Source organism: Kocuria soli (assembly GCF_003797835.1).
In the GTDB taxonomy this organism is placed as follows: Bacteria; Actinomycetota; Actinomycetes; order Actinomycetales; family Micrococcaceae; genus Kocuria; species Kocuria soli.
Genome location: NZ_RKMF01000005.1, coordinates 113,852 through 204,583, shown reverse-complemented (window position 1 = coordinate 204,583; position 90,732 = coordinate 113,852). Strand labels below are relative to the sequence as shown.

Here is a 90,732-nt window from a genome sequence, read left to right as displayed (position 1 = left end):
CGCGAGGCGCACGAGTTGGTCGAGAACGGCCGCACAGTCGGCAAGGTCACCGTCCACAGATGGGAGTAGACTGAAACCGCGCGCACGCGCATGTTCACAGGCGAGTGCGTTTGCAGAACCTCGGCTAGCCAAAAAGCGCTCATTTGGGCAACTGGTCGGTCCATCCATCGGTAGCCGCCTCGACGGCCACATGCACCGCAGCTACTACGATGCTCAGGTCCGCCAGGAGTTCTCCGTCCGGCACCGTTGCCGGCCATGCGTGGGCATGTGCGACGCCACTCCCTGACTGCCAGATCCACTTGAGTGTCTCCGAAAATACTTCCGGTTCGACAGTTGAATCCTTCTCTGTGACGCGTGGTTGCACATATTGTGCAAATCCTTGAATTATCGCGTTCTCGCCCCGCACTGCATCTTGCGGCTTGAACTTCTTGGACGCCTCCTGGATGCGCGTAAGATTTTCCTCAGAGGGCTTGAGGGAGACGATATGCTCAATCTCCCCCAAGGCCCTGGCTGCCCGATTGAAGCTCGCAAGCTCTACTCCCATGACATGACGCGCATTGCGTAGCCGTTCATCCTCGGTGCGTGGACAGAAGACGTATCCAACCCGTGCGCCCCCCAGCAGTGCGGTCCGCATCAGAACGCGAAGCCCAATGAGAGTCGATGTGCCTTCCTGAAGGCTTGCCTTAAGCATTAACAGCGATTCGGACGCACAGTGCACCCCGCCTGCAAGAATGTTCGAGAGCGAAATGGGCGATTCTGTGAATGCAGATTCAAGCGCGGTCATTTCACTTCCATCAGACGTGAGCTCGCGGAGATCCATCGCGAGTTCGTAGATGGCGTCGATGATGCCCAGCTGACGCTGCATCATCTCTATGGCTTCAGGGTTGTCTCGCTCGAGACCTGTCGTGTACATGGTGGTGAACCTACACGTGGCTGTACTTCTGCCCCGTGACGGCGATGTAGCGGCCCGAGTCCGGCGGGTACGTCTCCACCCTGCGCCCACCGGCCCGCTCCTTCGTCCCACGGCCTGGCTCCATCGGCAGGAAGATGTGCAGCCCCCGGCCGGACTGCGAGACCTCGATCAGCAGCGCCTCCGTCCGGTGAGCATCGACGAGCTCCCGTGCCCACGGCGCCAGCGCCCCGGACAGACCGATGCAGTAGTCCAGATCCAGGCAGCCGACGCCCTCACCGAGCACCCACCCCAGCCCCACACCGTGCCGTGAGCCCACAGCGGCCTCATACGTCGTCCACGTCGCCGGGTTCGTGGACGAGGCGTAGCGGCCGTTGTCGGCCCGCACAGGGGCCTTCTGGGCGTCATGACGCACCCACCGGGCAGAGTCCGTCATCACCGCGGGGAACACCGGCTGGGCGGCCTTCTTGCGTGCCCTGTGCGCGGCCACACGACACGCACCAGAGCAGTACCGGGCACCAGCCCTGTACAGCTTCATCGACGCCCCGCAATGCCCGCAGGACTGCTCAGTCATCGACGAACAGCCGATCCCACGACACCACCGTCCCAGCCACCACATCAGCCAGTGCCTGCGCCTCCGCGATCAGCCCTGAAACGCCCTCAGCGCCCGTCTCCCGCGACGCCGCCACGAACGACTCCGCCCGTGCCCGCAGAGCCGCCGGCACCTCCTGAGCCTCCACAGCACGCCGCCGCCTCACGACGCCGCCACCCTCAGCCCGTACGCCCCACGTGCACCACCACGACGCTGCGGCTGGTTGTCCTCAGCGTCCGGGATCCGCAGCGACGCGATCAGCTTCACGTACAGCGCGCCTTGCTGTCTGGCCTCCACCAGCGCGGGATGCACCGTCTGGTCCCCGCGGGCATTGAGCACCGTGACCGGGTTCGCCTCCGCCTCCGAGAACAGCGTGTCCAGCCGGTCCGCGACCCGGCACGCCTCCCGCAGCGTCAGCAGCTCGTGTTCCTCGAGCTCGTGCTCGTCCACGATCGACTTCCAGAGCTTCTTGCCCGAGGTCGCCAGCCCTTCCGGTGCCCTCGGCGCCTTCCGTCCGTCCACGTAGATCCTCCATCCGTTCTGCCGCTCAATCACGGCGATTATCTGTTACAAGAATACCCCCTACGAGGCCCCAACGCACCCCACCAACACCACAACGACCCAGCATTTCCCCTAGTCAGAAACCCTTCGGAACGATTCAGCTCACGCGCAATGGCAGGCGCTATACGCCGTGCGATGGGGCAAAGCGGGGTGGGAGGAGTGGGGACCGGGGCCTGCGGTCCGTCAGTCCTTGGGTCGCAGCAGTCCTGGGTGCGCCTCGGTGCGGGCTGCTCGTGCTCGTGCGATGGCGCTTGGTCGTCGTGGTGCGCTGCCTCCCTCGCTCGAGGACTTGGCGGCGTGGTGGGCGCGGCAAAGCCACTGGAGGTTGCTGAGGCTGTGGTCGTCGCCGCGCACGATGTGATCGCACTGGTTGCCGATCGAAGTGCATCTTTGGCCGTCGGTGATCCATTCGCATTGGCCACCTGCGCGTGCGCGGACTTGTTCGCGGAGTCGGTGCCAGTTCTTCGGGAGCCGGTCCCGTCTGTTGGATGTGGTCCATCCCGGCATGGTGTCCTCTCGGCGGCGCTGTGTGCCGTTCTCCGGGCCTGGTGTGCCCGTGGTGGCCCCGGTTGGCCCCGTGGGCTGTGAGGGCCGCAGGCGGGCGCACAGGGCTTCTGGCATGGGTGAAGGCCCCCTGCCGCGGTGTGCGACAGGGGGCCGTGGTGGTGGTCAGTTCTTTTGCTGCGCCCAGAAGTGCGGGGCGTATTGGGCGATGCTTGCGAGGTTGCCGCCTGCGCCGTTGCCCCATGCCTGTGCGATCGAGCGCAGCTGGGCGATCTCGTGGCGCTGCTCGTCCGGGTCCAGGGCCTGGATCACCGGGCGGCCGTGGCGGCCTTGGGCGTGGAGGATGCGGAGCCAGCGGGCGATCGGGGCGAGGTCGCCGGTGCGCATCCACTCGTTCGCGCTGCCCTGGTCGACAGCGCTGAGCGCCCATCCGTGGGCCAGGCCGGACGCGTAGCGGGTCATCGTGTCCACGGCCTCGTCTCGCCTGTCCGTGGTGTCGAGGCCGGCTCCGGCTTCCGCGGCGGCATCGATGACCACGGCGTGGGCGTCGAGGGCTTCGGCGGCGGCGGTGAGGTCGCGCCAGAGCTGGGCGGATCGCTCGTTGCGGATCAGCTGGGCGGGGGAGAGCCGGGAGCCGCCGAGCTCGTCATACGCCGCGGTGAACGCCTCGGCGTGCTTGTTGAAGGCCTCCCGTGCCGCGGGGGCGATCATCACCAGGTGGGCTTCGGCTGCGGCCTGGGCGTGGGCGTCGGCGGCTGCGGTCAGGCGGCTGAACACCGGGCCAATCTGATCGAGTCGGAGCGACTGGACCTTCGCCCAGGCGGTCGCGGCCTTGGCGGTGTCGCCGTCGGCGAGGGCTCGTTCGTAGTCCACTTGTGCCGTCTGGCCCGCCTGGTGAACCTCGTCGCGGCGGGTGGTGATCTGCTGCTTCTCGTCGGCGGCGTGGCGGATGTCCGCCGGCAGGGGCGCGAGGCCCAGGGCGGCGGCGGTGTGCGCTGCGGTAAGTGCTGACGTGCTCATGGTGGTGGTTCCTTTCACCAAGTCTTTGGCGTGTTGAAAAAGGCCTCTGCCCGTGCGCGGGCCAGGTCGGGTTCGGGTGCCCACGCTTGCGCGGGATCCGGCTGCCTGTTGGGCGGCGCGGCCGGGTCGGGCGGTGGGGGTGCGGGGGTGCTGGTGCCGAAGGCGGAGGCGATCAGCTCGTCGCGGGTGCGGTCGGTCACTTGTCGGTCTCCTGTTCGTTCGCGTTGTTCGCGGCGTCGATGAGGTCGGCCAGTTCGCAGCACGTGCGATATGCGGCGATGTCATCGAGGAACATGAATCCGGCCCCTCGCCGGATCATGTACCCGCGCTCTTCGCGGCCGTCGTCGTGCGTCCAGGTGTATGGCTTCACGGTGAGGCGGTTTGGAATGCTCATGTGTCCTCCTTCTCGATGGACTCGGCGATGTCGACCAGCGCGTCCGCGAGGGCGAAGAGTTGAACGGCTGGGACGAATACGGTTCGGCGCTCCTGTGAGGTGATCTGCGCTGCGATCAGGGCGCCGCGGGTGGCGCCGCTGCGATTGCGCCAGGTCCAGGGATGGGCGCGGATTCTCACGCGGCGGCCTCCTTTTTTGTGAGCTCGGCTCGTCTGCGCTGAGTGGTCAGCGACGCGCGTTCCTTCGGAGTCAGCCCGCCCCAGACGCCGGCAGGCTCCCGTGCGTCGACGGCGTACGTGGCGCAGGCGATTCGGGCTGGGCAGGACTGGCAGCGCGCCTGGGCGTACCAGGTGTCCTGTGGGGTGCCGGTGATCCAGGCGGTGCTGTTGCTGCTGCGACACGGGATCGCCTGCGGGGCCTGCCGCTGGATCTCCTCGAGCTTTCGGAGCAGTCGATCGTGGCCGCCGCTCACTTCTCGTCCTCCGTGGGCGACGGCACCGGGCCGAGGCAGTGGCGGCGGACGAACTCCGTCCAGTCCGTGCGCCCGATCCACGGCTCCGCCATGAGGGCGATCGACGCGGCGAGAACGTCCCGCGTGGACCCCAGGTGCGAGGCGGGGATGACGTAGGCCGGTGACGCGGTGGGGGCGCAGCGGTCGTGCTCCACCTGCCAGCGTGCGGGGGCGGGCGGGCGCAGGAACTCGTCTGCCGCCCCGTCGAGGCGCAGCGGGGACAGGATCGCCACCGCCGCCTCACGGGCCGCAGCGTGGGCCGTGTGGGCTGCTTCAGCGGAGGCGAGGTCGTCGTCGTAGACGCGGACGGCGCCCGTGGTGCCGGTGACCGGGCGCGAGCACTGCTCACAGGTCAGGTGGATGGTTGCAGGGTTCATGCTGTAGCTCCCTCCTGAGTGGGTGTCAGTTGTGTCAGAACTGTCAGATTGGGCGCCCCTGGTTCCTCAGAACTGACACTTCTGACACTTCTGACAGGGGTGTAGCGGCCACGGCCGGCCTTCTCGATACGCCCAGCCTCAGCAGCTCGGCGGAGATAGGTGTCGAGCGTCCCCGGCTCCATGTGCATGAGGGTGAGCAGCTCCTGCCGGCGGATGCCCTCGGGGTAGCGGCCCACGAGGTTCACGAGCTCCGTCATCTGATCCCCCAGACCAGCAACGGCCTCACGCTGCTGAACGGCCTGAGCGGCGCCGTCCAGCGTCCAGGACCCGTCCGTGAGGGTGACGGCGTACTCACCCTCGACAGCATCGCGAGAGGTGACGTTCAGGATGGCGGACTGCGTGTGCCTGTCACGGCGCAGCACCAAGATCGAGTCAGCTGCACCGGCCAGGCCCTGAGTGCCCGAAACGCTGTCCAGGAAGTCCGCGGTTCCCGCCTTCTTCGTGTGGTGCACGACGATCAGGGAGGTGCCCGGCCAGGCGTCCACGAGGTCCTTGAGCGCCGACATCTGGCCGTAGTCCTTCTGGTAGGCGTCGTTGCCGGTGTAGACGCCGCGGACCTTGCCCAGGGTGTCGAGCACGACCATGGGCCGCTGGCCGGCGTGGCGCTCGAGGAACGCAGCGATGGTCTCCACCGCTGAGACACCCGGCGGGGTGCTCGTCATCATCGTGAGCAGTCGGTGCCCGTCCTGGACGCCGATCGTGCGCAGCCGGCCCTGCAAGCGACGCTGGCCGTCCTCGAGGGCGAGGTACAGCACGGGCCGCTGCTGAACGGGGATCTTGCCGAAGGCCAGGCCCCCGGTCGCGGCGGCGTAGCCGAGGCTGAGGACCATCCAGGACTTGCCGATCTTCGGGGCCGCAGTCAGCAGAGTGAGGCCCTCTGGGATCAGGCCAGGGACGACGTACTCGACAGGCGGGAAGCTCTGCCCCATGAGCCAGTCGCTGTTGAAAGCTCCGTCCAGGGGATCAGGGCGGGTCTCTGCGAACTTGGTCACGCGGCCACCTCCTGCCGGATCTGCCCCGTGGCGTACAGCGCGCGCCAGGCGGCGATTGCGGCGTCCTTGACGGCCTGGCCGGCCTCCGGGGAGCCCTGGTCCGGGACGGCCCGCAGGCGCGGCCGTAGGGCGGGTGAGGGGCCTAGGTCGGCACCGAAGTCGGCTGCCGCCAGCTGGATGCGGGCGCGCTCAGCGGAGGCGCCGGCGCGGTGGCCGGTCCAGTAGATGTTCTCAGCGACGGGATCGCCTGACTCGAGCAGATCGGCCGTCATCTGCGAGACAGAGCGCCCCGGCACCGCTACGCTGGTCGTAGTCATTCAGATGTTCCTCTCTTCGCCGTGGAGGGCGAGGGGATATGAAGCAGCCCCGCCGGTTGGTCCCTGGCGGGGCTGCTTGCTGTGGACGTTGTGTTAGAAGGTGACGAGGACGTGCGCGCCGATGGTGTTCAGCCAGAACAGAGCGCTGAACGCGAGCACGGTGAGCGCAGAGTCGCGTAGGTCGCTCACTTCGGGGCCGCCTGCCGGGACGCGAGATCGTGCTGTCGCTGTGCGCGGAGCAGCACGTCATGGATCTGAAGCCGCCGCACGGCATACCTCAGCAGGTCTCCGGCCGGGATCAAGTGGCCGTCAGCGTCGTACGCCTGCGGCCCGTGGTGAGCATCGGTGGCGGTGTACAGGTCGATGCCGGGTTCCCAGATCGCCGGCCCCATAGCGAAGTGCTCGCCTGTCGCAGGGTCGTACTCGGGCGCCCACTCGGGCTCGGTGCGGCGGAAGCGGGTAGGATTGGCAGTGACGCTCATGCTGTCCTCCTGGACGGTGTTGGGTGCAGCGGCGGTCGCGATCCTGTTCTTGGCGGAATGGTCGCGATCGTCGTTCTTCTTTTCTTGGCCGGTGAAGTGATCCCGGCCGGTGTCATGGGTATCGAATGGCTCAGGCGGGATGCCTCCGCGACGGCGAATCATCGGGCGAACTCCTTGAGCAACTGGTCGAGCCACAACTCGGCTCGTCCCGTGGCCTTCTCGCCCGTGCTGTCGATGTACGGCAGCGGACTCGGCCCGGTGTCCGTGTAGACGCCGTCCTCGAACGCCATGAGGCGCTTCGCGGCCAGCTCGACCTTGTTGCGCGACAACCGGAGTCCCCGACATTGAGCGTGTGCTCGAACGCGCAGCTTCGTCTCTGCGTACCTGCTGGTGGGCATGTTGGTGTGCATTTCGACCCCCTCGGATCTTGAGCTTTCGCCCGGTGGATGGTTGGTCAGGCGGCGTCGCCGGTGATGGTCCGGGTGTTGGCCTTGAGCCATGCCTCCACGCTTTCCGTGGAGTAGAGGACCCGGCGGCCGCCCACCTTCACGAACTCGGGGCCGACGCCGCGGTAGCGCCAGTTGGCCAGGGTCGCCTTCTTGATGCCGAGCCACTGCTCGAGCTGCTCGGGGGTCTTGTAGTCGCTCACTGCTGGTCTCCTTCAGTTTCAAGACAACGAGATGGAGTTGTCCTGAAAGACGCTAGGCGGGACGGCCAGTGATGTCAAGCGAACGAACTCCTGTACCCTGGTGTCATGCCACCTAGTGACCCTGTGCCGCAGGCCATCCGTGCCGTCATCGGCCAGAACGTCGCCCGCATCCGCGCCGATCAGGGGATCAATGCCGAGACGCTGGCAGAGAACATGAGGACCGCAGGCTTCGCCTGGGCTGCCCAACGCGTCTACGAACTCGAGGCGGGTCGCAAGAACGTGTCGATCGCCGAGCTCCTAACGCTGGCGGCGGCCATCTCTCGCAGTGGAGAAGTGGTCACCGTCCCCGACCTCATGCGGTCAGAAGACCTGGTGCCGGTGTCCGAGGTCATGGGGCTCACGCCCACAGACATGCACGCCGCACTGACAGGGGAGCCAGTGGTGCTGAGTCTCACTCCTCAAGCGCGCCAGCGGTTCCGTGGCCTCGCAGAACGGGCCAGCGTGGCCGCCGATGTCGCCATGCACGACTTGGCTGAATGGGGATTGCAGGATCTCGACATGGATGCCCTGGATGCAGTGGGTGCACCGGACGCCGCCGATCGAAAGGCGGCCACGAAGCTGGGCGTCCCCGTATGGGTGGTCCAGGTGACGGCGCGACGGCTTTGGGGCAGGCAGCTGTCAGCTGAGCGGGATGCCGAGGTTGACCCCGGGGCTACGGCCCAGGCGCGTGGGCATGTGACGCGCGCCCTGACAGAGCAGCTGCGCATGGAGATCGAGCGGCGCCGTGGCAACGGTTGAGTCCTACGAGACGAAGACCGGCCGGCGGTACCGGGTCCGCTACCGGACTCCCGATCGGCGGCAGACGGACAAGCGCGGCTTCACCACAAAGCGCGACGCCGAGCGCTTCGCCCGCACCATCGAAGTCTCCAAGGACCGCGGGGAGTGGATCGACCCCGCGGACACGCGTGTCACGGTCGGGGAGCTGGGGGAGTGGTGGATTGCCAGCCGTTCGAGCCTGAAGCCGTCGACGCTGCGGACAGTGGAGTCCGCCTGGCGGGTTCATGTGGAGCCGCGGTGGGGGCCGGTGCCGGTCTCGGATGTCCGGTTCTCCGCCGTCGAAGCATGGGTCGCGGAGCTTGCGCGGGAGAAGTCGCCCACGACGGTGAAGCGTGCCCACGGAGTGCTGTCGTCGATCCTGGCCAGCGCAGTCCGGGACCGTCGCATCCTCGCGAACCCGGCTGAGGGTGTGTCGCTGCCCCGGAAGGTGGCGAAGGCTCACGTCTACCTGTCCCATGTCCAGCTGCACGCGTTGGCCGCTGCCTCCGACCGGCCGGCACTCGTGCTCGTGCTTGGGTACACCGGCCTGCGGTGGGGCGAGGCGATCGGGCTGCGCGTTAAGGACGTGGACACCGCCCGTCGGCGGATCAGGGTCGAGCGCAACGCCGTGCAGATCACCGGCGCCCGCTTCGAGGTCGGCACGCCGAAGTCCCACAAGCAGCGCAGCGTGCCGTACCCGGCGTTCCTGGCCTCTCTGGTCGCTGAGCAGCTCGAGGGCAAGGCCGAGGACGACCTGCTGTTCCCCGGCCGCACCGGCGGATTCCAGCCCCGCCCCAACTTGTTCACCGGCGACGGCGGCACCAGGTCATGGTTCACCGCTGCCTTGGAGCGCGCCGGCCTCCCGAAGATGACCGTCCACGACCTCCGCCACACTGCGGCGTCGCTGGCCGTGGCCTCTGGGGCGAACGTGAAGGCCGTCCAGCGGATGCTCGGACACGCCTCGGCAGCGATGACGTTGGATGTGTACGCGGACCTGTTCGACGACGATCTCGAGGCCGTGGCGACCTCTCTGGATCACGCTTTCTCGCAGACGAATGTGGGCAGAACGTGGGCAGAATGCGCGTCCGGGGAATGAAGAAGGCCCCTACTCCCGCGTCATTCCGGGGAAGTAGGGGCCAATCGGAGAGTGCCCAAGGTGGGACTCGAACCCACACTCCTAAGAACCGCATTTTGAGTGCGGCGCGTCTGCCAATTCCGCCACTTGGGCAAAGCACTCGCAGCAGTGTACCCCACATCCGGTTGTAGGCTGGACGGAGAGCAGCCAGTACTCGGCCGCAGACCCCAGCAGCAGGCGAGGAGTAAGTGCAGTGACCCAAACCCCAGGTCAACCGGACCCGCAGGACGCCCAGAACGGCGCGGGTGCGCTCAACTCCGTCGACAGAGCAGCCACGTCTGCCGAGGCCGGAGAGTCCACGGTGGACGTCTCCGAGGCAGAGTCGATGAAGGGCGAAGGGGCACCGGAGTCCTTCGGCTCACGCCGCCGGGTTCTGGTGGCCGAGGACGAATCCTTGATCCGGATGGACGTCGTGGAGATGCTCGAGGGCGAGGGTTACGAAGTCGTGGGCGAGGCCGAGAACGGCCAGCGTGCCATCGACCTGGCCAAGGAACTCGAGCCGGACCTGGTCCTCATGGACGTCAAGATGCCTGTGCTGGACGGGATCACCGCAGCCGAGGCCATCGCTTCGGAGCGCATTGCGCCGGTCGTTCTGCTGACTGCATTCAGCCAGAAGGAGCTCATCGAGCGAGCACGGGAAGCCGGTGCCATGGCGTACGTCGTCAAGCCCTACACCGCTGCTGACCTGGTCCCGGCCATCGAGATCGCGCTGTCACGCTTCGAGGAAATCATCTCCCTCGAGGACGAGGTCTCCGAGATGAAGGACCAGTTCGAGACCCGCAAGATGGTCGAACGGGCCAAATCGCTGTTGATCACGAAGATGGGCCTGACCGAGCCCGAGGCGTTCCGGTGGATCCAGAAAACCTCGATGGACCGTCGGCTCTCCATGCGGGAAGTGGCCGAGGCCATTCTCAACCAGGTGGCCTGATCCCGGCTGGGGAGGACTCTCGACGACGGTGCAGTCGGATCGCGCACCTAGGATGGGCACGTGAGCGATCAGAGCACCCCCAAGCCCACCACCGTCGTCATCGGCACCAAGACCGAGCACCCGCGGGAGATCGAACTCCCGGAACCGGTGTCCCGGCCCGACCGCCGACTTCTGCTGATCGACGGTCATTCGCTGGCATTTCGTGCGTTCTTCGCCTTGTCCAGGGCCGCCGAGTACGGCAACGGTCCGGCGTTCGTCACCTCTGAGGGCGTACACACGGAAGCGGTCTACGGCTTCCTCAACACCATGGCCAAGATGATGCGGGACCACGAGCCCACACACGTCGTGGTCTCCTTCGACCTCGAAGGTCCGACCCTGCGGTCCCAGGAGTACGAGGACTACAAGGGCGGCCGTGACGAGACGCCGGAGGCTTTCCACGGGCAAGTGCCGCGTATCCAGTCGATCCTCGAGGCACTGGGCGTACCGGTCGTGACCAAGGACGGGTACGAGGCGGACGACGTCCTGGCCACTTTGGCCAAACGGGGCGCCGCCGATGACTTCCAGGTACTGGTGTTCTCGGGGGATCGGGACGCGTTCCAGATGGTCGACGACCACGTGACGGTCGTGTACCCGGGCCGTACGCCCTCGGACCTGAAGATGATGGACGCCGCGGCGGTCATGGAGAAGTACAAGGTCCCGCCCCAGAACTACCCGGACCTGGCTGCCCTCACCGGTGAACAGGCCGACAACCTGCCCGGCGTCCCCGGGGTCGGACCGGGATTCGCCGCGAAGTGGATCGAGGCCTACGGAGACGTTGAGTCCGTGCTTGATCATGCCGACAAGATCACCGGCAAGAAGGGTGAGGCGCTGCGGGAGAACCTGGACCTGGTCCGCCGCAACCGCAAGCTCAACCGGCTGGAAACCGACCTCGATCTCGGCTTCGACCTGGTGGACGCGGCACTACCTGACCCGGACGAGGCCGCGGTCAACCAGTTGTTCGACGACCTCGAGTTCGGATCGGGGCTTCGGGGGCGGGTCCTGGACGTGTTCGCCGGTCCGGACGCGGGACCTTCGGCGGCCGCGTCGGGGATCGAGGAGGTCCCCACGGTCGTCACCGCCGCAGAACTGAACGAATGGCTCGGCGTCGACGCCGAGCGGGAGACCGCCGTCCGCGCCTTGCGCCACGACGACGACGCCGCTCAGCCCGGTGGCCGCGAAGTCACCGAGCTGATCCTCGCCCGCGCAGGAGTGGACGAGAAGCCCGCCCGGGCGGTCCACGTGAACCTGGTGGAAGCTGATGCCGAGTTGGACTCGACCTTGGGCCAGTGGCTGGCGGACAAGTCCGCTCCGAAGGTCGTGGTGGGACTGAAAGACCTGTGGAAGTCCCTGGCCCTGCGCGGGATGGAGTTCGAAGGCGCCGTGGACGACGTCGCTTTGTCGGCCTATCTGGTCGAGCCGGCTCGACGGCACTACGACCTCGAACCCCTCCTGGCCCAACACCTCGACCTCGAAGTCCCCGACATCGAGGAACGGACCGCACAGGACGCTGACGGCCAACTGTCCTTGGACGTGGCTGACGCAGAGGTCACCGGTACTGATCCGGAACACGTGCGCAGGGAAGCCGAGTTGGCCGTGGCCAGCCTCCAACTCTCCGCGTTTCTCCGGGACAAGCTCCAGGCCGACGGGCAGAGCGCCCTGTTGGCGGAGATGGACCTCCCGTTGGCCAAGATCCTGGGGCGGATGGAACTCACGGGGGTGGCCGTCGACCGGGATCGGGTGGACGCTCTCATCCGGGATCTCGAAGGCCCCATCCAGCAGGCCTGGGACACCGCCCAGAGCTTGGTTCCCCGGGAGGAAGGCGAACCCGAGATCAAGCTCGGGTCCACCAAGCAGCTGCAGACCGTGCTGTTCGACACCCTCGGCCTGCCACCCACCAAGAAGATCAAGACCGGCTACACCACCTCGGCCGCCGCACTCGAGGAGCTGCTCACCAAGGTTGACCTGGATTCCCCGGGAGCGCAGTTCCTGCTGGCACTGCGCCGCTGGCGTGACACGACCAAGCTCAAGCAGATCGTGCAGGGACTCAAGACCGCGATCAAGGACGACGACCGGATCCACACGGACTATCAGCAGACCGTGGCTGCCACGGGGCGGTTGTCCTCGACCGATCCGAACCTGCAGAACATCCCCGTGCGTACGGAGGAGGGGCGGCGCATTCGAGGTGCCTTCGTGACGGGTTCCGACGCCGAAGGCCCTTACGAGGCCCTCGTGACGGCGGACTACTCGCAGATCGAGATGCGCGTCATGGCACATCTCTCCGAGGACGAAGGCCTGATCGAGGCGTTCCGGGCGGGAGAGGACCTGCACCGTTACGTGGGTTCCAAGGTCTTCGGTGTGGAACCGGAGGGTGTGACCCCGGAAATGCGCTCCAAGGTCAAGGCCATGAGCTACGGGCTGGTCTACGGCCTGAGTTCTTACGGCCTGTCCCAACAGCTCAACATCTCCGTCGACGAGGCCCGGACCATGATGGCCGACTACTTCAAGCGCTTCGGCGGCGTCCGTGACTTCCTGCGGGGGGTCGTGGACGAGGCAAGGGAGAAGGGCTACACGGAAACCATCGACGGGCGTCGTCGGTACCTGCCGGACCTGGCCAGCGACAACCGTCAGCTCCGCCAGGCCGCCGAACGCATGGCGTTGAATGCACCCATCCAGGGGTCCGCGGCAGACATCATCAAGAAGGCGATGATCCGGGTGGACCGCGAACTGGAGGCCCGGGATCTGCGGTCCAGGGTTCTGATGCAGGTCCACGACGAACTCGTCGTGGAGGCCGCCCCCGGTGAGGTCGACACGGTCAGCGAGATCCTGCGTGCCGAAATGGGTGCGGCCATCGAACTCTCGGTGCCGCTCGAGGTGAACGTGGGCGTGGGCCCGGACTGGAACGCCGCGGCACACTGAGAGCGACCCGTCACGGCGGGGGAGCAGCAGGCCGTCCAGACCACTCGCACGCACGGGGGCCGTCACAGTGTTTCGCTGTTGATTCCAGACCTCACGGGTGCCTAAAATATACGGGCGTGTGCTCTGCGCACGTAGTCCACAAACTTTGAAGCCTCTGACGGTTTCCGCCGCGCGGACGCTTCACTGACCACTAACAATTCCATCGGAGTCCCTACTACATGACCACCACCACCCCGCAGGTTGCCGTCAACGACATCGGAACGGAAGAGGATTTCCTCGCCGCCGTCGATGCGACCATCAAGTACTTCAACGACGGCGATCTGGTGGAAGGCACTGTTGTCAAGGTTGACCGTGACGAGGTCCTCCTCGACATCGGCTACAAGACCGAAGGTGTCATCCCGTCCCGCGAGCTGTCCATCAAGCACGACATCGATCCCGATGAAGTCGTTGCTGTGGGCGACGAGGTCGAAGCCCTGGTCCTCACCAAGGAGGACAAGGAAGGCCGTCTCATCCTGTCCAAGAAGCGCGCCCAGTACGAGCGCGCCTGGGGCGACATCGAGAAGGTCAAGGAAGAAGACGGCGTCGTCACCGGCACCGTCATCGAGGTTGTCAAGGGTGGTCTGATCATCGACATCGGGCTGCGCGGCTTCCTCCCCGCCTCGCTGGTCGAGATGCGCCGCGTGCGCGACCTGGCCCCCTACATCGGCCAGAAGCTCGAGGCCAAGATCATCGAGCTGGACAAGAACCGCAACAACGTGGTCCTTTCCCGCCGTGCCTGGCTCGAGCAGACCCAGTCCGAGGTGCGCTCCGACTTCCTCAACAAGCTCGAGAAGGGCCAGGTTCGTTCCGGCCACGTCTCCTCGATCGTCAACTTCGGTGCGTTCGTGGACCTGGGCGGCGTCGACGGCTTGGTGCACGTCTCCGAGCTGTCCTGGAAGCACATCGACCACCCGGGCGAGGTCGTCGAGGTCGGCCAGGAGGTCAAGGTCGAGGTCCTGGACGTCGACATGGACCGCGAGCGTGTCTCCCTGTCGCTCAAGGCGACCCAGGAAGACCCGTGGCAGCTGTTCGCCCGCACCCACGCTCTGGGCCAGGTCGTTCCCGGCAAGGTCACCAAGCTGGTTCCCTTCGGTGCGTTCGTGCGCGTCGAGGACGGCATCGAGGGCTTGGTGCACATCTCCGAGCTGGCTCAGCGCCACGTGGATCTGGCCGACCAGGTCGTCGACGTCAACGAGGACCTCTTCGTGAAGGTCATCGACATCGACCTGGACCGCCGTCGTATCTCCCTGTCGCTCAAGCAGGCGAACGAAGGCGTGGACCCCGAGTCCACCGAGTTCGATCCCGCTCAGTACGGCATGGCTGCCGAGTACGACGACGAGGGCAACTACAAGTACCCCGAGGGCTTCGACCCCGAGACCAACGAGTGGATCGAAGGTTTCGAGGACCAGCGCGCCGCTTGGGAGCAGCAGTACGCGGATGCCCAGACCCGCTGGGAGGCCCACAAGGAGCAGGTGCGCCGTCACCTCAACGAGGACGCGGAGGCCGCTGTGGCCGGTGCCGGTGTTGCACCGTCCGCCGCTCCGACCTCGTACTCCTCCGAGGCTCCGGCCGAGGACGAGGGCACCCTGGCCTCCGACGAGGCACTGGCTGCTTTGCGCGAGAAGCTCACCGGCAACTGATCACCAGATCAGGCTGGCTCGAAAGCCCCCGCACCCACAGGGTGCGGGGGCTTTCCCCTGTCCGGCTCCGGGCGGCGTCGAGTGCGCGGTTCGATCGCTACTGAGGCGCCCAGGGGCGATCGAACTGCTCACTCGGCTCAAGCAGACGGAAGGTCCACCCACCGCGTGCCCACGCGGGTGGGCGCAGCGCGTCCCGCGGTCAGCCTTGCGACATGAAGTCCCAGATGATCCAGAGCCGCCTCCGAGTCCTGCACCGCGACGCTCAGCACGGCGCTGTCGGCAGCCCAGCGTGATTCCTGCACGGTGAAGGCAGCGGCTCGCAGGTGGTTCTCCCACCTCGGGGCAAGGCTCAACGGTGCCGGCAACTCGAAGACGGCCATTCGGGCGCGTTGCACCAGCGCCGCCCGGTCCAGCGCCTGGGACACGGAATCCGAATAGGCACGCACCAGCCCTCCGGCCCCGAGCAGCGTTCCGCCGAACCACCGGACCACCACCGCGCACAGATCGGACAGGTCCGCCGTGTGCGGCTCCCCGTCAGGCCCCGTCTGCCGCTGCGTGATGGCGTCGAGCATGGGGACCCCGGCGGTGCCGGATGGTTCGCCGTCGTCGCTCGAGCGCTGGATGCGACGCTCGGGTCCCAGGACCCAGGCGGAGCAGTGGTGTCGGGCGTCGTGGAACTCCCGGCGAAGATCGGCCACCAGGTCCGTAGCATCCTGTTCCGAATCGACTCTTTGCAGCACCGTGAGGAACCGGGACTTCTTGATCTCGATCTCGTGCCGGAGTTCCCGATGGTCTGCGAGCACTGTGTACTGGTGGGCCATGCGCCAGAGTCTAGGGTGCCGAGGTCCCCGGAAAGCACCCGCAGGAATGCATCCTGGGTACGCTTGTGCCATGGTGCACATTGGTCTCACGGGCGGAATCGCGGCGGGGAAATCGGCTGTCGCTTCGCGGTTGGTCGAGCTGGGTGCGGTCCTGATCGATTCCGACGCCATCGTGCGTGACCTCCAGCGCCCGGGTCAGCCGGGTCTGGTGGCGATTGCACGGGAGTTCGGGCCCAAGATGTTGGCCCAGACGGGTGAACTGGACCGTCAGGCCTTGGGGGAACTCGTGTTCTCCGACGACGGCGCCCGTGAGCGGCTCAATGCGCTGATCCACCCGTTGGTACGTCAGCGGTCCGTGCAAACGGTCCAGCGTGCCGTGGCCGAACGCGGCGAGGACGTCGTGTTCGTGCACGACATCCCCCTCCTGGTCGAAACAGGGCAGGCGGGGAACTTCGACAAAGTCCTGGTGGTGGAGGCCCCGCGGTCCGAACGCATCCGGCGGATGGTGGAGACCCGCGGCATGTCCGAGCAGGATGCCGCCGCGCGAATCGACGCCCAGGCCACGGACGAACAACGTCGGGCAGCGGCCGACCACGTCCTGGTCAACGACGGAACGGAGGCTGAGTTGCGATCAGCCGTGGATGAGTGGTGGCAACGCCGAGTCTGCGCCCTCCTGCCCGATCAGAGCACCGAATCACAAGGCTGAAACTCCAGGTGAGAACGGCGTGGCGGGCCGAGAATTGATCTGTGACTCAGCACACTTAGGCTTGAAGAGGCGCTTGGGCAGGACCGCGCCGCGGGAAAGCGACAGTTCTGCGGCGTAGCACCGGAAGTGTTTCCCCTGCCCTTCACCCTCCTGACGACTTCGCTTACCGAACGAGCGTGGCGCCACGACTTCGGTAGGTCTAGGACCCCATGCTCAACCGCTTGCACGATGTCCTGAGGCTTCGCACGAATGCGACGATCTTCTTCAGCTAGGCCGCGATCGTCGTGGTCTTCGTTCTGACGGCACTGGTGTTCACCGACGCCGCTGACGCCTTCTTCTCGCACGGGTCGGCATGGATCATGGCCAACCTGGGTTGGTTCTACATCCTGGGCGTCTCCGTGTTCCTGATCTTCCTGGTCTACGTCGCGCTGAGCCGCTTCGGAGTGCTCCGACTCGGTGCCGACGACGAGCGTCCCGAACACTCGAACCTCGCCTGGTTCGCGATGCTCTTCGCGGCGGGGATCGGGACCATCCTCATGTTCTGGGCCGTGGCCGAGCCCGTGTCACATTTCGCCGCGCCCCCGTTCGAAGGCGTGGAGCCGGAGAGCCACGATGCCGCACGCAACGCTATGGCGATCACTCTCTACCATTTTGGCCTGCACACCTGGACGATCTTCACACTTCCCGCTTTGGCCTTCGGTTACTTCATGTACAAGCGGAACCTCCCACCGCGGGTCTCGTCCATGTTTCAGCCCCTGCTCGGGGGACGGATCCACGACCGCCCCGGGCAACTCATCGACATCCTGGCCGTGGTCGGGACACTCACCGGCGTCTCCGTGTCGATCGGGCTCGGGACGATGCAGATCAACGCCGGTCTGTCACGGCTGTTCGGTGTCCCCGAATCAGCGATCAGCCAGATTTCGATCATCGCGGCCGTGACGCTCGTGGCCTCTGTGTCTGCCGCTCTGGGAGTTAACCGGGGTATCAAGGTGCTGTCCAACGCGAACATCCTGATCGCCATCGGGCTGTTGGTGTTCATCCTGGTCAGCGGCCCCACGGTCATGTTGCTCAAGGGTATGGTCGAGTGGACCGGTGCGTACATCCAGACCCTCCCAGGCCTCATGTTCTGGACCGACACCTTGGCCAACACTGGCTGGCAGGACGGTTGGACCGTCTTCTACTGGGCCTGGACGATCACCTGGTCGCCGTTCGTGGGCATCTTCATCGCCCGGATTTCCAGGGGCCGTAGCGTACGTCAGTTCGTCATCGGAGTGCTGGCCTTTCCCACGTTGTTCTCCGTGGTGTGGTTCGGCATTTTCGGCACCGCAGTCTTCGACATCGAGTTCAACGGCGACGGCGGCCTGGTGGAGACGGTTGTGGGGGAGGGTGACATCCCCGGCGCGATGTTCGAGTTCTTGAGTCACTTCCCGCTGGCCTGGCTCATCTCTGCGATCGGGATCCTGGTCGTGGTGCTCTTCTTCATCACATCCATGGATTCTGCGGGTCTGGTCATGGACTCCATGGCCAGTGGGTACAACGAGGAGGCACCGGTGGCCCAGCGCGTCTTCTGGGTGGTGTCGATCGGTGTCGTGGCTGCCGTCCTCCTCACGGCCACGGGGCAGTCCGGTTTGACGGCTCTGCAGAACGTCGCAATTCTGATTGGTCTGCCCTTCTTCGTCCTGGGCTACTTCATGATGTGGTCCCTGCTGCGGGCCATGCGGGAGGACGCCGGAGAAATCGCCCCGATCCGTAGCCGTCAGTGGCGGCGAACATTGCCACCTGAAGAGTACGAACGACGCGCTGACTCGGGTGATCTCACGGACGAGGTCGTTGCCCCCGAACACATCGTCGGTACTGAGCCCGAACACGCTGCGGAACTGGAGCGACCTGTACAGCCCGAAGTCGTCCAGGAGTACCGACTGCGAACTGGAGAGCAGTCCGTCATCGATCCTCCCCGCTGAATCCTGGTGTCCGGGTCCCGTGTCCGAGCCCACGCGTAGGCTGGCCCCATGAGCTTGGCACAGGAGATCAACCGCGTCGTCGCGCCCTTTGAGGTCGTCTCCGAATACTCACCCGCCGGTGACCAGCCCAAAGCGATCGCCGAACTGACCCAACGGGTCAACGACGGCGAAAAGGACATCGTCCTGCTCGGCGCCACCGGTACGGGCAAGTCCGCCACCGCTGCTTGGCTGATCGAGTCGGTACAGCGTCCCACGCTGCTGATGGTCCAGAACAAGACTCTTGCGGCCCAGTTGGCCAACGAATTGCGTGAGCTCCTGCCGAACAACGCCGTCGAGTACTTCGTCTCCTACTACGACTACTACCAACCGGAGGCCTACGTCCCGCAGACGGACACCTTCATCGAGAAGGACTCCTCGATCAACGAGGAGGTCGAACGGCTCCGTCACTCGGCCACGAATGCGCTGTTGACCCGCCGCGACGTGGTCGTGGTGTCCACGGTGTCCTGCATCTACGGTCTGGGCACGCCGGAGGAGTACATCCAGCAGATGGTCACTCTCAAGGTGGGGGAGGAGATGGACCGCGATGATCTCCTGCGGCAGTTCGTGAACATGCAGTACGCCCGCAACGACGTCGACTTCCACCGCGGGACCTTCCGTGTCCGCGGAGACACGGTCGAGATCATCCCGATGTACGAAGAGCACGCGATCCGGATCGAGTTCTTCGGGGACGAGGTCGAGTCCATCTACACGCTCCACCCGCTCACGGGCGAGATCATCCGGGAAGAGAACGAGATGTACGTCTTCCCGGCCTCCCACTACGTGGCAGGCGCCGAACGCATGGCCAAGGCCGTGACCGGCATCGAGGACGAACTGCGCGAACGCCTCGAGACCTTGGAGGGCCAGAACAAGCTGGTGGAGGCTCAGCGGCTGCGGATGCGCACGACCTACGACCTCGAAATGATGCAGCAGATGGGCTACTGCAATGGCATCGAGAACTACTCCCGCCACATCGACGGCCGCGGTCCCGGTTCCGCCCCACACTGTTTGTTGGACTACTTCCCGGACGATTTCCTGCTGGTGATCGACGAGTCCCACGTGACGGTCCCGCAGATCGGGGGCATGTACGAAGGCGACATGTCCCGCAAGCGCACCCTGGTGGAACACGGGTTCCGGCTGCCGTCTGCCATGGACAACCGCCCCTTGAAATGGGACGAGTTCCTGGAACGAATCGGTCAAACGGTCTACCTGTCGGCCACACCCGGCAACTACGAGCTCGGCAAGGCCGACGGTTACGTGGAACAGATCATTCGACCGACAGGCCTGGTGGATCCCGAAGTGGTGGTCAAGCCCACCAAGGGACAGATCGACGACCTCCTGGACGAGATCAACACGCGCGTCGAGAAGGACGAACGCGTCCTGGTGACCACGTTGACCAAACGCATGGCGGAGGACCTTACGGACTACCTCATGGAGCACGGGGTCAAGGTGCAGTACCTGCACTCCGACGTCGACACCTTGCGGCGTGTCGAGCTCCTGAGCGAACTGCGGCAGGGTGTGTTCGACGTCCTGGTGGGCATCAACCTGCTGCGTGAGGGTCTGGACCTTCCGGAGGTGTCACTGGTGTCCATCCTGGACGCCGACAAGGAGGGGTTCTTGCGCTCGACGCGGTCGCTCATCCAGACCATTGGCCGTGCCGCCCGTAACGTCAACGGCCAGGTCCACATGTACGCCGACAAGATCACCGACTCCATGCAGGTCGCGATCGACGAGACCAATCGTCGTCGTGACGTGCAGATCGAGTACAACACCGAGCACGGAATCGATCCTCAGCCCTTGCGCAAGAAGATCGCCGACATCACTGACCAACTGGCCAGGGAGGCGGAGGACACCCACGAGCTGCTGGCCATGCGGGCCGGTGCGGGTCGGAAGACGGCACCCACCGGTGGCCAGGAGGAACGCGGTGTGCTGGACCAGGCCGAACGGCGGATGCGTGAAGAGGGGCTCGAGACCGCTCCGGCCGAGAACCTGGAGGACCTGGTGCGGGAACTCACGGACCAGATGAACCAGGCGGCCACCGACCTCAAGTTCGAACTCGCGGCCCGTATCCGCGACGAACTCACGGATCTCAAGCGCGAACTTCGTCATGTTCGGGAGTCCTCGGGGGCCTAGATCCTGGTGGCTGAAGTCATGCCGTGTAGCATGTTCGGCAGCGTAAGGGAGTATCCACTCGCGTTGTGAACGTCAGCACGCGGAGCCCACGAGGGTCCGCCGGACACAACGGTCGGACTTCAGGACCCACCCCGGTCATCCCAGGAGGACCGGTGAGACACGGGGAAGCCGACGGAGAGACTTGCGTTCTCGAACCATTCCCAACTTGGAGAGGACGCTTCATTGGAAGTTTCACCCTTGGTTTGGACGATCACCATCGTCGTGATCGTCGGCATGCTTGCCTTCGACTACATCTTCCACGTTCGTAAGGCACACGAACCGCACATCAAGGAAGCCGCCATCTGGTCGGCGATCTACGTGGGGATCGCCCTGCTGTTCGGTCTGTTCGTGCTGTGGGACTACGGACCCACGTTCGCCGGTGAGTACTACGCGGGCTACATCACGGAGAAGGCACTGTCGGTCGACAACCTGTTCGTGTTCCTGATCATCATGGCCTCCTTCAAGGTGCCGCGTAATGACCAGCAGAAGGTGTTGCTCTTCGGCATCACGTTCGCGTTGGTTGCCCGCACGGCTTTCATCTTCATCGGTGCGGCTGCCCTGAACGCCCTGGCCTGGCTGTTCTACATCTTCGGGTTCTTCCTGATCCTGACCGCGATCAACCTGATCCGCGGTGAGCTCAAGGACGAGGACGAGGAGGACGAAGCCAACAACTTCATGGTCCGACTGGCCAAGCGCTTCATGCACACCACGGACTACTACGACGGCGACAAGCTGTTCACCATCGAGAACGGCAAGCGGGCCATGACCCCGATGCTGCTGGTGATGGTGGCTATCGGCGGAACGGATCTGCTGTTCGCCTTCGACTCCATCCCCGCGATCTTCGGCCTGACCCAGGAGACCTACCTGGTCTTCACGGCCGTGGCCTTCTCGCTCATGGGGTTGCGTCAGCTCTACTTCTTGATCGACGGCCTGCTGGACCGGCTCATCTACCTCTCGTGGGGCCTGGCCATCATCCTGGGCTTCATCGGCTACAAGTTGATCGTGCACGCCCTGCACGAGAACGACCTGCCGTTCATCAACGGTGGCCACCCCGTGCACTTCCCGCCGGAAGTCACGATCGGCCAGTCTCTGTCCGTGATCGTCGGCGTGTTGGTCCTGACGGTGCTCATCTCGCTCTACAGCCCCAAGGGCCGCGCCCTGCGCGTGCTTTCCGGCCTGCGCAACGTGGCGGAGGCATATGTCACGCTGCCCAAGGACGCCCCGGCTTCCGAGCGCGAACGCCTGGCCGCGAAGGGTGCCAAGCTGGCGTCCGGGATGCCGAACATTCCGCAGAAGTACCGGGACGAACTGATCGAGGAGGAGGACGAGTTCCGCGACCTGCTCGACCGGGCGCGTGGCAAGCACGAACACTTCGAGCGCACCGGTGAGGCACCGGAGCCGGAGGCTCCCGTCACCAAGGAGTGATTCGTCCCTGGCTGCGAATCCCACGGGTTGGACCCAACCGGATGCGCTGAGCCTGGTGCCGCACAGCGGCCTCGGCCCGTCACGTGATCACGTGACGGGCCGAGGCCGTTGTCATGAGTGCGGGGTGCGGCGTTCAGCCGAAGAGGACGATCAGTCCGGCACCGGCAGCGGCCCACAGCAGGGAGGCCAACGTCCCGATGATGAACTGTTCCCGCTGATGGGCATTGGTGAACTCGCCGTACCGCGCCAGGCCCTTGACGGCCACGACGACGGCCAGGCCACTCGGGTACCCCATGGCTAGACTCACGACGACCGCCACGCGTTCGAGCACGCCGATGACCAGGCCTCCGCGCAGCGGCAAGCCTGGGGGCTCCGCCTCCGTGGCGAGGGCGGTCTCCTGTGGCCGCCGGTCCTTGGAGGTCATGAGGTCCCATCGCGCCCGGCGCTGGGCCTCGAGGTCCCGGGCCAGGTGCAGGACGAGTCGGGTCACGGGATCGCCCGAGAGTCCGAAGGCGACGGTGAGGGCCGGCGCCAGGCACCACAGGGGTACGGCTCCGGTGATCACCCATGACGTGAGGACGGCCGCCAGAAGCACCACCGGGAGCCAGACGGTCAAGGTTCCGCGCCAGCCGGTGAGTGAACCACGCGGCCCGGGTGCGGTCGAGGAACCGACGCCCGCCGGGTGGTTGGTGCGGAGACCGGCCTGCGGATTGGGGGATTGGTTCTTCTGCGGTTCAGGAGTCAACCAGATTCACCTCGTCCGCCTCACGGAGCAGTTCGACCAGCACCTCGCGCACGGATCGTTCCTCGTGCCACAGGGCCGTGGCCAGCCGCCTGGACACCGATGACTGCTTGATGCCGAGCTCGTCGGCGATCCTTTGCTGCGTCATACCGCGATCGGCGAGTTCCGCGGCCTGCTGAGCCGTGGCCGTGCGTCGTCGTCGGGTGGAGGCCAGCAGCGCCAGGAGGGCGTCGGCCTGCTGCGATCGCAGGTCCTCCTCAACACCGCGGATCGCGGTGTCGGAGGCGGAGGTCTTGGCCGCCTCCACCGCTTCGCGCGCGTGGACGAAGGCACTCCCGGTCGCCTCGTTGACGCTGCCGGGCAGGGGAGTGTCGACGGTGCCGACCCCCAGGCCCACGTGCCATTCCCCGGACTCGGCCAGGTGCAGTGCAGCCTCCACGACGGGCCCGGGGTCGGCGTACAAGGCCTGGAGCTCGTCGCCGGCGGAGATCTGCCAGCTCAGCAGCGGCGTGGGGTGGCTTGATTCCAAGCGACTCCGGTGGGCGGGCATGTCCAGGGCACCGGGTTGGCGCTGCGAGTGATGTCGGTCGACGGTGAGGACGTACGGCACGGAACCTCCTTATGCGCTCCATGATGCATTATCTGAGATTATGCACCTTTCAGTGCATGTACGTTACGAACGCCCGGTGTTGGTGATGGGCCCGACGTTGTCCACGACGACGGCGGGGAAACCGTCCTCGTCGGAGGTCTTCAGATCGATCCGCGCATTGATCCCGAAGTCGTGGTTGCCCTCGGGATCGTCGAAGACCTGTTGCACGGTCCAGAACCCGGACAGACCTTCGGGGGCCTCGTCGATGCGGATCAGCGCCGGCCCTCGTGCCTGGGCATCGGTGAAGATGTCGTCGTACTCGTTGAAGTACTCGTCCATGGCCTCCGCCCAGCGGTCACGGTCCCAGCCGGCGTCGCCGTCCAGGGCGCCCAAGGTCTTGTCCTTCTCCTGGGCGAACAGCTCCACGCGTTGGAACATGGCGTTGCGGACCATGATCCGGAACGCCCGCGGGTTGTTCGTGATGGCCGGGGCCTGTTCCTCCATGAGCTCGGCCAGGGAGTCCTGGGTGGTCCCGGCCGGGGACTCTTCACCACGGGTCAACTTCTCCCACTCGTCCAGCAAGGAGTTGTCCGTCTGGCGGATGGTTTCGCCCAGCCATTCAATGATGTCCTCCAGCGCCTCCGTCCGTTGCTCGATCGGCACGGTCTGACGCAGCGCGCGGTAAGCATCGGTCAGATAGCGCAGGAGGATTCCCTCGGAGCGGGTGAGTCCGTAGAACTGGACGTACTGTCCGAAGGTCATCGCGCGTTCGAACATGTCCCTGACCACGGACTTGGGCGTGAGCTCGTGTTCGGCGAGCCAGGGCGCGGAGCTGCGGTAGGTCTCGAAGGCCTGCTCCAGCAGCTCGCGCAGCGGCATCGCATACGTGATGTCGTCCAATTCACGCATGCGCTCGTTGTACTCGAGGCCGTCGGCCTTCATCTGGGCCAGTGCCTCGGTCTTGGCCTTCTTCTCCTGCATCGCCAGGACCTGACGCGGGCGCTCGAGCGTGGACTCGATCACGGACACGGCGTCGAGTTCGTGGTTCTCGGCCTCGGGGTCCAGGAGGGTCAAGGCGGCAAGTGCGAAGGGAGCCAGCGCGTTGTTCAGTGCGAAGTTCTCCTGCAGTTCGACGGTCAGGCGGTACCGACGTCCGTCGTCGTCCGGCTCCGTGAGCCGCTCGACGACGCCCGTGGCGCGCAGCTCCCGCAGGATCCCCAGTGACTCCCGAACCCACCGACGGCGGTCAGCCACAGTCCCGTCCAGGCCTTCGAACAGGTGCCGGGCGGCGGCCACCGGGTCCCACGGGCGTTGCAGCAGGTTGAGCAGCATGGCGTGCGTGACCGAGAATCCCGAGCGCAACGGCTCGGGTTCGGAGGCGATCAGGGCGTCGAAGGTCTTGCGCGACCAGGACACGAAGCCCTGGGGCGGCTTCTTCTTGGGAACCTGCCGCAGCTTCTTCTCGTCGTTGCCGTGTTTACGACGGGCCTTCTCCATGGCGCGGTTGTTCTCGATGTCGTGTTCTGGGGCCTGCACGACGACGGTGCCCTGCGTGTCGAACCCTGCGCGCCCCGCACGTCCCGCGATCTGATGGAACTCCCGGGACTGCAACCGCCGGGTGCGTTGCCCGTCGAACTTCGACAACGCGGTGATCAGGACGGTGCGGATCGGCACGTTGATCCCCACACCCAGGGTGTCCGTGCCGCAGATGACTTTGAGCAGGCCCTCCTGGGCGAGCTGTTCCACCAGTCGCCGGTACTTGGGGAGCATTCCGGCGTGGTGCACACCGATGCCGTGCCGGACCAGACGATTGAGGGTCTTGCCGAAGCCGGCGGCGAATTTGAAGTCGGCGATGACCTCCGACACCCGTTCCTTCTCCTCCTTGCTCAGGACGTTGACGCTCATGAGCGACTGCGCCTGGTCCATGGCCTGGAGCTGGGAGAAGTGCACCACGTACACCGGGGCCTGATGGGTGGAGACCAATTCGTCGATCTGCTCGTGGACGGGCAGTTCGGAGTAGTAGTAGCTCAGGGGGACCGGCCGTTCGGCGTCGTCGACGACGGCGGTTTCTCGCCCCGTGGCCTCGGTCAGGCGCTTGCGGATGGCGGACGTGTCCCCGAGGGTGGCCGACATCAGGAGGAACTGTGCCTGGGGGAGTTCGACCAGCGGGACCTGCCACGCCCAGCCGCGCTGCGGGTCCGCGAAGAAATGGAACTCGTCCATGACCACCGGCCCCAGATCCGCTCCCGGACCCTCCCGCAGGGCGATGTTCGCCAAGATCTCGGCCGTGCAACACACGATGGGCGCGTCCGGATTCACCGCCGAATCTCCGGTGACCATGCCGACGTTCTCGGCCCCGAAGGCCTCACACAGCGCGAAGAACTTCTCCGACACGAGGGCCTTGATCGGCGCCGTGTAGTAGGAGCGTTGGCCCTGGGCCAAGCCGGTGAAGTGGGCGGCCAACGCCACCATGGACTTGCCGGAACCCGTGGGGGTCGCCAGGATCACGTTGGCGCCGTTGGCCACTTCCAGGACTGCTTCTTCCTGGTGCGGGTACAACTCGAGACCCCGTCCGGCGGACCAGCCGACGAAGCCTTCGAAGATTTCGTCCGCGGTGAGGGGATTACGGGCGAAGTCCCCGCGGAGATAGTGCCGTCCGGGGGAGGACAGGCCGGGGGTGAGAACTTCCAGAAGTGACATCGCCACCAGACTAGCCGCGGCCGCAGACAGCCAGGGGCGCCATGCGGAGGCGTCCGCGGCCGTGGCAACCTACCCTCGGGCGATTACCAGCCGCGTTCGCGCCACTCCTCGAGGTGCGGCCGCTCAGCTCCCAGGGTGGTGGGCGCGCCATGACCCGGGTAGATGACGGTGTCGTCGTCGAACCGGTCGAAAATGCGCGTCACCACGTCCTGGTAGAGACTCTGGAAGTTCGCGTCGGTCTCCGTGCGGCCCACGCCCCCGGGGAACAGTGAGTCGCCGGTGAAGATCCGCACGGGACCCGACGGGTCCCGGTAGACCAGAGCGATGGAACCCGGGGTGTGTCCGCGCAGCCCGATGACTTCCAGGTCGAACCCGTCGAACTCCGCGACGTCCCCGTTGTCCAAGGTCACGTCCATGGACACATCGATGGCGTCAGCGTCGGCGGTACCGCAGGCCGTAACCGCCTCGGAGCGGGACTTCACCTCGGCCAGGGCCCGGACGTGGTCCCAGTGGGAGTGCGTGGTGATGATCATCTGCAGGCTGCCCGACAGCGTGCAGTCGCCGCAGCCGGCGCCGACCAACCCGGCGATGGCACGGGGATCGTCGGCGGCGTCGATGAGTACCTGCGTGCCGTGGGTCTTTGAGGTCAGCAGGTACACGTTGTTCTGCATGTCGCTGACCTGGATGGAACGAATCGTGACCTCGGCCAGATCAACACTCTGCGTGTCGGTGACGAACATGCCCACGATTCTAAGACTGTTAGCAGGCTTCGTTCACCTTGGGTCACCCGCTCGTGACCTCATCGTGGTATCCAGTCATCATGCCCGGATTCCTTCCCCCCGCGGATCAGACGTGGGAACGCAAGCGCCCCGGTCGATTGCTTCTGCTGACCGTCGGGTCCTACGTGCTCCTGCTGGCCACCATTTGGGTGCAGACACACGATCCGGAGGTGAAGGCCGTTGCCTCTGACCCGTCACTCGGTTTCGAGCTCACTCCGGGCCCCGGCTGGTCGACGATCGGCGGGCTCGGCCTGCTCTACGGAATCCCGTTGGCGCTGTGGTGGAAGAAGGTGCCGTTCCTGCTGCACTTCATGGCGGGCCTGTGCGTCCTGGGCGCGGTGGTCTTCGCGCTGTCGGCGGCCACCGGGCTCCTGTGGAACTGGAGGCTGGGGGTAGTGCCCCTGGCCGGTGTGGTGACCAACATCGCCTGGCTGGTCCTGGCCTACAGGCGTGATCGCATCTAGCGAACGACGGCGGTGAACAGCCCCGTCAACTGGACCGCGGGCACTTTTCCCGGGGCGCACGTGAGCCAGGCTGTCGGAGCCGGGCGATAAACTGCACGGCGTGCCCGAACAGAGTCTTGCCCCCATGCTCACCGTGCCTGAAGCACAAGCGACAGCCCCCACCGATCTGACCGAGATCGTCGTGCAGGGCGCCCGTGAACACAACCTTCACGACGTCGACCTCACCATCCCGCGTGACGCCATGGTGGTCTTCACCGGGCTTTCCGGTTCCGGCAAGTCCTCCCTGGCATTCGACACCATCTTCGCGGAGGGACAGCGCCGGTACGTCGAGTCCCTGTCCTCCTACGCGCGCATGTTCCTGGGACGCGTGGACAAACCGGACGTGGACTTCATCGAAGGCCTGTCTCCGGCCGTGTCGATCGATCAGAAGTCGACCTCCAAGAACCCCCGCTCCACGGTGGGCACCATCACGGAGATCTACGACTACATGCGCCTGCTGTGGGCGCGGATCGGGCATCCCCACTGTCCCGTGTGCGGGGAGCCCATCACCAAGCAGACCCCGCAACAGATCGTGGACCGTCTGCTGACCATGCCGGAAAGGACCCGGTTCCAGGTGCTGGCACCCGTGGTGCGGCGCCGGAAGGGTGAATTCGCCGACCTTTTCGCGAGCCTGACACAGCAGGGGTACTCCCGTGCCGTCGTCGACGGTGAGCAGGTGACCCTGGACGACCCGCCCAAGCTCAAGAAGCAGTACAAACACGACATCGACGTCGTCGTGGACCGTCTGGTCATCAAGGACGGGATGGAACGCCGCCTGACGGATTCCATCGAGACCGCGCTCGGCCTGGCCGATGGTCGGGTGGTGGTAGAGCTCGTGCTGCGCGACGGCGAGGACGCCCCGGAGGGCATCGACCAACGACAGACCTTCTCCGAGAACCTCGCCTGCCCCAACGAACACCCCTTGGGCACCGACGAGATCGAACCGCGCGCCTTCTCCTTCAACGCTCCCTTCGGCGCGTGCCCCGAATGCGACGGCATCGGCACCCGCCTCGAGGTGGACGAGCACCTGGTGGTCCCGGATCCCGACCTGAGTCTGGTGGAGGGTGCGATCCAGCCCTGGTCTCTCGGCAAGTCCACGAGCGATTACTGGAACCGGCTCATGGCGGGGCTCGGCGAGGAACTCGACTTCGACCTGGTGACCCCTTGGAAGGACCTCCCCGCGGCGGGACGAAAGGCCCTGCTGGAAGGCAAGGACTACAAGGTCACCGTCTCCTACCGGAACCGGTGGGGCCGGGAGCGCCGGTACACCCAGGGCTTCGAAGGTGTCTACACCTACATCCGCCGCAAGCACGAGGAGACCGAGTCCGAGAACGCCAAGGACCGCTACGAGCAGTACATGCGGCAGGTGCCTTGTCCGGCCTGCCAGGGACAACGGCTGAACCCGACCATGCTGGGGGTGACCGTCGGCGGGCTGTCGATCGCCCAGGCCACGGCTCTGCCCATGCGGGAGTCCCTGGCCTTCTTTCAGGGCCTCGAACTGACCGAACGCGAAACGCGCATCGCGGAGCAGGTGCTCAAGGAGATCGAAGCGCGGCTGACCTTCCTCCTGGACGTCGGGCTCGACTACCTGAATCTGGAACGGGCCTCCGCGACCCTTTCCGGCGGTGAAGCCCAGCGCATCCGACTGGCCACCCAGATCGGGGCTGGTCTGGTGGGCGTCCTCTACGTCCTGGACGAGCCGTCGATCGGGTTGCACCAGCGTGACAACAGGCGTCTGATCCAGACGTTGACCAAGCTCAGAGACATGGGGAACACCCTGATCGTCGTCGAGCACGACGAGGACACCATCCGCGAGGCGGACTGGATCGTCGACGTCGGCCCCGGCGCCGGTGAGCGCGGTGGCCGGGTGGTGCATTCCGGCGGGTACCAGGAGCTGCTGGCCAACAAGGACTCGATCACCTCCGACTACCTGTCCGGCCGCAAGGCGATCGACGTCCCGGCCACCCGGCGACCCGTGGACCCCGAGCGAGTCCTGCGCGTCGTGGGGGCCCAGGAGAACAACCTCCAGAACATCGACGTGACCTTCCCCCTGGGAGTGTTCACGGCGGTGACCGGTGTGTCCGGCTCCGGAAAGTCGTCGCTGGTCAACGAGATCCTCTACACGAAGCTCGCCAACGAACTCAACGGCGCCAAGCAGGTCCCGGGCAGGCACAAGCGCATCGAGGGCGTGGAGCAGCTCAAGAAGATCGTGCACGTGGACCAGTCGCCCATCGGCCGAACCCCCCGGTCCAATCCCGCCACCTACTCCGGCGTGTTCGACCGGATCCGCAAGCTCTTCGCGGACACTCCCGAGGCGAAGATCCGGGGCTACCAGCCGGGGCGGTTCTCGTTCAACGTCAAGGGTGGCCGCTGCGAGGCCTGCTCCGGCGACGGCACCCTGAAGATCGAGATGAACTTCCTGCCGGACGTCTACGTTCCCTGTGAAGTCTGCAAGGGTGCCCGGTACAACCGCGAGACCCTGGACGTGCACTACAAGGGCAAGTCCATCGCCGAGGTCCTCGACATGCCGATCGAGGAGGCCGCCGAGTTCTTCTCGGCCTACACGGCCATCGCCCGTCACCTCGACACCCTGGTCGACGTCGGTCTCGGGTACGTCCGGCTCGGCCAGCCCGCGACCACGCTGTCCGGGGGAGAGGCCCAGCGGGTCAAGCTCGCGGCGGAACTCCAACGGCGCTCTCACGGCGACACCATCTACGTCCTCGACGAACCCACCACGGGACTGCACTTCGAGGACATCAACAAACTGTTGAAGGTTCTGCAGGGTCTGGTGGACAAGGGGAACTCCGTGATGACGATCGAACACAACCTGGACGTCATCAAGACGGCCGACTGGGTCATCGACATGGGCCCCGACGGCGGATCGGGCGGTGGCCTGGTGGTCGCGGAAGGAACGCCGGAGGACGTGGCACAGAATCCCGCCAGCCACACGGGCATGTTCCTCAAGGAGATTTTCGAGGGGGCACGGTGAAGCTCTACCGGCTGGCACAGGAAGCGGTCGCCACCCTGTTTCGCGTCACCTGCCGCCCGGTGATCACGGGGGAGGAAAATTTCCCGGCCACCGGCCCGGTGATCGTGGCCTCCAACCATCTGTCCTTCCTGGACGGGATCATCCTCTCCGCGCTCATGCCGCGGAGGGTCGGATTCATCACCAAGGCCTCCCTGGCGAATGCGCCCGGGATCAAGGGCAAGGTGATGACCTTCGTCTACGACGTCCTCGGGCTGATCCCCGTCGACCGGTCCCGGCAGTCGGAATCCGTCGCGGCGCTGGAACCTGCGCTGAAACTGTTGGGTCAAGGCGGCGTGTTCGGCGTGTTCCCGGAAGGCACCCGTTCCCGTGACGGTCGCCTGTACCGTGGCCGCACCGGGGTGGCCTTTTCTGCCCTGTCCACGGGAGCGCCCGTCGTCCCCGTCGCGCTCAAGGGGACCGAACGGCTCCAGAAGCCCGGGTCCCGGATCATCCGGCCCCGCAAGTTCGAGTTGCACATCGGCACGCCGCTCGAGGTCCAGCGGGTCGACGGGCGTCAGACCGGGGCTCAACGACGCGAGGTGGTGGACCGGGTCATGGACGCGATCGCCGCACTCTCCGGCCAGGAACGCGCGGACGGTTACAACGTCCCGCCGTCGGTGGAGCGAGACGCCGCCCGTGGCTGACCCGTCGATCTACCGCCCCGCACGCGGGGAGATCCCCACGGATCCCGGGGTCTATCGTTTCCGGGACGCCGCGGGGCGCGTGATCTACGTGGGCAAGGCCAAGAACCTGCGGAACCGGGTCTCCTCCTATTTCGCGCCACTGCACACGCTGGCGCCCAAGACGCGCACCATGGTCACGACCGCCGCGGGTGTGGAATGGGTGGTTGTCGGCTCCGAACTGGAGTCCCTGCAGCTCGAGTACACGTGGATCAAGCAGTTCCAACCGCGTTTCAACATCGACTACCGGGACGACAAGTCCTACCCGTACCTCGCAGTGACCATGGGCGAGGACGTGCCCCGCGCATTGGTCACCCGCGGCACCAAGAAGAAGGGGACCCGGTACTTCGGTCCCTATTCGCAGGCATGGGCCATCCGCGAGACCCTGGACGCCGTCCTACGTGTGTTCCCCGTGCGCTCCTGCGCCCCCGGTGTCTACCGGAGGGCCGAGCGGTCGGGGCGCCCGTGCCTGCTGGGTTACATCGGAAAGTGCTCGGCGCCGTGCGTGGGGGAGATCTCCGTCGAGGACCACCGAGCCCTGGCCGATGACCTGTGTCGCTTCATGTCCGGGCACCCGGAACCGTTCATCAAGGAGCTCGAGGACCGGATGCGCGCTGCGGCCGCGGTGCAGGACTTCGAGACTGCCGCCGCGCGCCGTGACGATGTGGAGGCTTTGCGCAAGGCCTTCGAACGCAACGCCGTCGTGCTCTCGGACGCCGTGGACGCCGACTTCTTCGCCCTGGCCGACGACGAACTCGAAGCAGCCGTCCAGGTCTTCCACGTCCGCGGCGGTCGTATTCGCGGCCAACGCGGGTGGGTCACGGAGAAGGTCGAGGAGACCGACGGCGCCCACCTGCTCGAAGCGTTGCTTCAACAGGTCTACGGAGAACGCACCGCCGACGGGGCCTCCGGTGACGAACTGCGCGCCCACGCGCGTCGCGAGGAGCGCGGCTCCCACCACCGGCCTTGGTCCGAGGAACTGACCTACCGTGAGAACCAGGTGCCCCGCAGTGTGCTGGTCTCCGAACCCGTCGAGAACGCCGACCAGCTCGAGGACTGGCTCAGCGGGCTGCGCGGGTCCCGGGTGTCGATCGGCCTTCCGCAGCGCGGTGAGAAGGCCCAGCTCATGGAAACGGTGCGGGAGAACGCCCGCCAGGCCCTCGCCCTCCACAAGTCCCGGCGGGCCGGTGACATCACCACGCGTTCGGCCTCATTGCAACAGCTGCAGGAGGCGTTGGACCTTCCCGAAGCCCTCATGCGGATCGAGTGCTACGACATCTCCCACGTCCAGGGCACGGACGTTGTGGCGTCCATGGTGGTGTTCGAGGACGGGTTGGCACGTAAGTCCGAGTACCGGAAGTTCTCGATCACGGGGGACGCGGCTCGCGATGACACCGCGTCCATGTACGACGTCATCCATCGACGGTTCAGCCGCCACCTGGCGCAGCAGGCCGAGACGGCCGAAGCCGGTACACGGACCGGGGCCCTGTCGCCGGAGGACCTGGACGCCGACCCCGCGGCACGCAAGCGGTTCGCGTACCCGCCCAACCTCGTCGTCGTCGATGGCGGACCGCCCCAGGTGGCCGCGGCTGCCCGGGCCCTGGAGGACCTGGGAGTCGTGGACGTCGCGGTGGTCGGGTTGGCCAAGCGCCTGGAAGAGGTCTGGCTGCCGGATGACGAGTTCCCCGTGATCCTGCCACGGGCCTCCGAAGCGCTGTACCTGATGCAGCGGATCCGCGATGAAGCGCACCGGTTCGCCATCACGTTCCACCGGGCCAAACGCGGTCGCTCCATGATCTCCTCGGTGCTCGACGACCTCCCGGGCGTCGGGCCGGCCAAACAGAAGGCGCTGCTCAAGCACTTCGGGTCCGCCAAGAAGCTCCGCGCGGCCCGCGTCGAAGAGATCCAGGAAGTTCCGGGGTTCGGTGCAGCCCTGGCTGCCAAGGTGGCGGCGGCACTGCAGGAACCAGCCGCCACGACCGGGCAGGATGACCCCACCGGGGGACTCACCGTCAATACGGCCACCGGGGAAATCCTCGACTAGGCCACCCCGCCCGATAGGCTTGAAGCAAGATCGGCGCGACTGTTCGGGCGCCCCGATCGCGTTCCACGAGTGATCGGCCGAGAGACAGAGATGACGCAGCCACCCACGCACGACGACCCGTTCTCGCGCCTCCAGTCCGCCGAACCGCCCCGCGGTGGTGACAACGTCCCCCAGCCGGAACGCAAGTCAGAACTGCTCGTGGTCACGGGCATGTCGGGAGCGGGCCGGTCCACGGCAGCCAACGCCCTCGAAGACCAGGGTTGGTACGTGGTGGACAACCTGCCACCCCAGATGCTGCAGACCCTCGCGGACCTGGTGTCCCGGACTCCCGAGGCGATTCCGCGTCTGGCCGTCGTCATCGACGTGCGCGGCAAGGCGTTGTTCAACGACATGAAGGAGACCTTGGCCGCCATGGAGGCCAGCGGCGTGGACTTCTCCGTGTTGTTCCTGGACGCCTCCGACGAGGTGCTGGTGGCGCGCTACGAGCACCAGCGTCGTCCCCACCCGCTGCAGGCTGGCGGACGGATCTTGGACGGAATTGCCGCGGAACGGGGACTGCTCAAGGACCTCAAGGAATCCGCGGACATCGTGTTGGACACCTCGTCCTACAACGTGCACGCATTGTCCAAGGCCGTCGCGGATCTCTACACCACCGACGGGCCTGTTGTCCTACGCCTGACGGTGATGAGTTTCGGTTTCAAGTACGGCGTACCGGCCGACGCGAACTACGTTGCCGACGTTCGCTTCATTCCGAACCCCCACTGGGTTCCGGCGTTGCGTCCCAGGACGGGCAAGGACATCGAAGTCCGCGACTACGTGTTCAAGGAGGACGGGGCGCGCACCTTCGTGGAGCGCTTCACGTCCATGTTGGAGCCCGTCTTCGAGGGCTACCGGACGGAGAACAAGCACTACGCCACCATCGCTATCGGCTGCACGGGGGGCAAGCACCGGTCGGTGGCCGTGACCGAGGACGTGGCACGGCGCCTCTCCAAGTTCCCACGCGTGACCGTCAACGTGGAGCACCGGGACATCGGGCGCGAGTGACGCGGGACTGACATGACCGACCAACACCGACCGTCCCCGGTTTCGGGGGCTCCCACAGGCTTTCCGGCTGCGGGCGGGCCGATGCGACCGGACCTTCCGCCCGGACCCTTCGCGGGTCGCCAGGACCAATCACGGGGTTCGAACGACGACGCACCTGCCAGACCTCGGCGGAGCTCCGGAAAGGCCGTGGTCGCCCTGGGCGGCGGACACGGGCTCTCGGCCTCGCTCTCGGCCCTGCGACTCCTGACGAACCACCTGACCGCCGTCGTGACCGTGGCCGACGACGGCGGGTCCTCCGGCCGCCTGCGCGAGGAGCTCGCCGTGCTGCCGCCGGGGGATCTGAGAATGGCACTGTCGGCCCTGTGTGACGACTCGGACTGGGGGCTGACCTGGCGTGACGTCATGCAGCACCGGTTCGGTTCCTTGCCGCACCGGCCGTCGTCGTTGGACGGGCACGCACTGGGGAACCTTCTGATCGTGACCCTGTGGGAATTGTTGGGGGATCCGGTCGCGGGCCTGCGGTGGGCCGGCGCCCTGCTGGGCGCCCAGGGCCAGGTCCTTCCCATGTCCGTCACCCCGCTCGTCATCGAAGGGGACGTGGCCGACGACTCCGTCGATCAGGGATTCCGCACGGTCAGCGGGCAGGTGGCCCTGGCCAAGGAACCCTACGTCCGCAACGTCCGGCTCAAGCCGCCGGGAGCGGTGGTGTGCAAGCAGGCCCTGGACGCCGTCGAGGCAGCCGACGCGGTCATTCTCGGACCGGGCTCGTGGCACACCTCGGTTCTGCCTCATCTGCTGCTGCCCGAACTGCGTCAGGCCCTGGAAACCACGGAGGGCCAGCGAGTCATCACCATGAATCTTTCCCGGGACACGGAGACCGAGGGAAAGACCAGCGCCCAGGAGCTCGAGGTCCTGCACGAACACGCGCCGAACCTCCGGATCGATTCGGTGATTGCTGATCCCTCAGCGGTCGAGGACCAGAGCCATCTGGAGGCCGTCGCCTCCCGGATGGGCGCCTCCGTACACTTCGCCGACCTGCGCCGTGCCAGAGGCGAACGGGTGCATTCGTCCTTCAAGCTGGCCGCCGCATACCAGGAAGTGCTGGGTTCCGTCTAAAAACGCCCGCGAGCACGTCGGGGTACCCTGTTCAGCATCCGATGGGGTTCAGTCATGCTCCACTCGAGCATGTTCCAACCCCGTGGAACGCACGCGAACACCTTGCGGAAAGGATGCAGATGTCCCTGACGGCATCGGTCAAGGATGAGCTTGCCCGGCTGGAGACCAAGAAGGCCTCCGAGCGTCGAGCTGAACTCTCGACGGTTCTGCGGTTCTGCGGCGGCCTCCACATCGTTTCGGGCCGGATCGTGGTCGAAGTCGAACTCGACTCCGCGGCCGTGGCGCGGCGGCTGCGGGCAACGATCATCGAAGAGTTCGGCCACGTGTGTGAACTCGGCGTCATCAGCGGGGGAGGGTTGCGGCGCGGTAACCACTACGTCCTGCGTGTGGTGCGCGACGGCGAGGCCCTGGCGCGCCGTACCGGTTTGCTCGATTCCCACGGACGCCCGGTCCGTGGCCTGCCGCCGATCGTGGTCAACGGCACCATCGGGGACGCCGAGGCCGTTCTGCGCGGGGCTTTCCTCTCCCACGGCTCCCTGACCGAACCGGGCCGCTCGGCCGCCATGGAATTCACCTGCCCGGGCCCGGAGGCTGCCCTGGCGCTGGTGGGTGCAGCCAGACGGTTGGACGTCATTGCCAAGGCCCGGGAGGTCCGCGGCGGCGATCGCGTGGTGATCCGCGACGGCGACGCGATCGCAACCCTTCTCACCCGCATGGGCGCACACGAGACTCTCCTGACCTGGGAGGACCGCCGTATGCGCAAGGAGGTCCGCGCGACGGCCAACCGGCTGGCGAACTTCGACGACGCGAACCTGCGTCGATCAGCGCAGGCCGCGGTGGCCGCCGGGGCTCGGGTCGAACGCGCGTTGGAACTGTTGGGTGACGACGTGCCGGATCACCTACGCGCCGCCGGCGAACTGCGACTGGCCAACAAGCAGGCCAGCTTGGACGAACTCGGCCGCCTCTCCGATCCCATCCTGACCAAGGATGCGATCGCGGGCCGGATCCGCCGTTTGCTGGCCATGGCCGATCGCCGCGCCGAGGAACTGGGCGTCCCCGGGACAGAGGCGAATGTCTCGACCGACATGCTTCCCCGCAACTGACCCGCCCAGGTGCCCGCTGAGAGCGAACACACTTCTCGGAAACAGTGCGACCATGTGGGTTTGGTTGTGTTTTGCCGAGTTCATTCTGTGTAACCTCGCGTTTCTCTGGCGCACTGCCCATCCTCCGTTTAGACTAGTTCCCAGCGGTGAGTTGCAGGTTGTGACGGTCCGGGCAACCCACGGGGTCACCGGACGGGGGATGGACGATCAGTTGCGATCCCTCACGAAACAACACGGCAACTTCCGACCATCAGGTGTCGTTCACATGGCGTGCCGGGCAGACTGGCAACGCACTTGTCGAACGACGTCACCGAAGACATAGGAGATCGATCGAAGTGACCATCAAGGTTGGCATTAACGGTTTCGGCCGCATCGGACGCAGCTTCTTCCGCGCCGTGCAGCAGCAGGGCGAAGGCATCGAGATCGTGGCGGTGAACGACCTCACCGATCCGGAGACCCTGGTTCACCTGCTCAAGTACGACTCCATCAACGGCCGCTACCCGGGCGAGGTCGCCCTCAACGGCGACGCCATGACCGTGGACGGCAAGGAAGTCAAGTTCCTGGCCGAGCCCGACCCCACCAAGCTGCCCTGGGGCGATCTGGGTGTGGACATCGTGATCGAGTCCACCGGTCGCTTCGCCAAGGGCCCGCAGATGCAGGCTCACCTCGACGCCGGCGCCAAGAAGGTCATCCTCTCCGCCCCCGGCAAGGAGGTTGACGGAACGTTCGTGTACGGCGTGAACGAGAAGGACTACGACGCCGCGAGCATGAACCTGATCTCCGGCGCCTCCTGCACCACCAACTGCCTGGCCCCGCTGGCCAAGGTGCTCAACGACAAGTTCGGCATCAAGGCCGGTCTGATGACCACCATCCACGCGTACACCGCCGATCAGCGCCTGCAGGACGCCCCGCACAGCGACCTCCGTCGTTCGCGCGCCGCGGCCCTCAACATGGTCCCGACCACCACGGGTGCCGCAGCCGCCGTCGGCCTGGTGCTCCCCGAACTCAAGGGCAAGCTGGACGGATTCGCCGTCCGCGTCCCCACCCCGACCGGTTCCATGGTCGACCTGACCTTCGAGGCCGAGCAGGAAGTTTCCGTCGAGTCCGTCAACGCGGCACTCAAGGAAGCTGCCGAGGGCGACATGAAGGGCATCATCGAGTACACCGAGGACCCGATCGTCTCCAAGGACATCGAGGGCTACCCGGTCTCGACCGTCTTCGACGCACCGCTGACCAAGGTCATCGACAACCAGGTCAAGGTCATCGCCTGGTACGACAACGAGTGGGGCTACACCTCCCGCTTGGTCTCCCTGGTCAACTACGTCGCATCCAAGTTCTGATCCCGCGGTTCCGTCGCCGTCGAATCCGGCCGGAGGGGTACTGACCCCGAATGCGGCCCGTGATTCACGGTGACACCCACGACTGACGCGCGGGGTGTGCGCAGCACCGCTGTGCGCACCCCGCGCGTCAGTCGTATCCACCGGCTTTACTCACCCCACCCATCGCCCACCGCGAGCTCCCGCCTCGCGAACCGGGCACGGCCCACTGGCACCAGTGAGTCCCCATCGAAAGGATCTGCTCCCATGGCCAAGTCTCTGGACGATCTCCTCAACGAAGGTGTTGCCGGCCGTACCGTCCTGGTGCGTTCCGACCTCAACGTTCCGCTCGACGGATCCACCGTCACCGACGACGGCCGTGTCCGCGCCTCGCTGCCCGTGATCCAGAAGCTCTCCGACGCCGGAGCGCGCGTGATCGTCACCGCTCACCTCGGGCGTCCCAAGGGTGAGCCGAACCCCAAGTACTCGATCGCACCCGCCGCGGCGAAGCTCGCCGAGCTCTCCGACCTCGACGTCGTGACCGCCACGGACGTCACCGGCCCCGACGCCCAGGCCAAGGCCGCTGCCCTGACCGACGGACAGGTCCTGGTCGTGGAGAACGTGCGCTTCGATGCGCGGGAGACCTCGAAGGTCGAGGAGGAGCGCACCGAACTCGCCAAGGAACTCGCTGCACTCACCGGTTCGAACGGTGCATTCGTGGGTGATGCCTTCGGCGCCGTCCACCGCAAGCACGCGTCCGTGTACGACGTCGCCAAGATCCTGCCCGCCTACCTGGGGGATCTGGTCAAGACCGAGGTGGACGTTCTGACCAAGGTCATCTCCAACCCCGAGCGTCCGTTCATCGTGGTCATGGGTGGCTCCAAGGTCTCCGACAAGCTCGCGGTCATCGAGAACCTGATCGGCAAGGCCGACAAGCTGCTGATCGGCGGCGGAATGGTCTTCACGTTCCTCAAGGCGCAGGGCTACTCGATCGGTGGGTCTCTGGTCGAGGATGACCAGGTTGAAACCGTGAAGGGCTACCTGGAGAAGGCCCCGGCGGAAGGCACCGAGATCGTGCTGCCTACCGACGTCGTCTACGCCGCCGAGTTCAAGGCCGACGCCAAGAACGAGGTCCGCCCGGTCGAGGACATCGAGGGTGGCGAGCTGGGCGCATCCGGCATGGGCCTGGACATCGGCCCCGACTCCGCGAAGTCCTTCGCGGAGGAGATCTCGGCGGCCAAGACCATCTTCTGGAACGGCCCGGTAGGCGTGTTCGAGATGGAAGCCTTCGCCGGTGGCACCAAGGCAGTCGCAGAAGCTCTGGCCAACGGCTCGGGCATGTCCGTGATCGGTGGCGGCGACTCCGCTGCCGCCGTGCGCACCCTGGGCTTCTCCGACGACCAGTTCGGGCACATCTCCACCGGTGGTGGCGCGTCCCTGGAGTTCATCGAAGGCAAGGACCTGCCGGGCGTCTCCGTCATCGGCTGACCGAAACCCACCTTTTCCGCACGTCTCTCCCGTCTCACGAAGGAGCAACACCCCCATGACGTCACAGACCAACGGCCAGTTCGACCGCACCCCGCTGATCGCGGGCAACTGGAAGATGAACATGGACCACCAGCAGGGCGTGGCCCTGCTGCAGAAGCTCGCCTGGACCCTCCAGGACGCCAAGCACGACTTCGGGCGCGTCGAGGTCGCCGTGTTCCCGCCGTTCACGGACATCCGCTCGGTCCAGACCATCGTCGACGGCGACGACCTCAAGGTCGTCTACGGCGGTCAGGACCTGTCCGACCAGGACTCCGGGGCCTACACGGGCGACATCTCCGGCGAGTTCCTGAACAAGCTCGGCTGCACCTACGTGTTGGTCGGCCACTCGGAACGGCGTACCATCCACGGTGAGTCGGACCAGCAGTGCCTGGCCAAGATCCAGGCCGCCTTCCGTCACGACCTGGTGCCCGTCCTGTGCGTCGGTGAGGGTCTCGAATCGCGCAAGGCCGGGGAGCACGTGAACTTCACGCTGGCGCAGCTGCGCGGCTCCCTCGAAGGCCTGGCCGCCGAGGAGGTGGGCAATGTCGTCGTGGCCTACGAGCCCGTGTGGGCCATCGGCACCGGTGAAGTCGCCGGACCGGAGGACGCGCAGGAAATGGCCGACGCGATCCGCAAGGACCTCGCCGAGCAGTACGGCCAGGAGACCGCGGACAAGGTTCGGGTGCTCTACGGCGGCTCGGTCAAGTCCGGCAACGTCGGGGCGATCCTCAAGGGCAAGGACGTCGACGGCGCCCTGGTTGGCGGCGCCAGCCTGGATCCGGAGGAGTTTGCTAACATTGCGAAGTTCGAGCAGCACCTGGTGACGGACTGAACCAGGTCACAACCTCCGACGCATTCTGCGAGGCAATGAACCATGACGATTCTGCAAAACATCCTGCTGGCCACGATCGTGATCACCAGCTTGATGGCCGTGGTCCTCATCCTCCTGAACAAGGGCAAGGGTGGAGGCCTGTCGGACATGTTCGGCGGCGGCATGACGCAGTCGCTCAACACCTCCGGTGTGGCGCAGAAGAACCTGGTTCGTCTGACCACCACGGTGATCGTGGTGTGGGCAGCGTGCATCATCGGGTATGCCCTGACCATGCGGTTTGCGCCCGCCACCCCGGCCGTGCCGGGGCTGTGAGCTCGCCGCAGGACTTCAAGCATTCTCTTCCGACCCCGTGAGGGGTTGAAACGGCGGGGCCGGAACCTACAGTGGTTCCGGTCCCGCCGGTTTTCGTGGTGCGACGGGCCGTCGAGTCCCGTCAGGTGTCGAGGAGTTACGCGCAGTGGATTTGAGACCCCGCGGAGAGCGTCTCGGGCGTCGTGAACAGCACCGTGGAGACACGGCCGACCATCTCGCCGGCCTGGGTCTCTTCGGCCGACGTCCCTTCGTCCGGCGTGCCACCCAGGAGGCGCCCGATCGCCTCGGCCTTCTCACTTCCGGACGCGACGAACCAGACGTGCTCTGCGGTCGAGATCAGGGGGAGCGTCATGGACACACGCGTCGGTGGTGACTCGGGGGAGTCGTACACGGCAATCACGGTCGCCTCCTGCATGGCAGCGTCCGCTTGGTGCGGGAAAATGGAGGCCACGTGCCCGTCGGAACCCACACCCAACAACGCGATGTCGAACCACGGAAGGCCCGTCGGGCTGCCCTCGGCGCGTGCCGCCGTCTCGAGTTCAGCCACGTAGTCCGCGGCGGCGGCCTCTGCGTTCTCGAACCGGTCGGAGGCACCGATCACGTGCACGTTCTCGGGTGGCAGCTCGGTCATCAACGCAAATGGTTCGGCAGCGTCGGCCGCCTGTTGGATGTTGCGTTCCGGGTGCCCCTCGGGCAGGAACTGTTCGTCGGCCCACCAGATGTCGACCTCGGACCAGTCCGGAACGTACTCCGCGGTCCGGGTCGCCCCGGCCAGGGCGCGGATCGTGGAAACGCCCATGGAGCCGCCCGTGAGCACGACGGACGCACGGCCTCGACGCTCCTGTGCCTCGACCAAGACCTCATTGATGCGGGCGGCCACGTGCTCCGCCAGGAGATCCGCGGTGCTCTCGGTCTCGACCAGCAGGGTCATGACGCCGGGTTGGTCTCCGGCGTTGCGGCAGCGGAATCGGCGTCCGTTCCCGCGGAGTCCTCCGACTCGGAGGTCACGCCTTCACCACAGACTCCGCACGGGAGCACGTGCACGGCGGAAGCCAACACCTCGCCGTAGACCTCGTCAGGATCCAACTGGCGGAGTTCCTCCGCCAAGCAGGTACTGAGCTCACGGTGGGGGATTGCAACCCTTTGATCAGGCTGGCCAGGCTGGGTCAAACGCGCCAAGGAATGACCTGGCCGTTCCAGCACAATGTCCCCGTTGTCGCGAACCAACCTCACGCTGCTCAGCCCGTGCTCACTCTGTCCAGGGTGCTCGAAGCGCACCGGAGCCGAGAGCCGCCCGCCCAGCCACGCACCGAGGAGGTGCACGCGGGAGGAATCGGCCGCGCCGGTCACCACCACCTCCTTGACCGGCCCGGGTTCAGCCTGGTCCAGGGCCGCAGCGAGCTGCACCCGCCAATGCGTGAGACGGGTCCAAGAGATGTCCGTGTCCCCGGGAGCGTACTGCTGGGCAAGGTGCACCAGGGTGGCGCAGACGTCGTCCGAGTTGGAGGAGTCCGTGATGCGCCGGTGCGCGATCTTGCCGATCGAGGAGTCGGACGGCTTGTTCGGAACCCGATGCGGCCACCATGCCACGATGGGTGCGTCTGGCAACAGCAGGGCGGAAACCAGCATTTCGGAGGGTTCCGCCAATGCACCGTACCCGTGCAGGACAACGACCTCGGAGGCTCCGGCGTCGCCGCCGATCCTCAGCTGGGCATCCAGACGAGTCTCCTCCGAGGCCGAGTGCGACACGTGCATGATGATGCGGCACGGGTGCTCGTGGGAGGCCACGACGGCGGCGTCCAGGGCGCGTTCCGAATGACCGGCCTCCGCCATGATGACCAGGGTCAACACACGACCGAGGGTGACTACACCACCTTCGTCACGAAGTCGGTGCAGCTGCTTGTCGATGTCGGAAGTGGTCGTGTTCTCAAGCGTCACGATCATGGCCGGCGCCACGTCCTTCCATCTCGTTGCATCAGGCGGTCCGCGGACTCGGGACCCCAGGAACCGGGGTCGTACCCTTCGGGTTGGATCTGGTTCTCGGCCCAGTACTCCTCGAAGGGGTCGAGGATCTTCCAGGACAGCTCGACCTCTTCGTGGTGGGGGAACAGCGGGGGTTCGCCCAGCAGGACGTCGAGGATCAGTCGCTCGTAGGCTTCAGGCGATGACTCGGTGAAGGCGTGCCCGTAGCCGAAGTCCATGGTCACGTCCCGGATTTCGGACTGAGTGCCCGGCACCTTGGACGCGAAGCGGATGGTCACGCCCTCGTCGGGCTGGATGCGGATCACGATCGCGTTGTTGCCGAACTCGTCCGTGTCGTGCAACGGGAACAAACGGTCTGGGCTGTCCTTGAAGACCACGGCGATCTCCGTGACGCGGCGACCCAGGCGCTTTCCGGCGCGTAGGTAGAACGGGACGCCCGCCCACCGCCGGTTGTAGACCTCGAGGCGCAGGGCGGCGTAGGTCTCCGTGCGGGAGTCCTCGGGGATGTCGTCCTCCTCGAAGAAGGATCGGACCTCCAAACCGCCCTGCAGGCCGCCCCGGTACTGGCCCAGGGCCGAGGCCTGCCCCAGATCCTCCGGAAGCTGGACGGCGTCCAGCACCTTGGCCTTCTCTGCTCTCAGGGCCCGTGCGGTGAAGTCGAAGGGCTCCTCCATCGCCGTCAGGGCGAGCAGCTGCAGGAGGTGGTTCTGGATGACGTCCCGGGCCGCGCCAACGCCGTCGTAGTACCCGGCGCGGGTTCCGATGCCGATGTCCTCGGCCATGGTGATCTGCACGTGGTCCACGTAGTTGGCGTTCCACAGCGGTTCGAACATCGTGTTGGCAAAGCGCAACGCCAGGATGTTCTGCACCGTCTCCTTGCCCAGGTAGTGGTCGATACGGAAGATCGCGTCCCGGGAGAACACGGACTCCACGATCTCGTTGAGTTCCTGCGCGGAAGCGAGGTCGTGGCCGAAGGGCTTCTCGATCACCACACGACGCCAACCTGAAGCATTCTCGTGCTCGGCCAGGCCGTTCTCAGCCAGCTGGTGACACACGACCTCGAAGGCCTTGGGCGGGATTGAGAGGTAGAACGCGTGGTTCCCGCTCGTGCCGCGCTCCTGATCGAGTTCACGCAGCACGTCCTGCAGGTTGCTGTAGGCCTCCGTGTCGTCGAACTCGCCCTGCACGAAGCGGAGGCCTTCGGCGAACTGCTCCCACACGGCTTCCTGGAACTCGGTCCTGGCGTTGGCGGTCACGGCCTCGCGCACGTAGTCCTGGAAGTCCGTCTTGCTCCACGGCCGACGCCCGAATCCCACGAGGGAGAAGGAGGGCGGCAGAAGACCACGATTGACGAGGTCGTACATGGCCGGCAGCAGCTTCTTGCGAGCCAGGTCTCCGGTGACGCCGAACAGGACGAGCGCCGACGGCGCAGCGACTCGGACGAGGCGCTTGTCACGATCGTCTCGCAACGGATTGGTGTGCACATTCGAGGTTGGCACGAAACTCCTCTGGTCAGGCTTCAGACCCGGATGGGCCGGTGGCGTCGGCGCCCCTCATCGGGACGGGCGAGCACCCGCCGGTTTGGCATTCCTGAAGGGAACATCCTAGTCCTGGCGAGGGGTCGCGGGGGGGGGGGGGTGGGGGGCCCCCCCCCCCCCCCCCCCCGCGACGGTCCTCACGTTCAGGACTGGGCGAGTGCGTGTAGGACGTCGAGCACCTGGGAGACGCCGGTCTCGCGGTCCTTCAGACGCAAGCGCAGCACCGGGCGCCCGTGTTCGGAGAGCACCTGCGCGTCGCCGTCGGCCTGGGCGGAGATCAGTTCCCCGAAGGTGAAGGGGATGCCGGGGATCTCCAGATCGGTGTCCGACTCTGCCGTGATCTGGAGGAACACACCCACGCCCGGGCCGCCCTTGTGGAACTGACCCGTCGAGTGCAGGAACCGGGGTCCCCAGCCGAAGGTCGTAGGTCGCCTGGTGGCCTTCGCCAGAAGCGGCCGCGCCTCTTCGAGCTCCGCCCAGGTCAGACGATCGAAGTACGCCTGCACAGCCAGGTAGCCGTCGGCGGGAAGCCGCTGCAGGAGGGCTTCCAGGGCCTCCGTCAGGTTCTGTGCCTCGCCCAGCAGTCCGGCGTCGCCACGGATCTCCACGGAGCCGTCCACCAGGTCCGCGGCGGTCTGCTCCGGCTTGTCCGCCAGGACCGCGCGCGTTGCGGACTTGGCCGACTCCACGTCGGGCTGATCGAACGGGTTGATCCCCATCAGCTTGCCCGCCACCGCGGTTGCAACCTCCCAGAGCAGCATCTGGCCACCCAGTGACCCCGCCACTGCGACGGCGTCACCGTCGGGCACCGTGTCCGCATCCACCGGAACCAGGAACGCCGGCAGCACGTCCGAGGCCACGGGTGCCTTGAGTTCAGGAACGTCCTGAGCCACGACCACGGGGAGAATACCCGTTCCGTCCTTGCCCGTGGACTCAGCAATGAGCTGTTCGGCCCAGTCGGCGAAGCCGACGATGCCGGAGCCCAGATCCTGGATCAGCAGCTTGTCGCGCAGGGGCGACGTGCCGCCCATGGCCGCGCCCAGCAACAAGCCGAGGTTGTCCGGATCATCCTCGCGCAGAGCCTCCGCGGCCTCGTCCACCTCGTCCAGCAGCGCGTCCAGGTCCACGCCCGCCAGACCGGAGGGAACCAGCCCGAAAGCCGTCATGGCCGAGAACCGCCCACCCACGGTGGGGTCAGCCGTGAACACAGCCCGGTACCCGGCGGCACGGGAGGACTCGTCGAACGGCGATCCCGGATCGGTTACAACGACCATGCGGCGTGCGGCGTCGATACCGGCGTCGGCAAAGGCTTTCTCGAAGGCACGACGCGCGGAGTCGGTCTCGACCGTGGATCCCGACTTGGAGGAGATGACCGCGGCGGTGCGCGCGATGTCCTTGGACAGGGCCGCCTGCACCATGACGGGGTCCGTCGAGTCCAGGACGAACAGTTCGACCCCCGCGGTCCTGGTGATGACCTCCGGGGCCAACGAGGAGCCACCCATGCCGGCCAGGACGAATCGGTCCACGCCTTCAGCCGCGAAAGAATCTCGGAGCTCGTTGATCTGGGCCACCAGGGGCCGCGACACCTCGGCCGCATCCACCCAGCCGAGACGCTTTCCGGCTTCGTCCTCGGCCGCCGCGCCCCACATGGTGTGGTCCTTGGCGAAGAGCCTGGAGGCGAATTTCTCCTGGACGAGGGTCGGAACGTGACGTTCAGCGGCTTCGCGTGCCGCACCGGTGAGCATGACGGACAGTGAACTCATGACGTCCTCTCTGTGCGCACGTCTCTGGTGCGCCTCTTGGGTGATGGGTGAGTTTGCGGGCGGCAGATGGTGACGGGCGCCGCGGGGCCCGGGTGGGCCCACGACGCCCGCCGCCGTGTCAGCGTGCCTGGTCCAGTGCGGTCTGCACCGTTTCGAGCAGTTCGGCCCAGGAGGCCTCGAACTTCTCCACGCCCTCGGACTCGAGTTTGGCCACGACGTCGTTGTAGTCGATGCCCAGGGCGGCGAGACGATCCAGGTGGGCGTTCGACTCCGCGTACGTGCCGGTGATCGTGTCACCCGTGATCTCGGCGTCCGTGGCGGTCGCATCCAGGGTCTTCTCCGGCATGGTGTTCACCGTGTTGGGTGCCACCAGTCCGTCGACGTAAAGCGTGGCCGGCAGGGCCGGGTCCTTCGTGCCGGTCGAGGCCCACAAGGGACGCTGGACGTTCGCTCCGGCGGACTCCAGACGCTTCCACCGCTCCGTACCGATGGCTTCCTCGTACACCTGGTAGGCCAGTCGGGCGTTGGCCAACCCGGCCTTGGACTTGAGGGAGAGGGCCTCGTCGGTGCCGACGGCCTCGAGCTGCTTGTCCACTTCGGAATCCACGCGCGACACGAAGAACGAGGCCACCGAGTGGATGGTGGAGAGGTCCTTGCCGTTCTCGAGTGCCTTCTCGAGTCCCGCCATGTAGGCGTTGATGACGGCGCGGTACCGCTCGAGCGAAAAGATCAACGTCACGTTCACCGACACACCTTCGGCGAGGGTCTCGGTGATCGACGGCAGTCCGGCCTCGGTTGCGGGGATCTTGATGTGGACGTTGGGCCGGTCGATGGTTTCGGCCAGGCGACGCGCCATGGTGGCCGTTGCCTCGGGGTCGTTGGCCAGACGGGGATCGACCTCGATCGAGACGCGTCCGTCCACGCCCTGTGTGGCCTCGGCGATCGAGGCGAAGACGTCGCAGGCGTCCCGGACGTCGTCGGTGGTGATGCGGAAAACCGCTTCGTCGACGTCGACGCCTTCGGCGGCCAGTTCCTTGACCTGCTCCGCGTAGGCGGCGCCGTTGGACAGCGCACCCGCGAAGATCGTCGGGTTCGTGGTCACACCGACGACATCCTTCTCGTCGATGAGCTGTTGGAGGTTCCCGCTGGTCAAACGTTCACGGGAGAGGTCGTCGAGCCAGATGGAGACTCCGGCCTCGGAGAGCTTCTTGGTGGAGGTGGTCATCCTCAGTTCCTAACGTGCTAGCTGCGGTCGGCCCGGTCCGGGGGCGGTGGGCCAAGTCTTGGCGGTCCTCGTGGGGTTCACGCGCGGTCGGTGGCGACGGCGGCGATCGAATCGCGCGCCGCGGCCGTGACTTCCTCGGCGGTGATCCCGAATTCTTCGTACAGCTTCTCGTACGCGGCGGAGGCGCCGAAGTGATCCAGCGCGACGGCACGGCCGTAGGACCCCAACAGGTCGTACCAGGACATCGCCGAGCCGGCCTCGACCGTCACGCGCGCCCGGACCCCGGACGGAATCACGGACTCGCGGTACTGCGCATCCTGGGCGTCGAACCACTCACGGCAGGGCATGGAAACCACGCGTGCCTTGATCCCTTCGGCCGCCAGTTGTTCGCGGGCGGCCACGGCCAGCTGGACCTCGGAGCCGGTACCGATCAGCACCACGTCCGGGGTGCCTTCCGAATCGGCCAGGACGTACCCGCCCCGGGCAGCTCCTTCGGCTGACGCGAACTTCTCACCCTGGCCGTCGTCGTCGATGTCCTCACGACGGAACGTGGGCACGTTCTGGCGCGTCAGCGCGATGCCCGCAGGCCGTTCCCGCCCTTCCAGGATGGTGCGCCAGACGACGGAGACCTCGTTCGCATCGGCCGGTCGAACCACGTCCAGCGCCGGGATTGCGCGCAAGGCCGAGAGCTGTTCGACGGGCTGGTGTGTGGGGCCGTCCTCACCCAGACCGATGGAGTCGTGCGTCCAGACGTAGATCGACGGGACGCCCATGAGTGCACCGAGGCGGACCGCGGGACGCTGGTAGTCCGAGAAGATCAGGAACGTGCCCGAGAAGGCGCGCGTCTGGGTGGACATCGTGATGCCGTTGACGATCGAAGCCGCCGCGTGCTCGCGGATGCCGAAGTGCAGCACCCGTCCGTACGGGTTGCCGGACCACTTGGACGTGGAACGCTCGGCGGGGATGAACGACGCCGCCGACTCGATGGTCGTGTTGTTCGAACCTGCCAGGTCCGCGGAACCGCCCCACAGCTCGGGGAAGGTGTCGGCGATGGCGTTGATGACCTTGCCGGAGGCAGACCGCGTGGCAACGTCCTTGCCCGGTTCGAAGGTCGGGAAGACCGCCGCGTAGTTCTCCGGCATCTGTTCGTCACGCAACCGGTCGTAGAGCTTTGCGCGCTCCGGATTGGCCTCGCGCCAGGCCTTGAAGGACTCCTCCCACTCGGCACGATCCGCAGCACCGCGCTGGACGAGTTCACGGGTGTGGGCCAGGACCTCGTCGTCGATGGCGAAGTGCGCCTCGGGGTCGAAGCCCAGGACCTCCTTCGTGGCGGCCAATTCCTCGGCACCCAACTTGGACCCGTGGATTCCACCGGTGTTCTGCTTGTTCGGAGCAGGCCAGCCGATGATCGTGCGCAGTGAGATCAACGACGGCTTACCGGTCTCGGCCTTTGCGGCCTGGATCGCGTCGTAGAGGGCCTGAACGTCCTCCACGTACTCCCCGTCACCGCCGTTGGTCCAGTCCACGGTTTGCACGTGCCAGCCGTAGGCCTCGTAGCGCTTGGCGACGTCCTCGGTGAAGGCGACGTCGGTGTCGTCCTCGATCGAGATCTGGTTCTGGTCGTAGATCACCACCAGATTCCCCAGTTCCTGGTGCCCCGCCAGCGACGACGCCTCGGAGGTCACGCCTTCCTGAAGGTCGCCGTCGGAGGCGATCACGAACACGTGGTGATCGAAAGGGGATTCGCCGTGAGCAGCCTCGGGGTCGAAGAGCCCGCGGGTGTAACGCTGTCCGTAGGCGAAGCCGACGGCGGAGGCCAGGCCCTGGCCGAGCGGCCCGGTGGTGATCTCGACGCCCTTGGTGTGGCGGTATTCGGGGTGGCCCGGTGTCCTGGACTCGAATGTGCGCAACGATTCGATGTCACCCATCTCGAGCCCGAAGCCGCCCAGGAAGAGTTCGAGGTAGAGCGTCAGGGACGTGTGCCCGGGGGAGAGGATGAACCGGTCGCGGCCGGTCCAGCGGTCGTCCGTGGGGTCGTGGCGCATGACCTTCTGGAAGAGGAGGTACGCGGCCGGCGCCAGGCTCATGGCCGTGCCGGGGTGACCTGAGCCCACCTTCTCGACGGCGTCCGCGGCCAGGACCCGCACGGTGTCAACGGCACGGCGATCCAAATCGGTCCAGGTGAGCTGCTCAGCGTGTGGCACGGGCACGGTGTCCTTTCCTAAGGCGATACGCGCGTGGCACCTGAGTTCGAGACACCGGCGACACGCGGGGCTGTCCGTGGTTCAGCCTAGGTCAACCGGGCAGGCCTGAGCACACGCCGACGGCCGGTTTCGTCATCATTGCGCCCCCGGCATAATCACCGCCGATCACGGACGGTGCGCGGTTCTCGCTTCTGTCGCGAGGGTTCTTCGTTCCGGGCGGGCGGGCGGTAGAGTGGCAGGAAAGTCTCCGTTCGTGCCGTGCGAACCCCACGTTTTCGGGTGTCACGCTCATGACCTCGGGCGGGCGGAGCGGTCGACAGCAACTACTCAGGGAGAGCGAACACGTGAGCTCAGCGCAGGCCTCGGAGCATGCCGTGGTACCCGACAGCGGGCCCGGCCACAGCCCGGCGGCCGGTGTTCCTCGCTCCACGACCCTGACCGAGCGTGTCCGTGCGTACCTGCAGCTCATGAAGCTCCGGATCGTGGAGCTGTTGCTGATTGCAACCGTGCCGACCATGATCTTCGCTCAGCAGGGGATGCCCAGTTTCTGGTTGATCCTCAACACCCTGATCGGCGGAACCCTGTCCGCCGGCGCGGCCGGAGCCTTCAACTCCTACATCGACCGCGAGTCGGACCGGCTCATGAAGCGCACCTCCAAGCGCCCGCTGGTCACGCGGGTCGTGGGGGACCGCGAGGCTCTCGTGTTCGCCTGGGTGGTCGCGATCGTCTCCGTGGCCTGGTTCCTGGTGTTCGTCAACGTCCTGTCGGCGGTCCTGACGGCGTTGGCGATCTTCCTCTACGCCGTCTTCTACTCGATCATTCTCAAGCGCCGCACACCCCAGAACATCGTCTGGGGTGGAGTCGCCGGCTGCATGCCCGTGGTCATTGCCTGGGCCGCGGTGACCGGCACGGTGGCGTGGCCCGCGATGGTGCTGTTCGCCGTCGTGTTCCTGTGGACTCCACCGCACTACTGGCCGCTGTCCATGAAGTACGCGGATGACTACTCGCGCGCGGGAATCCCCATGCTGGGTGCCATTTCCCCGGCGGGCAAGGTCGCGTCCCAGGTGGTCCTCTACGCGTGGGCCACCGTGATCTGCTCCCTGCTGCTGGTGCCCGTGGGCGGCGCCGGGTGGTTCTACGCCTCCGTGTGCCTGGCCGCCGGGGCATGGTTCGCCTACCAGTGCCACCGCCTGCTCCACACCGCCAACGCCGGGGAGCCCACGGACAAGCAGGCCATGCGGGTGTTCCACAGCTCCATCACCTACTTGACGCTGGTCTTCGTGTCCGTGGCCGTGGACCCCTTCATCGGCGGCCCCATCCTGTGACCACAGTGCAGGGCACATCATGCTGACCATGCAGTTCTCCGGCCTGGTCGCCTACCCCGTGACTCCGTTCTTTCCCGGCGGGGCGATCGATCTGGTCACCTTCGCCGAGCAGATCGAACGTCTGGCCGATTCCGGTGTGGAAGCGATCTGCGTCCTGGGTACGGCGGGGTCCTTCGCGTACCTCGATCACCAGGAACGTGGCAATGTCGTGCGCACCGCCGTGGCCGCCGCCAAGGGCTCCGGCGTGCCCGTGGGCGTCGGCATCTCCGCCCTGACCACTCAACGTGTCCTTGAACTCGGTTGGGACGCGGAGAACGCGGGTGCCGACGGCTTGGTGGTGAACCCGCTGTCCTACGTGGCACTCCGGTCGCCGGAGATTGCCGATCAGGTGGAGACCGTGGCCTCCTCGGTGAGCTTGCCGCTGTGCCTGGACAACAATCCCGCCACCACGGGGTTCGTGTACCCCGTGGACCTGGCCGCTGAGCTCACCCGGCTGGAGAACGTGGTGGCCTTCAAGGACACCGCCGACTCCGCGCGTGCTCTGCAGAACCGGCGGCACCTCTTCGACGAACTCTGTGACCCAGGAACCACCTACGGTGTGGCCAGTGCGCACCTGATCGTCGACGACGCAATCGCGAGCGCCGCATGGCACACCGGATTGGCCGCCGCGCTGCCGCGGGAGTTCACAGCTTTCCGGACCGCCGCGGTCACAGGAGATGAGGACGCGGTCCGGCGCTGGCAGGAGGCACTGCGTCCCCTGATCGAAGTGTTGCGCTGGGAACGTCCCCTGAGTTCGATCTATGCCCTCAACGACGTGTGCGGGGTTCGCACCTCGGCGCCGCGGCGTCCGCTGCACCCGGTGACCACGCAGAGCAGGCAACGGATCGAAGCTGCCGTGCGCGTGGTCCGGCACGCCATGACCGATTAGTCGGTCGGCAGAACCTAGACTGACCGAGTGCCGATGGACCACCCCCTGACCCCAACGGATGCCGACCAGCAGCTGCCCGCGCTGGAAGTACGCGCCCTCTCGATGGAGTTCAACGTCTCCCACGGTCGGGGGCACCACGCCGTGCGGGCCGTCAACGGACTGAGTTTCGTCGCGGCCCACGGCCAGGTTACGGCTTTGTTGGGTCCCAACGGTGCCGGGAAGACCACCACGCTGGAATGCGCGCAGGGCCTGCTCAAGCCCACCGGAGGCACTGTCCGACTGCTGGGGGAGGACCCCTGGAACGCGGGACCTCTGCTCCGGTCCCGGGCGGGTGTCATGCTCCAGGACGGCGGCCTGCCGCAGTCCGCCCGACCCGGAGAGTTCCTACGGCACGTGAGTTCCATGTACCGGCAGCCCGCGGACATGTCCGGGCTCATGGACCGACTCGGCATCCATTCCTTTGCCCGGACCCCGCTACGTCGTCTCTCGGGCGGGCAGCGTCAGCGCGTGGCGCTGGCCGCCGCCCTCGCCGGGAACCCGGAGATCGTCTTCCTGGACGAACCGTCGGCCGGCCTTGACCCACAGTCCAGAACCGTGGTCTTCGAACTGATCGCCCAGTTGCGCGAACAGGGCACCGCGGTGGTCTTGACCACGCACCTCCTGGACGACGCCCAGCGTCTGGCCGACCACGTCGTCATCGTGGCCCGAGGCACGGTGCGTGCCTCGGGGACTGTGGCGGAACTCATCGCCGGGGATGACGGCGGACGCCCCGGCGCGCTGCGCATCGGATTGACGGCGGGCCAGCGGAGGGCCTGGGAGTCGGCTCCACCGGTCTCGTCGGGCCGGTCCACATCTGAGTCCGAGGAGCCGCCAACCGGAGTCAGTTCATTCGGGAGATCCATCGGGCTGAACGTGACCCTCGAAGACGACCGGGTCACGGTGACCGGTGACATCCGTCCTGAAGTCTTGGCCCACATCACATCGTGGCTGGCGGACACGGGCGAGCTGCCGACGTCGATGACCCTGCAGCCCCGGACCCTTGAAGACGTGTTCCTGGCAATTGCCGGACGGGAGATCCGATGACCACAAAGGAACAACACCACGCACGAAGCGCAGTAGCTGGTCATGCGAGAGCGGCCGGGGCGGCCCCCATGCCTCGACGCGTGGCGAGCCAGACCAAGTACGAAGCGCTCACCATGCTGCGCAACGGTGAGCAGCTGCTCCTGTTGGTGATCCTTCCCGTGATCGCCCTGGTCGCCCTCACGAAGATGGACCTGCTGGACACGGTCCTGCTACCGGGCACCACCCGCATCGATTACGCGGTTCCCGGCGTCCTGGCCCTGAGCGTGATCTCGAACGCCTTCTCCGGTCAGGGCATCCAGACGGGTTTCGACCGGCGGTACGGGGTGCTCCGCCAGCTGGCCACCACGCCCTTGGGTCGCAGCGGTTTGGTGGCGGGGAAGCTGGGCGCGATCCTACTGGTCCTGGGATTTCAGTGCTTGCTCATCGGCGTCGTCGCCATGGTCCTCGGTTGGCATCCGTCCCTGCCGGGGGTTCTGGCGGCGTTGGCCGTCCTGGTGCTCGGGGCCGTTGCCTTCACCGGACTGGGAATGCTGGCGGCCGGAACGCTGCGCGCCGAAGCCACGTTGGCTGTCGTCAATCTCCTCTGGGTCTTGTTGGCGGTCGCCGGGGGTACCTTGGCACCGGCCGCGGCGCTTCCGGAGTGGGTTGCACCCGTCGTGGCCCTGTTGCCCTCGGCTGCGTTGGGAGACGCCCTGCGGGCTGTGCTCGTGCCGGGAGCGTCCGCGGGTCTCGCGGGACCGCTCCTGATCCTTGCTGTCTGGGCGGTCGCTGCGTGGGCCGCAACGGCCCGGTGGTTCCGGTGGAGCTAGACTGACGGAGACATCTTTTCCCTTTCTCCCTCCAAATTCCGTTCTGGACGTGACCACGTGAGCTTCGCACCGACCGACCCCGCTTCGACTCCCGCCGACGACACGTCGCGTGGTGAACCAGGCACAGGGACCAAGCCGGTGAAGGGCGGCAGGGAGGCCAAGGACGTTCGACGGAAGATCAGTGACTTCCTGTTCCGCACGCAGGTGGACGGGTGGGTACGTGCCACCGCATGGGCCTCACTGCTCGCCAACTCACTGCTGATCCTGACCGGCGGCCTGGTCCGCCTGACGGGTTCCGGACTGGGATGCCCCACGTGGCCGCGATGCACGGACGACTCCTGGACCTCTACCGCTGCGATGGGCATCCACGGTGCGATCGAATTCGGTAACCGGCTACTCACGTTCGTGCTGACCCTCGTGGCGATCGCTGCCTTCCTTGCCGTGATCCGCATGCGCAAGGAACGCCCGGATCTCTTCCGCTTGACCCTGGTGCTCGGACTCGGTATCCCCCTGCAGGCCGTGGTCGGTGGAATTACCGTCCGTACGGGCCTGAATCCCTGGATCGTTGGCATTCACTTCATGCTCTCGGCGGCCATGATCTACCTCTCCGCAATCCTCGTGAACCGCTGCCGGCGAGCCGGGCTGCCTGAAGTGGACGCCAAGGAACAACCCGGCCAGGCACGACACGCCAGGGGAATCATCCGAGCCACAGCCCTGGGCATGGCGTTCCTCACACTGTTGATCGTGTACCTGGGAACTCTTGTCACCGGTACGGGGCCCCACTCCGGGGATTCCGGTGAGATCGCCCGGCACGCCTTCGACGCCGTCGTCATTGCGCGCGCCCATGCGCTGCCGGTCTACGTGCTGGTGGCACTCCTCGTCCTGTCCCTGATCGCGGGCAGGATCGTGGGCAGGAACGGGTGGCCTCGACCGATCTGGAACGCCTACGCCACGGTGCTGTGCGTACTCGTGTTCCAGGCCGCGGTCGGCTTCTACCAGTACTTCAACGGACTGCCGATCGTGGCGGTCTGCCTGCACCTGGTGGGTTCCGCCACGCTGGTGGCCGTCGTCGCCTTCGCGGTGGAGAAGGCGTTTGCCCTCACCGCAGACCCGGCTGCCGTCACGACCAGCCCGGTCACGGACCCGACACACTGAGTTATTCTGAACCAGTCACATTAAGCGTGGCGCTGTCGCGCATCCCAGGTGAGGTCACCCTTGCTAGGCACACGGAATCAATTGCGTCATACTTTGGTTGTGTATTTCAGGGGTGCAGCGAAGCACCCGGGCAAGGTCTCGGTGTCGGAGCGTTCGTGACGACGACGTGCAGCAGAACCCTGCGGCGTCACGCCACGTGGCCAGCCAAGCGCGCAGGAGCTTCCGCCGAGGCATTCCGGCGAACATGCCGCTGAGACCACCAGAACCCAGGCCGAGGTAAGCAGAGGGAGGGAAGTCATGACCGACACCGATTCAGGTTCCGTCCGTACCCCGCTCAACCTTGAGGAGTCCGCGGAGTCCAACACCCGATCCAGGGTGCTCAACACAGTTCTGGAGCACGGCCCCGTTTCGGCCCGCGACCTCGGGCGACTGCTCGACCTCACGCCCGCTGCCATCCGCCGGCATCTCGATGCCCTCGAACGTGACCGCTTCATCGAGGTGACCATGGTCCGCCGTCACGGTGCGGGTGCCGGGCGACCCGCACGTCGCTACGTCGTGGCTCCCGAAGGCCATGAGCGGATCGGCAACGACTACCTCGGGATCGCCGCGGACGCGCTCGGTGCCATCCGGGACCTCGGGGGAGAGACGGCGCTGCGGGAGTTCGTGGCGGCGCAGTTCCAGCGGATGGAGCGGCGCTACCGGCCCACCGTGGAAGCCGCGGGCGACGACGTCGCAGAGCGCCTGGATGTCTTGGCCCAGTTGTTGTCGGCCGACGGGTACGCAGCCTCTGCGACCATCGTCAAGGTCGGGCCTGCACGACACAAGGTGCTGTCCGCCCAACTGTGCCAAGGCCACTGCCCGCTGCAGGAAATCGCCACCAGGCACCCGGAGTTCTGCGATGCCGAGACCCGAATGATCAGCTCCCTGCTCGATGTCGACATCCGTCGACTGTCGACCCTCGCTGCCGGGGCCCACGTCTGCAACACACATGTTCCCCTGTCGCGTCCCGCGGCAGGTCAGAAGACCAACCGACCGACCACGGTGTGAGCGCGGGCCCCAGCCCGTTGCCGACCTGAACCACCCGACACACTGCTCGACAAGAGGAGGCCGTCATGACTGACGTGACGAACGCGAATGACACCGTCATCAGCGACATTCTGGAGAAGAACCCTGAGCTGGAGGGGATCGGGAACTACGAATACGGCTGGGCCGACCCCGACGTCGCGGGTGCTTCCGCTCGACGCGGCCTGAACGAGGACGTGGTCCGCGACATCTCGGCCAAGAAGAACGAGCCTGAGTGGATGCTCAACATGCGGCTCAAGGCGCTCAAGTTCTTTGACCGCAAGCCCATGCCCACCTGGGGTGCGGACCTGTCGGACATCGACTTCGACAACATCAAGTACTTCGTCCGTGCCTCCGAGAAGCAGGCGCAGTCCTGGGAGGACCTGCCCGGGGACATCCGTGACACCTACGAGAAGCTTGGCATTCCGGAGGCGGAGCGCTCCCGCCTGGTGGCCGGTGTGGCCGCACAGTACGAGTCCGAGGTCGTGTACCACCAGATCCGTGAGGACCTGGAGGAGCAGGGCGTGATCTTCATGGACACCGACACCGCGCTGCGCGAACACCCCGAGTTCTTCGAGGAGTACTTCGGCACCGTGATCCCCGTCGGGGACAACAAGTTCGGTGCTCTCAACACCGCCGTCTGGTCCGGTGGATCGTTCGTCTACGTCCCCAAGGGCGTTCACGTGGAGATCCCGCTGCAGGCCTACTTCCGCATCAACACCGAGAACATGGGTCAGTTCGAGCGGACGCTGATCATCGCCGACGAGGACTCCTACGTCCACTACATCGAAGGCTGCACGGCCCCGATCTACAAGACCGATTCGCTGCACTCCGCGGTGGTCGAGATCGTGGTCAAGAAGAACGCCCGCGTTCGTTACACGACCATCCAGAACTGGTCCAACAACGTCTACAACCTGGTGACCAAGCGCGCGATCGCGCACGAGGGCGCCACCATGGAGTGGATCGACGGCAACATCGGCTCCAAGGTCACCCAGAAGTACCCGGCGGTCTACATGACCGGGGAGCACGCCAAGGGTGAGACCCTCTCGATCGCCTTCGCGGGAGAGGGGCAGCACCAGGACACCGGTTCCAAGATGGTGCACATCGCCCCCAACACGTCGTCGTCGATCGTGTCCAAGTCCGTGGCCCGTAACGGTGGCCGCTCGGCCTACCGCGGGCTGGTGCAGGTCCGCGAAGGCGCCAAGAACGCCAAGTCCAACGTGGTCTGCGACGCCCTTCTGGTCGACACCGTCTCCCGCTCCGACACCTACCCGTACGTCGACATCCGCGAGGACGACGTGTCCATGGGCCACGAGGCCACGGTGTCTCGCGTGTCCGAGGAGCAGCTGTTCTACCTCATGCAGCGCGGCATCGCCGAGGAAGAGGCCATGGCCATGATCGTGCGCGGCTTCGTGGAGCCGATTGCCCGCGAGCTGCCCATGGAATACGCGCTGGAGCTCAACCGCTTGATCGAACTGCAGATGGAGGGATCCGTTGGCTGACATGTCCAACACCGCCACGAACACCGCCCCCGGCACCACCACCGCCGAGGAGGATCTGGTCGAAGGTGTCCGCACCGACGAGGCACGCATCGCCATTCCGGGCATGACCCAGGAGGGCGAGAAGCTGGCCACCGAGCACAGCACCGCGACGGACGAGCGCGAGGTCGAGGTCGCCTTGCCGAAGGGCGCCAAGAAGCCCGCCGGCAACTCCCGCGCCGAGCGCACCGCGTCCTACGACCTGGCGGACTTTCCCGAGCTGACGGGCCGTGAGGAGGACTTCCGCTTCACCCCGCTCAAGCGCCTCAAGGGCCTGCACTCGGACGAACTGACGGCAGAAGCTCCGGCCGTGACCGTTTCCGGTTCGGATCTGGTCAGGGTGGAGACCGTGGGTCGCGACGACGCCCGCGTCGGCTCCGCCGGCATTCCCGAGGACCGGCTGTCGGCCAACGCGTGGGCACACTTCCGCGAGGCCACGGTGATCACCGTTCCCCGGGAAGCCGAGATCGCGGACACCGTCCTGGTCGAGATCAAGGGGTCCCACACGGACCCCGCCGCTCAGCACCTGATCGTGGACGCCCAGGCGTTCTCGAAGGCGCGGATCGTCCTGCATCACAGCGGTACCGCCGTCGTGAGCCAGAACATCGAGTTCCTGGTGGGGGACTCCGCGAACCTGACCGTGGTGACCTTGCAGGAGTGGCAGGACCAGGGCACCGCCCACGCTTCGGCCCAGCACGGCAAGCTCGGACGGGACGCCCGGTTCAAGCACGTCTCCGTCAACCTCGGCGGCGACACCGTCCGCGTGACCCCGGCCGTGCGCTACACCGGGCCAGGTGCCGAGGTCGAGATGTACGGTCTGACCTTCGTCGACGACGACCAGCACCTCGAGTCGCGCCTGTTCGTGGACCACTCGCAGCCGAACTGCGTCTCGCGCGTGACCTACAAGTCGGCGTTGCAGGGTCGCGGGGCGCACGGCGTGTGGGTCGGTGATGTCCTGATCCGCCCCGAGGCAGAGGGCACGGACACCTACGAACTCAACCGCAACCTGATTCTCAACGACGGGCCACGGATGGACTCCATCCCCAACCTCGAGATCGAGACCGGGCTGATCGCCGGTGCCGGCCACGCGTCGACCACCGGCCAGCTCGATTCCGAGCACCTGTACTACCTCATGTCGCGCGGTATCCCGGAGGTGGAGGCCCGCCGCCTGGTGGTTCGCGGCTTCCTCTTCGAGATTCTCCAGCAGATCGAGGACGAGGGCATCGAGGCGCGTCTGCGCGACGTCGTCGAAGCTGAACTGTCCAACGCCGATCACTGAGCCCCGGTCACGGACCGAGGGCCCACACCACCTTTCGAAGCACTTCAGGAGACACATTGAGCACTTTGGAAATCAAGGACTTGCAAGCATCGGTCCTGCTCGACGACGAGAACAGCAAGCAGATCCTCAAGGGCGTGAACATCACCATCAACTCCGGTGAGGTGCACGCGATCATGGGCCCCAACGGCTCCGGCAAGTCCACCCTTGCTTCGACCATCGCCGGTCACCCCAAGTTCCGCGTGGACTCCGGTTCCGTGACCCTGGACGGGGAGAACGTCCTGGACATGTCCGTGGACGAGCGCGCCCGAGCCGGCCTGTTCCTGGCCATGCAGTACCCGGTGGAGATCCCCGGCGTGACCACCTCCAACTTCCTGCGCTCGGCCAAGACCGCCGTGGACGGCGAAGCACCGTCCCTGCGGACCTGGACCAAGGACGTCAAGGCCGTCGCGGAGCAGCTGAAGATGGACCCGGCCATGATCCAGCGCAACGTCAACGAAGGCTTCTCCGGCGGTGAGAAGAAGCGCATGGAGATCATGCAGCTCGAACTGCTCAAGCCCAAGATGGCGCTGCTGGACGAGACGGACTCCGGCCTGGACGTCGATGCCCTCCGGGTGGTGTCCGAGGGCGTGAACCGCGCCAAGGAATCCAACGACATGGGCGTCATGCTCATCACGCACTACAACCGGATCCTGCGCTACATCAAGCCCGATTACGTCCACGTGTTCAATGACGGGCGCATCGTGGAACAGGGCGGCCCGGAGTTGGCCGTCAAGCTCGAGGAAGAGGGCTACGACAAGTACGTGGCCGCCGCCGCCGGCCGGTAAGGAACCGTCATGACCGAGACCACTGACATTCCGCAGGGTGCTCCGCAGATCGAGGAGATCGAGGAAGCGCTCAAGAACGTGATCGACCCCGAGCTCGGGGTCAACATCGTGGACCTGGGGCTCTTGTACGGCGCGTCCTACATGGACGACGGGGCCCTCAAGCTCGACATGACCCTCACCACCGCGGCCTGCCCGTTGCAGGACGTGATCGAGGAGCAGGTCGAGCAGAACATCGGCACGCTGGTCGATGAATGGCGCGTCAACTGGGTATGGATGCCCCCTTGGGGCATGGAGCGCATCACGGAGGACGGCCGCGACCAGATGCGGGCCCTGGGCTTCAACATCTGATCCGCCTCGCGGAGGAAACCCCCGCCGAGTGTCCGTTTCTGGTCGCCTCAGACACCTTGAGGCGACCGGAAACGGACACTCGGCGGGGGTTTTGTGCGTCACTCAGCGGATCGAGTTCGGGTGCTTGCTCAGGGGAGTGGTCTCGATGCTCATGTACGGGAACATCGGGAAGCCCGAGAGGATCTCGTGCAAGCGGTCGTTGGACTCGACGTCGAAAATGGAGACGTTGGCGTACTTGCCCACCACGCGGTAGATCGCCTCGAACTCACCCGAGCGCTGGAGAGCCTGGGAGTACTCCTTCTCCTGGGCCTGCTTCTGCGCAACCTCTTCGGCCGACATGGACTCGGGGAACTGGACCTGCATGCGGCACAGGAACTTCATGGACGCTTTCTCCTGACGTCGTTGTCCGATCAAGACAAGTCGAGCCTAGTTCAAGCGTTCAACAGGCCTCCACCGGTGAGGCATGGTCGGGTGAGGCATGATCCCGGACGACGACGCCCCGACCCGGTTCCGTTCGCAGCTCCGGGCCCGTCTGCCTCAGCCGCGGATCGAGGCGGGATCGTCCAGGTTCCCGGCGGAGAAGGTGTCGCACTTCGCGATGTCGCCGTCGTTGGACCCGGCCATGAACCAGGCAACGCGCTGATCAGACGTGCCGTGTGTGAAGGCCTCCGGGTTGACCCGACCGGAGGTGGTCTGCTGGATGTGGTCGTCACCGATGGCTTCGGCAGTGGACAACGCGGAGCGTAGATCGTCTTCGGTCAGCTTCTCCAGGTTGACGCCACCCGTGAAGTCGTCGCTCGATGCGCGGTTGGCCCACACACCGGCGTAGCAGTCCGCCTGCAACTCCACGCGCACCGCGCCCGAGTCCTCACCCTGCTGGTCCTGGCTGGCTGCCCCCAGGTAACCGAGCTGGTACTGGATGTGGTGGCCGAATTCGTGGGCCAGGACGTACTCCTCGGCCAGCGGCCCACCCTCGGCACCGAAATCGCTCTGGAGAGTGGAGTAGAAGGACGAGTCCAGGTACACGGTCTGGTTGGACGGGCAGTAGAACGGACCGGTGGCGGAGGAGGCCGTCCCGCACGGGGAGTACTCGGAGCCGCTGAACAGGACCAGGCCCGGCATGTTGTACTGAACGCCCGCGCTCTCCGGCAGGTAGGTCGACCACATGGCGTCCAGGCTGTTCGCCGTCGCCACCACACGACAGTCCGTCTGGGAGTTCGCGTCTTCGCTGGTCTGGCACTTCTCGGCCAGCTCATTCTGCGCTGCGGCGTCATTGCCGGAACCGGTGGAGTACTCGTCGTACGTCGACTGGTTCAGCGCACCGTCCAGACCGCCCACAACCGGTTGGCCGAAGATCAGACCCAGGACGATCGTCAGGAGCAATCCACCGAGCCCGCCTCCGACGACCATGCCGCGGCCACCGCCGCCACCCGAACCACCCGTTTGGACGCGGGACGTGTCCAAACGCCCTCCACCTTCAAAGCTCATAGCTGCATCCTAGTGTGCTTTCAGGCAACGATGAGGTGTTCGCCGTCGTCATTCCAGGCCGCGCGCCACCAGCGCCTCACCCGTGCGTTGGGCGTGTGCGACAGCGGCGACGACGACGGGGGTGGCGAGTCGAACCGGCCCCGCCCGCACTCCGCGGGCCGCTGCGGCTTCCCGGACGTCACTGGTGACACCCATGAGAAAAGGGACCGAGCGCATCATGATCTGCAACGCCAGTCCCACCCTTGCGGGGTCGACACCGAGCAGCCGAAGTGGGCTCAGGAACCTGACCACCCCGTCCAACAACACGGCTTGCGGCGTGGTTTCCAGCAGAACTCGCGTGGCGATCATCGCCGCCACGACGGTCAGCAGAACGCCTGCCCCTCGGGCTCCCGTACCCATGAGCAGGTGGTACAGCGCCAGCAGGAGGAACACGGGCAGGGCGGGACGCACCGTCTCCCACCAACTGCGCCAACGGATCCCCGCCGTCATGCCCAGCGCCATCACGACCAGGAGGCAGACCAACGGCTTGCCCCATCCGGCCGCCTGGTGCCACGATTCCTGATCTCTGGGGAGTACCGAGCGCTCCAGGGGTAGGAAGAGGACGACGAAGAGCACCACCACGGACACGGTCTTCGCCCACGGTGGCAGCCGGTGCAGCCAGGTGTCGCCGGGACGGTAGGACCCGAAGATCTCTCGGCGGCCCGTCACGCGCCCGCCGCCCCGTCGTCGTTCTGCGTGCCCTCACCAGGGAAGCCGTCCACGCACCATGCCCCGTATCGGTCCACCAGCTCGGGACCGCCGTCCGCCACGAGCCGGCCCCCGTGAACCACGAGTACCCGGTCCGCGGCGGCCGCCAGAGCCAGATCGTGCGTCGAGAAGACCACCTGCTGGGGGAGGTCACCGAGGAGTTCCAGGAACCGGGCGCGATTGCGGTGGTCGAGCAGCGTGGTGGGTTCGTCGAGCACCAGCAGTGACGGATCGACGGCCAGCACGGAGGTCAGCGCGGCAAGCTGCCGCTGTCCACCGGAGAGATCGTACACCGAATGGTGCATCCGGTGTCCCAGCCCCATCTCCTCAAGCAAGTCCATAGCTCGTTGCCGCCGCCGACCAGGATCGCCCAGTTCGTCCCGCAAGGACAGTTCGACGTCCTCCAGGGGCGTGGGCATGAGCAACTGCGCCGTGGGGTCCGTGAAGACGAATCCCACGGCGCGCCGCGCACGCCGTGGGGAGGCGACGACGTCGATCCCGTGTACGTTGATCCTGCCGCTGCTGGGCCGCATCAGCCCGTTGAGAACTCTGAGCAGGGTGGACTTGCCCGACCCGTTGAGGCCCAGAACCGCGGTGCGAGGCTCGCGGAGGGAGGCGGTCACGCCCTCGAGGATCGGGGTTTCACCGGTCCGGCCGTCGACGCCAGGCACCCGGACGTGGAGGTCCTGCAGAAGGACGCCCACCGTCCGATCGACGTTGGCGTCCAAGCCGGGACGCTCTTCCACAGAATCCCTCGAGCGGCCAAGCCCGAAGATCAACGACGAGCCGCCAATCGCGGAAAGGCCCGGTGAACGGCGGCAGCCACCAAGGCCGCAGCCACGCACTTGACCAGGTCTCCCGGCCAGTAGATCAGGTCGGCCAGGAACGCATCGCGCAGGGTGAGACCTCCGTTGAGGGCCAGTCCCGGGACCCCGAGCAAGCGCGTGACGAGGAACCCACCGACGACTGCCGCCAACAGCAGTCCGAGCAGTCGCGCCCCGGATCCATGGCTACGCCGAAGGACTCGGTAGGCGATCGCGCCCGTCAGGAAGCCTGCGACCGCAAAACCCACGATGTATCCGGCAGACGGGCCGGCCAGCACCCCTGGTCCACCGCGGAATCCCGCGAACACGGGCAGTCCGGCCACGCCCACGAGGACGTACAGCAGCACGGCCGCGCCACCTCGCCGTCCACCCAGCACGAGCCCAGTGAGGTACACGGCCAGGGTCTGCAGCGTGATGGGCACCGCCACCGGACCGACCGGGATGGCGGGAAGCACGGACATCACCGCGCAGAACGCGGCAAAGACCCCGACGAGTGCGACGTCGAATCCGGAGGCCCCCCTGCGGTGGTCACCCGGGGAGCGGGACGGGTCCGAGGTGGCAGAAGCAGGCGTGGGGCCGACGCTAGGTGAAGTAGGCATGACGGTATCTTAAACACTGTTCAAGTCTGGTGCGAATCACGCCGCGACCGTCTTTCGCGTGGAGCTGCCGGCCCGCAGCCGCAGCAGTGCCAACGCCGACAGGAGCATGATCGCCGCGACCCCGATGTAGAGCTGGACCGGAGTCCATCCCGCGTCCAGCAACGCGCCGACGGTGATCGGCGCGAGGATCGCCCCCGCACGCCCGATACCGATACCCCATCCGACGCCCGTGGTGCGCAGGTGCGGCTCGTAGGTCATGGGCGCCAGCGTGTACATGCCGGCAATGCACCCGTTGACGAGCATGCCCACCACCACACCGCTGGCAAAGGCCACGAGCGCCATGGACGTGGTGGTGATGAAAACGACCAGGAAGACCGAGCTCAGGACAACGAACGCGATCAGCACGCCCTTCTCACTGATCCGCGTGGTCAGCAAGCCGTAGAGCAGAGAACCGAAGGTGCCACCGAGGGTCAGCAGGAGACCACCGACGATGCCCTGCTGTTCGGACATCCCGGATTCGACCAACAAGCGAGGGGTCCAGGTGTTCGCGAAGTAGAAGCCGAACATGATCACGAAGAACGACACCCACAGCAGGAGGCTCTGCACCAGGTAGCGCTGGCTGAACACGGTGTCACGGGGCTTTCCACCGTCTGCGGGTTCCCCCACGACCGCACGCGCCATGTCCCGCTCTGCGCCCGGGGACCTCGAATCAGCGGCAGAGGCCACCCCGGCGGAGTCCTCCAGTTTCAACCGACGGGCCACCACGCGAGCCTTGCGATCCGCACTCGCGCCACGACCCGTACTCAGGTAGTCGACGGATTCCGGCAACAGTGCGACGACGGCGGCGGTGGCCGCCAAGGTCAGCAGGCCACCGACCAGGAACACCGAACGCCACCCGAAACTTGGGATGAGTTCAGCCGCGCCCAGACCACCGAGGGCGGCACCCAGGCCGTATCCCGCGGTGAAGATGCTCACGGCCATGCCGCGGCGAGAGCGGTTGGCGTATTCGCTGGTCAACACCGTGGCACTTGCCAGAATGCCGCCGACTCCCAGCCCGGTGACCACGCGCCAGAGCCCGAGCAGCCACACGGAACCCGCCGTGACGGAGAGGAACAGACCCACGGCGTTGATGAGCAGCGCCGCAATCAGTACCGGGCGGCGTCCGAACCGGTCGGCCAGTGGTCCCAGAACCAAGGACCCGACCGCCATGCCGAGCAGCCCCGCGCTGAGCAACACACCCAGCTGGGATCCCGTCAGGCCGAATTCCTGGGTCACCGCATTCGCCGTGAAGGCCATGGCCAGGACGTCGTATCCGTCCAAGGCGTTGAGGAGGGTGCAGAGCCCCACCACCACCCACTGATATCCGACCATGGGCCGGGTGTCGATGGCTTCGCGCAGATTCATGTCGGGTCCTTCACTGGGGGCTCGTGGCGACCGATTGGCCGCTCGGACTGTCGTCAGCTGACGTCGATGCGCAGGCGCGGAACGGGATGCGTCGTTTCCACGGGGGAGGAGGATGAAATGGTACCGGAGGCCGCGGCGGCGTCGTCGGTCTGCTCCGTGGCCACGCGGGAAACGCAACTGCACAACTTGGCCGCCGGGCGGACGCTCTTCTGGGCTTCCGAGAAGAAGACGTCCCTGTGGTCGACCTCGCCACGGATCTCCTGGACCGTGACCTGGCACAGCCCGCATTCACCCTTGCGGCAGTCGAACATCATCTCCACGCCCGCGCGCTCCAGGGCTTCGAGCAACGATTCGTCGCGCCCGACCGTCGTGTTCACTCCCAGCCGCGGGATCTCCACCTCGAACTCCTCGGGATCAAACCATCCGGAGCTGCCGAAGGTCTCGAAGCGGAGGTCGGAGATCTCCAGGTCGCGTTCGATCCAGGCACGGCGGACGGCATCCATGAGGCGGATGGGGCCGCACATGTAGAGCTCCGTCCCGGGAGCCAGCTCGGCGACGACGGAGGCGGCGTCGAGCGACGTGCCTTCGTCGTCCACGTGGATCCGGGCCCGGTCACCGTGCTCCTCGCGCACCTGGTCGAGATACGCCATGGCCGAACGGGAGCGCCCCACGTAGATCACCCGGTAGTCGGCCCTGACCGCCTTCAGGACGCGCGCCATTCCGAGGATCGCGGTGATGCCGATTCCTCCGGCCAGGAGCACGTACTGCGGAGCACCCACTCGTAGCGGGAAGTCCTGCAGTGGCTCGGTGATCCGCAGGACGTCGCCCACCCCCAGGGTGTGCATGTACTCGGACCCGCCGCGGGAGTGCGGGGTGTGGAACACCGTGATCGCCAGCCGCGACCCGTCGTCGTTCGCCTCGACCAGCGAGTACGACCGCATCTCGGTCCGGCCGTTCAGTTCGAGTTCGAGGTCGATGTGCTCGCCGGCTCGAACCTTGCGGGGATGCTCCGGGGCGAGGACGATCCGCATGATCCGGTCAGCGACGTCGACGGCCTCGGCGACAGTGGCCCTCTGCCAGCGTCGGTTCCGTGATTCCGCCATGTCGTCAGCTCCTTCCGCGCTGCGGGGCAGGCCGTGGATGGCCGGTACGGGATTCGGGGCGCTGGGAAGCGTTCACGCCTGCTCACGGCCCTCGGCGCGCAAGGCCTTTTCGAGGATCCGCCGCACCCACATGCCTCCGGCGTCGATGTTGAGGCTGTAGAACTCGTGGTCCGGATTTGCTTCGATGGCCGTCTGCTGAGCCTTGAGCATGGTCTCGTCCTCACCGAAGACCCCGTGCACCCCGTTGCGCAGTTGCGTGGTGATGAGCTGACTCTCCAGCCGGTAGTTGCGCATGAAGGCCCAGAAGTAGTGGCTGGTCCGCTTGGTCTCCGGAGTGATCGTGTTCATCACGTAGCCGTTGACTCCCTGGGAACGATCGCCTTCCGGGGCCCCGGTTCCTGCCTTGGCGACGCCGACGTCGATGCAGATGGTGCCCGGGTAGCTGTAGTGGATGATCTGCCAGCGGTCGACCTTCCCCGAGAACCCGGGGAACTTGTCCCGCATGTTCTTGAGCCAGAAGGGCGGGGGATCCAGGTTGTACATCCAGCGGGACACGGTGACCGTGTTGCCGTCATGGGTGACCTCGAAGTCGGACTCGGACAGTTCATCCTGGCCGATCGACGACGAGTGGACGAACTCCTCGTGGGTGAGGTCCATGAGGTTGTCCAGGATCAACTGGTAATTGCACTCGGCAGCGATGGTCTCGCCGTCGCCGGCCCATTCCTCACTCGACATCTGATGCATGTCCGGGATGGTCTCCGGATCCGCGAGTTCAGGATCGCCGAGCCAGACCCAGACGTAGCGATCACGTTCGACGACGGGGTAGGAGGGAACCCGCGCGGAGGGGTTCACCGTGTCCTGGGCGGGCATGAACGTGCATCGTCCCGCCGGGTTGAACCGCAGGCCGTGATAGGGGCACTGGACCTGATCGTTGCCCACGAGCTTGCCCTGCGAAAGGGGAGCGAGCCGGTGCCAGCAGGCATCGGCCAGGGCCACGGGGGCGCCGGCCTCCGTGCGGTAGAGGGCCAGGGACTTGTCGGCCACGGTCCGGGACAGCAGGGCCTTGGAGGTGACTTCGTGATCCCAGGCTGCCACCCACCACGCGTTCAGCGGGTAGGGGAAGATCTTGGCCGTGGTGATCTGCTCCGGCGTGGTGTGTTCCGCGATGCTCTCAGAGACATCGGCGGTGACGCCGGGGGCGGGGGCTTGGGTTGCGTTCTGCTCGGTCGTGATGGACACGGGGACCTCCTTGAAGGACGAGGCGACCAGTCCGAGATCAGACTGTGAGGCTGCTCACACAATAACTAAGCGCTTAGTTATTGGCAACAGTTGCCGCGCGTTTCGAACGCGCTCGGTGCTCAGGGATTCCGTGGTTGTATGGCAGGACCTGCCTCAACGGCAGAACCAGCATTTTTCGCCTCATCCTGACCCGCACCATTTCTCGCACCTTTTCTCGCACCTTTTCCCGTACAAGGAGCCACATGAGCCTGCGCAGTGCCCTGCTCGCTTTGATCACGGCCGGCCCGATGACCGGATACGACGCCGCCAAGCGCTTCGCGGGCTCCGTGGGCAACATCTGGTACGCCTCGGACTCGCAGATCTACCCCGAACTCCGCAAGATGGAGGCCGACGGTCTGCTGTCCACCCGCCCCGTGCCCTGGGGAAGCAAAGGCACCACCAAGACCGAGTACACGGTCACCGAGGACGGGAAGGCCGCACTGGGTGACTGGGTCGCCTCGCCCTTGACGTACACCTTGGAGAGGGACCCGGTACGCCTTCGTACCGCGTACCTCGAATGGACCGACCCGGCCACCGCCCGGCAGCACTTCCAGGAACACATCGAACATCACTCGCGCGTGCTTCAGATGGCCGAGGAGCAGATCGAGGAGATCACCCGGCGCACGCACCCGACCCTTCGTCGTCGTCTGGAAACGTACGACGACGCCGAGGCCCGCCGCGTCGTGGAGTTCAAGCTCATGGCCTACCGGGGAGTCTGCGCCCGTTCCCAGGCCGAGATCGACTGGGCAGAGGAGTGCTTGGGGACACTGCAGGCCCTGTGACGCGCCGCTAGACTGTCTCGGTCCTCCGAATGGCGGAGGGGCGTACTGCGAAAGGCAAACTCTCCGTGATCACCGTGTCCAACCTTGAACTGCGAGCAGGCGCACGCCTGCTCATGGACCAGGTCAACTTCCGGGTCCAGCGCGGGGACAAGATCGGACTGGTTGGTCGCAACGGCGCAGGCAAGACCACGATGACCAAGGTCCTGGCGGGTCAGACACTCCCCGCCGACGGCACCGTGACGCGCACCGGCACCATCGGGTACCTCCCGCAGGATCCCAAGGTGGAGGACATGGAGCAGCTGGCTCGGGACCGTATCTTCTCCGCCCGCGGGCTGGCCGAGGTCATTGCCCGGATGCGCGTGGCCGAGGAAGACATGGCCAACCCCAATGACGCGGTCCGGGAGAAGGCCATGAAGCGCTACGCCCGCCTGGAGGCGGAGTTCGTGGCCGGTGGTGGATACGCCGCCGAGTCGGAGGCCGCCACCATCACGGCCAACCTGGACCTTCCGGAACGCGTGCTCAACCAGCCGCTGCGCACCCTCTCGGGTGGTCAGCGGCGCCGTGTGGAACTGGCGCGGATCCTGTTCGCCGATGCGGACACCATGCTGTTGGACGAGCCGACCAACCACCTGGACGCCGACTCGGTGACGTGGCTGCGGGACTTCCTCAAGAACTACGCCGGCGGTCTGCTGGTCATCTCGCACGACGTCGAACTCATGGAGATGGTGGTCAACAAGGTCTTCTACCTGGACGCCAACCGCGCCGTCGTGGACATCTACAACATGGACTGGAAGCACTACAAGCTCCAGCGTGAACAGGACGAACACCGCCGGAAGCGCGAGTACGCCAACGCGGAGAAGAAGGCCTCGGCCTTGATGTCCCAGGCCGAGAAGATGCGTGCCAAGGCGACGAAGGCCGTGGCGGCCCAGCAGATGATCAAGCGCGCCGAGCGGCTCATGGCGGGGGTCGAGGGAGAGCGGGTGGCCGACAAGGTCGCCGCGATCCGCTTCCCTGCTCCGGCCGCCTGCGGAAAGACCCCCCTGCGCGGCCAAGGCCTGTCCAAGGCCTACGGCTCGTTGGAGATCTTCACGGACGTCGACCTTGCGATCGACCGCGGTTCCCGGGTGGTGATCCTGGGCCTGAACGGTGCGGGCAAGACCACGCTGCTGCGCATGCTGGCCGGCGTCACGGACCCTGATTCCGGTGTGGTCGAGGCCGGTCACGGCCTGAAACTGGGCTACTTCGCGCAGGAACACGACACACTGGACACCGACCGCACCGTCCTGCAGAACATGAAGACGGCTGCGCCCGACCTGGCCGACACCCAGGCACGCACCATTCTGGGCTCCTTCCTGTTCCAGGGTGACGACGTCGACAAGCCGGCGGGCGTCCTCTCCGGTGGTGAGAAGACCCGCCTGGCCTTGGCGACCCTGGTTGCTTCCTCGGCCAACGTCCTCCTGCTGGACGAGCCGACGAACAACCTGGACCCCGCCTCCCGCGAGGAAATCCTGGCTGCGCTGCGCAACTACGAGGGTGCGGTGGTCCTGGTCTCCCACGACGAGGGTGCGGTCGAGGCGCTCGATCCCGAGCGGGTGGTCATGCTGCCGGACGGCATCGAAGACCTGTGGTCGCAGGAGTACCGGGACCTGATCTCCCTGGCCTGATCCCGTTCCCCACCCGGCAGGAGGCGCGTGCGGCGTGGCTGAGCTGTCGGGCCTCGCCCAGCACAGCGTTCAGGGCACCGCGGTCAACACGCCTTGTTGCAGAAGTTCGTCCAGTGCCCACCGCACCCGGTCGGCGGCGTCCTCGGGTGCCTCCGGATCGGTGGCAAATCGGTCCACCAGGGTTTCCCCGGCAACCGGTTCGGCGGCCTGCTCCCACAGGGCCCACCCGAGTCCCTGCACCACCGCAAACCGCTGACCGCACAGCAGGGCCAGATACCGTTCGTCGATCACGACGGCGTCGTCCACGGGTGCTCGCTGAACGGCGGCCGGCTCGCCCGTCGCCCTTGGACGTGACGACGCGGTCGGAACGCGCACCGGGAGCGCGGATTCCACCGGTGTATGGCTGGTCCTCGGCGGGTCGACGTCGTAGGGCTCCCACGGGTGCCCGCGGGTGCCTGCCCCCTTGTCCTGACCCGTCAGGAGGTCACGGACCACGGGACGCAGCTGTTCCGTGGTCGTGTACCGAATGCGGTGGACCCCGCCCGCGCGATCGATGAGCGAGCACAGGGCGCGTAAGCCACGGGGCAGTGCCGTGAGTGCCGAGGTCTGCGGGACCAGGGCGGCGAGCGCCTTTTCCAGCGTCAACCGCTCGACCAACGGTTGTTCCGACGCTTCGACCTGTCCATCGCCGGCGGTGACGCGGTCGAGGACGAGCAACGCAGTCAGGACGGGGTGGGGAGGGGCGATTTCGAGTGCCAGGTCGTCGGGGGACACCAGGTGCTTCGGCCTGGTGCCGTCCGGGGGCAGGACTGCCAGTGGTTTAGGGTAGGCCGTGATCTCATCGGTGGACGGATCCACCACCAGCGCCTCGTCCGTGAGGTAGCCGAACTCGTCGCACAGGGTCAGGGCGGCCGTGGTCTTGCCCGTCCCGCTCGGGGCCACGAGCGCCACGCTGCATCCCGACTCCCGATCCGCCAGGCCCGCGGCGTGAAACACGATGCTCAGGCCGCGTCGCGCCGTGATGACGTCGTTGGTCACGCGGGACACCCCGACCTCGCTCTCCAAGAGAACCTGACCCGAGCCGTACCCATTTCCGGCCCCGTTCCCGTCCACCCGCCCGTTCCCTCCGGAGTGATCGGGTAAGTCGCTGGTGGAGTTCCCGTTGGAATACCTCGCGGGTTGTCCGGGCGCGAGGCAGCGCACCCAGAGATGACGCAGAGCCCCGTAGAGTTCGGGTCCGGAGGCCTTCACCTCGAACCGGTCCGGTCCGACGGCCAAGACGAGGTTGGGCTGGGCGGGCTCGACAGTCATGTTTCAGCCTCGTTCGCCGTGGGCGTCGAGCAGGGCGTCCTCTTCCTCGGCGTCACGCACCGCGTAGGTTCGCTTGACGCGTTTGGGCCGCATGATGTCCCGCAGGTGCGCCGGCATGTCGTCGACCATCTCCAGACGTCGGACCACGTCCTCCTCCGTCATGCCGTCGCCGCGGGACCTGAAGTTGCCGTCGTCGTCGTAGTACTGGCTGAGTTCGGCCTCGATCTGGGCCGCGTACTCGCGGTCCCAGGCATCGTTGCGGGCCTTCTGCCGGGCGGAGAAGGCGTAGGCCACGAACACCAGGACGGAGAAGGCGTCCCATTGCAGCGCGTACGAGAGGTTCGGTCCGTAGTCCAGATCGGGTTCCGAGAACGGTTCGGGGGCCGACTGCGGTGCAGGGTCCTCGTCGGCCACCTGCCCGTAGGCACCCGTGGCGACGTCCAGCCCCGAGACGTCCGCGATCGACTCCAGCGAGATGGAGGCCACCTGCCCGTCGGGGGAGTCCCGAGCGACGGTTGACTCGGGCGGTTGCAGGCGAGCGGTGACCGTGACCTCGCCCGTGGGAGGGGCCGGCACCCGGCTGGAAGTCCCGTTTCCCGAGTCCGAGGTTTCGATCCAGCCGCGATCCAGCACCACGGTCGTGCCCCGCGCGGTCCTGAACGGGACCAGGACTTCGTAGCCGATCACGCCGTCGTGGGCGCGGTTGCGGACCAACAGGGTCTCGTCCGGCAGGTAGCTGCCGCGCAGTTCAACCGGATGCCACCGTTGGCCGGGGTCGGTGTCGGTGAAGGCCGTGACCGCGGCCTGACCGGTGATGGGCTCGGCCTGGTAGTTCTCGGTGATGAGGTCGTTGCGTTCGGTCATCGCGTCCGCTCGGCCCATCTGCCAGTTGCCCAGGTACAGGCAGAGCACGGCGGCCACACAGCACAGAAGGAACCAGGCGATCCAACGCCCAGAGAGGAGGAACGCGTAGGCCGCGATGTTGCGCCTCACTGTTGGTCTCCGGTTGGCCGGCTCTCAGGTGACTGGTCCCCGCTCTGTTCCTTCGCGACAGTGGAGGACTCCGGCTCGAGCGGGCGCACGGCTTTGAGGAAGCCGCGCTCGGTCAGGAACGCCGCCAGGTGCTCACGGTGCTCGTCGCAGGCCGCCCAGGTCTTGCGGCGGTCAGGGGTGTGCACCCTGGGGTTGTTCCACTCCAACAGCCAAGACGCAGCGTCCCTGCAACCGCGGCGCGAGCACTGGACGGCATCCACATTCTGGCCATCTCCGGCTGCGGCCACTTGCCGCTCGTCCTGATGACTTTCGGACTCTCCGTACGGGTGGTCTTCACCCCGGGACAGAGAACCCAAGAGGTCGAATGGCATGGGGAACTGGTGCTCCTGACGTACTGACTTCGAATTGACCCGGCGCTACGGGGCGACTCGGGCTGATCCAGCCCTGACGGCCGGTAGCCAGCCTATCGCTCGGGGTTCGTTCCCGGGTGTTCGCTCCACTGACCTTCGACGACGCTCGGCCCGTGCGCCGCGGCGCTCTCCTCACTCGAGGACTCGCCATTGTCGTCCCGCGTGTCTTCCCAGGAGTCCTCGGCCGCGTTAGCGGACGCAGGTTCGGGTGTGGTCGTGAGCATCGGCACGGGCTCCGGTCCCAGGTAGCTGGACTCCCGTTCGGACTTATCGGCACCGGCATTGGCCAGGAGAACTGCCGACCACGGGAACAGGACCATGCCGAGCACGCAGACGATCCGCCACCACCAGTTGTCCACCAGCACGAACCCGAAGAAACAGGCCACGCGCAAAGCCATCTGGATTGTGTAGACCTTCATCCGCCGCCCCATGTCCTTCGACCGTCCCTCCGGCGTGGACGTGATGGAGTGGACGGTGGGACCCCCGGCCGCTTTGTCCCGGGTTCCCCGGAAGTCACCGGTGCCGACTGGAGCGGCGGATCGGGCGGCTCGCTGCATGTCGGCCAGGTCCGTGGTGGTGAGGTAACGATGCGCCACGCAGCCACCTCTTCCCTTTCATGGGCGTCGGGTCCCCGGACGCCAGACCTCCATTGTGCACCTGTCTCAAGCGGCGCCCAACCGTTGATCGCGCATGGGTGGTCGACGATTCACACAAGCCTGCCGGGCCTGCGTGGTTGGGCGTGCCCAAGGTGTCCCGACGGTTTCGCGGGTAGTCTGAGCCGGTCATCAGCAGCCCGCAGCGGCGCTGGTGCACTGCAGACATCGTTGATCGAAAGGCAACCATCTCTCATGGCAGATGCAACTTCCGAGTCCGCAGAACCTCGCGTCGTTCTGGTCACCGGTGGCAACCGCGGGATCGGCAAGTGCATCGCCGATGCCTTCCGCGCGCAGGGCGACCGGGTGATCATCACCCACCGCACCGGAGATGCACCCCAGGGCGTTGATGCCGTGCGGTGCGACGTGAGCTCCACGGAGTCCGTGGACGCAGCGTTCAAGGAGATCGAAAGTACCTGGGGGCCCGTGGAGGTCCTGGTCGCCAACGCCGGGGTCACCAAGGACACCCTGCTCATGCGCATGACCGAGGACGACTTCACGTCCGTGCTTGACACCAACCTGGTCGGCGCCTTTCGTGTGGCCAAGCGCGCGACCAAGGGCTTCCTCAAACTCAAGCGCGGTCGGATCGTGTTCATCTCCTCCGTGGTGGGGGTCATGGGTGCGCCCGGCCAGGCCAACTACGCCTCCTCCAAGGCCGGCCTGATCGGCATGGCGCGGGCCATCACCCGTGAGCTGGGCGCTCGGAACGTCACCGCCAACGTGGTCGCCCCGGGTTACATCACCACGGACATGACGGCGGAGCTGCCGGAGGACGTCACGGCCGACTACATGGCCAGCATCCCCGCCGGGCGATTCGGCGATCCTGCCGAGGTCGCCAGCGCCGTTCAGTGGTTGGCCTCGCCCGGGGCCGGGTACGTCAACGGGACCGTGATCCGCGTGGACGGCGGCCTCGGCATGGGCCTGTGACCCACACCGCCGCACCCCGAAACCACCAACGCACACAGTCGAAAAACCCCCTCGATTGCAAGGAGAGCTGTTCATGAATTCCGTGGCAGGCAAGACCGTCGTCATCACCGGATCCTCCCGCGGCGTGGGCGCCGACACCGCCAAGATCCTGGCGGGCGAGGGCGCCAACGTCGTCGTCAACTACCGACAGAAGGCGCCGCGCGCCAACAAGGTCATCAAGGAGATCGAAGAGGCGGGCGGCAAGGGCATTGCGGTGGGTGCCGACCTGACCGACACCGAATCCGTGGAGAACCTGTTCAAGCAGGCCGTGGACACCTTCGGTTCCCTGGACGTCCTGATCCTCAACGCCTCCGGCGGCATGGAGTCAGACCTCGGCGAGGACTACGCCATGCGGCTGAACCGCGACGCCCAGGACGCCGCCCTGACCGCCGCCCTCAAGCACCTGTCCGACGGCGGCCGCGTGGTGTTCGTGACCAGCCACCAGGCGCACTTCATCCGCGAGGTGGAGACCATGGACGCCTACGTGGAGGTCGCCAAGTCCAAGCGCGCGGGGGAGGACCAGCTGACGTCACGGATCCCCGAGATGACCGAGCGCGGAGTGGACTTCGTGGTGGTGTCCGGGGACATGATCGAAGGCACGGTGACCGCCACGCTGCTCAACCGCGCGCAGCCGGGGGCTCTGGAAGCCCGACGCGAGGCCGCCGGCAAACTGCTGTCCGTCAACGAGTTCGCCACGGAAATCGCCAAGATGGTGACCGCCGACGTCCCCACGGGGCACGTGGAGCTGGCCGGCGGTTCCGGTGACTTCCCTGCCGACGGCGGTGCCGCTCAGCCCGTCGGCTGACCGCCACGGGCCGTCGCGCCCGCACCCGCCAGAGGCCGAGAGGCCCGCTCGTCCTGTGACGAGCGGGCCTCTCGGCATTGAACACGGCCGCCAGGACGACGGGGGGCGTGGTTCCGGAACTCAGAGGTCGGCGAAGAACCGCACCGAGTCGAGGTTCGGCAGATTGATTTGCGCGTCTGCGGCTTCCCGCAGGACCTGCTTCCCGTTGAAGGAGATCCCCAACCCGGCCCGGGCCAGCATCTTGAGGTCATTCGCACCGTCACCCACGGCAATGACCTGTTCGGGACGGACGCCGTCGTTGATGGCCCATTCCTCCAGCATCCGTGCCTTGATTTCGGCCTCCACGACGGCGCCGGTCACGCGCCCGGTCAGGTGCCCGTCCTCGATCTCGAGCTGGTTGGCCAAGTAGTGGTCCAGCCCGAGCTTCTCGGCCAGGGGGGCGAGCACCTGGTTGAAACCACCGGAGACCGCGGCCACGGTGTGACCGGCGCGATGGAAGGTTTCGATGAGAACCCGTGCGCCCACACTGGGACGGACCTGGGCCACAACCTCGTCGATCACGCTCTCCGGAAGCCCCTGGAGAACCGCCACGCGTTCGTGCAGCGACTGGGCGAAGTCGATCTCCCCGCGCATGGCGCGCTCGGTGACCTCGGCGACTTCCTGTTCCCTGCCCACGTGGGCGGCGAGCAGCTCGATGACCTCCTGCTGGATCAGCGTGGAGTCCACGTCCATGATGACCATCTTCTTGACCTCGGGATCGAAGAGGTGCCCGGGGATGACGTTCACGTCGACACTGTGCCAGCGGAATCCCATGGGATCCGGACGTAGCCGCGTACGCAGGTTTTCCAGGTCCGCGCCCGTCACGCGGGCGGTCATGGCGGAGTACCCGGTGGCTTCGGATTCGTCGCCTCCGCCGGAGGCGGTCGAGGTCACCCGGACGCGGCCGTGCTGCTCGACGGTGGCTCCCGAGTCCTCGATCTCTGCCAGGATCTCTTCGACGTCCTCGGGCTGGGGAGTCTTGGACAGGGCGATCACGGCGAGTTCGTCGGTCATGGGGCGGAGTCTATCGTCCGCTCCGGTGAGCGCGAATTCAACCGGGCCGCCGACTCGCGGCCTCCGCCACGGGCTGAACGGGGTTGGGTGGCGACTAGAGTTGGTCGCATGAGCACCGTTCTAACCATGACCGATGTCGATCTCGTCCGCGGCAACAAGAAGTTGCTGGACCAGGTGTCCTGGTCGGTCAACGCCAGTGAACGGTGGGTGGTCCTGGGCCCCAACGGGGCGGGGAAGTCCACCATGCTTTCCATTGCGGCGGCGCGTCTGCATCCCACCCGCGGTGCCGTGGAGATCCTTGACGAAACCCTCGGCCGGGTGGACGTCTTCGAACTGCGGCCGCGCATCGGGCTCACCTCCGCGCCCCTGGCCGATCAGATTCCCGCGAGCGAGACCGTGTTGGACACCGTGGTCACCGCCGCCTGGGGCGTGGCAGGCCGGTGGCGCGAGCAGTACGACTCCGACGACGAACAGCGTGCGCACCAGCTCATCCGCGACTGGGACCTCCAGAAGTTGGTCGACCGCAAGTTCGGCTCCCTCTCCTCCGGCGAACGCAAGCGAGTGCTGATCGCTCGCGCTCTCATGACCGATCCGGAACTCCTGCTGCTCGACGAGCCGGCCGCTGGTCTGGACGTCGGTGGCCGCGAAGACCTGGTGGAGCGCCTCAACGAACTGGCTGCCTCACCGACCGCGCCCGCCGTCGTGATGGTCACGCACCACCTGGAAGAGGTGCCGCCGGGCTTCACCCACGCCCTGCTCATGCGTGAGGGATCTGTGGTGGCCGCCGGTCCCGTCGGGGAGGTCATGACTCCCGAGGTGCTCTCCGAGACCTACGGACTTCCCCTCAAGCTCGTGCGCGTCGGCCAGCGCTTCGCTGCGTTCCGGCAGGACTGACCGGCGCTAGGTGGAATGGTTCACTGACGCGCTCGCCGGCTTCCACTTCGAGTGGTGGCAGGTTGCGCTGATTCTGCTTGCCGGTCTCTGGGCCGGTCTGATCAACACGATCGTGGGTTCCGGGACGCTGGTCACTTTCCCCGTCCTGGTGACTATGGGTGTTCCCCCCGTCACCGCGACCATGTCCAACGCCATGGGGTTGATCGCCGGAAACCTGACCGGCGCGTGGGGCTACCGCAGCAAGCTCAAGGGCGTGGAGCACACTCTCCTCAAACTGGTGCCGTGCTCTGTACTGGGTGGTGTGGTCGGGGCCGCGCTGTTGATGTTGTTGCCCGAACAGGTCTTCGCCTACGTGGCCCCCGTGCTGATCGTGGTGGCGTTGGCGTTCGTGGTCTTCCAGCCACGACTGCAGGCGGCCGTCCGAGCGCGGAAGGACCGGCAGGCAGAACGTGCGGCGGAGCTTGCGCGCACCCGTGGAGAGGATCCGGGTTCAGTTGACCCGGACCGGGGGTCGCAGCCGTTCATCCTGTACGTCCTGGTGTTTTTGGCCGGTGTGTACGGGGGCTATTTCGTGGCCGCCCAAGGAGTGTTGCTGCTGGGGATCCTGGGTGTCTTTCTCCTGGCCTCCATGCAGTCGGCCAATGCGGTCAAGACCGTGTTGGTGGCCGTGGTCAACATCGTGGCCGCCATTTCCTACATCATCTTCGCCGCCGACCGTATCGACTGGTGGGTGGTGCTGCTGATCGCGGTCTCGTCGACCGTCGGGTCTTGGATGGGGGCCAAGATCGGGCAGCGCTTGTCACCCGTGGCCCTGCGCACGGTGATCGTGATCCTGGGTGTGGTCGCCCTGGCCAACATGGTGAGGCAGCTTCTGTGACCATCAACGACGACGGCGCTCTCGAGGCACGGTTCCCGCAGCTCCTGCGGCTGACCGATCCCGACGATCCACGGGTGGCCGACTACACCTCCCTGACAGATGTCGCACTGCGCCGCAAGCTCGAGCCCGAACGCGGCATGTACCTGGCGGAGTCCTCCAAGGTGCTGCGTCGCGCGCTGGAGGCGGGCCACCGCCCACGGTCCTTCTTCATGGCGGAGAAGTGGGTCACCGATCTGGCCGACGTGATCGACGCGCACCCGGACGTGCCGCTGTTCGTGGGCGGTGAGGACGTTTTGGAAGCTGTGACGGGGTTCCACCTCCATCGCGGTGCGTTGGCCGCCATGCAACGGCCGGAGCCGTTGGAACTGGGTCACTTGCGGGCGAGCCTGCCGGACCGTCCGCGGATCGCGATCCTCGAGGACCTGGTGGACCACACGAATGTTGGTGCTCTAATTCGTTCTGCCGCCGCGATGGGTGTTGATGCGGTACTCGTGACCCCTCGCTGTGCTGACCCGCTGTACCGGCGAGCCATCCGGGTGTCGATGGGTACGGTCTTCCAGGTCCCATGGACAAGGATTGAGTCCTGGCCAGAGAGTATTAACACCCTCCAGGATGCAGGGTTCGTCGTCGCAGGCATGACGCTGCGGGAGGGTGCGATCACTTTGGACGAGCTGGTCGCTGAAGATCATGAGAAGCTCGCTCTCGTCTTCGGCTCCGAGGGTCCTGGGTTGACTCAGGCGACTGAGCAGCGGCTCGACAGAAGAGTCACGATCCCGATGATGGGCGGAGTTGACTCGTTGAACGTCGCGGCGGCCTCGGCGGTGGTTTTCTACGCGACGAGGTGAGCGTCGAACTCAAGGTTATGGCTACAGCGGCCATAGCCGGCGTGTCCACTTCTGAAGGCCCGCGCCGCATAAATTCGTCGCAGGCCGAAGCTGACCCGCTGTCACCGATGTTCGTTTCCCCACCGCTCGATCGCCGCGAACACGTCGTCCATGCCCCTGCCCGTCGCGGTGATGCGGTACGTGACCTGCGGCGGGACCGCCGGTGTGACCTCGCGTTCGACGAGACCAGCGGCCCCATCAATATCCTGATCGATGGGGCCGGCCCCATTGAGCCGTCAGCGGCGGCGCAGCCGGGCGTCGGTCAGGGCGGGGACGGGGATCTCGTAGCGGTTCTGCGGATCGACGTCGACGCCGGGGGCAGTGAGGGCGTCGATCCGGTCCAGGGTGGCCTCGTCGAGGGCGAAGTCGGCGGCCTTGACGTTCTGTGCCAGGTGCTCGGGCGTGCGGGGGCCGCGAGGTGGAGAGGTCGGTGCGGTCGTGGCCGGCGGCGTCGCGGCGAGGCGATGCAGGGAGGCCCAAGCCGGCCGCCAGGCTGCGGGAGCACGGCGTCGCCGTCGCGCCGCCGCCCGGCGAGGGGCACGGCCGCGATCGCTCAATAGGCGACGGTAAAGCGCGTCTGACGGTGAGCCGGGCGCTCGATCTCGTCGACGATCGCCAGTGCGAGGTCGGCCCCGGAGATCGCCGAGACGCCGTCCGCATCGCGCAGCAGAACGTCCCCGCCGAGGCGGTAGTGGCCTCGAGCAGTTCCGGGAGCGTGGGCTCCGAACTCCGCGGCAGGGCTGACGAAGAACCAGTCGAGCCTCTCGTCGGTGTTCGCGGTCAGGTCGTCGAGGACCGAGGCCAGGATCAGTGACTCCGGCCGGGCCTCCTCGATGAAGTCCGGCTCGTCGACGTAACGGCTTCCGCCCGGTTCGGTCAACAAGGAGCCCGCGCCGCCGATCATGCCGAAGCGTACGCCGGTGTCGGCGGCGATTTCGGCGGCGGTGGCAACGAGCTCGCGGAAGGTGTGCTCGTCGCCGATGGGGCCGCGGGGGGACAGTGCCGAGACGACGACGTCGGCGTCGGCGAACGCCGATGCAAGGAAGGCATCATCGAGGACGTCGCCGGTGCGGTAGTCGACTCCCTCGACCGGCGCGTCGGGCAGGCTGCGGCTGTACGAGACGGCCTGGTGGCCGCGCTGGGTGGCTTCGCGGACGAGGTGGGTGCCGGCGTATCCGGTGCCGCCGAGGACGTGGATGCGGGTCATGATCTGTGTCTCCTTCTGGTCGATCTGGATGATGACAGGGTCGGTGGTTCAGGTGGTCTGCGCGTCACGCGAGCGAGGCTGGGCGAGGATCAAGCCGCCGAGGGCGATGAGCGCGCAGCCGAGCATGACGAGGCCCAGCGGGACTGCAGTGCTCTCCCCGGCGATGCCGACGAGCCCGGCGACGACGCCGGCCAGGGCGAACTGCACCGCGCCGAGGATCGCCGATCCCGAGCCGGTCGCGGCAGAGGGCACGGCGGACATGGCCAGGGCCGTGGCGTTGCCGAAGACCAGTCCCAGCGGTGCGATCGCGAGAAACAGCGGCACCATCAGCCAGACCGCGTTTGCACTGGACAGGGAGAGGGCGACGATCACGGCGACGGCGGCCAGGCTGATGATCAGGCCGGTGCGGGTGAGGGCGCGCAGGGAGAACCGTCCCGCGAGCCGGGCCGCAACGGTCGTGGCGGCCATCATGCCGACGGCGTTGACGGCGAACGCGATGCCGTAGGCCGCGCTGCTCAGTCCGATCATGTCCTGGTAGACGAACGGTGAGGCGGAGATGTAGGCCATCATGATCGCCATGCCGAAGGCGTAGGCGGCGAGGTTGCCGAGATAGGCCCGCGAGAGCAAGCCCTTCCACCGGCCCGGCTCAGCGCTCTCCGCTCGTTGGGCACGGATGTCACGGGGCAGAGATTCGCGGACGAAGGCGAGAGCGCACACCAGGGCGAGCATGCCGAGGCCGGCGACGATGCCCAGCAGGCCTCGCCACCCGATCGGCTCGGCCAGCGCCCCGCCGACGATCGGGGCGATGATCGGGGCCACGCCGCCGATGAGCATCATCAGGCTCAGTGCACGTGCGGCCGCCGCGCCGCTGGCGCGGTCGAGGATGATGGCGCGCCCGATGACCATGCCCGCCGCACCGGCTAAGCCCTGCAACAGACGAGCCGAGACCAGCAACTCGATCGTCCCCGCGACGACCGCAGTGAGACTGGCTGCGACGAAGAGCACCGCGCCGAAGAGCAGCGGCAGCAACCGTCCGGCCCGGTCCGACCACGGCCCGAACACGAGCTGGCCGGCACCGGCTCCGATGAGGAACGCCGTGAGCGAGAGCTGTACCCCGGTGGCCGAGGTCGACAGCTCGCGGGTCATGGCCGGGAAGGCGGGAAGGTACAGATCGATGCCGAACGAGGCCAGGCCCATCATCAGTGCCAGGGTGAACAGCAACCCGCCGCCGATCGTCTTGCCGGCTGCCGCGGCGGGGCCGGTGCCTGTCCGCTGCTCCGTGCACGTGTCCGTCATCCGCTAGGCCTCTCCCTCTGCAAACATATCTATAAAAACAACGCTATGCTAGCATAGCTTCATGTCGTCGAGGGAGGCACGATGAGTCAGGACGCTCCGAGCAGCACCGATCCGCTGGTGCAGCTGGCCGACGCGGTGCTGCACGTCGGGCGGAAGCTGCGGGCCTATCCGCTCCAGGACGAGCGCGTCGCGCCGCTGACGGCGCTGGAGTGCCTCGTGCTGCTGCACATCGACGCCCATCCCGGCGTGGCTCCCTCGGCGCTGGCCAGCACCCTCTCTCTGACCTCGAGCAACGCCAGCACCGCGCTGCGAGGGCTGGTGAAGAAGGGGCAGGTCGAACGGCGTCCCGATCCCTCGGACCGTCGGGCCGTCTGCCTGCACCTCACCGGAGAGGCAGAGCGCTCAGTGGCGACCGTGCGGGGCATGTACCGCGACTTGCTGTCGGCGATCGGCCTGCCGGCACAGGACGTGCTGGCCACCGTCCGCACGCTCCACGCGATCGACGCGGCGATGAACGACTCCGCGGAACAGTGAACGGTCTCAGCGCCGCCGCGGCACCCACGCGCTCGACGGCGTGCTCGCGCGAACCCTCGCCGCTCATGTCCGCCCCGCCCGTCGAGTCCGAAGCGCGGTCGAAACCCATAGACAAGCATTCTCGAGCTTCATTGCAACGCCTGACGAGGCAATGTCGTCCCGGAGGCATCACCTTCTCGGGACGCGACGAGGTCCCATCCCTCTTGCAGGGACTTCGGTTTCGTAAGTCGGTCTCGTCGGGCGTCCAACCGAGACGGGGTTCCTGGGACTGCGTCGACTCAGGACTGCCAGAGCGTGAGCGACCCCCAGTCCTTGGGCGCGCCCAAGGACTGGATCGTGAGCGCCTCGGTGGTCGGGAATCGGCGGAGCAGCGTTGCGAGCTGTGCTGGCCAGGTTGAGCGGTCGTCGATTGACGGCAGCAGGTAGGCGATGACGGCGAGGGCGTTGTAGGTGCCGTAGACCTGCTTGGCGTTCTCGGATCGTCTCAGGTGATCGAGCGAGGGGATCTGGCCGATCTTGGGCCGCGACGGCGCGTTCTGGAGCTTCCGGTTGAACAGTCGTGCGTGGTGGGCTGCGACGTTCCGGACGTAGTTGAGGCTTGCGAGCCAGCTGGTCATCATCTTCTTGCCCGGGACGCCGAAAGCGCGAGCGATCTCCTCGGCGTCTTTCTGGTTCATCCCGCGGTAGAGGACGGAGAGGTGCCCGAGCTCCAGGATCTCCGTGAGCGCCCACACCGGCATTCGGTCGTCGTACTTCGTGCGGAAGTGCTCGACGAACTGCTCGTCGGAGCCGGCCTGCCGGTCGCGGACACGCTGCAGCCACTGCACGTGCTTGCTCGGCGTCGGATCACGGATGTCAGTGCCATCGGCGGTGAAGGCGCTCATGAAGAGGGACGGATCCTCGTAGGCGAAGATGGCCGACCGCCCGAGCACGTAGCCCATGCGCATGCGCACCGCGACCTCGATCCGCTCCAAACCGTCCAGGACGAGCATGCGCAGCTGACGGTCGAAGTCGATGATCTCCTCGGCGTGGGCGAGGCGCGTTCCCTGACGGAAGTCGCTGAGCACGCGGATGCGGGTGCGGCCCTCATCATCGACGAACTCTTCGGACTCGCGGAACGGGTACAGGTAGCCGGTGAGCCGGTAGTAGCCGATCGCCTCCAGCACCCGCGCAGCATGCTCTCGGTCGCCGACGTCGAGCCCGTGCTCGACCAGGCGGTCGACTTGCCCTTCCACCGGCAGCCATGGCTTGCTGTGCTCGACCATGACCCTCCTACAAAGAAAATCAGCCCGCGCCTTGCGGCAACGGGCTGATCGTGATGGTCCGAGCATAGCACGGCCCCTCCGCCAGAGCTATGCCGCCGCCGCCTCGTGCCTGTAGTACGTCGCCTTCGACCAGCCACGGTTCTCGCTGCTTCGACGACGCCGAGGCCCTCGCTATCGATGAGGTGCTGGACGGTCCGGAGGTTCCGCGCGACCTTGTCCGGATCGGGAGCGGGTCGTCCGATCCTCACTCCGCGCGCCTTCGGTGCATCGATACCGGCCTGGACGCGCTCCTGGATGAGCTCCCGCTCGGACTCGGTGAACGTCGCCATCAGGTTGAGCATGAGCCGGCCCTCGCAGGTGGACGGGTCGATACCGTCGGACAGGGACCTGTTAAATGAAGCCATCATCGAATCCGGAGTGACCGGAGTCGACGTGAATGAACAGAATTCCGGAGCCTGCGGCGTATACCTCAACCGAGGATTCGCGCAGGTGGGCCGCGACAAGCTCGACGGAGATGGGCGACCGTATCCGATGCTCCATTTGGAGCTCAACAGGTAGCAGAGATTGCTCCAGGTGCAGCCATCGCGAGCGCAAATTTTAGAACACCCGACCAACGTGGGTGCCGTGTTTCGTTCGGCAGCCGCCCTGGGCGTGCACGCCGTCCTGGTGACCCCTCGCTGTGCCGACCCGCTCTCCCGGCGGTCCATCCGCGTGTCGATGGGCACGGTGTTCCAGATCCCCTGGACCCGCATCAACCCCTGGCCCGCCGGGCTGAACGTGCTCCAGGAAGCCGGTTACGTGGTGGCGGGCATGACCCTGGGGGAGGGCGCCATCACCCTGGACGACCTGGTGACTGAGGAACACGAACGCCTGGCCCTGATCTTCGGAACCGAAGGCCGCGGCCTCACCGACCGCGCGGACCGCCGGCTGGATCGGAGAGTCACGATCCCCATGATGCACGGGGTGGACTCCCTCAACGTCGCGGCATCGTCTGCTGTGGCCTTCTACGCAACGCGGTGACCACAGCGCTCGTCGACGGCGTCCCCTAGTCCAACCAGCGGGCAAATCCGTCCATGATGGCGGTCAATCCACGGTCGAACGCGCGGTCAGAATCCCACTCGTCGGGCACAGTGCGCTCCGAGTCCCGGTAGGCGACGTCGGAGAGCGCGAATCCGCGCGTGAAGGAGGAACCGACCTGGAACAGATCCAGTGCGATCTCCAGCGGAAACCCCGCCCGTTCGAGAACCTCGATGATGCGTTGAGCTGCCAGCTGGTCCTCTCCGGAGATGAGCGGGCGCCCTCCACCTTGTGCCGCGAACACATTCGGGTGTGCCGTCATGAGGTTCCGATAGGACCAGCAGACATCGTGCAAGATCTCACGCCAAGACGCATCATCCGCTGAGGTGAGTGTCGGCATCCGGGAAATCAGCAGCGCGGCCATGCCGTCGAGGATGTCCTGCTTGTTCTTCACGTGGTGGTAGAGCGACATCGCCTCGACACCGAGTTCGGCCGCCAGCCTCCTCATGGTCACCGCGCCCGGGCCCTCGTGGTCAATGAGCCGGATCGCCCTTTCCAGGACGGCCGTACGGGTCAGGGGCTCGCGAACACGAACCATGGGCTCTCCCTTCAATCGCTGCCGACGCCAGCCGGCAGTGTCACGTACAGTGTAAGGATGACTTACAACGTAAGGCACACGCCATGGTCCGCCTCACGCTCCTGGACGCATGACCCCGCCGACAGCCGCCGCCCGAGGCCGCAAGGTTTGGCCTGGGCAATTGCTGCAGCGGCGGCGGGGGTCCTCCACTCCGCTGCGAGTTTCTATTGGGCATCGGGTGGCGAATGGCTCTTGTGGACCCTCGGTGAGCGCATCATCAACAGCTTCGGTGACCGTCTGGGGCTCCTGTACCCGGTCGCCGTCGTCAAGCTCTTGGCCGCCGTGGTACCCGTATGGCTGGCGGTCAAGCATTGGCCAGGTGCGCTGGTCAGCCGCGGTCTGTGTTGGTTGGGCGCAGTGGTCCTCATCCTGTGGGGCGGTCTCAACACGATCGCGGGTGGCGCTGTTCTCGCGGGCATCGTGGATCCGGTCGGCGGCTACGACCGTAACGCAATGATTGGCCACGCCTGGTTGTGGGATCCCCTGTTCCTGCTCTGGGGATTGGCGCTCATGGTTGCGCTCCTGCGCTCCCGACGCCGGAGTTGATCTAGGCACCGTGAGGGCCACGCTGACCGGCGCCTGCCGTCGTAGCCTGGGGTGCACGCCGACGTCAAGGAGGTCTGACCGTGCACACCAGAACACTTGGACAAGGACTGGAAGTCTCAGCAGTCGGCCTCGGGGCCATGGGCATGTCCCAGAGCTACGGACCCAACCCGGGGAGCCGGGAGGACATGATCGCGGTGCTGCGCTCCGCCGTCGACGCCGGTGTCACCTTCTTCGACACGGCCGAGGTGTACGGCCCGTACGTCAACGAGGAACTGGTGGGGGAAGCCCTCGAACCGCTGCGCGACCAGGTCGTGATCGCCACCAAGTTCGGGTGGGACATCCAGGACAGGCAGGTCAAGGGACTCAACAGCCGACTGGAGCAGATCCGTCAGGTCGCCGACGAATCCCTCAAGCGGCTACGCACGGATCGGATCGACCTCTTCTACCAGCACCGCGTGGACCCCGACGTGCCCATTGAGGACGTGGCCGGGGCCGTGGGGGAGTTGGTCCAGGCGGGCAAGGTCAAGCACTTCGGGCTTTCGGAGCCCTCCGCCGCAACAATCTGTGCAGCCCACACGGTCCACCCCGTGACTGCGGTCCAGAGCGAGTACTCACTGTGGACCCGCGACCCGGAGGCCGAAGTCCTGCCGACCCTCGCCGAACTCGGCATCGGGTTCGTCCCGTTCAGCCCGCTCGGCAAGGGCTTCCTGACCGGCACGGTCTCCACGGACACGCCCTTGGCGGAGGGAGACATCCGCTCGACGATCCCGCGGTTCGACGAAGCGAACCTGACGGCCAACCAGGCGCTGGTCGATCATGTGTCCCACCTGGCCGAACTCAAGGGGGTCTCCCCGGGGCAGGTGGCGCTGGCCTGGCTGCTGGCCCAGCAGCCGTGGATCGTACCGATCCCGGGCACGCGCCGGACCGAGAGGATCCAGGAGAACGCCGGGGCCACCCAGGTCGCCCTCTCGGCTGATGAGAAGGCCGATCTGGACGACCTGGCCAACCGCGTGGGAGTGCACGGGGACCGGTACAACGAGTTCCACATGGGGATGGTGGGCCGCCGAGGCCCACCATCCCGGGGTACCGCACCAGAGTGAGCGGACTCAGGTGGGGGTGGCCCTCAGTTGTAGTAGCGGTAGATGAACGCCGCCATGGCATCCCGGTTGGTGGTGTTCAGCGGCCGGAACGTGCCGTCCGGCCACCCCGTGGTGATACCACGGGAGGCCAACCAGTGGACTTCCTTGTAGAACTGCTGACCGGGGTGCAGGTCCGTGAACCGGGAGGTCGACGGCGCCGTGTAGGCCGGTGATCCCGCCATCAGGTAGAAGATCGCCGCCGTGGCATCCCGGGTGATGTCGTTCTGGGGGCGGAACGTGCCGTCCGGCCATCCCGTCAGAATCCCGTTGGACCGAGCCCAGGTGATCTCCTTGTAGAACTGGTGCGTGGTCGGCACGTCCTTGTAGGGCGAGGTCTTGGGCGGGGTGAAGGCGGGGGAGCCCTTCATCCGGTAGGCCACTGCCGCCATCGCGTCACGGTCGATCTTGGTGAGGGGCCGGAACGTGCCGTCGGGCCATCCCTTCAGGTAGCCGCGGTCCTTGACCCAGGAGATCTCGGTGGCGAACTGGTTGCTGAGGGAGACGTCCCGGAACGGCGGTTCGGGGGCCACGGAGGCCACCGCGCGCGCCGGCGCCACTTGGCGCGAGCCCAGTTGACCGGTCGACGTCGACTTGAGCGTCGACTCGATCTGCGCCGGGGTGAGCGACGGATCTGCCTGCTTCATGAGGGCCACGGTCCCGGCGACGAACGGGGCGGCCATGGAGGTCCCGTACTTGTGTCCGTAGTTTGCCGTGGCGTACGTGGTGCTCCCCGAGTTCATGGTCGAGATGACGGGCACGGTCGATGTGCCGCCCGGTGCCAGGACGTCGACGGCGGGGCCCCAGTTCGAATACACGGTCCGGGCGCCGTTCTGGTCGGCTGCACCGACCGCGATGACGTTGGTGCAGTTGGCCGGTGGGTAGTTGGCCGCGTCCTTGTTGGCGTTGCCGGCGGACACCACGACGGGGATGCTGCGGTTGGTCGCGTAGTCGATGGCGCCCTGCATGGTGGCGCTGCACCGTCCCTCCAGGTTCAGGGACATGTTGATGACCGTGGCGGGTGCTGCCGCCGTGGTGCCGTCGATCGTCGCGCCGGCCGCCCACCGGATGCCCGCGGCAATGTCTGACTCGTAGCCGTAGGTGCAGAAACCCAGGACGCGTACGGGCATGATCTTGGCGTCCCTGGCCACACCTGCCATGCCGATTCCGTTGTTCGTGCCGGCCGCCGCAATGCCCGCAACGTGGGTGCCGTGCCAGGTCGCGGAGCAGCCGGAGACACCAGGGCGATCGCCTGGATCCGAGGGATCGGCGTCGCGGCCGTCGCCGTCGATCGCGAAGGTGTCCGGCCAGTTGGACACCATGTCCCGACCGGGAACGGTCTTGCCCCGGAGGTCCGGGTGCGAAGCCAGGCCGGTGTCGATCACGGCCACGGTTTGCCCCGCTCCGGTGCTGGTGGACCATGCCGCCGGAACGTTGCGTCCGAGCAGCCCGAACTGTTGGTTCAGCAGCGGGTCATTGGTTGCGGGCGTAGCGGAAGCAACGGCCAGCCGGTCCGGTTCGGCGTACTCGACGCGGGGATCGGCCTCGAGCTCGTGGATGACGTCGGCCTGTTCTTCAGCGGTCAGTGCTTCATCGAAGGCCAGCACGTCGGTGCCGTCGTCGAGGGTGTTCACGGTGGTGGGAGTCTCCGCCTCGGCCAGTCCGGCCTCATCGGCCACCCCGGCGGACGCGGCGGCCTCCGCCACCAGAGCCTCCTTGCTGCCCTGTTCGTCCGAGGGTTCGGTGAACTTGACCATGAGGCGAGGCGTCTCCTCGGGGACCTCCCCGGGATCGGCGACTGCGGGGACATCGGTTGCCGCGTCCGCCGCCGCCTGAGCGGCGGCGGGGGCCTGGTCCTCGGTTCCGGTTCCGTCCGGGGACGTGGGCCCCGGTTCCGATTGCTCGGTGGCTCCGGCCGCAGTGGTCCCCGCAGCCGGGGCCAGAAGGAGGGTCAGCACCATGGCGAGGGCTGACGTGGCCAGAGGGGCCTTTGGTCGGCGACGGTTCGAGGGCGGCGGGGCAGAGCGCATGGAGGTATGTCCTTCAAGGGGAGCGAGGGAACAGCGAACGCTCACCACGACGTCGGTGCAACGTCGTCGCTGGTCAGGCAAGGAGGAGCCGGGGGGAGCCGAACCAGCGCGCCGGTGAGACGCACCACTTCACTCTACGAAACCGGTGGTCGCCGTGGGTAACGTCACGGAAACTCGACGAGACGCGCCCGTCCGCAAACCGTCCTCCCGGGACATGGCGGAACGCCCTGCTGTACGATGGTGCGCTGGTGTCCCGCTCCTGCGCACTCGCCGATGCCCACTCGATGGGCATCGGATTCGAAGCTCCGCAGTGACCGACCCGGACACCCGCAACCCAGCGTCATCGTGCCTGGCAAAATCCAGTCACCCAAGAGCCAAGGATTCACACGCTCATGAAGAACGACATCCACCCGGATTACCACCCGGTCCTGTTCCGCGATCTCGCCTCCGGCAAGACCTTCCTGACCCGCTCGACCGCCACCTCGGAGAAGACCGAGACGTGGGAGGACGGCAACGAGTACCCCGTCATCGAGGTGGAAATCTCCTCCGAGTCGCACCCGTTCTACACCGGCAAGCAGCGGATCATGGACTCCGCCGGCCGCGTCGAGCGCTTCAACGCTCGCTTCAAGAACTTCGGCAAGTCCAACTGATCGCAGCCCGGGGCGCTTCAGCTCCGACCGGTCGGACGGCTCAATCCGTCCGGACCTGATCTCGACGGCGGTTGTCCCGTGTACGCACGGTGACGACCGCCGTCGTTCGTCCACCCAGCCTGACCGACAGGGGCGCCACCAGCAGCCCCACCGATACACTGAGCGCGATGCGCCCCCCACACCACGTTCCCTCCCGGCCCAGGTCTGTGCCCAAGACCGCGCTCGGCACGACGCTGGCCACACTGTTGATTCTGACCGGCTGTGGCCCCGACTCCACCGAGGATCCCCAGAGCCAGGGTTCGCCCTCCACGTCAGCTTCCTCCACCGCCGCGCCGAACCCCGAGTCCACCGACCCCTGGCCGTTAGAAGCCCCGCCGGAAGACCCACTGGGCTGGATCGCCGAGCAACGCAACCGCGGGGAAGGAGCAACCCCCACGGCTACCGCGCCCCGTTCCTCTTCCGGGGGCGTGACGGTCGAGGTCTCCGACAAGGACACGGGCGAGGACTACGAACAGGCCGGCGCTGGCCTGTCCCTCGAGTCCACCGAACTGGCCGACGAACGGATCAGCAAGGACAATCCCGATCTGGTCAGGATCCTGTCCTCCATGGATCAGCCCACCCTGCGATTCGGCGGGAATGCCGTCGACCGCCGGTTCTTCTTCACCGATGCGGGGGAGACGCCACCGGATGACTGGCCCTTGCGTCCGGACGAGGAGATCACCACGGTCACCCCGGAGGACCTGGAGCGTGTGGCGGGCCTCGCCGAAGTCACCGACGCCTCGGTGATCATCGGCGTCAACCTGGCCGACGAGGACCCCGAGCGCGCCGCCTCCGTGGCCGCGCACGCCGAGGAAGCCTTCGGCGACCGACTGACCGGGATCATGATCGGCAACGAGCCCAACGGCTACTACCTGGGTGCGGACAACGATCGCAACATCAAGGACGCCTCCTGGGACGAAGAGAAGTTCATCGGGGTGTGGGAGGACTACGTCAAGGCCATCAGGAAGGAAGTCCCTGACGCGAACATCGTCGGCCCCGGGACCTACGACATGGACTGGTGGCGCGCGGTGATCGGTGCCGAGGTCGACAACTCCACCCTGGCGGTTCACCAGTACCCGCTCTCCGAGTGCGACGGTCTGGGCGATCCTGTGTACCGGGCCAACAGCGCCCCCACTCTCCAGAACACCGTGTCCGCCGAAACCCGTCAGCGCGTGGACATCCTCCTGGGTCGAGCGGTCAGGCTGGCTGACGAGGCCGACATGAACACCTGGGTCATGGAGACCTCTGTCTCCGCGTGCGCCGGCAGCAACGACATCACGACCACCCAGGCCGCCGCCCTCTACAGCGCCGACTACGTGATGCGCGCCCAGGAATTGGGCGTGGACCGGATCGGCTTCCACTCCTCGGTGGAACCGTGCAACGGCGGCGCCCCCATGTCGGTGCTCTGCTCCTCCGGAACGCTACAGAAGCCGGGGGAGGCCTTCGTGCCCCGGACAAACGGCCTGGCTCTGGCACTGGTCGGCGGCCTCCCTGCGGGGCAGTTCCAGGAGACGCAGATCGCGGTCGGAAAGGGTAAGCCCACCGAGGGTTCGAAGGGCGAGGAGGTGACCGCTTACGCCATTGAGCAGGAGGACGGCACCACGTCCGTCGTCGTCGTGGATTTCCGTGATCCCGCCACGGCCGAGGAGCTGCCCGTGACCGTTAAGTTGCCCAAGGGCATCAGCGCGGCGAACGTGAGCACCCTGAGCGGCGACGACTGGACCGAGAACTACCCGGCCACCACCCTTTTCGACGGGGGCGAGCCGTCACATCCGGTCACATCCACGAATGCGCCCACAACGGTCGACGGCGACGGGGTGGCCATGGACGTCCGTGGTGCGGTGACCCCCGTGGAGCCCGGACGCCCTTCCGTTGACGGATACGGACTACCCCTGCTGCCCCCGCGATTGCAGCCGCAGGTCCCCGGGGTGGAACCTGGTGACACGGATGTGACGACGACGACCGCCCCCGGGTCCGTGTCCGTGATCACGGCCGAAGCCCTATGATGGGACAATCTTGCGCTGAGTAGTTCGTTGTCCGCCGAGCGGCCGACAACATGCCATTCCCGTGACCAAAGGACGTGCCAGTGGCCCGTGACATCCAAGACGACCTGTTCGGTGACGCCTCCGAGAATTCCTCCGGGGGATCGTCCGAGGCGGGGGACGGTGCACGTCCCAAGCGACGCGGTCGCAAGGTGCTCCTGGGTTTTCTGATCTTCTTCCTGGTCGTCCTGGTCGGCGTGGTCACCGCGGTCTTCC

General features: G+C 66.4%; 89 protein-coding genes, 1 tRNA gene and 1 pseudogene (1 of these 91 running past the window's edge). 44 read left to right on the top strand and 47 right to left on the bottom strand.

Annotation, left to right across the window (positions count from 1 at the left end):
• Positions 1-139: 139 nt before the first annotated feature.
• The 15 genes from EDL96_RS05755 to EDL96_RS05700 form a co-directional block, all read right to left on the bottom strand.
• Positions 140-913 carry a hypothetical protein gene (locus EDL96_RS05755; RefSeq protein ID WP_123824832.1) on the bottom strand — a complete coding sequence of 258 codons (774 nt, stop codon included), beginning with the start codon at positions 911-913 and terminating at the stop codon, positions 140-142.
• A gap of 10 nt (positions 914-923) precedes the next feature.
• Positions 924-1,400, bottom strand: coding sequence for a hypothetical protein (locus EDL96_RS05750; protein ID WP_199732543.1), 477 nt, complete (start codon positions 1,398-1,400; stop codon positions 924-926).
• 76 nt (positions 1,401-1,476) lie between these two features.
• Positions 1,477-1,635, bottom strand: coding sequence for a hypothetical protein (locus EDL96_RS13355; RefSeq protein ID WP_158609516.1), 159 nt, complete (start codon positions 1,633-1,635; stop codon positions 1,477-1,479).
• Between the two features lie 29 nt (positions 1,636-1,664).
• Entirely contained in the window at positions 1,665-2,057 is a 393-nt protein-coding gene (locus EDL96_RS05745; RefSeq protein WP_233568711.1) for a terminase, read from the bottom strand.
• Between the two features lie 675 nt (positions 2,058-2,732).
• Complete coding sequence (locus tag EDL96_RS05740; RefSeq protein ID WP_123824830.1) at positions 2,733-3,587, bottom strand: hypothetical protein; 855 nt, start codon at positions 3,585-3,587, stop codon at positions 2,733-2,735.
• Between the two features lie 14 nt (positions 3,588-3,601).
• A complete protein-coding gene (locus tag EDL96_RS05735; protein WP_123824829.1) occupies positions 3,602-3,787 on the bottom strand; it encodes a hypothetical protein in 186 nt (61 codons plus the stop codon).
• Entirely contained in the window at positions 3,784-3,981 is a 198-nt protein-coding gene (locus tag EDL96_RS05730; protein WP_123824828.1) for a hypothetical protein, read from the bottom strand. The genes EDL96_RS05735 and EDL96_RS05730 overlap by 4 nt, the downstream gene beginning before the upstream one ends.
• Positions 3,978-4,160 (bottom strand): hypothetical protein, encoded by a 183-nt coding sequence (locus tag EDL96_RS05725; protein WP_123824827.1) that lies wholly within the window; start codon positions 4,158-4,160, stop codon positions 3,978-3,980. The genes EDL96_RS05730 and EDL96_RS05725 overlap by 4 nt, the downstream gene beginning before the upstream one ends.
• A complete protein-coding gene (locus EDL96_RS13350; protein WP_158609514.1) occupies positions 4,157-4,453 on the bottom strand; it encodes a WhiB family transcriptional regulator in 297 nt (98 codons plus the stop codon). The genes EDL96_RS05725 and EDL96_RS13350 overlap by 4 nt, the downstream gene beginning before the upstream one ends.
• Positions 4,450-4,869, bottom strand: coding sequence for a hypothetical protein (locus tag EDL96_RS13435; RefSeq protein ID WP_199732542.1), 420 nt, complete (start codon positions 4,867-4,869; stop codon positions 4,450-4,452). The genes EDL96_RS13350 and EDL96_RS13435 overlap by 4 nt, the downstream gene beginning before the upstream one ends.
• Positions 4,866-5,921, bottom strand: coding sequence for an AAA family ATPase (locus tag EDL96_RS05715; RefSeq protein ID WP_199732541.1), 1,056 nt, complete (start codon positions 5,919-5,921; stop codon positions 4,866-4,868). The genes EDL96_RS13435 and EDL96_RS05715 overlap by 4 nt, the downstream gene beginning before the upstream one ends.
• Positions 5,918-6,238 carry a hypothetical protein gene (locus EDL96_RS05710; protein ID WP_123824825.1) on the bottom strand — a complete coding sequence of 107 codons (321 nt, stop codon included), beginning with the start codon at positions 6,236-6,238 and terminating at the stop codon, positions 5,918-5,920. Before EDL96_RS05710 ends, EDL96_RS05715 begins: the two co-directional genes overlap by 4 nt.
• Before the next feature lie 185 nt (positions 6,239-6,423).
• Positions 6,424-6,882, bottom strand: coding sequence for a hypothetical protein (locus EDL96_RS05705; RefSeq protein WP_123824824.1), 459 nt, complete (start codon positions 6,880-6,882; stop codon positions 6,424-6,426).
• Positions 6,879-7,049 carry a hypothetical protein gene (locus EDL96_RS13345; protein ID WP_158609512.1) on the bottom strand — a complete coding sequence of 57 codons (171 nt, stop codon included), beginning with the start codon at positions 7,047-7,049 and terminating at the stop codon, positions 6,879-6,881. The genes EDL96_RS05705 and EDL96_RS13345 overlap by 4 nt, the downstream gene beginning before the upstream one ends.
• A 125-nt stretch (positions 7,050-7,174) precedes the next feature.
• The gene (locus EDL96_RS05700; protein ID WP_123824823.1) at positions 7,175-7,369 is read right to left on the bottom strand and encodes a helix-turn-helix transcriptional regulator; all 195 of its coding nucleotides are present in this window, start codon (positions 7,367-7,369) and stop codon (positions 7,175-7,177) included.
• A 105-nt stretch (positions 7,370-7,474) separates the two neighbouring features.
• Here EDL96_RS05700 and EDL96_RS05695 point away from each other — a divergent pair, with 105 nt between their 5' ends.
• Both EDL96_RS05695 and EDL96_RS05690 read left to right on the top strand, forming a co-directional pair.
• Positions 7,475-8,167, top strand: a complete 693-nt coding sequence (locus tag EDL96_RS05695; protein ID WP_123824822.1) for a hypothetical protein — start codon at positions 7,475-7,477, stop codon at positions 8,165-8,167.
• The gene (locus EDL96_RS05690) at positions 8,154-9,281 is read left to right on the top strand and encodes a site-specific integrase (RefSeq protein ID WP_123824821.1); all 1,128 of its coding nucleotides are present in this window, start codon (positions 8,154-8,156) and stop codon (positions 9,279-9,281) included. Before EDL96_RS05695 ends, EDL96_RS05690 begins: the two co-directional genes overlap by 14 nt.
• A gap of 52 nt (positions 9,282-9,333) precedes the next feature.
• Here the strand turns inward: EDL96_RS05690 and EDL96_RS05685 are convergent.
• Positions 9,334-9,413: transfer RNA gene (locus EDL96_RS05685), tRNA-Leu, on the bottom strand.
• A gap of 232 nt (positions 9,414-9,645) precedes the next feature.
• Between EDL96_RS05685 and EDL96_RS05680 the strand changes: the two genes are divergently transcribed.
• From EDL96_RS05680 to rpsA, 3 genes are all read left to right on the top strand, one after another.
• A complete protein-coding gene (locus tag EDL96_RS05680; RefSeq protein WP_123824858.1) occupies positions 9,646-10,248 on the top strand; it encodes an ANTAR domain-containing response regulator in 603 nt (200 codons plus the stop codon).
• A gap of 60 nt (positions 10,249-10,308) precedes the next feature.
• Positions 10,309-13,203, top strand: coding sequence for a DNA polymerase I (gene polA / locus EDL96_RS05675; RefSeq protein WP_199732540.1), 2,895 nt, complete (start codon positions 10,309-10,311; stop codon positions 13,201-13,203).
• 218 nt (positions 13,204-13,421) lie between these two features.
• Positions 13,422-14,882, top strand: a complete 1,461-nt coding sequence (gene rpsA / locus EDL96_RS05670) for a 30S ribosomal protein S1 (protein WP_123824820.1) — start codon at positions 13,422-13,424, stop codon at positions 14,880-14,882.
• Positions 14,883-15,019: 137 nt separating this feature from the next.
• Here the strand turns inward: rpsA and EDL96_RS05665 are convergent, their stop codons facing one another.
• Positions 15,020-15,703 (bottom strand): IMPACT family protein, encoded by a 684-nt coding sequence (locus EDL96_RS05665; RefSeq protein ID WP_123824819.1) that lies wholly within the window; start codon positions 15,701-15,703, stop codon positions 15,020-15,022.
• Between the two features lie 70 nt (positions 15,704-15,773).
• Between EDL96_RS05665 and coaE the strand changes: the two genes are divergently transcribed.
• From coaE to EDL96_RS05645, 4 genes are all read left to right on the top strand, one after another.
• The gene (coaE, locus tag EDL96_RS05660; protein ID WP_123824818.1) at positions 15,774-16,409 is read left to right on the top strand and encodes a dephospho-CoA kinase; all 636 of its coding nucleotides are present in this window, start codon (positions 15,774-15,776) and stop codon (positions 16,407-16,409) included.
• 284 nt (positions 16,410-16,693) lie between these two features.
• Positions 16,694-18,370 carry a BCCT family transporter gene (locus tag EDL96_RS05655; protein ID WP_325049535.1) on the top strand — a complete coding sequence of 559 codons (1,677 nt, stop codon included), beginning with the start codon at positions 16,694-16,696 and terminating at the stop codon, positions 18,368-18,370.
• A gap of 48 nt (positions 18,371-18,418) precedes the next feature.
• Complete coding sequence (gene uvrB, locus EDL96_RS05650; protein WP_123824817.1) at positions 18,419-20,539, top strand: excinuclease ABC subunit UvrB; 2,121 nt, start codon at positions 18,419-18,421, stop codon at positions 20,537-20,539.
• Between the two features lie 222 nt (positions 20,540-20,761).
• Positions 20,762-22,003: a TerC family protein gene (locus EDL96_RS05645; protein ID WP_123824816.1), complete on the top strand. Its 1,242-nt coding sequence runs from the start codon at positions 20,762-20,764 to the stop codon at positions 22,001-22,003.
• Positions 22,004-22,136: 133 nt separating this feature from the next.
• Here the strand turns inward: EDL96_RS05645 and EDL96_RS05640 are convergent, their stop codons facing one another.
• The 4 genes from EDL96_RS05640 to EDL96_RS05625 form a co-directional block, all read right to left on the bottom strand.
• Positions 22,137-22,748 carry a hypothetical protein gene (locus EDL96_RS05640; protein WP_123824815.1) on the bottom strand — a complete coding sequence of 204 codons (612 nt, stop codon included), beginning with the start codon at positions 22,746-22,748 and terminating at the stop codon, positions 22,137-22,139.
• On the bottom strand, positions 22,738-23,355 hold the full coding sequence (locus EDL96_RS05635) for a transcriptional regulator (RefSeq protein WP_233568710.1): 618 nt from the start codon (positions 23,353-23,355) through the stop codon (positions 22,738-22,740). Before EDL96_RS05635 ends, EDL96_RS05640 begins: the two co-directional genes overlap by 11 nt.
• A gap of 63 nt (positions 23,356-23,418) precedes the next feature.
• Positions 23,419-26,034, bottom strand: a complete 2,616-nt coding sequence (locus EDL96_RS05630) for a DEAD/DEAH box helicase (protein ID WP_123824814.1) — start codon at positions 26,032-26,034, stop codon at positions 23,419-23,421.
• Between the two features lie 83 nt (positions 26,035-26,117).
• Complete coding sequence (locus tag EDL96_RS05625; protein WP_123824813.1) at positions 26,118-26,774, bottom strand: MBL fold metallo-hydrolase; 657 nt, start codon at positions 26,772-26,774, stop codon at positions 26,118-26,120.
• 80 nt (positions 26,775-26,854) lie between these two features.
• On the opposite strand from EDL96_RS05625, the gene EDL96_RS05620 reads away from it, so the two are divergent.
• The 11 genes from EDL96_RS05620 (at position 26,855) to secG (ending at position 40,318) form a co-directional block, all read left to right on the top strand.
• Complete coding sequence (locus tag EDL96_RS05620; protein ID WP_123824812.1) at positions 26,855-27,277, top strand: hypothetical protein; 423 nt, start codon at positions 26,855-26,857, stop codon at positions 27,275-27,277.
• A 124-nt stretch (positions 27,278-27,401) separates the two neighbouring features.
• Complete coding sequence (gene uvrA / locus EDL96_RS05615) at positions 27,402-30,305, top strand: excinuclease ABC subunit UvrA (RefSeq protein ID WP_123824855.1); 2,904 nt, start codon at positions 27,402-27,404, stop codon at positions 30,303-30,305.
• Complete coding sequence (locus EDL96_RS05610; RefSeq protein WP_123824811.1) at positions 30,302-30,988, top strand: lysophospholipid acyltransferase family protein; 687 nt, start codon at positions 30,302-30,304, stop codon at positions 30,986-30,988. The genes uvrA and EDL96_RS05610 overlap by 4 nt, the downstream gene beginning before the upstream one ends.
• The gene (gene uvrC, locus EDL96_RS05605) at positions 30,981-33,068 is read left to right on the top strand and encodes an excinuclease ABC subunit UvrC (protein ID WP_123824810.1); all 2,088 of its coding nucleotides are present in this window, start codon (positions 30,981-30,983) and stop codon (positions 33,066-33,068) included. Before EDL96_RS05610 ends, uvrC begins: the two co-directional genes overlap by 8 nt.
• A gap of 90 nt (positions 33,069-33,158) precedes the next feature.
• Complete coding sequence (gene rapZ, locus EDL96_RS05600; protein WP_123824809.1) at positions 33,159-34,112, top strand: RNase adapter RapZ; 954 nt, start codon at positions 33,159-33,161, stop codon at positions 34,110-34,112.
• 81 nt (positions 34,113-34,193) lie between these two features.
• A complete protein-coding gene (locus EDL96_RS05595) occupies positions 34,194-35,228 on the top strand; it encodes a gluconeogenesis factor YvcK family protein (protein ID WP_199732539.1) in 1,035 nt (344 codons plus the stop codon).
• A 119-nt stretch (positions 35,229-35,347) separates the two neighbouring features.
• The gene (gene whiA, locus EDL96_RS05590; protein ID WP_123824807.1) at positions 35,348-36,331 is read left to right on the top strand and encodes a DNA-binding protein WhiA; all 984 of its coding nucleotides are present in this window, start codon (positions 35,348-35,350) and stop codon (positions 36,329-36,331) included.
• 335 nt (positions 36,332-36,666) lie between these two features.
• Complete coding sequence (gene gap / locus EDL96_RS05585; protein WP_123824806.1) at positions 36,667-37,671, top strand: type I glyceraldehyde-3-phosphate dehydrogenase; 1,005 nt, start codon at positions 36,667-36,669, stop codon at positions 37,669-37,671.
• A 243-nt stretch (positions 37,672-37,914) separates the two neighbouring features.
• Positions 37,915-39,135 carry a phosphoglycerate kinase gene (locus EDL96_RS05580; RefSeq protein WP_123824805.1) on the top strand — a complete coding sequence of 407 codons (1,221 nt, stop codon included), beginning with the start codon at positions 37,915-37,917 and terminating at the stop codon, positions 39,133-39,135.
• 55 nt (positions 39,136-39,190) lie between these two features.
• Positions 39,191-40,006, top strand: coding sequence for a triose-phosphate isomerase (tpiA, locus tag EDL96_RS05575; protein ID WP_123824804.1), 816 nt, complete (start codon positions 39,191-39,193; stop codon positions 40,004-40,006).
• Between the two features lie 42 nt (positions 40,007-40,048).
• Entirely contained in the window at positions 40,049-40,318 is a 270-nt protein-coding gene (secG, locus tag EDL96_RS05570) for a preprotein translocase subunit SecG (RefSeq protein WP_123824803.1), read from the top strand.
• 136 nt (positions 40,319-40,454) lie between these two features.
• Here secG and pgl read toward each other — a convergent pair whose 3' ends face one another.
• From pgl to tkt, 6 genes are all read right to left on the bottom strand, one after another.
• Positions 40,455-41,249, bottom strand: coding sequence for a 6-phosphogluconolactonase (gene pgl / locus EDL96_RS05565; protein ID WP_123824802.1), 795 nt, complete (start codon positions 41,247-41,249; stop codon positions 40,455-40,457).
• On the bottom strand, positions 41,246-42,262 hold the full coding sequence (locus tag EDL96_RS05560; RefSeq protein WP_123824801.1) for a glucose-6-phosphate dehydrogenase assembly protein OpcA: 1,017 nt from the start codon (positions 42,260-42,262) through the stop codon (positions 41,246-41,248). Before EDL96_RS05560 ends, pgl begins: the two co-directional genes overlap by 4 nt.
• A complete protein-coding gene (gene zwf, locus EDL96_RS05555; RefSeq protein ID WP_123824800.1) occupies positions 42,259-43,800 on the bottom strand; it encodes a glucose-6-phosphate dehydrogenase in 1,542 nt (513 codons plus the stop codon). The genes EDL96_RS05560 and zwf overlap by 4 nt, the downstream gene beginning before the upstream one ends.
• Positions 43,801-43,982: 182 nt before the next feature.
• A complete protein-coding gene (locus EDL96_RS05550) occupies positions 43,983-45,602 on the bottom strand; it encodes a glucose-6-phosphate isomerase (protein ID WP_123824799.1) in 1,620 nt (539 codons plus the stop codon).
• Between the two features lie 118 nt (positions 45,603-45,720).
• Positions 45,721-46,827 (bottom strand): transaldolase, encoded by a 1,107-nt coding sequence (gene tal, locus EDL96_RS05545; RefSeq protein ID WP_123824798.1) that lies wholly within the window; start codon positions 46,825-46,827, stop codon positions 45,721-45,723.
• Positions 46,828-46,904: 77 nt separating this feature from the next.
• On the bottom strand, positions 46,905-49,031 hold the full coding sequence (gene tkt, locus EDL96_RS05540) for a transketolase (protein WP_123824854.1): 2,127 nt from the start codon (positions 49,029-49,031) through the stop codon (positions 46,905-46,907).
• 344 nt (positions 49,032-49,375) lie between these two features.
• Between tkt and EDL96_RS05535 the strand changes: the two genes are divergently transcribed.
• The 10 genes from EDL96_RS05535 (at position 49,376) to EDL96_RS05490 (ending at position 59,382) form a co-directional block, all read left to right on the top strand.
• Positions 49,376-50,356, top strand: coding sequence for a heme o synthase (locus EDL96_RS05535; protein ID WP_407656911.1), 981 nt, complete (start codon positions 49,376-49,378; stop codon positions 50,354-50,356).
• 19 nt (positions 50,357-50,375) lie between these two features.
• Entirely contained in the window at positions 50,376-51,284 is a 909-nt protein-coding gene (locus EDL96_RS05530) for a dihydrodipicolinate synthase family protein (protein ID WP_233568709.1), read from the top strand.
• A 33-nt stretch (positions 51,285-51,317) separates the two neighbouring features.
• Positions 51,318-52,367 carry an ABC transporter ATP-binding protein gene (locus EDL96_RS05525; protein ID WP_325049536.1) on the top strand — a complete coding sequence of 350 codons (1,050 nt, stop codon included), beginning with the start codon at positions 51,318-51,320 and terminating at the stop codon, positions 52,365-52,367.
• Between the two features lie 68 nt (positions 52,368-52,435).
• Entirely contained in the window at positions 52,436-53,176 is a 741-nt protein-coding gene (locus EDL96_RS05520) for an ABC transporter permease (RefSeq protein ID WP_233568708.1), read from the top strand.
• A gap of 57 nt (positions 53,177-53,233) precedes the next feature.
• Positions 53,234-54,331, top strand: a complete 1,098-nt coding sequence (locus EDL96_RS05515; RefSeq protein WP_233568707.1) for a COX15/CtaA family protein — start codon at positions 53,234-53,236, stop codon at positions 54,329-54,331.
• Positions 54,332-54,628: 297 nt separating this feature from the next.
• Positions 54,629-55,378 (top strand): helix-turn-helix transcriptional regulator, encoded by a 750-nt coding sequence (locus EDL96_RS05510; RefSeq protein ID WP_123824795.1) that lies wholly within the window; start codon positions 54,629-54,631, stop codon positions 55,376-55,378.
• A 65-nt stretch (positions 55,379-55,443) separates the two neighbouring features.
• A complete protein-coding gene (sufB, locus tag EDL96_RS05505; protein WP_123824794.1) occupies positions 55,444-56,895 on the top strand; it encodes a Fe-S cluster assembly protein SufB in 1,452 nt (483 codons plus the stop codon).
• 103 nt (positions 56,896-56,998) lie between these two features.
• Positions 56,999-58,210, top strand: coding sequence for a Fe-S cluster assembly protein SufD (gene sufD / locus EDL96_RS05500; protein ID WP_123824850.1), 1,212 nt, complete (start codon positions 56,999-57,001; stop codon positions 58,208-58,210).
• A gap of 56 nt (positions 58,211-58,266) precedes the next feature.
• Complete coding sequence (sufC, locus tag EDL96_RS05495) at positions 58,267-59,034, top strand: Fe-S cluster assembly ATPase SufC (RefSeq protein ID WP_123824793.1); 768 nt, start codon at positions 58,267-58,269, stop codon at positions 59,032-59,034.
• Positions 59,035-59,043: 9 nt separating this feature from the next.
• On the top strand, positions 59,044-59,382 hold the full coding sequence (locus tag EDL96_RS05490) for a metal-sulfur cluster assembly factor (protein WP_123824792.1): 339 nt from the start codon (positions 59,044-59,046) through the stop codon (positions 59,380-59,382).
• 102 nt (positions 59,383-59,484) lie between these two features.
• Here EDL96_RS05490 and catC read toward each other — a convergent pair whose 3' ends face one another.
• The 8 genes from catC to EDL96_RS05450 all read right to left on the bottom strand — a co-directional run bounded on the left by catC (position 59,485) and on the right by EDL96_RS05450 (position 66,714).
• Positions 59,485-59,763, bottom strand: a complete 279-nt coding sequence (catC, locus tag EDL96_RS05485; protein ID WP_123824791.1) for a muconolactone Delta-isomerase — start codon at positions 59,761-59,763, stop codon at positions 59,485-59,487.
• 156 nt (positions 59,764-59,919) lie between these two features.
• Positions 59,920-60,870, bottom strand: coding sequence for a KPN_02809 family neutral zinc metallopeptidase (ypfJ, locus tag EDL96_RS05480; RefSeq protein ID WP_123824790.1), 951 nt, complete (start codon positions 60,868-60,870; stop codon positions 59,920-59,922).
• 48 nt (positions 60,871-60,918) lie between these two features.
• Positions 60,919-61,578 carry a CbiQ family ECF transporter T component gene (locus EDL96_RS05475; protein WP_123824789.1) on the bottom strand — a complete coding sequence of 220 codons (660 nt, stop codon included), beginning with the start codon at positions 61,576-61,578 and terminating at the stop codon, positions 60,919-60,921.
• Positions 61,575-62,363 carry an energy-coupling factor ABC transporter ATP-binding protein gene (locus tag EDL96_RS05470; protein ID WP_233568706.1) on the bottom strand — a complete coding sequence of 263 codons (789 nt, stop codon included), beginning with the start codon at positions 62,361-62,363 and terminating at the stop codon, positions 61,575-61,577. Before EDL96_RS05470 ends, EDL96_RS05475 begins: the two co-directional genes overlap by 4 nt.
• Positions 62,364-62,392: 29 nt before the next feature.
• Positions 62,393-63,040 carry a biotin transporter BioY gene (locus EDL96_RS05465; RefSeq protein WP_123824788.1) on the bottom strand — a complete coding sequence of 216 codons (648 nt, stop codon included), beginning with the start codon at positions 63,038-63,040 and terminating at the stop codon, positions 62,393-62,395.
• Positions 63,041-63,076: 36 nt separating this feature from the next.
• Positions 63,077-64,444, bottom strand: coding sequence for an MFS transporter (locus tag EDL96_RS05460; protein WP_123824787.1), 1,368 nt, complete (start codon positions 64,442-64,444; stop codon positions 63,077-63,079).
• A 53-nt stretch (positions 64,445-64,497) separates the two neighbouring features.
• Positions 64,498-65,547: a PDR/VanB family oxidoreductase gene (locus EDL96_RS05455; protein WP_123824786.1), complete on the bottom strand. Its 1,050-nt coding sequence runs from the start codon at positions 65,545-65,547 to the stop codon at positions 64,498-64,500.
• A 72-nt stretch (positions 65,548-65,619) separates the two neighbouring features.
• Positions 65,620-66,714: an aromatic ring-hydroxylating dioxygenase subunit alpha gene (locus EDL96_RS05450; protein WP_407656913.1), complete on the bottom strand. Its 1,095-nt coding sequence runs from the start codon at positions 66,712-66,714 to the stop codon at positions 65,620-65,622.
• Between the two features lie 314 nt (positions 66,715-67,028).
• On the opposite strand from EDL96_RS05450, the gene EDL96_RS05445 reads away from it, so the two are divergent.
• Both EDL96_RS05445 and EDL96_RS05440 read left to right on the top strand, forming a co-directional pair.
• A complete protein-coding gene (locus EDL96_RS05445) occupies positions 67,029-67,607 on the top strand; it encodes a PadR family transcriptional regulator (RefSeq protein ID WP_123824785.1) in 579 nt (192 codons plus the stop codon).
• A 65-nt stretch (positions 67,608-67,672) separates the two neighbouring features.
• Complete coding sequence (locus EDL96_RS05440; RefSeq protein WP_123824784.1) at positions 67,673-69,271, top strand: ABC-F family ATP-binding cassette domain-containing protein; 1,599 nt, start codon at positions 67,673-67,675, stop codon at positions 69,269-69,271.
• 69 nt (positions 69,272-69,340) lie between these two features.
• Here the strand turns inward: EDL96_RS05440 and EDL96_RS05435 are convergent, their stop codons facing one another.
• The 4 genes from EDL96_RS05435 to EDL96_RS05420 all read right to left on the bottom strand — a co-directional run bounded on the left by EDL96_RS05435 (position 69,341) and on the right by EDL96_RS05420 (position 72,581).
• Positions 69,341-70,582, bottom strand: coding sequence for an ATP-binding protein (locus EDL96_RS05435; RefSeq protein ID WP_123824783.1), 1,242 nt, complete (start codon positions 70,580-70,582; stop codon positions 69,341-69,343).
• Between the two features lie 3 nt (positions 70,583-70,585).
• Positions 70,586-71,575 carry an SURF1 family cytochrome oxidase biogenesis protein gene (locus tag EDL96_RS05430; RefSeq protein WP_123824782.1) on the bottom strand — a complete coding sequence of 330 codons (990 nt, stop codon included), beginning with the start codon at positions 71,573-71,575 and terminating at the stop codon, positions 70,586-70,588.
• On the bottom strand, positions 71,572-71,760 hold the full coding sequence (locus EDL96_RS13695; RefSeq protein ID WP_233568705.1) for a hypothetical protein: 189 nt from the start codon (positions 71,758-71,760) through the stop codon (positions 71,572-71,574). The genes EDL96_RS05430 and EDL96_RS13695 overlap by 4 nt, the downstream gene beginning before the upstream one ends.
• Before the next feature lie 278 nt (positions 71,761-72,038).
• Positions 72,039-72,581 (bottom strand): DUF3099 domain-containing protein, encoded by a 543-nt coding sequence (locus EDL96_RS05420; RefSeq protein WP_123824781.1) that lies wholly within the window; start codon positions 72,579-72,581, stop codon positions 72,039-72,041.
• 252 nt (positions 72,582-72,833) lie between these two features.
• Between EDL96_RS05420 and fabG the strand changes: the two genes are divergently transcribed.
• The gene (gene fabG / locus EDL96_RS05415) at positions 72,834-73,565 is read left to right on the top strand and encodes a 3-oxoacyl-ACP reductase FabG (protein ID WP_123824780.1); all 732 of its coding nucleotides are present in this window, start codon (positions 72,834-72,836) and stop codon (positions 73,563-73,565) included.
• 73 nt (positions 73,566-73,638) lie between these two features.
• Positions 73,639-74,409 (top strand): SDR family oxidoreductase, encoded by a 771-nt coding sequence (locus EDL96_RS05410; protein ID WP_123824779.1) that lies wholly within the window; start codon positions 73,639-73,641, stop codon positions 74,407-74,409.
• 120 nt (positions 74,410-74,529) lie between these two features.
• Here the strand turns inward: EDL96_RS05410 and serB are convergent, their stop codons facing one another.
• Entirely contained in the window at positions 74,530-75,462 is a 933-nt protein-coding gene (gene serB / locus EDL96_RS05405) for a phosphoserine phosphatase SerB (RefSeq protein ID WP_123824778.1), read from the bottom strand.
• 108 nt (positions 75,463-75,570) lie between these two features.
• Here serB and EDL96_RS05400 point away from each other — a divergent pair, with 108 nt between their 5' ends.
• Genes EDL96_RS05400 through EDL96_RS05390 form a run of 3 tightly spaced genes read left to right on the top strand, consistent with a single transcriptional unit; the run spans position 75,571 to position 78,078 of the window.
• A complete protein-coding gene (locus EDL96_RS05400; protein ID WP_123824777.1) occupies positions 75,571-76,356 on the top strand; it encodes an ABC transporter ATP-binding protein in 786 nt (261 codons plus the stop codon).
• A gap of 10 nt (positions 76,357-76,366) precedes the next feature.
• Positions 76,367-77,233, top strand: a complete 867-nt coding sequence (locus tag EDL96_RS05395) for a sulfite exporter TauE/SafE family protein (protein WP_123824776.1) — start codon at positions 76,367-76,369, stop codon at positions 77,231-77,233.
• Complete coding sequence (locus tag EDL96_RS05390) at positions 77,230-78,078, top strand: TrmH family RNA methyltransferase (RefSeq protein ID WP_407656910.1); 849 nt, start codon at positions 77,230-77,232, stop codon at positions 78,076-78,078. The genes EDL96_RS05395 and EDL96_RS05390 overlap by 4 nt, the downstream gene beginning before the upstream one ends.
• Positions 78,079-78,179: 101 nt before the next feature.
• Here the strand turns inward: EDL96_RS05390 and EDL96_RS14025 are convergent, their stop codons facing one another.
• The 4 genes from EDL96_RS14025 to EDL96_RS05370 are packed head-to-tail and all read right to left on the bottom strand — an operon-like array spanning position 78,180 to position 80,620.
• Positions 78,180-78,320, bottom strand: a complete 141-nt coding sequence (locus tag EDL96_RS14025) for a winged helix-turn-helix transcriptional regulator (protein WP_407656912.1) — start codon at positions 78,318-78,320, stop codon at positions 78,180-78,182.
• Positions 78,321-78,353: 33 nt separating this feature from the next.
• Entirely contained in the window at positions 78,354-78,674 is a 321-nt protein-coding gene (locus tag EDL96_RS05380) for a hypothetical protein (protein WP_123824775.1), read from the bottom strand.
• Positions 78,671-79,324, bottom strand: a complete 654-nt coding sequence (locus EDL96_RS05375; protein ID WP_123824774.1) for an NAD(P)-dependent oxidoreductase — start codon at positions 79,322-79,324, stop codon at positions 78,671-78,673. The genes EDL96_RS05380 and EDL96_RS05375 overlap by 4 nt, the downstream gene beginning before the upstream one ends.
• Before the next feature lie 48 nt (positions 79,325-79,372).
• Positions 79,373-80,620 carry a multidrug effflux MFS transporter gene (locus tag EDL96_RS05370; protein WP_123824773.1) on the bottom strand — a complete coding sequence of 416 codons (1,248 nt, stop codon included), beginning with the start codon at positions 80,618-80,620 and terminating at the stop codon, positions 79,373-79,375.
• Positions 80,621-80,701: 81 nt separating this feature from the next.
• On the opposite strand from EDL96_RS05370, the gene EDL96_RS13890 reads away from it, so the two are divergent.
• Positions 80,702-81,154: a MarR family winged helix-turn-helix transcriptional regulator gene (locus EDL96_RS13890; protein WP_123824772.1), complete on the top strand. Its 453-nt coding sequence runs from the start codon at positions 80,702-80,704 to the stop codon at positions 81,152-81,154.
• Between the two features lie 278 nt (positions 81,155-81,432).
• On the opposite strand, the gene EDL96_RS05360 is transcribed toward EDL96_RS13890, so the two are convergent.
• Positions 81,433-82,419, bottom strand: a complete 987-nt coding sequence (locus EDL96_RS05360; protein ID WP_123824771.1) for an Abi family protein — start codon at positions 82,417-82,419, stop codon at positions 81,433-81,435.
• 594 nt (positions 82,420-83,013) lie between these two features.
• Between EDL96_RS05360 and EDL96_RS05345 the strand changes: the two are divergent.
• Positions 83,014-83,439, top strand: a pseudogene (locus EDL96_RS05345) (TrmH family RNA methyltransferase); the annotation flags it as partial.
• 25 nt (positions 83,440-83,464) lie between these two features.
• On the opposite strand, the gene EDL96_RS05340 reads toward EDL96_RS05345, so the two are convergent.
• A complete protein-coding gene (locus EDL96_RS05340; protein ID WP_123824770.1) occupies positions 83,465-84,034 on the bottom strand; it encodes a TetR family transcriptional regulator in 570 nt (189 codons plus the stop codon).
• A 57-nt stretch (positions 84,035-84,091) separates the two neighbouring features.
• On the opposite strand from EDL96_RS05340, the gene EDL96_RS05335 reads away from it, so the two are divergent.
• Positions 84,092-84,619 carry a DUF3995 domain-containing protein gene (locus EDL96_RS05335; RefSeq protein ID WP_123824769.1) on the top strand — a complete coding sequence of 176 codons (528 nt, stop codon included), beginning with the start codon at positions 84,092-84,094 and terminating at the stop codon, positions 84,617-84,619.
• Between the two features lie 80 nt (positions 84,620-84,699).
• Positions 84,700-85,719: an aldo/keto reductase gene (locus EDL96_RS05330; RefSeq protein ID WP_123824768.1), complete on the top strand. Its 1,020-nt coding sequence runs from the start codon at positions 84,700-84,702 to the stop codon at positions 85,717-85,719.
• Positions 85,720-85,742: 23 nt separating this feature from the next.
• Here EDL96_RS05330 and EDL96_RS13675 read toward each other — a convergent pair whose 3' ends face one another.
• On the bottom strand, positions 85,743-87,785 hold the full coding sequence (locus tag EDL96_RS13675; protein ID WP_123824767.1) for a S8 family serine peptidase: 2,043 nt from the start codon (positions 87,783-87,785) through the stop codon (positions 85,743-85,745).
• Positions 87,786-88,177: 392 nt separating this feature from the next.
• Here EDL96_RS13675 and EDL96_RS05320 point away from each other — a divergent pair, with 392 nt between their 5' ends.
• From EDL96_RS05320 to EDL96_RS05310, 3 genes are all read left to right on the top strand, one after another.
• Positions 88,178-88,435 (top strand): type B 50S ribosomal protein L31, encoded by a 258-nt coding sequence (locus EDL96_RS05320; protein ID WP_123824766.1) that lies wholly within the window; start codon positions 88,178-88,180, stop codon positions 88,433-88,435.
• 167 nt (positions 88,436-88,602) lie between these two features.
• Positions 88,603-90,480, top strand: coding sequence for a hypothetical protein (locus EDL96_RS05315; RefSeq protein ID WP_123824765.1), 1,878 nt, complete (start codon positions 88,603-88,605; stop codon positions 90,478-90,480).
• 80 nt (positions 90,481-90,560) lie between these two features.
• Positions 90,561-90,732, top strand: the 5' portion of a protein-coding gene (locus EDL96_RS05310) for an LCP family protein (protein WP_233568704.1). 911 nt of this gene lie beyond the right edge of the window; only the first 172 of its 1,083 coding nucleotides appear in the window; its start codon is at positions 90,561-90,563; the stop codon falls past the right edge of the window.

What these genes read in the sequence shown, in the direction of transcription:
- EDL96_RS05445 (WP_123824785.1), top strand. Translation starts at nt 67,029, where the DNA reads ATGAGCCTGCGCAGTGCCCTGCTCGCTTTGATCACGGCCGGCCCGATG.
- coaE (WP_123824818.1), top strand. Translation starts at nt 15,774, where the DNA reads ATGGTGCACATTGGTCTCACGGGCGGAATCGCGGCGGGGAAATCGGCT.
- EDL96_RS05490 (WP_123824792.1), top strand. Translation starts at nt 59,044, where the DNA reads ATGACCGAGACCACTGACATTCCGCAGGGTGCTCCGCAGATCGAGGAG.
- EDL96_RS05730 (WP_123824828.1), bottom strand. Translation starts at nt 3,981, where the DNA reads ATGAGCATTCCAAACCGCCTCACCGTGAAGCCATACACCTGGACGCAC.
- EDL96_RS05460 (WP_123824787.1), bottom strand. Translation starts at nt 64,444, where the DNA reads ATGAATCTGCGCGAAGCCATCGACACCCGGCCCATGGTCGGATATCAG.
- uvrB (WP_123824817.1), top strand. Translation starts at nt 18,419, where the DNA reads ATGAGCTTGGCACAGGAGATCAACCGCGTCGTCGCGCCCTTTGAGGTC.
- EDL96_RS05335 (WP_123824769.1), top strand. Translation starts at nt 84,092, where the DNA reads ATGACTTACAACGTAAGGCACACGCCATGGTCCGCCTCACGCTCCTGG.
- EDL96_RS05680 (WP_123824858.1), top strand. Translation starts at nt 9,646, where the DNA reads ATGAAGGGCGAAGGGGCACCGGAGTCCTTCGGCTCACGCCGCCGGGTT.
- secG (WP_123824803.1), top strand. Translation starts at nt 40,049, where the DNA reads ATGACGATTCTGCAAAACATCCTGCTGGCCACGATCGTGATCACCAGC.
- EDL96_RS05620 (WP_123824812.1), top strand. Translation starts at nt 26,855, where the DNA reads ATGCCCGGATTCCTTCCCCCCGCGGATCAGACGTGGGAACGCAAGCGC.
- EDL96_RS05595 (WP_199732539.1), top strand. Translation starts at nt 34,194, where the DNA reads ATGCGACCGGACCTTCCGCCCGGACCCTTCGCGGGTCGCCAGGACCAA.
- EDL96_RS05360 (WP_123824771.1), bottom strand. Translation starts at nt 82,419, where the DNA reads ATGGTCGAGCACAGCAAGCCATGGCTGCCGGTGGAAGGGCAAGTCGAC.
- rpsA (WP_123824820.1), top strand. Translation starts at nt 13,422, where the DNA reads ATGACCACCACCACCCCGCAGGTTGCCGTCAACGACATCGGAACGGAA.
- EDL96_RS13675 (WP_123824767.1), bottom strand. Translation starts at nt 87,785, where the DNA reads ATGCGCTCTGCCCCGCCGCCCTCGAACCGTCGCCGACCAAAGGCCCCT.
- EDL96_RS05375 (WP_123824774.1), bottom strand. Translation starts at nt 79,324, where the DNA reads ATGACCCGCATCCACGTCCTCGGCGGCACCGGATACGCCGGCACCCAC.
- EDL96_RS05530 (WP_233568709.1), top strand. Translation starts at nt 50,376, where the DNA reads ATGCTGACCATGCAGTTCTCCGGCCTGGTCGCCTACCCCGTGACTCCG.
- EDL96_RS05665 (WP_123824819.1), bottom strand. Translation starts at nt 15,703, where the DNA reads ATGGCCCACCAGTACACAGTGCTCGCAGACCATCGGGAACTCCGGCAC.
- EDL96_RS05710 (WP_123824825.1), bottom strand. Translation starts at nt 6,238, where the DNA reads ATGACTACGACCAGCGTAGCGGTGCCGGGGCGCTCTGTCTCGCAGATG.
- EDL96_RS05465 (WP_123824788.1), bottom strand. Translation starts at nt 63,040, where the DNA reads ATGCCTACTTCACCTAGCGTCGGCCCCACGCCTGCTTCTGCCACCTCG.
- tal (WP_123824798.1), bottom strand. Translation starts at nt 46,827, where the DNA reads ATGACCACCTCCACCAAGAAGCTCTCCGAGGCCGGAGTCTCCATCTGG.
- EDL96_RS05435 (WP_123824783.1), bottom strand. Translation starts at nt 70,582, where the DNA reads ATGACTGTCGAGCCCGCCCAGCCCAACCTCGTCTTGGCCGTCGGACCG.
- EDL96_RS05410 (WP_123824779.1), top strand. Translation starts at nt 73,639, where the DNA reads ATGAATTCCGTGGCAGGCAAGACCGTCGTCATCACCGGATCCTCCCGC.
- fabG (WP_123824780.1), top strand. Translation starts at nt 72,834, where the DNA reads ATGGCAGATGCAACTTCCGAGTCCGCAGAACCTCGCGTCGTTCTGGTC.
- EDL96_RS05550 (WP_123824799.1), bottom strand. Translation starts at nt 45,602, where the DNA reads ATGAGTTCACTGTCCGTCATGCTCACCGGTGCGGCACGCGAAGCCGCT.
- ypfJ (WP_123824790.1), bottom strand. Translation starts at nt 60,870, where the DNA reads ATGAGCTTTGAAGGTGGAGGGCGTTTGGACACGTCCCGCGTCCAAACG.
- EDL96_RS05510 (WP_123824795.1), top strand. Translation starts at nt 54,629, where the DNA reads ATGACCGACACCGATTCAGGTTCCGTCCGTACCCCGCTCAACCTTGAG.
- EDL96_RS05625 (WP_123824813.1), bottom strand. Translation starts at nt 26,774, where the DNA reads ATGTTCGTCACCGACACGCAGAGTGTTGATCTGGCCGAGGTCACGATT.
- sufB (WP_123824794.1), top strand. Translation starts at nt 55,444, where the DNA reads ATGACTGACGTGACGAACGCGAATGACACCGTCATCAGCGACATTCTG.
- EDL96_RS05740 (WP_123824830.1), bottom strand. Translation starts at nt 3,587, where the DNA reads ATGAGCACGTCAGCACTTACCGCAGCGCACACCGCCGCCGCCCTGGGC.
- EDL96_RS05370 (WP_123824773.1), bottom strand. Translation starts at nt 80,620, where the DNA reads ATGACGGACACGTGCACGGAGCAGCGGACAGGCACCGGCCCCGCCGCG.
- EDL96_RS05560 (WP_123824801.1), bottom strand. Translation starts at nt 42,262, where the DNA reads ATGATCGTGACGCTTGAGAACACGACCACTTCCGACATCGACAAGCAG.
- EDL96_RS13890 (WP_123824772.1), top strand. Translation starts at nt 80,702, where the DNA reads ATGAGTCAGGACGCTCCGAGCAGCACCGATCCGCTGGTGCAGCTGGCC.
- EDL96_RS05520 (WP_233568708.1), top strand. Translation starts at nt 52,436, where the DNA reads ATGCCTCGACGCGTGGCGAGCCAGACCAAGTACGAAGCGCTCACCATG.
- EDL96_RS05400 (WP_123824777.1), top strand. Translation starts at nt 75,571, where the DNA reads ATGAGCACCGTTCTAACCATGACCGATGTCGATCTCGTCCGCGGCAAC.
- EDL96_RS05695 (WP_123824822.1), top strand. Translation starts at nt 7,475, where the DNA reads ATGCCACCTAGTGACCCTGTGCCGCAGGCCATCCGTGCCGTCATCGGC.
- EDL96_RS05315 (WP_123824765.1), top strand. Translation starts at nt 88,603, where the DNA reads ATGCGCCCCCCACACCACGTTCCCTCCCGGCCCAGGTCTGTGCCCAAG.
- EDL96_RS05580 (WP_123824805.1), top strand. Translation starts at nt 37,915, where the DNA reads ATGGCCAAGTCTCTGGACGATCTCCTCAACGAAGGTGTTGCCGGCCGT.
- tpiA (WP_123824804.1), top strand. Translation starts at nt 39,191, where the DNA reads ATGACGTCACAGACCAACGGCCAGTTCGACCGCACCCCGCTGATCGCG.
- sufD (WP_123824850.1), top strand. Translation starts at nt 56,999, where the DNA reads ATGACCCAGGAGGGCGAGAAGCTGGCCACCGAGCACAGCACCGCGACG.
- whiA (WP_123824807.1), top strand. Translation starts at nt 35,348, where the DNA reads ATGTCCCTGACGGCATCGGTCAAGGATGAGCTTGCCCGGCTGGAGACC.
- uvrA (WP_123824855.1), top strand. Translation starts at nt 27,402, where the DNA reads ATGCTCACCGTGCCTGAAGCACAAGCGACAGCCCCCACCGATCTGACC.
- EDL96_RS05525 (WP_325049536.1), top strand. Translation starts at nt 51,318, where the DNA reads ATGGACCACCCCCTGACCCCAACGGATGCCGACCAGCAGCTGCCCGCG.
- EDL96_RS05630 (WP_123824814.1), bottom strand. Translation starts at nt 26,034, where the DNA reads ATGTCACTTCTGGAAGTTCTCACCCCCGGCCTGTCCTCCCCCGGACGG.
- rapZ (WP_123824809.1), top strand. Translation starts at nt 33,159, where the DNA reads ATGACGCAGCCACCCACGCACGACGACCCGTTCTCGCGCCTCCAGTCC.
- catC (WP_123824791.1), bottom strand. Translation starts at nt 59,763, where the DNA reads ATGAAGTTCCTGTGCCGCATGCAGGTCCAGTTCCCCGAGTCCATGTCG.
- pgl (WP_123824802.1), bottom strand. Translation starts at nt 41,249, where the DNA reads ATGACCCTGCTGGTCGAGACCGAGAGCACCGCGGATCTCCTGGCGGAG.
- EDL96_RS05455 (WP_123824786.1), bottom strand. Translation starts at nt 65,547, where the DNA reads ATGGCGGAATCACGGAACCGACGCTGGCAGAGGGCCACTGTCGCCGAG.
- EDL96_RS05705 (WP_123824824.1), bottom strand. Translation starts at nt 6,882, where the DNA reads ATGATTCGCCGTCGCGGAGGCATCCCGCCTGAGCCATTCGATACCCAT.
- serB (WP_123824778.1), bottom strand. Translation starts at nt 75,462, where the DNA reads ATGACCGACGAACTCGCCGTGATCGCCCTGTCCAAGACTCCCCAGCCC.
- EDL96_RS05320 (WP_123824766.1), top strand. Translation starts at nt 88,178, where the DNA reads ATGAAGAACGACATCCACCCGGATTACCACCCGGTCCTGTTCCGCGAT.
- EDL96_RS05340 (WP_123824770.1), bottom strand. Translation starts at nt 84,034, where the DNA reads ATGGTTCGTGTTCGCGAGCCCCTGACCCGTACGGCCGTCCTGGAAAGG.
- EDL96_RS13435 (WP_199732542.1), bottom strand. Translation starts at nt 4,869, where the DNA reads ATGAACCCTGCAACCATCCACCTGACCTGTGAGCAGTGCTCGCGCCCG.
- EDL96_RS05755 (WP_123824832.1), bottom strand. Translation starts at nt 913, where the DNA reads ATGTACACGACAGGTCTCGAGCGAGACAACCCTGAAGCCATAGAGATG.